General features: G+C 58.8%; 89 protein-coding genes, 1 tRNA gene and 8 pseudogenes (1 of these 98 running past the window's edge). 64 read left to right on the top strand and 34 right to left on the bottom strand.

The window, feature by feature from the left end; translation table 11 throughout:
• From TU79_RS21745 to TU79_RS25640, 9 genes are all read left to right on the top strand, one after another.
• Nucleotides 1-65 carry the final stretch of an efflux transporter outer membrane subunit gene (locus TU79_RS21745; protein WP_057009925.1) on the top strand. It extends 1,375 nt beyond the left edge of the window, so 65 of the gene's 1,440 nt are visible here — the last part of the coding sequence; its start codon lies off the left edge, out of view; the stop codon is at nucleotides 63-65.
• 159 nt (nucleotides 66-224) lie between these two features.
• Nucleotides 225-1,721, top strand: coding sequence for a YdgA family protein (locus TU79_RS21740; RefSeq protein ID WP_057009924.1), 1,497 nt, complete (start codon nucleotides 225-227; stop codon nucleotides 1,719-1,721).
• A gap of 376 nt (nucleotides 1,722-2,097) precedes the next feature.
• Complete coding sequence (gene pgaA / locus TU79_RS21735) at nucleotides 2,098-4,578, top strand: poly-beta-1,6 N-acetyl-D-glucosamine export porin PgaA (RefSeq protein WP_057009923.1); 2,481 nt, start codon at nucleotides 2,098-2,100, stop codon at nucleotides 4,576-4,578.
• 12 nt (nucleotides 4,579-4,590) lie between these two features.
• Entirely contained in the window at nucleotides 4,591-6,588 is a 1,998-nt protein-coding gene (gene pgaB, locus TU79_RS21730) for a poly-beta-1,6-N-acetyl-D-glucosamine N-deacetylase PgaB (protein WP_057009922.1), read from the top strand.
• 2 nt (nucleotides 6,589-6,590) lie between these two features.
• Nucleotides 6,591-7,931: a poly-beta-1,6-N-acetyl-D-glucosamine synthase gene (pgaC, locus tag TU79_RS21725; RefSeq protein ID WP_057009921.1), complete on the top strand. Its 1,341-nt coding sequence runs from the start codon at nucleotides 6,591-6,593 to the stop codon at nucleotides 7,929-7,931.
• Nucleotide 7,932: 1 nt separating this feature from the next.
• Nucleotides 7,933-8,409, top strand: a complete 477-nt coding sequence (pgaD, locus tag TU79_RS21720) for a poly-beta-1,6-N-acetyl-D-glucosamine biosynthesis protein PgaD (protein ID WP_057009920.1) — start codon at nucleotides 7,933-7,935, stop codon at nucleotides 8,407-8,409.
• 608 nt (nucleotides 8,410-9,017) lie between these two features.
• Nucleotides 9,018-10,736: a ShlB/FhaC/HecB family hemolysin secretion/activation protein gene (locus TU79_RS21715; RefSeq protein WP_057009919.1), complete on the top strand. Its 1,719-nt coding sequence runs from the start codon at nucleotides 9,018-9,020 to the stop codon at nucleotides 10,734-10,736.
• A 31-nt stretch (nucleotides 10,737-10,767) separates the two neighbouring features.
• Nucleotides 10,768-19,812: a two-partner secretion domain-containing protein gene (locus TU79_RS21710; protein WP_082638650.1), complete on the top strand. Its 9,045-nt coding sequence runs from the start codon at nucleotides 10,768-10,770 to the stop codon at nucleotides 19,810-19,812.
• Nucleotides 19,813-20,295: an SMI1/KNR4 family protein gene (locus TU79_RS25640; RefSeq protein WP_082638648.1), complete on the top strand. Its 483-nt coding sequence runs from the start codon at nucleotides 19,813-19,815 to the stop codon at nucleotides 20,293-20,295.
• A gap of 160 nt (nucleotides 20,296-20,455) precedes the next feature.
• On the opposite strand, the gene TU79_RS21705 is transcribed toward TU79_RS25640, so the two are convergent.
• Nucleotides 20,456-20,749, bottom strand: a complete 294-nt coding sequence (locus TU79_RS21705; RefSeq protein ID WP_082638646.1) for a hypothetical protein — start codon at nucleotides 20,747-20,749, stop codon at nucleotides 20,456-20,458.
• 310 nt (nucleotides 20,750-21,059) lie between these two features.
• Between TU79_RS21705 and TU79_RS26670 the strand changes: the two genes are divergently transcribed.
• The 11 genes and pseudogenes from TU79_RS26670 to TU79_RS21665 all read left to right on the top strand — a co-directional run bounded on the left by TU79_RS26670 (nucleotide 21,060) and on the right by TU79_RS21665 (nucleotide 27,637).
• The gene (locus TU79_RS26670; RefSeq protein WP_231986886.1) at nucleotides 21,060-22,070 is read left to right on the top strand and encodes a Hint domain-containing protein; all 1,011 of its coding nucleotides are present in this window, start codon (nucleotides 21,060-21,062) and stop codon (nucleotides 22,068-22,070) included.
• A 131-nt stretch (nucleotides 22,071-22,201) separates the two neighbouring features.
• On the top strand, nucleotides 22,202-22,525 hold the full coding sequence (locus TU79_RS21690) for a hypothetical protein (RefSeq protein ID WP_069665394.1): 324 nt from the start codon (nucleotides 22,202-22,204) through the stop codon (nucleotides 22,523-22,525).
• 89 nt (nucleotides 22,526-22,614) lie between these two features.
• Nucleotides 22,615-22,854: a hypothetical protein gene (locus TU79_RS21685; RefSeq protein ID WP_057009915.1), complete on the top strand. Its 240-nt coding sequence runs from the start codon at nucleotides 22,615-22,617 to the stop codon at nucleotides 22,852-22,854.
• 15 nt (nucleotides 22,855-22,869) lie between these two features.
• On the top strand, nucleotides 22,870-23,118 hold the full coding sequence (locus tag TU79_RS25635; RefSeq protein WP_082638642.1) for a hypothetical protein: 249 nt from the start codon (nucleotides 22,870-22,872) through the stop codon (nucleotides 23,116-23,118).
• A gap of 271 nt (nucleotides 23,119-23,389) precedes the next feature.
• A complete protein-coding gene (locus tag TU79_RS21680) occupies nucleotides 23,390-23,689 on the top strand; it encodes a hypothetical protein (RefSeq protein ID WP_231986908.1) in 300 nt (99 codons plus the stop codon).
• 199 nt (nucleotides 23,690-23,888) lie between these two features.
• Nucleotides 23,889-24,215: a hypothetical protein gene (locus tag TU79_RS25625; protein ID WP_231986887.1), complete on the top strand. Its 327-nt coding sequence runs from the start codon at nucleotides 23,889-23,891 to the stop codon at nucleotides 24,213-24,215.
• 12 nt (nucleotides 24,216-24,227) lie between these two features.
• On the top strand, nucleotides 24,228-24,905 hold the full coding sequence (locus TU79_RS21675; protein ID WP_057009913.1) for a hypothetical protein: 678 nt from the start codon (nucleotides 24,228-24,230) through the stop codon (nucleotides 24,903-24,905).
• Nucleotides 24,906-25,552: 647 nt separating this feature from the next.
• Nucleotides 25,553-25,642, top strand: a pseudogene (locus tag TU79_RS27090) (HNH endonuclease); the annotation flags it as partial.
• Nucleotides 25,639-26,016 carry a hypothetical protein gene (locus TU79_RS25615; RefSeq protein WP_082638638.1) on the top strand — a complete coding sequence of 126 codons (378 nt, stop codon included), beginning with the start codon at nucleotides 25,639-25,641 and terminating at the stop codon, nucleotides 26,014-26,016. The pseudogene TU79_RS27090 and the gene TU79_RS25615, both read left to right, overlap by 4 nt.
• 520 nt (nucleotides 26,017-26,536) lie before the next feature.
• Nucleotides 26,537-27,079: a hypothetical protein gene (locus tag TU79_RS21670; RefSeq protein WP_057009912.1), complete on the top strand. Its 543-nt coding sequence runs from the start codon at nucleotides 26,537-26,539 to the stop codon at nucleotides 27,077-27,079.
• 15 nt (nucleotides 27,080-27,094) lie between these two features.
• Nucleotides 27,095-27,637: a hypothetical protein gene (locus tag TU79_RS21665; RefSeq protein WP_057009911.1), complete on the top strand. Its 543-nt coding sequence runs from the start codon at nucleotides 27,095-27,097 to the stop codon at nucleotides 27,635-27,637.
• Nucleotides 27,638-27,860: 223 nt separating this feature from the next.
• On the opposite strand, the gene TU79_RS21660 is transcribed toward TU79_RS21665, so the two are convergent.
• Nucleotides 27,861-28,130 (bottom strand): hypothetical protein, encoded by a 270-nt coding sequence (locus TU79_RS21660; protein WP_231986888.1) that lies wholly within the window; start codon nucleotides 28,128-28,130, stop codon nucleotides 27,861-27,863.
• A gap of 155 nt (nucleotides 28,131-28,285) precedes the next feature.
• Here TU79_RS21660 and TU79_RS21655 point away from each other — a divergent pair.
• The 4 genes and pseudogenes from TU79_RS21655 to TU79_RS21645 all read left to right on the top strand — a co-directional run.
• A pseudogene (locus tag TU79_RS21655) lies at nucleotides 28,286-30,262 on the top strand (DUF637 domain-containing protein); the annotation flags it as partial.
• Nucleotides 30,263-31,231: 969 nt separating this feature from the next.
• Entirely contained in the window at nucleotides 31,232-31,624 is a 393-nt protein-coding gene (locus tag TU79_RS21650; RefSeq protein WP_015373461.1) for a hypothetical protein, read from the top strand.
• Nucleotides 31,625-32,224: 600 nt separating this feature from the next.
• A complete protein-coding gene (locus TU79_RS26145; protein ID WP_139136812.1) occupies nucleotides 32,225-32,692 on the top strand; it encodes a hypothetical protein in 468 nt (155 codons plus the stop codon).
• Between the two features lie 99 nt (nucleotides 32,693-32,791).
• Nucleotides 32,792-33,487 carry a hypothetical protein gene (locus tag TU79_RS21645; protein WP_057009908.1) on the top strand — a complete coding sequence of 232 codons (696 nt, stop codon included), beginning with the start codon at nucleotides 32,792-32,794 and terminating at the stop codon, nucleotides 33,485-33,487.
• A 169-nt stretch (nucleotides 33,488-33,656) separates the two neighbouring features.
• On the opposite strand, the gene TU79_RS21640 is transcribed toward TU79_RS21645, so the two are convergent.
• Entirely contained in the window at nucleotides 33,657-33,914 is a 258-nt protein-coding gene (locus TU79_RS21640; RefSeq protein ID WP_057009907.1) for a hypothetical protein, read from the bottom strand.
• A gap of 687 nt (nucleotides 33,915-34,601) precedes the next feature.
• On the opposite strand from TU79_RS21640, the gene TU79_RS21635 reads away from it, so the two are divergent.
• The 9 genes and pseudogenes from TU79_RS21635 (at nucleotide 34,602) to TU79_RS21595 (ending at nucleotide 48,370) form a co-directional block, all read left to right on the top strand.
• Nucleotides 34,602-42,839 (top strand): hemagglutinin repeat-containing protein, encoded by an 8,238-nt coding sequence (locus TU79_RS21635; protein WP_231986889.1) that lies wholly within the window; start codon nucleotides 34,602-34,604, stop codon nucleotides 42,837-42,839.
• A gap of 638 nt (nucleotides 42,840-43,477) precedes the next feature.
• Nucleotides 43,478-43,930, top strand: coding sequence for a hypothetical protein (locus TU79_RS21630; protein ID WP_057009906.1), 453 nt, complete (start codon nucleotides 43,478-43,480; stop codon nucleotides 43,928-43,930).
• 21 nt (nucleotides 43,931-43,951) lie between these two features.
• Nucleotides 43,952-44,320, top strand: a pseudogene (locus TU79_RS27085) (EndoU domain-containing protein); the annotation flags it as partial.
• A gap of 5 nt (nucleotides 44,321-44,325) precedes the next feature.
• Nucleotides 44,326-44,580 carry a MafI family immunity protein gene (locus tag TU79_RS21620; protein WP_057009905.1) on the top strand — a complete coding sequence of 85 codons (255 nt, stop codon included), beginning with the start codon at nucleotides 44,326-44,328 and terminating at the stop codon, nucleotides 44,578-44,580.
• 272 nt (nucleotides 44,581-44,852) lie between these two features.
• Nucleotides 44,853-45,284, top strand: coding sequence for a hypothetical protein (locus tag TU79_RS21615; RefSeq protein ID WP_057009904.1), 432 nt, complete (start codon nucleotides 44,853-44,855; stop codon nucleotides 45,282-45,284).
• A gap of 473 nt (nucleotides 45,285-45,757) precedes the next feature.
• Nucleotides 45,758-46,450 carry a hypothetical protein gene (locus tag TU79_RS21610; protein ID WP_057009903.1) on the top strand — a complete coding sequence of 231 codons (693 nt, stop codon included), beginning with the start codon at nucleotides 45,758-45,760 and terminating at the stop codon, nucleotides 46,448-46,450.
• Nucleotides 46,451-46,650: 200 nt separating this feature from the next.
• Nucleotides 46,651-47,331 (top strand): CsgG/HfaB family protein, encoded by a 681-nt coding sequence (locus TU79_RS21605; RefSeq protein ID WP_057009902.1) that lies wholly within the window; start codon nucleotides 46,651-46,653, stop codon nucleotides 47,329-47,331.
• A gap of 29 nt (nucleotides 47,332-47,360) precedes the next feature.
• Nucleotides 47,361-47,723, top strand: a complete 363-nt coding sequence (locus TU79_RS21600; protein ID WP_057009901.1) for a DUF4810 domain-containing protein — start codon at nucleotides 47,361-47,363, stop codon at nucleotides 47,721-47,723.
• Complete coding sequence (locus tag TU79_RS21595) at nucleotides 47,720-48,370, top strand: DUF799 domain-containing protein (protein ID WP_003238713.1); 651 nt, start codon at nucleotides 47,720-47,722, stop codon at nucleotides 48,368-48,370. Before TU79_RS21600 ends, TU79_RS21595 begins: the two co-directional genes overlap by 4 nt.
• Before the next feature lie 51 nt (nucleotides 48,371-48,421).
• On the opposite strand, the gene TU79_RS26140 is transcribed toward TU79_RS21595, so the two are convergent.
• A complete protein-coding gene (locus TU79_RS26140; RefSeq protein WP_231986891.1) occupies nucleotides 48,422-49,864 on the bottom strand; it encodes a M10 family metallopeptidase C-terminal domain-containing protein in 1,443 nt (480 codons plus the stop codon).
• A gap of 426 nt (nucleotides 49,865-50,290) precedes the next feature.
• Between TU79_RS26140 and TU79_RS21580 the strand changes: the two genes are divergently transcribed.
• Together TU79_RS21580 and TU79_RS21575 are read left to right on the top strand one after the other, a co-directional pair.
• Nucleotides 50,291-50,863: an RNA polymerase sigma factor gene (locus tag TU79_RS21580; RefSeq protein WP_057009898.1), complete on the top strand. Its 573-nt coding sequence runs from the start codon at nucleotides 50,291-50,293 to the stop codon at nucleotides 50,861-50,863.
• Nucleotides 50,860-51,393: a hypothetical protein gene (locus TU79_RS21575; protein WP_057009897.1), complete on the top strand. Its 534-nt coding sequence runs from the start codon at nucleotides 50,860-50,862 to the stop codon at nucleotides 51,391-51,393. The genes TU79_RS21580 and TU79_RS21575 overlap by 4 nt, the downstream gene beginning before the upstream one ends.
• Nucleotides 51,394-52,041: 648 nt before the next feature.
• Here the strand turns inward: TU79_RS21575 and TU79_RS21570 are convergent.
• Complete coding sequence (locus TU79_RS21570) at nucleotides 52,042-52,794, bottom strand: hypothetical protein (RefSeq protein WP_057009896.1); 753 nt, start codon at nucleotides 52,792-52,794, stop codon at nucleotides 52,042-52,044.
• 911 nt (nucleotides 52,795-53,705) lie between these two features.
• Between TU79_RS21570 and TU79_RS21565 the strand changes: the two genes are divergently transcribed.
• The 7 genes from TU79_RS21565 to TU79_RS25600 all read left to right on the top strand — a co-directional run bounded on the left by TU79_RS21565 (nucleotide 53,706) and on the right by TU79_RS25600 (nucleotide 59,292).
• The gene (locus TU79_RS21565) at nucleotides 53,706-54,308 is read left to right on the top strand and encodes an AbiU2 domain-containing protein (protein ID WP_197675633.1); all 603 of its coding nucleotides are present in this window, start codon (nucleotides 53,706-53,708) and stop codon (nucleotides 54,306-54,308) included.
• Between the two features lie 200 nt (nucleotides 54,309-54,508).
• Entirely contained in the window at nucleotides 54,509-54,835 is a 327-nt protein-coding gene (locus tag TU79_RS21560) for a hypothetical protein (protein ID WP_057009895.1), read from the top strand.
• Nucleotides 54,836-54,938: 103 nt separating this feature from the next.
• A complete protein-coding gene (locus TU79_RS26135; protein WP_139136841.1) occupies nucleotides 54,939-55,154 on the top strand; it encodes a hypothetical protein in 216 nt (71 codons plus the stop codon).
• On the top strand, nucleotides 55,151-55,399 hold the full coding sequence (locus TU79_RS27080; RefSeq protein WP_139136842.1) for a DUF3298 domain-containing protein: 249 nt from the start codon (nucleotides 55,151-55,153) through the stop codon (nucleotides 55,397-55,399). Before TU79_RS26135 ends, TU79_RS27080 begins: the two co-directional genes overlap by 4 nt.
• Nucleotides 55,400-55,982: 583 nt before the next feature.
• Nucleotides 55,983-57,203, top strand: a complete 1,221-nt coding sequence (locus TU79_RS21555) for an SIR2 family protein (RefSeq protein ID WP_057009894.1) — start codon at nucleotides 55,983-55,985, stop codon at nucleotides 57,201-57,203.
• Nucleotides 57,203-59,074, top strand: coding sequence for an ATP-binding protein (locus TU79_RS21550; RefSeq protein WP_057009893.1), 1,872 nt, complete (start codon nucleotides 57,203-57,205; stop codon nucleotides 59,072-59,074). The genes TU79_RS21555 and TU79_RS21550 overlap by 1 nt, the downstream gene beginning before the upstream one ends.
• Before the next feature lie 8 nt (nucleotides 59,075-59,082).
• Nucleotides 59,083-59,292, top strand: a complete 210-nt coding sequence (locus tag TU79_RS25600) for a KTSC domain-containing protein (protein ID WP_080274897.1) — start codon at nucleotides 59,083-59,085, stop codon at nucleotides 59,290-59,292.
• A 426-nt stretch (nucleotides 59,293-59,718) separates the two neighbouring features.
• Here the strand turns inward: TU79_RS25600 and tnpC are convergent.
• The 3 genes and pseudogenes from tnpC to TU79_RS21535 all read right to left on the bottom strand — a co-directional run bounded on the left by tnpC (nucleotide 59,719) and on the right by TU79_RS21535 (nucleotide 61,610).
• Nucleotides 59,719-61,263: pseudogene (gene tnpC / locus TU79_RS21545) on the bottom strand (IS66 family transposase).
• Nucleotides 61,264-61,281: 18 nt separating this feature from the next.
• Nucleotides 61,282-61,455, bottom strand: coding sequence for a hypothetical protein (locus TU79_RS21540; RefSeq protein WP_057009944.1), 174 nt, complete (start codon nucleotides 61,453-61,455; stop codon nucleotides 61,282-61,284).
• A gap of 78 nt (nucleotides 61,456-61,533) precedes the next feature.
• Nucleotides 61,534-61,610 (bottom strand) — tRNA-Arg (locus tag TU79_RS21535).
• A 371-nt stretch (nucleotides 61,611-61,981) separates the two neighbouring features.
• Between TU79_RS21535 and gabD the strand changes: the two genes are divergently transcribed.
• Both gabD and gabT read left to right on the top strand, forming a co-directional pair.
• Nucleotides 61,982-63,424 (top strand): NADP-dependent succinate-semialdehyde dehydrogenase, encoded by a 1,443-nt coding sequence (gene gabD / locus TU79_RS21530; protein ID WP_057009892.1) that lies wholly within the window; start codon nucleotides 61,982-61,984, stop codon nucleotides 63,422-63,424.
• A gap of 184 nt (nucleotides 63,425-63,608) precedes the next feature.
• Nucleotides 63,609-64,886 carry a 4-aminobutyrate--2-oxoglutarate transaminase gene (gene gabT / locus TU79_RS21525; protein ID WP_057009891.1) on the top strand — a complete coding sequence of 426 codons (1,278 nt, stop codon included), beginning with the start codon at nucleotides 63,609-63,611 and terminating at the stop codon, nucleotides 64,884-64,886.
• A 132-nt stretch (nucleotides 64,887-65,018) separates the two neighbouring features.
• Here gabT and TU79_RS21520 read toward each other — a convergent pair whose 3' ends face one another.
• Together TU79_RS21520 and desA are read right to left on the bottom strand one after the other, a co-directional pair.
• Nucleotides 65,019-66,020 (bottom strand): GGDEF domain-containing protein, encoded by a 1,002-nt coding sequence (locus tag TU79_RS21520; protein WP_057009890.1) that lies wholly within the window; start codon nucleotides 66,018-66,020, stop codon nucleotides 65,019-65,021.
• 188 nt (nucleotides 66,021-66,208) lie between these two features.
• Complete coding sequence (gene desA / locus TU79_RS21515) at nucleotides 66,209-67,393, bottom strand: delta-9 fatty acid desaturase DesA (RefSeq protein ID WP_057009889.1); 1,185 nt, start codon at nucleotides 67,391-67,393, stop codon at nucleotides 66,209-66,211.
• A 166-nt stretch (nucleotides 67,394-67,559) separates the two neighbouring features.
• Between desA and dibA the strand changes: the two genes are divergently transcribed.
• The 6 genes from dibA (at nucleotide 67,560) to TU79_RS21485 (ending at nucleotide 73,845) form a co-directional block, all read left to right on the top strand.
• Nucleotides 67,560-69,473, top strand: a complete 1,914-nt coding sequence (gene dibA / locus TU79_RS21510; protein WP_057009888.1) for a phosphodiesterase DibA — start codon at nucleotides 67,560-67,562, stop codon at nucleotides 69,471-69,473.
• A gap of 247 nt (nucleotides 69,474-69,720) precedes the next feature.
• Nucleotides 69,721-69,903, top strand: coding sequence for a sulfur starvation response protein OscA (gene oscA, locus TU79_RS21505; protein ID WP_003170956.1), 183 nt, complete (start codon nucleotides 69,721-69,723; stop codon nucleotides 69,901-69,903).
• 70 nt (nucleotides 69,904-69,973) lie between these two features.
• Nucleotides 69,974-70,984 carry a sulfate ABC transporter substrate-binding protein gene (locus tag TU79_RS21500; protein ID WP_057009887.1) on the top strand — a complete coding sequence of 337 codons (1,011 nt, stop codon included), beginning with the start codon at nucleotides 69,974-69,976 and terminating at the stop codon, nucleotides 70,982-70,984.
• A 172-nt stretch (nucleotides 70,985-71,156) separates the two neighbouring features.
• Nucleotides 71,157-71,975 carry a sulfate ABC transporter permease subunit CysT gene (gene cysT, locus TU79_RS21495; RefSeq protein WP_057009886.1) on the top strand — a complete coding sequence of 273 codons (819 nt, stop codon included), beginning with the start codon at nucleotides 71,157-71,159 and terminating at the stop codon, nucleotides 71,973-71,975.
• A gap of 13 nt (nucleotides 71,976-71,988) precedes the next feature.
• Nucleotides 71,989-72,861 (top strand): sulfate ABC transporter permease subunit CysW, encoded by an 873-nt coding sequence (cysW, locus tag TU79_RS21490; protein ID WP_057009885.1) that lies wholly within the window; start codon nucleotides 71,989-71,991, stop codon nucleotides 72,859-72,861.
• 3 nt (nucleotides 72,862-72,864) lie between these two features.
• Nucleotides 72,865-73,845 carry a sulfate/molybdate ABC transporter ATP-binding protein gene (locus tag TU79_RS21485; RefSeq protein ID WP_057009884.1) on the top strand — a complete coding sequence of 327 codons (981 nt, stop codon included), beginning with the start codon at nucleotides 72,865-72,867 and terminating at the stop codon, nucleotides 73,843-73,845.
• 63 nt (nucleotides 73,846-73,908) lie between these two features.
• Here the strand turns inward: TU79_RS21485 and TU79_RS21480 are convergent, their stop codons facing one another.
• The 3 genes from TU79_RS21480 to TU79_RS21470 are packed head-to-tail and all read right to left on the bottom strand — an operon-like array spanning nucleotide 73,909 to nucleotide 75,381.
• Nucleotides 73,909-74,436 carry an Mpo1 family 2-hydroxy fatty acid dioxygenase gene (locus tag TU79_RS21480; protein WP_057009883.1) on the bottom strand — a complete coding sequence of 176 codons (528 nt, stop codon included), beginning with the start codon at nucleotides 74,434-74,436 and terminating at the stop codon, nucleotides 73,909-73,911.
• Nucleotides 74,437-74,469: 33 nt separating this feature from the next.
• The gene (uraH, locus tag TU79_RS21475) at nucleotides 74,470-74,880 is read right to left on the bottom strand and encodes a hydroxyisourate hydrolase (protein ID WP_057009882.1); all 411 of its coding nucleotides are present in this window, start codon (nucleotides 74,878-74,880) and stop codon (nucleotides 74,470-74,472) included.
• A 27-nt stretch (nucleotides 74,881-74,907) separates the two neighbouring features.
• Nucleotides 74,908-75,381, bottom strand: coding sequence for a GlcG/HbpS family heme-binding protein (locus tag TU79_RS21470; RefSeq protein ID WP_057009881.1), 474 nt, complete (start codon nucleotides 75,379-75,381; stop codon nucleotides 74,908-74,910).
• A gap of 100 nt (nucleotides 75,382-75,481) precedes the next feature.
• Here TU79_RS21470 and TU79_RS21465 point away from each other — a divergent pair, with 100 nt between their 5' ends.
• Complete coding sequence (locus TU79_RS21465; protein ID WP_057009880.1) at nucleotides 75,482-75,847, top strand: response regulator transcription factor; 366 nt, start codon at nucleotides 75,482-75,484, stop codon at nucleotides 75,845-75,847.
• A 161-nt stretch (nucleotides 75,848-76,008) separates the two neighbouring features.
• On the opposite strand, the gene TU79_RS21460 is transcribed toward TU79_RS21465, so the two are convergent.
• Nucleotides 76,009-77,013 (bottom strand): AraC family transcriptional regulator, encoded by a 1,005-nt coding sequence (locus TU79_RS21460; protein ID WP_057009879.1) that lies wholly within the window; start codon nucleotides 77,011-77,013, stop codon nucleotides 76,009-76,011.
• A 101-nt stretch (nucleotides 77,014-77,114) separates the two neighbouring features.
• On the opposite strand from TU79_RS21460, the gene TU79_RS21455 reads away from it, so the two are divergent.
• The gene (locus TU79_RS21455; protein ID WP_057009878.1) at nucleotides 77,115-78,158 is read left to right on the top strand and encodes a fatty acid desaturase; all 1,044 of its coding nucleotides are present in this window, start codon (nucleotides 77,115-77,117) and stop codon (nucleotides 78,156-78,158) included.
• 205 nt (nucleotides 78,159-78,363) lie between these two features.
• Here the strand turns inward: TU79_RS21455 and TU79_RS21450 are convergent, their stop codons facing one another.
• Nucleotides 78,364-79,551 (bottom strand): CynX/NimT family MFS transporter, encoded by a 1,188-nt coding sequence (locus tag TU79_RS21450; protein ID WP_057009877.1) that lies wholly within the window; start codon nucleotides 79,549-79,551, stop codon nucleotides 78,364-78,366.
• Between the two features lie 183 nt (nucleotides 79,552-79,734).
• On the opposite strand from TU79_RS21450, the gene TU79_RS21445 reads away from it, so the two are divergent.
• From TU79_RS21445 to TU79_RS21435, 3 genes are all read left to right on the top strand, one after another.
• The gene (locus TU79_RS21445; protein WP_057009876.1) at nucleotides 79,735-80,316 is read left to right on the top strand and encodes an alpha/beta hydrolase; all 582 of its coding nucleotides are present in this window, start codon (nucleotides 79,735-79,737) and stop codon (nucleotides 80,314-80,316) included.
• Between the two features lie 44 nt (nucleotides 80,317-80,360).
• Entirely contained in the window at nucleotides 80,361-81,287 is a 927-nt protein-coding gene (locus tag TU79_RS21440) for a sigma 54-interacting transcriptional regulator (RefSeq protein ID WP_057009875.1), read from the top strand.
• A gap of 127 nt (nucleotides 81,288-81,414) precedes the next feature.
• A complete protein-coding gene (locus tag TU79_RS21435; protein WP_057009874.1) occupies nucleotides 81,415-82,197 on the top strand; it encodes a MetQ/NlpA family ABC transporter substrate-binding protein in 783 nt (260 codons plus the stop codon).
• Between the two features lie 116 nt (nucleotides 82,198-82,313).
• Here TU79_RS21435 and TU79_RS21430 read toward each other — a convergent pair.
• Nucleotides 82,314-82,487 (bottom strand): annotated as a pseudogene (locus TU79_RS21430) (AAA family ATPase); the annotation flags it as partial.
• Nucleotides 82,488-82,690: 203 nt separating this feature from the next.
• Between TU79_RS21430 and TU79_RS21425 the strand changes: the two are divergent.
• From TU79_RS21425 to TU79_RS21415, 3 genes are read left to right on the top strand one after another with little or no spacing between them, the layout of a single operon-like run.
• Nucleotides 82,691-83,773, top strand: a complete 1,083-nt coding sequence (locus tag TU79_RS21425) for an efflux RND transporter periplasmic adaptor subunit (RefSeq protein WP_057009872.1) — start codon at nucleotides 82,691-82,693, stop codon at nucleotides 83,771-83,773.
• Nucleotides 83,770-84,840: an efflux RND transporter periplasmic adaptor subunit gene (locus TU79_RS21420; RefSeq protein WP_057009871.1), complete on the top strand. Its 1,071-nt coding sequence runs from the start codon at nucleotides 83,770-83,772 to the stop codon at nucleotides 84,838-84,840. Before TU79_RS21425 ends, TU79_RS21420 begins: the two co-directional genes overlap by 4 nt.
• On the top strand, nucleotides 84,837-87,902 hold the full coding sequence (locus tag TU79_RS21415) for an efflux RND transporter permease subunit (RefSeq protein WP_057009870.1): 3,066 nt from the start codon (nucleotides 84,837-84,839) through the stop codon (nucleotides 87,900-87,902). Before TU79_RS21420 ends, TU79_RS21415 begins: the two co-directional genes overlap by 4 nt.
• Before the next feature lie 20 nt (nucleotides 87,903-87,922).
• Here TU79_RS21415 and TU79_RS21410 read toward each other — a convergent pair whose 3' ends face one another.
• The 12 genes and pseudogenes from TU79_RS21410 to TU79_RS21355 all read right to left on the bottom strand — a co-directional run bounded on the left by TU79_RS21410 (nucleotide 87,923) and on the right by TU79_RS21355 (nucleotide 100,871).
• Complete coding sequence (locus TU79_RS21410; protein ID WP_057009869.1) at nucleotides 87,923-88,549, bottom strand: class I SAM-dependent methyltransferase; 627 nt, start codon at nucleotides 88,547-88,549, stop codon at nucleotides 87,923-87,925.
• Nucleotides 88,550-88,673: 124 nt separating this feature from the next.
• The gene (locus TU79_RS21405; protein WP_057009868.1) at nucleotides 88,674-90,572 is read right to left on the bottom strand and encodes a hypothetical protein; all 1,899 of its coding nucleotides are present in this window, start codon (nucleotides 90,570-90,572) and stop codon (nucleotides 88,674-88,676) included.
• A 148-nt stretch (nucleotides 90,573-90,720) separates the two neighbouring features.
• Nucleotides 90,721-91,365, bottom strand: a complete 645-nt coding sequence (locus tag TU79_RS21400; protein ID WP_057009867.1) for a methionine ABC transporter permease — start codon at nucleotides 91,363-91,365, stop codon at nucleotides 90,721-90,723.
• Nucleotides 91,355-92,470 (bottom strand): methionine ABC transporter ATP-binding protein, encoded by a 1,116-nt coding sequence (locus TU79_RS21395; protein WP_057009866.1) that lies wholly within the window; start codon nucleotides 92,468-92,470, stop codon nucleotides 91,355-91,357. The genes TU79_RS21400 and TU79_RS21395 overlap by 11 nt, the downstream gene beginning before the upstream one ends.
• Nucleotides 92,467-93,282 carry a MetQ/NlpA family ABC transporter substrate-binding protein gene (locus tag TU79_RS21390; RefSeq protein ID WP_057009865.1) on the bottom strand — a complete coding sequence of 272 codons (816 nt, stop codon included), beginning with the start codon at nucleotides 93,280-93,282 and terminating at the stop codon, nucleotides 92,467-92,469. Before TU79_RS21390 ends, TU79_RS21395 begins: the two co-directional genes overlap by 4 nt.
• 145 nt (nucleotides 93,283-93,427) lie before the next feature.
• The gene (locus TU79_RS21385; protein WP_057009864.1) at nucleotides 93,428-94,777 is read right to left on the bottom strand and encodes an LLM class flavin-dependent oxidoreductase; all 1,350 of its coding nucleotides are present in this window, start codon (nucleotides 94,775-94,777) and stop codon (nucleotides 93,428-93,430) included.
• The gene (locus TU79_RS21380) at nucleotides 94,777-95,970 is read right to left on the bottom strand and encodes an SfnB family sulfur acquisition oxidoreductase (protein ID WP_057009863.1); all 1,194 of its coding nucleotides are present in this window, start codon (nucleotides 95,968-95,970) and stop codon (nucleotides 94,777-94,779) included. Before TU79_RS21380 ends, TU79_RS21385 begins: the two co-directional genes overlap by 1 nt.
• A gap of 2 nt (nucleotides 95,971-95,972) precedes the next feature.
• Nucleotides 95,973-97,214, bottom strand: a complete 1,242-nt coding sequence (locus TU79_RS21375; protein ID WP_057009862.1) for an SfnB family sulfur acquisition oxidoreductase — start codon at nucleotides 97,212-97,214, stop codon at nucleotides 95,973-95,975.
• A 202-nt stretch (nucleotides 97,215-97,416) separates the two neighbouring features.
• Nucleotides 97,417-98,175 (bottom strand): hypothetical protein, encoded by a 759-nt coding sequence (locus tag TU79_RS21370; protein ID WP_057009861.1) that lies wholly within the window; start codon nucleotides 98,173-98,175, stop codon nucleotides 97,417-97,419.
• 565 nt (nucleotides 98,176-98,740) lie between these two features.
• A pseudogene (locus TU79_RS21365) lies at nucleotides 98,741-98,998 on the bottom strand (L-cystine ABC transporter ATP-binding protein YecC); the annotation flags it as partial.
• Nucleotides 98,999-99,000: 2 nt separating this feature from the next.
• Nucleotides 99,001-99,669: pseudogene (gene tcyJ / locus TU79_RS21360) on the bottom strand (cystine ABC transporter substrate-binding protein); the annotation flags it as partial.
• 206 nt (nucleotides 99,670-99,875) lie between these two features.
• The gene (locus TU79_RS21355; protein WP_057009860.1) at nucleotides 99,876-100,871 is read right to left on the bottom strand and encodes a D-cysteine desulfhydrase; all 996 of its coding nucleotides are present in this window, start codon (nucleotides 100,869-100,871) and stop codon (nucleotides 99,876-99,878) included.
• Nucleotides 100,872-101,037: 166 nt separating this feature from the next.
• Here TU79_RS21355 and epsC point away from each other — a divergent pair, with 166 nt between their 5' ends.
• From epsC to mgrA, 3 genes are all read left to right on the top strand, one after another.
• A complete protein-coding gene (gene epsC / locus TU79_RS21350; protein WP_057009859.1) occupies nucleotides 101,038-101,964 on the top strand; it encodes a serine O-acetyltransferase EpsC in 927 nt (308 codons plus the stop codon).
• Between the two features lie 347 nt (nucleotides 101,965-102,311).
• The gene (gene betT / locus TU79_RS21345; protein WP_169793806.1) at nucleotides 102,312-104,273 is read left to right on the top strand and encodes a choline transporter BetT; all 1,962 of its coding nucleotides are present in this window, start codon (nucleotides 102,312-102,314) and stop codon (nucleotides 104,271-104,273) included.
• Nucleotides 104,274-104,354: 81 nt separating this feature from the next.
• Nucleotides 104,355-105,392: an L-glyceraldehyde 3-phosphate reductase gene (mgrA, locus tag TU79_RS21340; protein WP_057009857.1), complete on the top strand. Its 1,038-nt coding sequence runs from the start codon at nucleotides 104,355-104,357 to the stop codon at nucleotides 105,390-105,392.
• Between the two features lie 70 nt (nucleotides 105,393-105,462).
• On the opposite strand, the pseudogene TU79_RS26125 reads toward mgrA, so the two are convergent.
• From TU79_RS26125 to TU79_RS21330, 3 genes and pseudogenes are all read right to left on the bottom strand, one after another.
• Nucleotides 105,463-105,552, bottom strand: a pseudogene (locus TU79_RS26125) (taurine ABC transporter permease); the annotation flags it as partial.
• Between the two features lie 44 nt (nucleotides 105,553-105,596).
• Nucleotides 105,597-107,180 (bottom strand): glutamate--cysteine ligase, encoded by a 1,584-nt coding sequence (gene gshA, locus TU79_RS21335; protein ID WP_057009856.1) that lies wholly within the window; start codon nucleotides 107,178-107,180, stop codon nucleotides 105,597-105,599.
• A 291-nt stretch (nucleotides 107,181-107,471) separates the two neighbouring features.
• Nucleotides 107,472-109,808, bottom strand: coding sequence for a Tex family protein (locus TU79_RS21330; protein ID WP_057009855.1), 2,337 nt, complete (start codon nucleotides 109,806-109,808; stop codon nucleotides 107,472-107,474).
• Nucleotides 109,809-110,162: 354 nt separating this feature from the next.
• Between TU79_RS21330 and ompR the strand changes: the two genes are divergently transcribed.
• Both ompR and TU79_RS21320 read left to right on the top strand, forming a co-directional pair.
• On the top strand, nucleotides 110,163-110,903 hold the full coding sequence (gene ompR / locus TU79_RS21325) for an osmolarity response regulator transcription factor OmpR (RefSeq protein ID WP_015373500.1): 741 nt from the start codon (nucleotides 110,163-110,165) through the stop codon (nucleotides 110,901-110,903).
• A gap of 117 nt (nucleotides 110,904-111,020) precedes the next feature.
• The gene (locus TU79_RS21320) at nucleotides 111,021-112,334 is read left to right on the top strand and encodes an ATP-binding protein (RefSeq protein WP_057009854.1); all 1,314 of its coding nucleotides are present in this window, start codon (nucleotides 111,021-111,023) and stop codon (nucleotides 112,332-112,334) included.
• A 140-nt stretch (nucleotides 112,335-112,474) separates the two neighbouring features.
• Here the strand turns inward: TU79_RS21320 and rimK are convergent, their stop codons facing one another.
• From rimK to rimA, 3 genes are read right to left on the bottom strand one after another with little or no spacing between them, the layout of a single operon-like run.
• On the bottom strand, nucleotides 112,475-113,380 hold the full coding sequence (gene rimK, locus TU79_RS21315; RefSeq protein ID WP_003171022.1) for a 30S ribosomal protein S6--L-glutamate ligase: 906 nt from the start codon (nucleotides 113,378-113,380) through the stop codon (nucleotides 112,475-112,477).
• Nucleotides 113,377-113,859: a retropepsin-like aspartic endopeptidase RimB gene (gene rimB, locus TU79_RS21310; protein ID WP_057009853.1), complete on the bottom strand. Its 483-nt coding sequence runs from the start codon at nucleotides 113,857-113,859 to the stop codon at nucleotides 113,377-113,379. Before rimB ends, rimK begins: the two co-directional genes overlap by 4 nt.
• Before the next feature lie 13 nt (nucleotides 113,860-113,872).
• A complete protein-coding gene (gene rimA, locus TU79_RS21305) occupies nucleotides 113,873-114,652 on the bottom strand; it encodes a S6 modification regulatory phosphodiesterase RimA (protein WP_057009852.1) in 780 nt (259 codons plus the stop codon).
• Between the two features lie 116 nt (nucleotides 114,653-114,768).
• Here rimA and TU79_RS21300 point away from each other — a divergent pair, with 116 nt between their 5' ends.
• Entirely contained in the window at nucleotides 114,769-115,176 is a 408-nt protein-coding gene (locus TU79_RS21300; RefSeq protein WP_057009851.1) for an RNA-binding S4 domain-containing protein, read from the top strand.
• Nucleotides 115,177-115,343: the final 167 nt, after the last annotated feature.

The following is a 115,343-nucleotide window of genomic DNA, read 5'->3' as shown; positions in this document are numbered from 1 at the left end:
TGTTCCTGGCGCTGGGGGGTGGCTGGGAAAGTGCGCGCACGCAAGGTGCAACACCGCGGCACTGACGTGACGCCGGAACCCCTGTTGCGCAAACGCCTCTGAAAGGCTGGGCCGTTCATGGCTGCCAGTGCTAATCTTTCCCCCGTTTTCGACGGGCTTGAGCCAACCCCTACAGGGTTCAAGGAAGACAGCCCACTTCTCACAGGATTTGATCAGGTCACTTCATGAATAAGCCAGCCGTAGTTCTTTTAAGTTTTGTGGTCGCCGTTGGCGTCGTCAGTGCAGGCGGCGCCTGGTACACCGGTAAACAACTGGAGCCGGTGCTGCAAACCGCGATCCAGAACGCCAACAAGGAACTGCAGACCTCCATGGCCGGCGTCGATGGCAAGGTCTCCCTGGAACTGGTCTCCCTCGACCGTGGCGTGTTCAGCAGCACCGCCCACTACCGTCTGAAAGCGCAGGGCGCGGTCTTCGGTGAAGACAACCCCAACCCCGAATTGCTGTTTGTCGACCATATCGAACACGGCCCGCTGCCGTTCTCGCGCCTGGTCACGCTCAAATGGCTGCCGGTCATGGCCACCAGTCACTTTGAGCTGGAAAAGAACCCCACCAGCGAAAAATGGTTCGCCGCCGCCAAGGACGTGTCGCCGCTCAAAGGCGTGACCAATATCGGCTACACCCGCTCGGTCAACGGCAACGTCGAACTGCTGCCCCTGGAGTTCAAGGACGACAAGTCCTCGGCGAGCTTCTCCGGCCTTAACCTCAACTTCGACAGCACCGCCGAAGGCAAGAAGGTCAAGCTCGACGGCTACATGAACAGCCTCAAGGTGACGGCCGTGGACGGCGACGGCACGCCGCTCGCAGCGGACCTGGCTGGCCTGACCGTGGCCAGCAACCTGGAGAAGTCCACCTTCGACTTCTACACCGGGCAAAACACCGTGGAGCTGACCGACGCCAAGTTCACCTTCGGTCCGCAGCAAAGCGTGCTGACCCTCAAGGGCTTTGAGCAAAAAGACTCCAGCAACATCAAGGACAACAACCTGGCCGGCCGCGTCGACTACAAGATCGACGAGATCGGTTACCAGGGCAAAGCCGTGGGTTCGGCCGCCATGGCCGTGAGCATGAAGGACGTCGACATCCCGTCGATGGTGGTGCTCACCAAGCTCTATCAGGAAAAAATGCAACCGGTGCAAGCCGCCGCCGCTGCGGGCGAGCCAGCGCCGGAACTGCAACTGACTGAAGCCGAACAAGCCCTGGCCGAGGCCAACGTCAACCAACTGCTGGCCGCCAAGCCGCAAGTGGCGGTAGAGAACCTGTCGCTGAAAACCACCCATGGCGAAAGCAAGTTCAACCTCGTGCTGGACCTGGCCAAGCCCGTCAGCATGGAACTGCCGCCGGTTGAGCTGGGCAAGCAAATGGTGTCGCTGCTGGACGCCAACCTCACCCTGTCCAAGCCCATGATCGCCGACGTCGCCGCCCTGCAGGCGCAGCTCGGCGGCGTGACCGACCCTAAAGCCATCGAGCAGCAAGCGCAGATGGCGTCGCAGATGATCAGCGGCATGGCGGTTGGCAGCCAGCTGGCCACGGTGGTCGGGACTGACGTGGTGTCCAAGCTGCATTACGCCAACAACGAAGTGACCTTCAATGGCCAGAAGATGAGCGTTGAGCAATTCATCGGCTTCGTGATGGGCAAAGTCGGCGCCGTCAGCCGCGCCCAGTAAGGATCAACGCAGCCAAGACGTTTCAGGCAATCACATTCCTCTGGCGAGCGGGCTTGTTGTGGCGAGCGGGCTTGCCCCGCGTTGGGCTGCGCAGCAGCCCCAAAACCAGGCGCTGAGCCGTATCAGGTACACCGCGTTTTACTGGATTGGGGGCGCTTCGCACCCCAACGCGGGGCAAGCCCGCTCGCCACAGAGGCTCCAGTTTGCTGCCGACGGAGCCCAATTCTGAACAATTGTTCCGATTTGGCCTTCACCTAGCTTTCCTGAGCGATAGTCCGCTCAGGAAAGCTAGGCCGCGTCAGTGGACGCCGCACCCTGAAGCGCTTCGCTCAGGACACCTATCGTTACGCTTTCCGTGTGTAAGGAAGCTCACGATATGTTGCGAAACCTACCACTCAGTGCCTCAGGCCGGTTGCGTCTGCTGATCGGGGTCGCCTTGTGCAGCCAATTACTGATGCCCGCCTTTGCCTCGGCCGACCCGGCCTACGACGCGCTGATCATTCAGGCGCGCCATGGCAACTTCAGCCCCGCCCTGACCCAACTGCGCCAGTTGTCCGCCGAACGCCAGACGCCCGGGCAGGTCAGCGATCACCTGATCATCGCCGGGTGGGCCGGCCAGGATGCCGAAGTGCTCAAGGTGTACGAAGCCCAGGGCAAACATCGCAACCTCAGTACCCAGGCACTTGCCACGGTGGCGCGTACCTACCGCAACCAGAAGCAATGGGCCCAGGCCGAGGCGGTGTATCGCCAGGCGTTGCTGCGCGAGCCAAACAACATCGACCTGCAACTGGGCCTGGCCCTCACCCAGGCCGACGGCGGCAAAGCCACCGAAGCCGTGCAACGCACCCGCGCGCTGGTGGCGGCCAAGCCTGAAGACCCGAACCGGCGCATGGCCCTGGGCTACGCGCTGGCCCGCGCCGGTTTGAACTATGACGCCCTGTTCGAATTCGACCAGGCCTTCACCCGCGCCGGCGACAAACCTGAAGTCGCCCGCGAATACCTCATCGCCCTGCAACAGGCGCGCTTGCCAGAGGCCGCATTGCGCCTGTCGGCCCAGCGTCCCGGCCTGGTGGACGCGGTCACCCAGCGCCGTCTCGAAGGCGACCTCGCCGCCGAGCGCGTGCGCCTGGCCGAGTACGCCACGCGCGCCGAGAAAGAGCGCTACGTGGTGGCCGACCGCGCGCTGCAGGACTACGACCGACTGATCACCCGCTGGACCCCGGACGCCAGCGCCCACGACGACGTGGTGCGCTGGCGCATCGACCGCCTGGGCGCGCTCAAGGCCCGTGCGCGCACGGCCGACGTGGTGCGCGAGTACGAAATCCTTACCGCTCAAGGCGTGCAACTGCCCACCTACGCCCTGCGCTGGGTGGCCGGCGCCTACCTTGAGCAGCGCCAGCCGGAACGCGCCCAGACCCTGTATCGCCAGGTATTGACCGCGCCGGATGCCGACGCCAGTTACCGCGTCGACGACAGCACCGCGCTGTTCTATGCCTTGCTGGAAAGCGACCAGGTGCAGCAGGCGCGCGACGTCGCCGCGCAATTGGCCAACGAACAGAAACCACGGGTCGAACTCAAGGGCCTGCCCATCGGCAACCCCAACGACAACTGGATGGACGCGCAGCAACTCTCCGCCCAGGCCGGCACGTACGGCGGCGACCTGCCGGGCAGCGAAAGCGGCCTGGAGGCCCTCGTGGCCAAGGCCCCCGGCAACGTCGGCCTGCGCCTGGCCCAGGCCGACATGTACCGCGCCCGTGATTTGCCTCGGCGCGCCGAAAGCGTGCTCAAGGAAACCGAGGCCCAGGCCCCGCGCGATATCGGCCTGGAAGTGTCCCAGGCCTACACCGCGATGGATCTGCAGGAGTGGCGCCAGCTCGATGTGCTCACCGACGATGTGCTCGCGCGCAACCCGGACAACCGTCAGGTGCAGCGCCTCAGCCGATTGCGGGACGTGCACGACATGGCCGAACTGCGCGTGGAGGCCTACACCGGCAAAAGCTTCGGCGGTGGTCCCAATGAAGACGCCGGCGCCGCCACCGGCAGCCGCGACTGGGGCATCGAAAGCGTGATCTACACGCCGCCCATCGACGAAGACTGGCGCCTGTTCGCCGGCGCCGGTTATGCCACCGCCGACTTCACCGAAGGCACCGGTCAGCACCGCTGGCAGCGCGTGGGCGTGGAGCGGCGCACCCGCGACATGACCATTGAGGCCGAGGTGTCCAACCATTCCTATGGCGATGGCGCCAGGCAAGGCGCCGCCGTGTCGATTGCGCGTGATATCAACGACAACTGGCAATACGGCGGCAGCCTCGGCTACCTGCTCAGCACCACGCCGCTGCGCGCACTCAACGACGGGGTCACGGCCAACGGCGGCAGTGGCTTTATCCGCTGGCGCGCCAATGAAAGCCGCGAGTGGAAGCTGACCCTCAGCCCGTCCCATTTCAGCGATGGCAACGACCGTTTCGAAGCCTTGCTCAGCGGCCGCCAGGGTCTCTACAGCGCGCCGCATGTGCAAGTGGACTTGGGCCTGGAGGTCGGCGCCAGCCGCAACAGCAAACAGGACGCGGTGTACTTCAACCCCAAATCCGACCTCACGGTGTTGCCCGTGCTCAACATCAACCACGTGCTCTATCACCGCTACGAGACGCAGTGGAGCCAGCAGTTCCAGATCGGCGCAGGCACCTACAGCCAGCGCGATTATTCCACCGGCGGGGTGGGGCTGGTCGGCTACGGCCAACGCTTTCGCTGGAACGACGTGCTGGATGTCGGCGCCAACCTGAGCCTGATCAGCCGCCCCTACGACGGTGATCGCGAACGCGATCTGCGCCTGCTCGTCGACCTTACCTACCGTTTCTAAAAGAGCCCGACCATGACCGTCCTCAGCCGTTGCTTGTTGGTCCTGGGTGTAGTGCTGGCCAGTGCCTGCGCCCAGCAACCCGCGCCATTCACTCCACCCGCCGAACGGCCGACACTGGCCAACGAAGCGCCGTGGCCGAAAAACCATTTCCTGGGCATCGCCTACCACGACGTCAGTGACCGCGATCCCGACCAGACCGTGGTGGCGGTGCGCACCGAGCGCCTGATCGAGCAGCTGGCCTGGCTGCGCGAGAACGGCTACCAGGCGGTCAGCGTCGACCAGATTCTGGCCGCGCGCCGTGGCGGGCCGGTCTTGCCACCCAAAGCCGTCATGCTCAGCTTCGACGATGGTTACGCCAGCTTCTACACCCGCGTGATGCCGATTCTGCGCGCTTACCACTGGCCGGCGTTGCTGGCGCCGGTGGGCTACTGGATCGATACGCCACTCGACAAGCCGGTGGACTTTGCCGGCGCGCCACGACCGCGGGGTGAATTCCTCACCTGGCAGCAGATCCGCGAAGTGTCCCAGTCGGGCCTGGTGGAAATCGCCGCGCACACCGACAACAACCACAAAGGCATCCTGGCCAACCCCCAGGGCAACCTGGAACCCGCAGCGACGTCCATGCGCTATGACCCGGCGACCGGCCGCTACGAAACCGATGCCCAGTTTCAGGCACGGATGCGCGCTGACGTCGCGGCCATCAGTCAGAAAATCCGCAGCGTGACGGGCAAGGCGCCACGGGTATGGGTATGGCCTTATGGCGCGGCCAAGGGCACGTCCCTGGCGGTGGTCGGCGAGCAGGGCTACCAGATGGCCCTGACCCTGGAAGACGGCCTCGACAGCCTGGGCAACCTAATGGACAGCCCGCGTTTTCTGGTGGCCTCCGACCCGGACGGCGAGCACTTCGCCAACAGCATTGTCGCCGTGCAGGCCAAGGCGCCGATGCGCGTGCTGCATGTGGACCTGGACAACGTCTACGACCCGGACCCGGCCCAGCAGGCGCGCAACCTCGACCAGTTGGTGCAGCGCGTGGTGGACATGGGCGCAGGCACCGTGTTCCTGCAAGCCTTCGCCGACCCCAAGGGCGATGGCCTCGTGCACTCGCTGTACTTCCCCAACCGCCACCTGCCGGTGCGCGCCGACCTGTTCAACCGCGTCGCCTGGCAACTGCGCACCCGCGCCCATGCCGCCGTGTATGCCTGGATGCCGGTGCTGAGTTTCGCCCTCGACCCCAAGCTGCCGCGCGTTACGCGGTGGGATCCGCACACCGGCCAGGTGGCCACGGACGCCGATCAATACAAACGCCTGTCGCCGTTCGACCCGCAGGTACGCAGGCTCATTGGTGAAATCTACGAGGACCTGGCGCGCAACAGTGCCATCGACGGCGTGCTCTACCACGACGACGCGGTGCTCACGGATTTCGAAGACGCCAGCCCCGCCGCGCTCAAGGCCTACGCCGACAACGGCTTGCCCGGCAACATCGCCGCGTTGCGTGCCGACCCGGCCGTGATGCAGCGCTGGACCCGCTTCAAGAGCCGCTACCTGATCGACTTCACCCAGGAGTTGACCGCCAGGGTGCGCGCCATCGGCGGCCCGCAGGTGCAGACCGCGCGCAATATCTTCGCCGAGCCGATGCTCAACCCCGACAGCGAAGCGTGGTTCGCGCAGAACCTCGACGATTTCCTCCAGGCCTACGACTGGACCGCACCCATGGCCATGCCGTTGATGGAAGGCCAGACGCTGAAGCAATCCAATGCCTGGCTGGAGAAACTGGTGGCCACCGTCAAGGCCCGTCCGGGTGCGCTTGAACGCACCGTGTTCGAGCTGCAGGCCAAAGACTGGCGTACCCAGGCCGCACCGGATATCGACGGCGTGCAGATGGCGCAATGGATGGGCGTGCTCAAGCGCCAGGGCGTCACCAGCTTCGGCTACTACCCGGACAACTTTCTGGAAGATTCCCCGGACCTGAAGACGGTACGTCCGGCCCTTTCCAACCAATGGAACCCTTGACCATGTTCGACAGAATCCTGGCTTTATTCGTGTTGGCGCTGGTGCTGGGCGTGCCCCTGGGCCTGATCTTCCTGGTCACCGGGCAGTTCCTGATGGACTTCGTGTTCTTCTACCCGCTGTTCATGTCGGCGCTGTGGATCGCCGGCGGCCTGTACTTCTGGCTGCACTGGGAGCGTCACTGGCCGTGGGAAGAAGACACCCCCGCGCCGACGCTGGCCGGCAACCCGCTGATCTCGATCATCATCCCTTGCTACAACGAGGGCGATAACGTTGGCGAGACCATTCATGCCGCGCTGGACCAGTTGTACCCGAACATCGAAGTGATCGCGGTCAACGACGGCTCCAAGGACAACACCGCCGCTTTGCTCGACGCGCTGGCCCTGCAACACCCGCGTTTGCGCGTGCTGCACCTGGCGCAGAACCAGGGCAAGGCCGTGGCCCTGCGCATGGGTGCGGTGGCTGCGCGCAGCGAATACCTGGTGTGCATCGACGGCGACGCGCTGCTCGACAGAAATGCGGCGGCCTACCTGGTCGCGCCGATGCTCGACAACCCGCGCCTGGGCGCCGTCACCGGCAACCCGCGCATCCGCACCCGGTCGACCCTGATCGGCCGCGTGCAGGTGGGTGAGTTCTCGTCGATCATCGGCTTGATCAAACGCACCCAGCGGGTGTTCGGCCGGATCTTCACGGTGTCGGGGGTGGTGGTGGCGTTTCGCAAGAAGGCGCTGGACCGCATCGATTACTGGAGCACCGACATGATCACCGAGGACATCGACGTCAGCTGGAAGCTGCAACTCGATCACTGGGCGATCTTCTACGAGCCACGCGCACTGTGCTGGATCCTGATGCCCGAGACCGTCGGCGGCCTGTGGAAGCAGCGCCTGCGCTGGGCCCAGGGCGGCGCCGAAGTGCTGTTCAAGAACATTCGTGGCATCTGGCAATGGCGTCATCGCTACCTGTGGCCGCTGCTGTTCGAATACTGCCTGTCCACCGGTTGGGCCTTCACCTTCATGCTTTCGGTGATCTTCTGGGGTGTGGGCAAATTCATCCCGCTGCCCCAGGCCATCGCAGTCGACTCCCTGATGCCGCCGGCATTTACCGGCCTGGTGCTGGCGATGGTGTGCCTGATTCAGTTCGCCGTGAGCATCCTGATCGACCGGCGCTACGAAAAGGACCTGTGGAAAACCCTGTTCTGGACCGTGTGGTACCCGATGGTGTTCTGGCTGGTCAGCCTGTTTACCACCCTGGTCAGCTTCCCCAAGGTGCTGTTCAACCAGCACCAGAAACGCGCGCGCTGGGTGAGCCCGGACCGTGGCATCAAACCAATCGAAAAGGAGGCGTGACATGAAACTTGTCAGAACTCGCCAACATGCCGTGATGTGGCTCATCGATGTGGCGCTGACCCTGCTCGCCTGGGGCGGCCTGGTCTGGCTGCTGGCGCGCGGCATCGGCGCCATGCTGGAAACCCATGGCGGACCGCGCATCGAAGCGCCGATCTTCGCCGCGCTCAATACCCTGCAGATCTACCTGTGGATCGCCGTGTTCAACGCGTTGATCCTCGTCAGCTGGGCGCGTTACCAGCAACGCAAGGGCCGCAAATTCGCCCAACGCCGCGCCGAGGCCAATGCGCTGAGCGACCAGCATTTGAGTGAAAGCTTCAATCTGGCCGAGGGCGACCTCGAGCAACTGCGCAGACCAGGCGTGCTGGTGATTCACAACGACGAAGAGGGCGGTGTGGGCGAAGTGAAATCCCACGTCTCCCGTGACGTGGAACGCGCGCCGCTGACGCTGGTGCCGGGGCAGGAAAAATTCCGAACGTAGACGGCGCCCATCCGGTCACGAAGATCCAAATATGGAAGGGGCTTGCTCCACAGCCATAGCCGAGCGGGCTGTTGTGGCAAGCCCTCATGCCGTTCAGTTAAGCGCAGATTCCCTGTGGCGAGCAGGCTTGTCCTTCGTTGGGCTGCGCAGCAGCCCCAAAACCAGGCGCTGAGCCGTATCAGGTACACCGCGTTTTACTGGATTGGGGGCGCTTCGCACCCCAACGCGGGGCAAGCCCGCTCGCCACAAAAAGCCCTCCCACAGTAATCTGCACAGCTGAATTACCTCCGCAATTGCCATTTATGCGATCCAATTCACACTCCCCTCGCGAACTTATCTGCATCCTTCGGTACTAAGCCCTAGCTCGGCAATTTCCTAATGGCTATTTAATGGCAGTCATTGGTTATCAGCCGATTCATAATCAAAAGTGTATCCGTCTGTCGGAATAATCGTTTCAGTCACGGCACGATTACGCTTTTTATTGTTTTTTATTTTTATTTATCAAGATGTTGCAACTCTGCCGGTGCCGCGTGCCGTCAAATCCCATTCATTGGATTGACACCGCTTCGATGGTAGTTTGCCGACCCTTGATTTTCGATGGATCGAACATGTCCCTATCGCTACGGATTCGGTTGTTGCTGTGCACCCTCCTGCTCACGTGTGTGAGCCAGAACAGCGCCTTCGCCGCCCCCACGCCTGGGGATCAGGACCTGATCCGCGACCGGCAGAACCGCCTGCTCGAAGAACAGCAGCGGCGCCTGCAGGAACTCAAGGACCTGCCTGGCAAAGAGGCCAAGCCTGACGCTCCGGCCGCGCCCGCCGACAGCCGCTGCTTTCCGATCCAGGACATCGAACTCAAAGGCGCCGACAGCCTGCCCGCCAGCGACCGCGCCATGCTGCTCAAGCCCTACCTTGGCCAGTGCCTGGGCGTGTCGCAGCTCAATGAACTGCTCAAGGTCATCACCGACTACTACATCGCCAAAGGCCGCGTCACCAGCCGCGCCTACCTGCCGCAACAGGACCTCTCCAGCGGCCACCTGCAGGTGCTGGTGGTCGAAGGCAAACTCGAAGCCCTGAAAAGTGCCGAAGGCAGCACGGTGACCGACCGCGAACTGGCCATGGCCTTTCCCGGCAAAGTCGGCGAGCCGCTGAACCTGCGCGAAGTCGAGCAACTGGTGGACCAGCTCAACCGCCTGCCGTCCAAACAGGCGCAAATGGAACTGACCCCCGGCCAACAGATCGGCGGCAGCGACGTGGTGGTCAAGAACACCCCGCAAAAGCCCTGGCGCGCCAGCCTGTCGCGTAACAACGACGGCCAGAAGAGCACCGGCGAGCAGCAATGGGGCGCCGGCCTTGAGTGGGACAGCCCGCTGGGCCTGGCCGACCAACTGATTCTGCGCGGCGGCCACGACGCGGTCAGCGACCACCAGAAAACCTCGAAGAACACCATGCTCTACTACAACGTGCCGTGGGGCTGGTGGAACTTCAGCTACACCTACAGCGAGAGCGACTACCGCACCTTCGGCGTCACCAACAACTTCAAGTTCAAGCAGGACGGCGACAACCAGAACCACCAACTGCGCGCCGAGCGAGTGATCCACCGCGATGACGTGAGCAAGACCTCGGTCAACGTCGGCCTGGCGCACCTGCGCACCAACAACTACATCCTCGACGTACGCACCGCGCCCAGCAGCAACCGCCTCAGCGAACTGCAACTGGGCATCAACCATGGGCGGCGCATCGGCACCGCATTCGTCAACCTGGACCTGGGCATGCAAAACGGCATCGGCCTGTTCGACGCCCAGTCCCAGGACGAACGCGACCCGCTTGGCCGGCGCCAGCCCAATTCGCGCTACCGCAAATACACCGCCACCGTCAGCTACCTGCAACCGTTCAGCCTGTGGGGCGAGTCGTTCAGCTTCAGCAGCCTGGCCACCGGCCAACGCAGCGAAGACATCCTGTTCTCGCCGCAACGCATGAGCCTCGGCGGCTCGGCCTCGGTGCGCGGCTTCAAGGACCAACTGCTGACCGGCGACAGCGGCGGCTACTGGCGCAACGAAGTGCGCTGGGCACGTCCGGTGACCCTCGACTGGATGCGCCCGGCTTTTGCCGAATACGGCGCCAGCGTCGGCTACGACCAGGGCGTGATCACCAACGACCGCTACAACGACGACAACCACGGCCGGGTGTCCAGCAACTCCCTGGAGCTGTTCGCCCGTGGCAAAAACGTCAGCACCAGCGTGACCTTTGCCCACTCTTTGGAACGACCTGGCGTAGTCACCGAGCGCGAAGCGCCGATCTACTTCCGCCTGGATTTCTTCCTGTAATTAAACGCCCCGCTGCAACGAGAATTTTGAAATGGATGTTCGCCAATTCGCCTTCCTGGCCCGCCAACCTTCTGCTGCCCTGAAGCCGCGAAACGCGTTCTTCGGCCTGCCCAAGCGTGGGCTCGCGCTGATCCTGGCCAACGCGTTGTTCTGGCAGCCGCTGCTGGCTCAGGCCGAAGGCATCGTGGTAAGCGCACCCGGCACCACGGTCGGCCAGGCGGGCAATGGCGTGCCCGTGGTGAACATCGCCACGCCCAATGGCGCGGGCTTGTCCCATAACCAGTACAGCGACTACAACGTCGGCCCCAACGGCGTCATCCTCAACAACGCCAATGGTGCGGTGACCAACACCCAATTGGGCGGCTTTATCGTCGGCAACCCGAACCTCAAGGGCGGCGCGGCCAGCGTCATCCTCAACGAAGTCAACGGCGGCAGCCCCAGCCAGTTGCGCGGTTACACCGAAGTGGCGGGGCAATCGGCCAAGGTCATCGTGGCCAACCCGTACGGTGTTACCTGCAGCGGCTGCGGCTTTATCAACACGCCCAACGTGACCCTCACCACCGGCAAGCCGGTGCTCGACGCAAACGGTCAACTGCAGCGCTACCAGGTCGACGGCGGCGCCGTGACCATCGACGGCGAAGGCCTCAACGCGAGCAACGTCGACCGCTTCGAAATCATCACCCGCACGGCAAAAATCAACGCGCAGATCAACGCGCGTGAACTGAACGTGATCGCCGGGCGCAACGACGTCGACGCCAACACCCTGAACGCCACCCCGCGCGCCGACGACGGCAGCGCCAAGCCCGAGCTGGCCATCGACTCGTCGGCCCTGGGCGGCATGTACGCCGGTGCAATCAAACTGGTGGGCACCGAGGCTGGCGTGGGCGTGAAGCTCGACGGCACCCTGGCGGCCAGCGGCGGCGACATTCAACTGGACGCCAACGGCCGACTGAGCATGGCCCAGGCGGCCGCCACCGGTAACGTCAAGGTCACCGCACAGTCGGTCGACCTCACCGACAAGGTCTACGCCACCGGCAACGTGCAGGTGACCAGCGCCCAGGCCCTGGTCAACCGCAAGAGCATCGCCGCCGGTCAACGCATCGACCTTACGGCGGCCAACCTCACCAACGCCGGCATCATCGAAGCCGGCGTCGCCCCCGACAACAGCCGCAACAGCAGCGGCGATCTGACGATCAACGCGCAGACCGTCAACACCAGCAGCAACCTCCTGGCCAGCCGTGCACTGGCGATCACCGCCGCGCAGGCGCTGACCAACCAGGGCGCAATCATCCAGGCAAAAACGGTCAACGTCAGCAGCGCCAGCGTCAGCAACCAGGGCGCCACCGCGCGTCTGTTCGGCGAGCAGGCGCTGGTGGTCGACGCGCCGGCCATCGTCAACCTTGGCGGTTTGATCCGCTTTGGTGACGGCCAGGCCGCCACGCTCACCAGCGCAAACCTGGACAACCGCCAGGGCCGCATCGAAATGTCCGGCGGCAGCCTGGCGCTCAACAGCACCGAGCTGAACAACAGCGGCGGGCAAATCGTCGCCAGCCAGGTGACGGTGAACGCAGGCAACCTGAACAACCAGAACGGTGTGCTGCTGGGCAACGCGCTGACGGTAAACGCCGGCAACATCGACAACAGCCTCAAGGGCCTGCTGCAAGCCGACAGCGGCGTGCTCAACCTCAACGCCACCAACGCTTTCAACAACAGCCAGGGTTTTGCCCAGGCCGCCACTGACCTCAACCTCACCGCCGGCACGCTCAGCAGCAACGCCAATGGCGTGTTGAGCGCCAACACCGGCACGCTCACCCTCGCCGTCGCGCAACAGCTCAACAACGCCCAGGGCCGCTTGCAAGCCGGGCAGGGCAACGTGCAACTGGGCGCCGCGAACCTGGACAACCAGAGTGGCGTGATCACCGGCAAGCAACTGCTGCTGAATGTGAGCGGCGGGCAGATCGACAACCGTGCCGGCCGCGTGCTGGGTGACCAACTCGACGTGCGCGCCTCGGGCCTCGACAACCGCGCGGCCGGCCTGCTCGCCGGTGGCACCCAGGGCGTGAGCCTGCTGCTCAAGGGCCCCGGCCAGTTGCTCAACGCCCAGGGCCGCATCCAGAGCGAAGGCCTGCTGCAGCTGCAAGGCGAGCGCCTGGACAACAGCGCCGGCATCCTGCTCGGCAACAGCGTCGAAGTGACCGCGCAAACCCTGAACAACAGCAGCAAGGGCGCGCTGGTCAGCAACGGCGGCGATATCACCTTCAACGTCAGCGACCTGTTGACCAACGTCGACGGCGTCATCGATGCCGGCGAGCGCAGCGTGCTGGTCAAGCACCTCACCACCCTCAACAACAACGCCGGCACCCTGCGCGGCAAGCGCCTGGACATCGCCGCCCAGCACCTGAACAACGACGCCGGCCAACTGCTGGCCGGCAACCAGGGCCTGAGCTACAACGGCCAGGACGTGAGCAACCGCAAAGGCCTGATCCTCAGCGGCGGCGCCCTGACGGAACTGAACACCGCAACCCTCGACAACCAGGGCGGCACGGTGCAAGGCGACACGCTCAACGTGACCGCTGCCAAGGCCGACAACAGCGGCGACGGCCTGATGGCGAGCCTGGTGGGCGACCTGCAATTGACGGTCCAGGCGCTGGTCAACACCGGCGGCAAGCTGTTCGGCAAAGAGCAGGTGACCGTCAGCGGTGCCACCCTCGACAACAGTGGCAACGGCCAGATCAGCGGCAACCGGATCGCCCTGACCTCACTCGACACCCTGACCAACCGTGGCGGCCTGATCGAAGCCAACCAGGGCCTGACCCTCAGCGGCGGCAACCTCGACAACAGCGCCGGCGGCCAACTGCGCGCACTGGGCGGTGCCAGCAGCAGCCTCAACCTCAGCGGCGCGGTCAACAACCAGAACGGCGTCCTCGAATTCGGCAGCACCGCCTTCAGCCTCGATGCCGCCAGCCTGAACAACCAGTCCGGCCAGGTGCAGCATGCGGGCCTGGGCCTGTTCCACCTCAACACCGCCGGCCTCAGCGGCAGCCTGGGCCGCATCAACGGCATGGGCACCGCCGATTGGGCCTTCGGCAAGGTCGACGGCCTGGGCAGCGTGCAGCTCAACGAAGCGCTCACCTACAAAAGCGCTCAGGGTCTGGCCCTCAAGGCAGGCGATCGCCTGGCCAGCGGCAAGGGCCTGGTGCTTGACGTAGCCAGCCTGGACAACGGCGGCGAACTGCTCAGCGACGGTGACCTGAGCATCACCACCGGTGGCGACATCACCAACAGCGGCCGTGTCTCGGCCCTGCAAAACCTGACGGTGACGGCCAATAACCTCAGCCAGAACGGCGGGCGTCTGGCGGCCGTCAATACGCGGCTCAACCTGAGCGGCACCCTGGACAACCTCGGCTTCCTCACCGCCCGCCAGCAGCTGGATATCGCCGCCGCACAGATCAACAACCGTGGCACCCTCGGTGCCCAGGGTGCGCTGAACCTCACTGCCGTCAACGGCATCACCAACGCGGCCAATTCGCTGTTGTTCAGCGGCGGCGATATGACCCTGCGCAGCAATGGTTTCAGCAACCTCTATGGCGATGTCTACAGCAAGGGCAACTTGAGCTTCGCCGCACAGGATGGCGGGCGTGCCGTGCTGTTCAGCAACCGCTCCGGCACCGTGGAAAGCGAAGGCTCGATCGGCATCAATGCAGGCTTTATCGAAAACGCCAAAGATGAGTTCGAACTCGGGCAGACGCTGACCACAGGCAGCTTGAGTTGGGTCTGTGGCCAGCACTGCGGTGAGAAAGACAACTGGGAAAAAGGCCTGATCACCATCTACGAGACGTACCTTGAGGCGGCGACCAAAGATTCGGTGGCGGCGCGCCTGGTGGCTGGCAAAAACATGCTGCTGCAAGGCGACAATGTGCAGAACCGCTACAGCCTGATGGCTGCCAATGGCGACCTGAGTATCACCGCCGGTGACTTGCTCAACCAGGGCGCCGCCACGCGCACAGGGCAGCGCAAGATTGTCGTCATCACGCCAGGTCACGTTTCCGACGATTTGTTTGAAAGCATGCAACATGTCGACGTTCCCGCTTTCAATGCGGCCACGGCGGCTGGGCATTTCGATAAGGCGCGCTTCGAAGAGCTGAAAAACCGCTCACCCAATAGCTATCCTTTCGAGCACATAAGCGACGTCACCACCTGGACCGACAACAGCGGCCCCGGCTACGACGCCACCCTGCAAGCTGGCGGCACCGTCAACCTCAATGTCACCCGCACCCTGCAAAACGGCACGCTGCACGACAACACCCTGGCCCAACTCACCGGACGCCTGGGCGATGACCAGACCGGCATCCCGGTCGGTGGCATCAACATCAACCTGAGCAAACACGCCAACGACCCGAGTGCCCAGGCAGCCGGCAGCGTATTGCCAGTGGCTGCCGTCGCCCCCGGCGGCGGCTTCGTGCCCGTGGACTACACCGGCACCGCCTTCGCCCCGGTCGACCCCACCACCGCGCCGAACTTCCAGCTGCCCAAGGGCGAATACGGCCTGTTCGTCAAAAATCCCGACCCGACCAGCCGTTATCTGATCGAGACCAACCCCGAGTTCACCTCGCTGTCGGGCTTCTTCAGCTCCGACTACATGCTCGGCAAACTCGGCTTCACCGGCGACAACGCCTGGCGCCGCCTCGGTGACGGCCAGTACGAAACCCGCCTGATCCGCGACGCCGTGCTCGCGCAAACCGGCCAACGCTTCCTCGCCGGCGGCCTCTACAGCGACGCTGACCAGTTCCGCTACCTGATGGACAACGCGCTGGCCAGCAAGGACGCCCTGCGCCTGAGCCTGGGCGTCACCCTCACCAGCCAGCAAGTCGGCGCCCTGACACACGACATCGTGTGGATGGAAAACCGCGTGATCGACGGCCAGACCGTCCTTGTGCCCGTGCTTTACCTGGCCCAGGCCGAATCGCGCAACGTGCGCGGCAACAGCCTGATCCAGGGCCGCGACCTCAACCTGGTCACCGGCGGCGACCTCATCAACGTCGGCACCCTGCGCGCCAGCAACAACCTCACCGCCGCCAGCCGTGGCGGCAGCATCTACACCGGCGGCCTCGTGGAAGCCGGCAACAACCTGAGCCTGCTGGCCGACGACAGCATTCGCAACGCCATGGCCGGCGAAATTCGCGGCAAACAGGTCAGCCTCGCCGCCCTCAAAGGCGACATCACCAACGACACCACCGCCATCCAAGTACGCGACGGCGCCGGCATGCGCACCCTCACCGACACCAGCGCCGGCACCATCGTCGCCCGCGAAAATCTCGCCATGGACGCTGGCCGCGACCTCACCAACCGAGGCGCACTGGTCGCCGGCAACGACGCCACCCTGCGCGCCGGCCGCGACCTCAACCTGATCGCCGCCAGCGACACCAGCGTCAAACACGAGATCCGTGACGGCGGCGAAAAATCCAGCATCACCACCGACGTCAAAAACCTCGCCGCCAGCGTCACAGCGGGCGGCAACCTGACGATGAAAGCGGGGCAGGACGTCAACATCATCGGCAGCAGCGCCACCGCCGGCAAAGACCTCACGGTCGAAGCCGGACGCGACTTCAACGTCGCGTCGGTCAGCGACATGCACAACGTCGAAGGCAAGGAGAAGCACGGCAAGAAACGCATCAAGACCTCGGACGACCAGACCACCCAAGTGGCGAGCGTACTGACGGCGGGTGGGGATTTTGTCAGCCAGGCCGGGCGTGACACGACGATTGTTGCGAGCAAGATCAGTGCGGGGAATGAGGCTTATCTGTATAGCGGGGATAAGTTGAGCTTGTTGGCGGCGCAGGACAGCACCTACAGCCTTTACGACATGAAAAAGAAGGGAGGCTGGGGCGCCAAGGAAACCAAGCGGGATGAAGTCACGCGCGTCACCAATGTAGGAACCGAGATCAAGACCGGTGGTGATTTGTCGCTGGTCAGTGGTGGGGATCAACTCTACCAGCGTGCCAAGCTGAACAGCGGTAACGATCTGACGATTGCCAGCGGCGGTGCGGTGACGTTTGAAGCGGTGAAGGACCTGCATCAAGAGAGTCACGAGAAGAGTAAGAGTGACTTGGCTTGGACCAGTGCCAAGGGCAAGGGTAATACCGACGAGACGTTGCGCCAGAGTGAGTTGCAGGCGCAGGGGGCGTTGGCGATCAAGGCTGTTAATGGGCTGAAGATCGATATCAAACAGATCAATCAGAACACGGTTAGCCAGACGATTGATGTGATGGTCAAGGCAGATCCACAGTTGGCTTGGTTGAAAGAAGCCGAGAAGCGTGGGGATGTGGATTGGCGGCAGGTGAAGGAATTGCACGACTCCTTTAAATACAGCCACTCCAGCCTCGGCCAAGGCGCAATGTTGGCAATCATTATCGTTGTCACCGTGTTGACGGCGGGAGCGGCCAGTGCGCTAGCTGCTTCGGCAGGTAGCGCAGTAGGGGCCGGCTCCACTATGGCGGCCGCGACAGCCGCTACCGCTGCGACGTCGACCACCGCAGCAGTTGCAGGAACTGCAGCAGGGTTGGGCAACGTCATCGCGACTGCCTCGTTGACCTCGCTTGCCAGTACCGGCGTCGTCAGCACCATAAACAATAAAGGCAACTTGGGGGCCGCATTCAAGGAAACCTTCAGCAGCGACAGCTTGAAGCAGTCACTGATCGCGGGGGCTTCTGCGGGCTTTGTGAATTACGCCAGTGGCAATTGGTTTGGCGCGCAGAGCGACCCTGTAACTAACAAGGTAAGCGGACCAAGCGTCGTACCCCATTGGAATGACCCCGCAGCGATTGGCCGTTTTGGAACGATTCAATTGGCTGGCGGGGCCGTACGCGGAACGCTCTCTGAAGCTCTTGGACAAGGCAGCTTCAAGGATGCAATGAAGGGCAGCCTTTTCGATGTAATGCAGGCGACCGCGTTCACCGGCGTTGGTGATTTTGGTAATGCCTTCAAACTTCAAGACAGCGGCCTGAGCAAAACTGCACTGCATGCTGTTGTAGGTGGTTTGCTTTCAGAAGCAATGGGCGGCGACTTTAAAACGGGCGCGATGGCTGCGGGTGCTAATGAAGCCCTTATTGTGGCGTTGGATAAGTCGCCTTTGCTCAGTGGCAATGATCCAGCGGAACACGATCGACTGGTCAATGCGGCTTCGAAGCTGGTGGGACTGCTCGCTGCCGCGAGTGTTAATGGCGATGTCGCCATGGGCTCGGAAATCGCCGGGAATGCACAGTCATACAACCGCAAGTTGCACGTTCAAGAAGAGAAGCGACTGGCCCAAGAGGCCAAGAGTTTAGATGCCACCAAAGGTCAAAGCCGATCTGGTTTTGAGTGGGATGCGCTCCTAACGTTTGTTGCCGGAGGCGAGGTCGATCAGAAAACCAACAATGAGCTTCAAGGGATTCTGGCCGGTTACGGTCCTTCTAACCCTGAAGGGCAAGCATTAGGTGACGACCTGACTGTTGCGCGGGGAGTTATCACCAAGCTGCAAAACGAGAAAGTCCTGCTGACCTGGGGAGATGGCAGCCCCATTGTTGCCAACGGGGGTCAGGTCGTTGCGTTCAAGTCCACAGAAAAGCAGTACAAGGATTCGCTGCTGTTCAATCCTTCAAGTAACACAACCTACAACAACGAACCTGGTGGCATGGGTGTTGTGCCTGATGCGTGGTCCGAGCAATACGGAGAGCGTACGGCTATCACGAAACTCCCTGAGATCGCCGCGCTCAGTTCTGACGCCGCCTCCCAAGCAGAGCAAATAGACCGGCTACGTGTTTTGGCAAGTGGTGGCATTAATTCAGATATTGATCTCAAGCTGCTTGCTGAGCTTATGCCCGTAGGTGGAGTAGGCAAGGGAGCATTGTTAAGCGCAATCAAAGAGTTGGCAGCGCGCGACGCATTAGCGGTTAAAGGTACGGAGGCTATCGCTGGCAAGGCTGCAGAGACTGTTGCCGGAAAGGGCATTGAGTCAGCAGCTGGTAAAGGCTTGGATGCGGCGGCGGGTAAGGGTACTGAACAGTTTGCCAACCAAGCACAGGCCAAATTAGCAGGCTATAGCCCATGCTGTTTTGCAGCCGGGACTATGGTCGCCACCCCTGATGGTGAACGAGCCATTGATGCGCTCAGGGTGGGCGACGTCGTCTGGACCAAACCTGAAGAAGGCGGTGAGCCGTTCGCCTCGAAGGTCTCAGCAACCCACATTCGCACGGATCAACCGATCTATCAGTTGACGCTTGTGAAGAACGGCAGTACCGGTGAAGGTCTCACTGAGACTCTGCAAGTGACGCCGGGGCATCCGTTCTATGTCCCAGCGCGCAAAGGCTTTGTGCCACTTATAGAGCTCAAGCCGGGTGATCAACTGCAGTCGTTGGGGGATGGGGCGACGCAAGAGGCTTCGATCTCCGTTGTATCAATAAAGCTGCTGCAGTCACAGGGGAAGACCTACAATCTGACAGTTGATATTGGTCATACGTTCTACGTTGGCAAGTTAAGTACCTGGGTACATAACGTTGGGCCTTGTTATGAGTGTAATTCGGGAGGGTGTTCGCTTCATGGCAATCTCGGCGATTTGCCTTACGACTCACGAACTATGCGGGAGGAGTTGGTTAATAAATACGGAGCTGACAATGTGTTATCCACGACAGTGCCGCCCGCAGGAATGCCTAATGTAAAACTGGCCGGAATGCATAAAGATATTGTCCTACCAGACGGTACCAGCGCCCGGGTGGTCTTTGATAATAAAGGGTTCCCTATATTTGACGATATTACAAAGTTTGACACTCAGATAAACATTAGAGATTTCCGAGCTGCCAGTTATGATGGTCAGCTAAGGATGGCGACCCGTGATCTGCGAGTGCAGATAGAGAATGGCGCCTTTCCAAGGTCCGCATTTACGGACGTACAGCTAAAAGCAATTCGCAGTGGCCAAGATAAAATCCCCGGCTATACTTGGCATCACCATCAGGATACCGGTAGGATGCAGCTGGTTCCCGAAGTTTTTCATAATGGTGCGCGTCACGTCGGGTGGGAATCGATGAGTAAGGGGCAATAAATGATCGCTGGAGTAAGTTTTGATTCTTATTATGGTCAAGGTGATCCTGCTGATATAGAAGCCTTTGAAGCATTGGCGGGTATAGTTTTTCCTGCGAAATACAAAGAAGTTTCAGTGGGGTTTAATGGCGCGTTTATTTTAAATAAACCTGTTTTCAATTTTTACAATCGTCTTCTCGGTGAGGATGTTACGAGCAGCGCTGGTATGTTTTTACCTTTCGGTGAAATCGAAGGTTCATTCGAGACAATGGAGATGAAATACCGTCATCCGCCAGAGGATTTCGTTCAAGGTTTAATTATTTTCTCAGTATTAGGAAACGGAGATGCGCTCTGTTTTGATTATCGTAAAAATCGGCTTTCTGATGACCCAGAAGTGATGATGTGGCATCATGAGGCCGTCCCAGGTAGCGATTCCGAACTATCATTTGTCGCTTCTTCGTTTTCAGAATTTTTAGACCAGTTATTTGAGCGGCCGCCCGAATAATAAGAGATTTCGAGAGATCTTATGGGAATTGGTGTCGGTCAAAATTTAATTTCTAAGGCGACATCGGTATCAGATATCCCCTTTGATGTTCTCTGGTTTTGTTGCGCTATTTTCCAAAGTTCTGCTCTTTAAGAGATAAATTTATTTTTCTGCTTTAGATTTAAGCAGGGCGGTTACCAAATAACCGCCCATTTTTGTATAGGAAACTTGTGAGTTCAACTTCCGCCCAACCACACCCATCCCTCAGCGGGATAGCCAGCAGCAGCGCAAAATCATGCAGTACAACCGCATCACTGCTGATCTCCTCCCTAAATGCCAAATTCTCCAAAAACTGCGTCACCGCAAGAATACGATACGCGGCGGCGTCATAGAGAACATCGAGAGGCGCTTGCGTGTCGATCACCAGCGCGGGAATGGTTGAGTCGTGGCCTGTTAATGGCATGTATCGGTTCATCTTTAAGCTCTCTACTTAAGTGATAAATGCCATCACTCGAACGTCGCCAAACGCAGGGGTGACAGCTGTACGCAGGTTGCCGAACCGGCAGTAGAGAAAACCGGCAGACCCGAAGGTCTCCCGCGCACGGCCGTCATAAAACGACTTTGCGACGCTGACCAGTTCCGCTACCTGATGGACAACGTGCTGGCCAGCAAGGACGCCCTGCGCCTGAGCCTGGGCGTCACCCTCACCAGCCAGCAAGGACTTGCAAGGCAACAGCTATGAGTCAGCTGCGCAAGTCTCAGAGTTAGTCACTGACGTTGCGACCATGGCCACCCCAGGATCTACTGCCGGCAGGTTTGGGCAAATTTCCAAGGCCAGCGAAGCCTCGGCGCTTGTCAGGGCAGACGGTGCCCTGGTGACGAGAAGCGAAGCTACTGCGGCGCAGGCGACCCGATTGGCTGATGACATCCCAACCTACGGTCTGAGCCCCAACAGCGTTGACACCACGTTACGGTTTGAGAGCACAGGCACCCGTACACCAACTGCATCCATCGGTAGCTACCAACCGACGGCCCTCAGTGGTGATGTAGGCAGCTACGTTAGAACGGATGACTTACTTGTTGCCAGAAGCAATGAAGTCGTGTTGACCAAATACAAAGAGCCTTGCTGCTTTGCAGCAGGCACCAAAGTATCTACCCCGAATGGCGACCGCGCCATTGAATCGCTCAAAGTCGGCGACGTGGTCTGGAGCAAGCCGGAAAGAGGCGGCAAACCCTTCGCCGCGAAAATTCTGGCCACCCATCAGCGTTCCGACCAACCGATTTACCGCCTCAAACTGAAAAGCGTTCGGGTAGACGGCAAAGCTGAGGGCGAAACCCTGCTAGTCACGCCGGGTCACCCGTTCTATGTTCCGGCCAAGCGCGACTTCATTCCTGTTATCGATCTTAAACCGGGCGATCTGCTGCAATCCCTGGCCGATGGAGAGACGGACAACACCTCGTCTGAGGTTGAGTCGCTGGAGCTTTACTTGCCGGTGGGCGAGACCTTCAACCTGACGGTGGACGTGGGACACACGTTCTACGTTGGGGATTTGAAGACGTGGGTGCACAATACGGGGCCGTGTGCGTTGCCGGAGGGGTATTTTGGTGCAGAGGCGATTGGTGGTCCAAAAGGTGCTGCAACGGAAGGAACGTTTCCAGACGAGGTATTTACCGGGAAGAAACCGCATCAGACCACTCCTGGAATAGGGAGTGTGACACAGGAGAGGTACAACCCCGCGACTGGGAAACTGGAGAAGTCTGTGATCGAGTACGACCCAGTATGGCCGGCAGGTTAAAAGAACGGATTACACTAATCACGGATATGGGAACCAAGAAAAGCCTGCTGAATATCATTCCGACCCCCACACGCATACCTATGAATATGGTCCAGGCTATGGCTCCAACGGGAAAGAGACGAGGAATAATAATGATTAGTCTTCCAGAGTTGAATGAGTTGCTTGTTGCTCACAACTGCTTGCATGCAATTAGTATTCAGTTGAATGCTGACGGGATAGCTTATGATTTATCTCTATCGATTTCGGTGTCTGAAAAGGTAGGGGCTGATGTCGTTAGTATCAGGTTCATTGATATTAGCCAATTTACGTCCCGTGATTTTGGCGGCGGATTAACTCAGCTGATGCACATGAACGTTAGTAAGCTTGATTCTGGCTTTGATAGGATGCGTTATCAACTGAGTGATCTTGAGGATAAAAAGTTGTCGTTTTACTTCTCATCATTCTCGCTTGATTAGCTGGTCCAAAAGGGATAGGCGAAGCTTCAGGGTCGGCAAAAAACTTCTCAATTGCCGATCGCGTCTTTGGTCAGCTCAATGATCCTCGAATGGGGCAACTTGCAGGAAAGCTTGATGCCGATGCCTTACAGAAGCTTGCTAATAACCCCAGCGCTACTCGCTTCATGGACGCAAGGACAGGGCATATCAGTGTAATTCAAGAAGTTGAAGGGAAGCTGATTCGAATTACCGTGCCAAGAGACGAGATGAAGATTATTTCTGTTGGCCCAATTAGACCTGACCAAGTTAAAAATTTGTTAGGCAAGGTCGATTTTGTCCCGTTACCTTAAATTTTCGGAGGGCTTGTGGCTTCAATTCATATTGAGGAAATTCAAAAAATCCTGTTTGCGCAAGGCAATAAAGATTCCTTGCCAAATCAAGATAATGGGGAGGGCTACTTCCTAGAGATTAGATTTGACAGCTCTACTCGCAAGGTATCTGGGATTGTTGATGAAGAGTATAAGTATAAAGTAATAACTCTGGATTGCCCTTACGGCACAGTAGTTATTTTGTGTGATGAGGAAGGGCAGTTAAAATCAATTGAGTTAAGTTAGCTGGCGCCAAGAGATCTGAACGAGCAGACTTTGTGGAACCGAGTGACAGAAAATCCCTCTGCCGGTCGTGATTCAAAACTAGCGGGCGATAAAGACTTCCCGCGGAGTGAGGGATGGAGAAAAATGGAAGTAAGTCACCGTCTACCTAGCGGAGAAAATATAACCATCCACTACCAGTACAATTCCGTAACTGGTAAAGCATACGATATGAAAATTACTACGCCGCAACAGCTGCCCCCTGTGCTGCAGCCCGGTAGGACTATTGAGTGATGTGGATATGATTATTCGAGAAATTGGGCGAGAAGAGCCTGTACAGGTGTTTGGGATTTACTGGATAGAGAACGAGCGTTTTTACTGGGTCATTCCTTATGATGGCTACGGTGGCCTGATGGCACTCAGCGATAGAGAAGTCGATGTTGTTGACTCTTCTTTGTCAAGTGATCTCATCCTCTGCAAGGATGGGGGGGGAGGGGACATGATTCTGCATTGGGCAGCGGAAGATTTGATTGAAGAGCTTGTGGAGCGTGATCCACTAGCAATGGTCGAGTTCTTAGAACGCATAAAAGGCTGATGGTGCAAAGGAGGTAGCAGGTACAGCTTCGGCGGGTGGGACGAAAGTTAGCCTAGAGACTAATATTGCTCCCGAAATAAAACTGCATTCAGATGGGAGCTATCGAACCCCTGACGGAAAATTTTCAAGCCCGACTGGTGTATCTCCTCCGGGAACAGCCAAGGCAAATGAATTTGCGGAAAATTTAGAATCCAATGGAATGGAAGTTGTGGGTGCTGAGATGGTTGTTAACGGGCCTCTCGGTGATCGTAGGTATGACATTGTAGTACGTGACACAAACGGAAAATTGCAGTGCCTTGAAGTGAAAAGCGGAACCGTTGGAACAGAAATCTTAGAAAGCGCAAAGGTGCAGGCAGAGCTTCAAGCAAAATTAAATCGTGCCCAGCAAAATTTTGACGCTAACCCTACTAGAAAAAACACTGATAAATTAAAGTTTGCGGCGAGAGACCTGCGCAACGCGACTAGAGATGGTGAATGTTTGATCAAAGGTTGTGTTCCTTCCGGCTATTTCAATCATGTAAAGTAATGGGCAATAATTATGGACAAAGAAACTCAAGATATTCTATACGAAATTCCTGAAGGAGCAGACGTTGCAGATGCCTCTGAGTTGGACGTTGAGGATGTTCCGCAATATCGCATTCAGGCGCTGATCAAATTTTTAAAAGATGACACGGATAACACTGTTAAGTTTTTTGCCGCTAGATTGTTGGCAAGTTGGGGGCTTAAGGAAGGTTTTAATTACCTTGTTTTTGTTGTAAACAACAAGGGTAGCTTTAAAAATGTTTTGTGTCATAGGATTTATGGTTATGACGATACGCTTAAATTTGCGCTGTTGGCGTTTGTTAGTTATTTTGCAAATCTTGCTGATCAAGGTCGACTAGAGGGCGCTAGAGCTGAAATTTTTGATCCTGTATCCAAAATAATAACGTATTCTAATAATATGCCTTTTGAAATTTCAGGCCTGTTTTGGATTGTACGGAATGAGGGCTTTTTAGAGTATATTCCTTTGTTGCGTGATCACCTCATTCATCTTCTTAAAGATCCCGCCATGCATCGATGGAAAATTTATGACGTAATAGAGTTGTTAATGGAGGTTGATGGTGAGTTTACACAGGGGGTTTTAAAGAGTATTAATAAGGAACTGAATGATTTTAAGTTGGACTCGCGATCACCGAGAAGGGATGGAGAGAAAAGCATCTTTTTAAGTTCGAGCTAAAAATACGTGTTAAATAAATCCGAACTCATTTTTCTAAGTGTAAAATTTACTGTTTCGGTGTTTATCAGTCCGATGTCGTAGGAGCAGACAACTCTGCCGAGCCTGGATCCTTCAATGGGATCTGGCTGAAGTTTTGGAGTGAGCAAAAATGATACTGGAGGCATAGGAAAGTATGGAGAATTTCATCTATGGCGTGATGTTTATTACCCCTCGCTTTACGAAATTTCCGATGATCAAGATGTGCACGATTCGTGCTTGAACGGAACCACTCCTTATGCTGAAACTAAAAAAGAGCGTGTGGATCTTGAAACTATCGAAGACGTATCGGCTCATTTTTGGTACTCCCTTACGCGACGTACCTTCCATAAAAACTCCAGGAAGAACTCCTACAAACCCTGGATGTGAGTTCATGTCTGGGAGCAAGTAGCGACTGTTGACCATGATGCTGAGAGCAGGTTTGTTAGCTATATTCATGTGAAGAAAAAATTTAACATGAAAAGTTGGGCCAAAATCAAAGCTCTTTAAAAAATAATTTTATCTTTCTGCTTGAAATTTAAACAGGACGGTTATCAAATAACCATCCCTTTTTATTTACGAAGCTTGAGTCGGGGGAAAGTAAAATTGATGGATACACGTGACATCATCACCAAGATAGCGGACGGATGCAGCTCGTTCCGGAGCTGATTCACAGTAAAACTGGACACATAGGTGGTGAAGCTGTGGGGGGCGGAAAGTGATTATAGAAAAAACTGAGCGTTATAGTGATGAGCTTTTAGGGTTTGTTATTACCTGTCTGTTCTGTGAGGCTATTGATAGACCAGAGTTACAATCATGGTGCGCAGAATTTTTAGGGGCGGAGGGAGCTCCAAGTTTTTTATATGATTTGATTGAATTTGATGAGTCTATTTTCAAGATCTACAAAGTAATTGGCTATGATCCAAGTTGGAGTCACTCTAAAAACGAGGAATATGCTTTATATGGAATAGCACTGCTCCGTGGCAGGATACCCTACGATATGCCGCTTTCGGCTGCCGAAATGTTGGACGAGCTAGCCCGGTTGCCAGCGATACAGCATATGTTTCGTAAAGTATTTCCAAGTATTGTATTTTAAAAGATAGGATGGATTTGTTTGGGTTGAGATGAGCGTGTTAGCAATAATGTAGAAATTTGGGCTGATTTGTTTAGATTAGTAGAAGGTTGGATAGATTTATTTAAGTCAGAGTTGAAAGTCGTATTAAATTAATTTGTTCCCTTTTTGTTCGATAGGGCAATAGATATCCTTATTGAGCAAAATATCAGAAATATTTCTGTAAGGGTGGAACGGTGATGACCAACTATAAGCTCGAATTTCGACATAGACCTGGTGTTTCAGAGTCTATCGAAGAGAGGCATAAAGATTTTTTGAGAGCTATAGGCGATTTGGACGCTCCGTGGAATTTGAAAGATGCCATTAAAGTTTCCCTGTTGGAAGTGAGTCGGTGACTTCTGTGTCATTGGATAAGCCACGTCCAGTCGGCGTTAGGCGATCTGCTGCAATCCCTGGCCGATGGAGAGACGGACAACACCTCGTCTGAGGTTGAGTCGCTGGAGCTTTACTTGCCGGTGGCGAGACCTTCAACCTGACGGTGGACATGGGACACACGTTCTACGTCGGGGATTTGAAGACGTGGGTGCACAATACGGGGACGTGTGCGTTGCCTCCGGGCTTTTTTGGTTCAGAAGGGCTAGCAGTCAACGGAGTTTGCGAGGTAGCTATCACCGGTGAAACAGCGTCGACCTCTCTGGGTAAAAGAGTTCATAAAACACAAGCGGACCTACGCAGAGAGTCCGGGCTATTAAGCACGGTGGAACAGGCTATAGCAGATCAATTTGGCAACCCAATTTTGGTTCCAAAGCGGGTTGATTTGAAAACGGGCGAAGCGCAGCCTGGGGCAAATTTCCAAAAGGCGATCCCTGATGCAGCTAACTTCGATCGAAGGCTTATAGTGGATGACAAACCGCTGGGCCGTCCTATTGCGAAGGACAGGCACGAGATTATTAGATTTATTGAGGCATTTAGGCAAAGGGAGGGCGTTTTGCCTGAAACGATAGGCATACAACGATATGCCCCTAAAACTGGCTTGCCCGGGAAAACTGAGCTGTACTCACCGTATGATTTTTTACCAAAAAAATAATTAGGAGTCTAGATTATGAGTTTTGAGCATAAAGCGTTCATTTTTGACTTCGATAGTTTTGATAGCGAGCTTAGGCCATTATTGGAAAACTCTTTACATTCTGGAGATATTGAGCCGCTGCGCTGCTTTATTGTTTCTAACAGGAAGCTTTTGGTCGATCCCTATGAGGGAGATGCGCTGGATGACGACTGGGAGGATATGATCGAAGACAAAGATGCTCATCAATATGGGGACTTTGCGCTGACGAAATATTATTCCCCGAAGGATGATCAAGGATTAGGAGTGAAATGGGCAGATTTGCAGGAGATAATCTCCAATCGAGGTAAGCTAAATATTTCTCCTTTTTTGGGTGCGCCAGTAGGTGTAGATGGCGAGTTTTTTGATCCTGGTAAAATGGGTTCGTACTTTCAAACTACAAATGAAGTAAGTGAAAGCCTAAAAAAGATTGAGGAAATTAAAAGTGAGCTGGCAGATAATTTGCTTGAGGGTTTGGAGAAATATGAAAGTTTTCTCGGTCAAACTAGTTTGGTTGGAAAAGGGGTCTATGTAACTTTTTGATTTGAGCGAGTGAAGTGAAGATGGAAAGTAAAATGTTGTTGGTCTCAAAGATATCGCTGGCGAGTCACGTTTTAATTTTTGGCGCGATATTAGTGGTTGGCATATTTTTTATTTTCTCTGGCTTCTTGCGATTTTTTCAAGAACCAAAGCTCTTTAAAAAATAATTTTATTTTATGCTTAAATATGTAGGCAGGGCGGTTACCAGATAACCGCCCATTTTTACTTATGAAACTTGCGAATTCAACTTCCGCCCAACTACATCCAGCAGATCACACCCATTCCTCAGCGGTATAGCCAGCAGCAGCGCAAAATCATGCAGTACAACCGCATCACTGCTGATCTCCTCCCTAAATGCCAAATTCTCCAAAAACTGCGTCACCGCGCGAATACGATACGCGGCGGCGTCATAGAGAACATCGAGAGGCGCTTGCGTGTAGATCACCAGCGTGGGAATGGCTGAGTCGTGGCCTGTTAATGGCATGTATCGGTTCATCTTTAAGCTCTCTACTTAAGTGATAAATGCCATCACTCGAACGTCGCCAAACGCAGGGGTGACAGCTGTACGCAGTTTGGCGAGCCGGCAGTAGAGAAACCGGCAGACCCGAAGGTCTCCCGCGCACGGCCGTCATAAAACGACTTTGCCACGCTGACCAGTTCCGCTACCTGATGGACAACGTGCTGGCCAGCAAGGACGCCCTGAACCACGACATCGTGTGGATGGAAAACCGCGTGATCGACGGTCAGACCGTCCTCGTGCCCGTGCTTTACCTGGCCCAGGCCGAAGCGCGCAACGTGCGCGGCAACAGCCTGATCCAGGGCCGCGACCTCAACCTGGTCACCGGCGGCGACCTCATCAACGTCGGCACCCTGCGCGCCGGCCGCGACCTCAACCTGATCGCCGCCAGCGACACCAGCGTCAAACACGAGATCCGTGACGGCGGCGAAAAATCCAGCATCACCACCGACGTCAAAAACCTCGCCGCCAGCGTCACGGCGGGCGGCAACCTGACGATGAAGGCGGGGCAGGACGTCAACGTCATCGGCAGCAGCGCCACCGCCGGCAAAGACCTCACGGTCGAAGCCGGACGCGACTTCAACGTCGCGTCGGTCAGCGACATGCACAACGTCGAAGGCAAGGAGAAGCACGGCAAGAAACGCATCAAGACCTCGGACGACCAGACCACCCAAGTGGCGAGCGTACTGACGGCGGGTGGGGATTTTGTCAGCCAGGCCGGGCGTGACACGACGATTGTTGCGAGCAAGATCAGTGCGGGGAATGAGGCTTATCTGTATAGCGGGGATAAGTTGAGTTTGTTGGCGGCGCAGGACAGCACGCATACGTTGTATGACATGAAGGAGAAAGGAAGCTGGGGCGCTAAAAAGGCGCAGATGGATGAAGTTACTCGTACCACTCAGGTAGGTACCGAGATCAAGACGGGTGACAACCTAGTTCTGAAAAGTGGCGGCGACCAGTTGTACCAAGTCGCCAAGCTCAACAGCGGTAAGGACATCATCCTCGATAGCGGCGGTGCAGTCGTCTTTGAAGGGGTAAAGGACCTGCACGATGAGAGCCATACCAAAAGCAAAAGCGACCTCTCCTGGTTCAGTGCCAAGGGTAAAGGAAACACCGATGAAACCTTGCGTCAGAGCGAGTTGGTTGCCCAAGGACAGCTTGTCATTAAGGCCGCCGAAGGCATTCGTATCGATGTTAAACAGGTCGATCAGCAGACCGTAAGCCAGACCGTTGATGCGATGGTCAAGGCTGATCCTAATTTGGCCTGGCTCAAGCAAGCTGAGGCACGTGGCGACATTGATTGGCGCCAGGTGAAAGAGATTCACGAGAGCTTCAAGTACGACAACTCAGGGTTGGGCGCCGGTGCCAAGATTGCGATTGCGATCATGATGGCGGCGATTATGGGGCCGGTAGGATTCGGGTTACAGGGCGCCACCCTAGCGGTGAGCACCAGCCTGAGTACGACGGCAGTCACCAGCACCATCAACAACAAGGGCAATTTGGGTGCAGCGCTTAAGGAAACGGCCAGCGCCAATAGCCTGAAAAGCGCAGCAGTCGCTGGGTTTACGGCGGGTGCCCTTGAGTATGCCGACACCAACTGGTTCGCTGGTGCTGACGGCGCAGGTGCAGGCACAACCACCGTCCAAGGGGTTACCCCAAGTACGGGCTCAACCTTGGCGGTTACTAACTCTTCCAAAGATATTTTCACTTGGACGTCAGCGGGTGATATCGCGCTGCGTACGGGAGGCCGGGCGGTAATCTCTAGCGGGATTTCAACGGCCGTCCAAGGTGGAAGTTTCGGCGACAATTTCAATGCTGCCTTGCTGGGAGAGGCTGGCAACGTTGCGATGGCTACCGGGTTTAATTGGGTGGGTGATTACGTCACGTTCCCTAATGGGAGTCCTCAGAAGATTATTGCGCATGCTTTGATGGGGGGATTGCTGGCTGAAGCGACAGGTAGCGATTTCAAAACCGGGGCTGCCTCTGCCGGGCTGAATGAGGCACTCATCAATCAGTTGGTGTGGGCTGCTCAAGGCAATGACGACATCACGCTGATGCTTTCACAACTGACAGGCTTGTTAGCAGCTGCGGCGGTCGATGGAGATTTGGAAAAAGGCTCTCAGATTGCTCAGAAAGCGACGACGTTCAACTATCTTTACCACGAAGAAGTCGAGGAGATGCTTCGGGAGGTAGATAGCAAGGCTACGGAGCAAGAGAAGCTTGAGGTCCGGCAGCGTTATGCGGAACTTGATCAGCAGAGAAATGACGAGTTGGATGCGCTTTGCGCACGCGATCCGCAACGCTGCCGAGGTATTGCCACTTCCTTGGCGAACGATGATCAGAAACTCGTTGATCTGGTAGGTAGGTTGAGATCCCAAGGGCAGGGCGGGGCTGCTTCTGCGGTTGGTTTTGTGATAGGGAACAACCTAGACGCGTCCAGCCAATTGCAGCAGATATCAGCTCTGAGGGTGGTGGGCCATTAGTTAAGCTCGGTGTGGAGGCGATTAAGGCAGGCGTTGGGGTTACGCTACCCTCACGTTCTGGCGCGGGGAAAGGGAAAAGCGGCCAGATTGATATATCAACGGCAGGCGGCAAAAACTCCTCTGGTGGAATTACCACTGTCTCCGATGAAATGAGAGCCAATCCTTATCATCCGGATTGGCAACAGTACGTTGGCGGCGAACCACGCGGAGTAGGTGCGGATACTGTAAAAGGCACCGAGGTACCAAAAGGTAAAGCGAAGACTCCAAAAACCGTAGAGGAAATATCAAATCCACCACAGGCTCCGATAATTCCGTCGGGCTGGGTGAGTCGACCGGGTAAAAACGGCGGTGAAGTCTACTATCCGCAAGGGACAGATCCCGCGAAAGGAGAGCACATACGGGTTATCCCCCCTGGATCGTCATCTGTTCCAGGTTATGAGAATGGCTACTGGCGCTGGCAAAATTCAGGGAAGCAGCCGATGAATCCTGCGACTGGGAAGCCTGGGATCGGTCAGGGAGACACGCATATTCCGCTTCCTCCTGATTCTTCACCCCCCGTTCGTCGCTGAACGTTTATAGATTAATTTAGAGGGACGTATGAGCACCTTGTCAGATGATTTTGATTTTTCTCTGCTTTCTGGCTGTTATCTGGAAATGGTTTGTTTTGGCGTGCGTATCACGAGGTTTGATTTTTCAAGGCCGCAGACATTCGCTGGTGTGTCGCCCTATAAAGTTTCATTCTGTGTAGAAGCCGGGTTGAAATATGAAATTGACGACATCGTGGGGCAGCGCGAATTTAATGACTCGTCTACCAGTGCGCCTTTATTAGATTTTTTATTAATGGACGTTGAGTCTGTTGAGGAAGTCGAGCCTGATACATTACAAATAATATTCAGCACGGGAGCGAAAATTACTATGGAGCCGGATGTTGCAGATGGTTATGAGTCTTATTCGATTTATTTGGATTCCGGTGACATCATCGTCGTCTGAACGGGTAAGAGCCGAGGAAAGGAGGCAGATTTATTCGAGTTCGAGGTGACAGTAAAAAAGCCTCATAAATCTTTCCTCCTCATTTTTAAATAAGGCAAAAAGTGCAAAATAGGACAAATTTTTTAACTTGAGCTGGGAAAGCGCTTTAAATAACTGCGTCGACCTTTCTTTGATCATTTGTTTAAAGGCGGAATTAATGGGTAATTTAATTAAAGCTATAAAAAACCTGCCTTCGATTTAAAAGGTCAGAAAAACTGCTCAAGGGCTCTTGTTTAACGACGCGGATGATGAATTTCTCCTTGAGGGGGAAGGTGGTGTTCAGCTTGGTATTAGTTTTACTACAGACTATCGAGCGTCTCTAGATCGTGCGCCTGACCAAATAATTCAACATATTTCGATTCATGACTAGTCACTTAGATAATATCCTCAGGAAAATGGCTGCGTGACTGTATTTCACACCGTAGGTCCTACAAAAACGAGAAAAAATCCCAGCTAACAATGTGAGTTGTGAACGAAAGCGTGACTATGGTTAATTACAAAATCAGTTCTGATTTTGGTTGCAACTTAATATTTTTGTGACATCAACCAGGAAGTTGCACCATGACGTTAAACGCCTATCCTCGAATAAAAGTTTTTTTCGCATTCCTGCTATGCCCTTTTTTTTCGGGATTAGTAGCGGTGCCTTTTATATTGATTTCGATAATGGTTACTGTACTTGAAAATTCATCATTAATTGGAGAGGTGAGAGGAGCGGAAGTCTTCTCACTTTTTGTTACCGTGCCCATAATGGCTCAGTTGATCTTTCTTTTTCCGGCATTAGCATTAGCAATTTCACTTGTTTTCCTCAAGGTTGAGCGTAAAGCTAATGTGCACTGGGTAATATCAATTGTAGCCGCCACTGTTTCGGCTGCATGGATGTTTGGTATTGTTTTTTTCTTTATAGGTAAGGTTGAAGGATATGGAGTGATGAGGAATATGTTTCCTGTATTTTTGAGTTTTGTGTTGGCAGGAATATCTACATGGGCGGCTGCTTATTGGTCCCTTCCGCAACGGCAATCCAGTGAATGATCGGCGAGATTGGAGAAGCTGGTTTTCTTTTGAAGTTGGCTGCGTTTGTTGATAGTGAGCAATAATATAATCGATTTCAGATATTCAGGGATATAAAAAATGAAAATTCTTTTCTCCGCTTTTTGTACGTTATTTCTACTGAGTGGTTGTGCCACCAAAGACCTGAGTATTGAGAACCGCCAAAAGATTAAGACTCTCGCTGTCTTGCCAGCCTCTTTCCCTGAGCAGCAGTTCAAGTACACCAGCATGGATCAGGCATGGGGTGCAGGCCTGGGTGCGGGTGCCGGAGTGGCTGTGGGAATGGCGTCGGGTGCGTCCAAAGTCGCAACCAGTGCTATGGCTGGCGCGGGTGTGGCAATGGGCGCGAAAGTAGCAGATGGCGGGGCTTTAAGTCCTCGTCAGGCCATTTTGTTGAACTTGCAGCGCAATCAAATAGATCCGGGCCAATTGTTTAAGCAGCAATTGGAGGCTCGGATCACGGCTGAGCAATTATTCAAGGTTGTTCCAGAGGGCAGCGGAGCGGACGCCCATATGGAATTTGTCATATCGGAGTGGGGCTTTGCCCTGAAAAATTATAGCTCAGAGCTTTATCCCACTGTTGGCGTTGTTGCGACCATGAAGCGCGGGGACGTGGCAGTCTGGAGGAATTTCGAAACGATCACAGCGTTCAGTGACGGAAATACCTTGGCGTACACACCTCAGCAGTACGCAACAGACCCTGAAGTTCTCCGTGGCGCTTTGCAGCATGCTTTCGAATTAGCGATAGAGAAGCTAATGACTGATTTAAAACAATAGAAATTATGACGGAAAGCGTAAGTCCATTTTATTGAAAGGAAGGACTTTATTATTTCCCCGAGGCGGGTGTGCTGCCTAAGTTGATAACGCAGCACGCGACAGGCCACAGATTATTCAGTCGTGCAGTTCACGCATAAAACGGGCGACACGACGGCCGCCCGACTTTCACTCAGGCCGGATCCGCATTAAGCCTGCGACTGATCACATCCAACACATCACACCCATCGCGCAGCGGAATTGCCAGCAACTGCGCAAAATCTTGCAGCACCACCGCATCGCTGCTCAATTGATCGCGAAACGCCAGGTTTTCCAGCAATTGGGTAACAGCGCGGATGCGGTATACGGCGGCGTCGTGGAGTACATCCAGCGGTGCCTGGGTGTCGATAATCAGCGCTGGGACGGTGCAGTCGTGGCCGGTTAGGGGCATGTATCTATTCATGGGTACAACCTCGGTCAGTAAGTGAGGCTGTCGCCTTTCGTCGCCAAACGAATGGGTGACAGCTGTACGCAGGTTGGCGAACCGGGACCGAGTTCCGGCAGACCCGAAGGTCTCCCACGCACAGCTGCCATAAAGCAGCGATGCGGGTGCGCAAGCCCCTGCAAGCACGCAGAACGCTTTCGCATACGGTCAACGGATCGCCAAATCCGATCGCCCTGTTGGACGACCGGCGGACTATAAGTCTTCAGCCCAAAAGCACGCAAGGAGGAAACATGGCAAATCCAAATGGACAGTCCGTTCTCTCATTTGGATATACATCCCATTCGTTAACAACCGAACTCCTCCAATTGCGACCTGTTTCACAATCCCCCCAAGAACTTTTCCAACCTTCCCGGTACTAACCTATCTCGACGGCAGTTTGCTGGCTAAATAATGGCAACTAATTACCAGCCCGCAAACAAACTGCCCTCAATACAGCTGCCGCTTGTCGGAATAACGCGTCCAACAACCGGAATTTCATCTTTACGGTGATGTGAAGTTGTTATTAATCAAAAAATTGCGTGCCCAGCCGCTCGGCCCTGCACTTGACCCGGCAAGTTCGATGCCTGTGTGCCACCCAATAAGTTTCGACGGATCGAACAGTCTCTATCGCCCCGTCGCCTTGAGATTTTGAATATGGACGCTCGCCCCGCTTTTGCCCTGAAACGCCTGTGCCAACGTGGCTTGGCTTTGATCCTGGCCAACGTGCTGTTCTGGCAGCCGTTGCTGGCCCAGGCCGAGGGGATTGTGGTGAGCGGGCCCGGTACTACGGTCGGCCAGGCGGGCAATGGCGTGCCGGTGGTGAATATCGCCACGCCCAATGGCAGCGGCCTGTCCCATAACCAGTTCAGCGACTACAACGTCGGCCCCAATGGGGTGATCCTCAACAATGCCAGCGCGCCGCTGCAGAACACGCAGTTGGGGGGGATCATTGTCGGCAACCCTAACCTCAAGGCCGGCGCGGCCAATGTGATTCTCAACGAGGTCAACGGCGGCAGCCCCAGCCAGTTGCGCGGTTACACCGAGGTGGCGGGGCAGTCGGCCAAGGTGATCGTGGCCAACCCGTATGGCGTTACCTGCAGCGGCTGCGGCTTCATCAACACGCCGAACGTGACGCTGACCACCGGCAAGCCGGTGCTCGATGCCAGCGGCCAGTTGCAGCGCTATCAGGTCGACGGCGGCGCGGTAACCATCGACGGTCAGGGCCTGAACGCGAGCAATGTCGACCGTTTCGAGATCATCACCCGTACCGCCAAAATCAACGCGCAGATCAATGCACGCGAGCTGAACGTGATCACCGGGCGCAATGACGTCGACGCCAAAACCCTGAACGCCACCCCGCGCGCCGATGACGGCAGCGCCAAGCCGGAGCTGGCCATCGACTCGTCGGCCCTGGGCGGCATGTACGCCGGTGCAATCAAACTGGTGGGCACCGAGGCTGGCGTGGGCGTGAAGCTCGACGGCACGCTGGCCGCCAGCGGCGGCGATATCCAGCTGGATGCCAACGGCCACTTGAGCATGGCCCAGGCGGCGGCCAGCGGCGCGGTGAACATCAACGCGGCCAGCCTTGAGACCAAAGGCGCGGTCTACGCCGGTAGCACGCTCAAGGCGCAAACCCGCGGCGAGCTGAAAAACAGCAAAACCCTCGCCGCCCGCGACAGCATCAGCCTGGCCAGCAACGGCCAGTTGACCAACAACGGCATCGTCGAAGCCGGGGTCAATGCCGATAACACCCGCAATGCCAACGGCGACGTCACCCTTAACGCCCAGCGCATCACCAACACCGGCACGCTGATCGCCAACCGCGCGCTCAGCGCCACGGCCGCCCAAACGCTGAATAACCAGGGCGGCACCCTCAGTGCCAAACAGGCGCTGACGGTGAACGCGGCGGCTGTGGATAACCAGAACCAGGGCCGTCTGCTCAGCGATAACGCGCTGGTGGTCAACACGGCCCAGCTCGACAATCGCCACGCCGGCATGATCTCCAGCGACGGCGCGCAAACCCTCAACGTCAGCGGCTTGCTCGACAACAGCGCCAGCGGCTCGATCGACAGCAGCGGCGCCATCGCGCTGCACGGCCAGGCCCTGGACAACAGCGCCGGCAGCTTCACCAGTGGCGCGGCCATTACCCTCGACCTGCTCGGTGACCTGATCAACCGCAACGGTAAACTGGCCAGCGCCGGGCCGCTGCTGGTCCAGCGCGCCGGCCATGTCGACAACCAGGGCGGCAAGCTCGCCAGCCAGGGCCTGCTGAGCCTGTTCGCCAATAGTCTCGACAATCAGAACAACGGCACCCTGGCCGCCAACGACGGCGTGACGGTCACCACCAGCGGCCTGCTGCAGAACGGCAGCAACGGTTTGATCCACAGCGAAAACGCCGGCCTCACCCTCAGCGCCGGCAGCCTGGACAACAACGGTGGTCGGCTGTCCTCCAGAGCCGGGGATGTGTTGATCGACGCCGGCCAGTTCAGCAACGGTACCGGCGCGGTGTTCGCCGGCAATCGTGTGTCGTTGCGTGGCGGCGATGTTGACAACGCTGGGCAGATCGCCGGGCAGGCCATCGATGTCAGCCTGCGTGGCGCACTCAACAACCGCAGCCTGATCGAGAGCGCCACCACGCTGGATGTGGGCGCCGCCAGCCTGAGCAACAGCGGCCAGATGCGGGCACTGGGCAGCGCCGGTCAAACGCGTTACGTCATCGGCGGCCTGTTGAGCAACAGCGGCGCTCTGGAAGCGGCCAACAACGCGTTGAGCCTTGCTGCCGGCGCGTTCCAGAACACCGGCGGCAGCGTGCTGCATGTGGGCAGCGGCGTGTTCGACCTCAGCGGCATCAACCTCGATGAGGTTGGCGGCAGCCTGGTCAGCCACGGCGACCTGACCCTCGACAAAGCCCGTTGGACCAACAGCAGCACGATCCAGGCCGAGCGCCTGACCGTCAACGTCGGCACCCTCAACCAGACCGCCAGCGGCAAACTGCTGGCCGGCACCCGGCTGGTGGGCAGCGGCCAGGACTGGACCACCGCCGGCGCCGTGGCCAGTAACGGCACCCTCGACCTCACCCTGGGCGGCACGCTCAACAACAGCGGCCGCATGACCGCCGCCACCGACCTCAGCCTGCGCGCCGCAGCCGTCAACAACCTCGGCACCCTCGGCAGCGGCGGGGCCACGACCGTCACCGCCGCCAGCCTTCTCAATGACAACGGCCTGATCTTCAGCGGCGGCGACATGAGCCTGCGCGTCGAGCGCCTGAAAAACCTTGCCGCCAACATTTACGCCCTGGGCAACCTGCGCATCGACCGCGACGGCCAGGGCGGCCTGGCCGACAGCATCGTCAACAGTTCCTCGACGATCCAGACCGACGCCAACCTGACCCTCGCCGCCAGCACCCTTCAGAACATCCGCACGCTGCTCACCAGCGAATCGGGCATCTACAGCGCTTCCATCACGCCCACCGCGTGCATCTTCAATGTCACGGGCGGCGACTGTGACGGCGGCAAGGAAAACCGCCCGTACCTGATTGCCCAGCGTGAGCACTTGATCGTGACGCAAGCCAGCGCGGCGTCCAGCATCACCTCGGGCGGCAACATGCTGCTGACCGGTGGCGAGCTGCTCAACAGCAGCAGTAGCATCGCCGCCGGCGGCAACCTGACTGCCGTCGTCAACCAGTTGAACAACGTGGGCCTGGTGACCCACGACACCCTTAGCGAACGTATTTTTGCCTCCGAGCGCAGCCGTCACCCGGAAATCTGGGCCGAGCCTGCGGCCGCGTTCAACCAGCGTTATTCCATCGGCGGGGCGAATTACGACCCCAACAACATGAGCGGCGTCGAGGCCGCCATGGCTGCCTTTATCGGCACCATGGAGCGCGAGTGGGTGCCCCTCAAGACCACCGAGCTGGCGCCTTCCGACCAGCGTTACGCAGCGGTGATCCAGGCCGGCGGCGCCGTCAATGTGAAAGCCCAGGCCGGCATCGACAACAGCGTGGTGCGCGGCGGTTACACCTACGTGGGCAGCGGCGTCAAAACCGACACTCGCGCGCCGGGCTACGCCACCCTGGTCAGCCTCAACCCGCAACTGCCGCCGGACGTCGCCCAGCAACAGGTCAACCCCCTCGGCCTGCCCGGCTTTGGCTTGCCCACCGGGCAGAACGGTCTGTTTCACCTCAACGACGGCACCGGCGCCAGCGGCCTGCCCAGCAGCCAGTTCGCAGCCAACCCGCAAAAGTACCTGATCGAAACCAACCCGGCGCTGACCGATATGCGTCAGTTCCTGGGTTCGGATTACTTGTTGGCCAAGCTGGGCTTCAACCCGGATCTGGTGCAAAAGCGCTTGGGTGACGGTTTCTACGAACAACGCTTGATCCAGCAAGCCGTGCTTGCCCGCACCGGCCAGCGGTTCATCGATGGCCTGACCAGCGACGCCGCCCTGTACCAGCGCCTGATGGACAACGCCGTCGCCAGCAAAACCGCGCTCAACCTGGCCGTGGGCGTGAGCCTCGCCGCCGAGCAGGTCGCGGCGCTGACCCACGATATTGTCTGGCTGGAAAACGCCACCGTTGCCGGCCAACAAGTGCTGGTGCCCGTGCTGTACCTCGCCCAGGCCAGCAACCGCCTGGCGCCCAACGGCGCACTGATCTCCGGCAACGATCTGAGCCTGATGGCCGGCGCCGACCTCAACAACGTCGGCACCCTGCGCGCCACCAGCAGCCTGTTCGCCAACGCCGGCGGCAACCTCACCAACAGTGGCCTGATGCAAGCCGGAGGGCGCCTCGACCTGCTCAGCGGCAACACCCTCAGCAACCGTGCCGGCGGCATTCTTGCCGGCCGCGACGTCAACCTCGCCGCCGGCGCCGACCTGCTCAACCAGCGCACCGTCACCACTCACCAAAGCGCCAGCGGCTACCGCACCGAACGCAGCGACTTCGTCGACAACGCCGCGCGCATCGAGGCGGCCAACGCGCTCACCCTGCAAGCGGGCGGCAACATCAACAACGTCGGCGGCGCACTCAAGAGCGGCGCCGACACCATCGTCCAGGCCAAGGGCGACGTCAACGTCAGCGCTTCGCACACCCTGAACAGCGGCAACATCGGTAGCCGCTCGAGCTTCAGCACCCTGGCCCAGCAGGGCTCGGTGGTCGAGGCGGGCCGGGATCTGCATGTGGTGGCGGGGCGCGATATCAGCGCGGTGGGCAGTCAGCTCAATGCCACGCGTGATTTGGCGATGGCGGCGACCGGCAATGTGAATCTGGGCGCGGTCACCAATGAGCAGCATTCGGCCTCCAATTCGAAGAAGGTCACCAGCAAAGAGGACCACGTTCAACAGGTGGGCACCTCGCTGGTGGCCGGTGGCGACCTGTCCCTGAGCGCTGGCAACGACCTGACCGCCACGGCCAGCCGCGCGAGTGCCGGCCAGCAAGCCTACCTGTACGCCGGCAATGACCTGGCGCTGAACGCCGCGCAGAACAGCGACTACAGCTATTACCGCAAAACCAAGACCAGTAGCGGGTTGCTCTCCAGCAGCCAGAAGACACGCATCGACAGCAGCAACCAGATCGCCCAGCAAGGCTCTTCCATCAGCGGCGACACGGTGGTGGTGCGTGCCGGTCGAGACATCGGCACCACGGCCAGCGATGTGGTGTCCACCCACGCCACACGCGTGCAGGCCGGGCGCAACGTATTGATCGACGGCGCGACCGAAAGCTTCGAGCAGAGCCATTCGTCCTCGGTCAAAAAATCGGGCTTGCTGAGCACCGGCGGTATCGGCGTCACGCTAGGTTCCAGCAGCAACAAAAACACCACCACCAGCAGCACCGAAACCACCCGCGCCAGCAATGTTGGCAGCGTGCTGGGCAGCGTGAACATCCAGGCCGGCAAGGACCTGACCGTGCGTGGCTCCGACGTGGTGGCGGGCAAGGACATCAGCCTGGCCGGGCAGAATGTCAGCATCCTGGCATCCGAGAACAACAACCGCAGTGAGCAGACCGCCAAGAGCAAATCCAGCGGCTTGACCCTGGCGTTGTCCGGCACCGTGGGCAGCGCGGTGGACAGCGCTTACCAGACCGCCAAACAGGCCAGGAACGAGGACGACACCCGCCTGTCGGCGCTGCAAGGCGTGAAGGCCGGCTTGACCGGTGTGCAGGCGTGGCAGGCGGCGCAGAAGGACGGGGGCATCAACGGCGGAAACGTCGCGCAGTTCGTGGGCATCAGCCTCTCCCTGGGCTCACAAAAGTCCGAGTCCAAACAGACTCAGGAACAAACCCTCAGCCAGGGCAGCAGCCTCACCGCCGGCAACAACCTCACCATCGTGGCCGACGGCAACGGCACGCCCGGGGATGCGGGTGATATCCGTGTGCAAGGCAGCAAGCTGCAGGCCGGCAACCAGATGCAACTGGCCGCCGAGCGCGACATTCGCCTGGAGGCGGCAGCCAACAACCAGAAACTCGAGGGCAACAACAAGAGCAGCGGCGGGGCGGTGGGCATCAGCCTGGGCGTAGGCTCTGACGGCGGCGGGTTGAGTATCTTCGCCAATGCCAACAAAGGCACAGGCAACGAAAAAGGCAACGGCACCACCTGGACCGAGACCACGCTGGACGCCGGCAACCAGATCAACCTGACCAGCGGGCGCGACACGACCCTCAAAGGCGCGCAGGTCAGCGCTGACAAAATCGCCGCCACCGTCGGCCGCGACCTCACGCTGCAAAGTCTGCAAGACAGCGACAACTACAAGTCCAGGCAGACCGATGCGAGCGCCGGCGTCAGCTACGCCATCATCGGCTCAGGCGGCAGCGCCAACCTCAGCGTCAGCAAAAGCAAGCTCGACTCCAAATACCAAAGCGTGCAGGAACAAACCGGCCTGTTCGCCGGCAAGGGCGGTTACCAGGTCGACGTGGGCAACCACACCCAACTCGACGGCAGCGTGATCGCCAGCACCGCCACGCCGGACAAAAACCGTCTGAGCACCAGTACCCTCGGCTGGAGCGTGTTGAAGAACAAGGCCGAGTACAGCAGCAAATTGCAAAGCGCCAGCGTCAGCACGGGCAGTGATGGCTCCGGCGCCTTCATCAGCAACATGCCCACCGGCACCCTGATCGCCTTCAACCACGGCGACAGCGACAGCGGCACCACCTCTTCGGCCATCTCCAACGGCACCCTCGACATCCGCGACCCTGCCAAACAACAGCAGGACGTCGCCACGCTCAGCCACGACGTCGAACACGCCAACGGCAGCATCAGCCCGATTTTCGATAAGGAGAAAGAGCAGAAACGCCTGCGGCAGGTGCAGCTTATCGCGGACATTGGCACGCAAACGGTCGATATCGTCCACACCCAGGGCGAACTCAACGCCAACAAGGCGGCACGCGAAGAACTGGCCAGGCAAAACATTGATAACCCAACGAGCGACCAGATCCACGCCAGCGCCGCGTACAAAAAAATCATGGCCGACTACGGCGTCGGCGGCGATTACCCCCGCGTCGCCCAAGCCGTAACAGCAGCCTTGCAAGGCTTGGTCGGCGGTGACATCGGCTCCGCCATCGCCGGCGCGTCGGCGCCGTACCTGGCCCAAGTCATCAAAAAAACCACCGGCGACAACGCGGCCCTCAACACCATGGCGCATGCCGTACTGGGTGCAGTGGTCGCGCAGGCGCAAGGCAACTCGGCACTGGCAGGCGGGGCTGGCGCAGCGACGGGTGAGTACATTGCGCACCAGATGTATCCGGGCGTGGCAACGGCGGATCTGACGCAGGAGCAGAAGGAGACCGTGTCGGCGTTGTCCGGTTTGGCTGCGGGGTTGGCCGGTGGGATTGCGGGAGGCGATCTGGGCGGGGCGGTTACGGGGGCGCAGGCGGGGACAAATGCGGTTCAGAACAACTATCTGAGCGAGGAGCAGAAAGCTCAGCGTGATGCGGAAATGGCGGCTTGCCCGGGTGTGGGATGCCGCACAGGTACCGCTACCAAGTGGCTGGCAATCGATATTTCGCAGGATGCCGTCTTTACAGCAGGTGCACTCTCAGGTGCGGCTATTGGGTTGAATGAATCCATCGACAGCATTGTGCACACGGCCGGTAACTTTACAGAGACCATCTCGGCTCTGAAATCCGTCGTCGAGAGCGGTGGTGTTTGGGATTCGGTCAAGCAATCGTACATCGACCGCCTTGATAAATTGCAGATGCACTACGAAGAAGCCGGGGCCAGTGGTTCATACCTGGCTGGGGTTGAAACCGGCAAGCTTTTGATTGATATGGCGAGCGTTCTCGCTGATGGCGCCGGGCTGGTGAAGGGTGGTGCCTTGCTGGCGGAGAAGGTTACGGCCAGGGTTGCCAAGGCTGAGTTGGAGGTGGCGGCGAAGGGCTCGGCGGGTACGCCTCCGTGGTTCAGCGCTGAGGGGGAGTTTAGCGGAAGGCTTTCTGATGGTTATGCGTCGGGAACGACTACGACTACGTTTAATGGGGTTGTGGTAGAGAACGCTGGGGATTTTAGCGGCGGGATTGGTGTAAAAGCGATAGACGACTCTGCGTCTTACGCTAAATGGTGGGATGATCTAGCACAGCCAAAAAACTTAACTGATAGAGAGGCTAGAGCTTGGTATTTGTCTAAAGAAGCAGAAATCCCAGCTCGAATTAACAGTAGCGCCTCCTTGGAAGAACAGGCGAAGCAGGCTTTTGATATGAGAAATGATTTGAGGTCAACGGCACGAGAGTTAATGTCTAACAGGACATTGGCTGACTCCTTGAATAAGACTGACCCAAATAGAACTTGGAGTGAAATTGTGAATAAATATTCTGGGCAAGGTCTATCAGGAGATGAATTGTGGTCGAAGATCATAGAAAAGTCACAGTCTTCTCGAACGTCTGTTAATGATGGTTTGGGAATGTAATCTTATGTTTCGATTCTCCGAGTCAAGTTCTGAAACTAATCATTTCATATTTTTCGATGATTATGAGGAGGAAAGGTTCGAAGAGTTTGTGAGTGTCGTCTTGAGAACTCTGAGGATCAAAGAAGAAGCCCGTAGATTTGGCCCGTATTCAGTATTGGTTTCAGCTTGTTATGAAGGCAATACATTAATTTTGACTAGTGGATCCTTTGAGGGATGTTTTATTTCCATGGAGAAAAGTGCAAGTGCTTTGTCTAAAAAAATAATCCGGAGATTTAATCTCGTAGATTGATTTGGTGCAAAAGCACCTGCCCAGATCGACAGTCCGCCCGTGAAGAATGGATGGAAGGTTGGTGATGATGTTTATAATCAAACGGCTAAAGGTAACGACCCTTCTTGGTCTGCTGTCCGGGCTAGGTTTTGGAAAAACGAGGCATCTGCTCCCGATGCTGCGAGTACATATGGATCAGAGAACCTTGATCGAATGAGTAAGGGGCTCGCACCGCAGCGATATAATGCGGATAAAGGTGGAGTTGAGTCACGAACCCATTCCTGCTCGGGATGGAGGGAAAGACTTTGTTCCTCGTTGGCCGCAAGATCACGCCGCTGTCGATCCTTACCGAAAGCCAGGATATTGATAAATGACGGAAACACTGTCTTCAATTTTTCAGCGGAATCGAGGGGCTCCTATTGAAGTTGCTGAGGGGCTTGCGCACCCGATTTTTCAAAAAAAGATTAGGGCAGGCCGAAGCAGATTCTTGGCTCGAAGGTTGAAATCATCTAAACAGCTGGTGTCTGGACTGCGTTTAAAAGTGGTAAAGGGCGAGCTAGAAGTAAATAACCAGCGTCACTCTGAAATAATTTTATGGTCTGATACTAGCCCGGAGTCAGTTTTTTTTACGGTGGTGTCCAAAAAAGCTTGCGAACTAAAGGTCTGGAATATATGGCGTGTGAACGATATCGTGCAGGCTTGGGTTGGGAACGCAGGAATTGTAATAAGTGAGGAGGGTTGCATAACAAAATTGGAGTGTAGTGGCGGTACTGAGGTAGTCGACTTTTCTACTTTGGTTTTCCAGATCGAGTCGATTGATTAATATTCACTACTCGGTGCAAAAGGACTTGGAAAGGACTACGTTGACATTCTTTCTCCTGAAGCAAAGCAACATATTTTGTACGGTGATAAGCCAGGCAGTGGTGGACATATGTGGCCGGGACAGGAAGGGAAGACAGTTTTTCCTGAAAGTTGGTCAGGAGATAAGATTGTTGACGCGGTCGGCGATATCACAACATCTCCGAGTACTAAGTGGTACGCGCAAACTGGAACCAGTGGTGCTTATACAGCTAAAGGAGATGCTGCTAAATGGGTCGCTTATGAAACTCGTGATGGCGTACGAATGCGAGTTGTATATCAGCTGGCTACAGGAAAGGTTGTTACTGCATTTCCTGATGATGCTCCAATTCCACCTTACAAATCAATCAAGTAGGATTTATGTTTGCGGATCGTATCATTAGGTTTGGGAAAAAATTTGAAGGTCGATTAAATTCCGATCTTCTCCAAGGCGCCTTGGATTACGTCGCGTATAGCGAAGAGAACCTAGCCTTTGAGATATTGTGCGATCATATTTGCGAATATGATATTTCTATAACGGACGAAGAATATAGAGAGGCTGTTCTGCTGATTCTAGATATGGGGCTTGATTTGGATGAAGGGCCATTTAAGCACCTGCTGGGGTTGAAGCAGTAAAGAGCTAGAAGTTAGTTGGTGCAAAAGGGCTAGGTCAGACAGGTGGAGCCGTTACGTCGGGTACGACACTTGATCTGTTTTCAGCCACCCGAGGTAAAGATCTTTCGAAGCTAACCAATCAGCAGGTTGGTGACCTAGGTGAAGATATCTCCTACTGTGCCACTGCCTGATACACGGCATCTGGACGCGCATATGCCAAGAGGATTTATATATAATCCGGGCGGTCCAGGGTCAGCTCTCCCGGCATACCCGCCGAAAAAAGGAGTTGAGTAATGCATTCCATGCCGCTAGAGCTTGCGAAGCAAAAGTTAATTTTTTACGTGGCTCAGGATTTGGACCCGTCTATTAGATCTAATGTGCAGCAGTTTGTGAATGAGGTTGCTGCGTCAAGAATATGGAGCGTTACTCCGCTAAGTTTTATTGACGAGATAGACGAAAGTGGCGCGGAAGTAGTAGGTGGGATTTTGGAGATTTATTCGACTTTGCCGCCAAACATGCTTCCTGTTGAGATGGACTCAAAAAACCTAGATGACGTAGAGGCGCTGGTAGGTGCCGTAAAAAAGCTATCTGAAAAAAAAAGTCTTTCCTTTGAGTTTCAGTTAGATACTAATTTCGTTGGCGCTATTGAGGACGGTGTTATTGATCGAGTCCTGCTGGACGGTTTGCTTATGCCGTGGCGAAATCACCTCAAAGAGAAAAGGTGAATTGGTGCAAAAGCAAATGGTGGCGCTGCCGGAAAGGTAGATGACCTTGCCTCTACTGGGACACCTGTTCGTCCCACGCCCCAAAAATCTGAGATTGATGTCGGCGCTAATCTTGGTGCCGGAGCTCGCCCACAAGTCAGTTATAAAAATGGGCAAGAAGTCCCTTACGGCACTTCGGGTAGCAATGGCGTTTTGTTCCTGACCCAGCAGGGCCAAGGATTCAGCCCCAACCGCCTGACGCAACTGGTGCGCGAACACATCGAAAAAGCCAACATCGGCAAGCGTGGCAGTTGCCATTTGGCGTCGCTGATCTGTAGAAATTCTATTTTTTAGCGGGTTGCTTTTGCAAGGCATCAAAACGCTGCTCTATTGGCGAGAGCTTTCAACCCTACAGTCTTCCAAACAGTTGCCGACATACTCTGGATGCATGAAACGCATCCAACCATAAACACCCAAAACACCCAGGGACTGCCGTGAAAAACCTTCTCCTCATTCTCCTGACCACCCTCATCCTCGGCGGCTGCGTCAGCCATCCGCTCACACCGGAAAACCGCGCGCAGGTTAAAACCGTGAAAGTGCTGCCCGTGAAGTGGGGCAAGAACATGGTGTACTTCGGTCGTGAACAGGCCTGGGGCGCGGCGCTGGGGGCCGGGCTGGGTGCCGGTGTGGGCATGGCGAGCGGGGCGTCCAGGGTGGGGACGGCCGCGTTGAGCGGTGCCGGGTTTGCCGCTGGCATGAAGCTTGGGCAGTTGGCTGAAATGTCGACGCCGGCGGCGATATTGACGGTGATGGACGCCGAAAACATCGACGTGGGTGTGTTGCTCAAGCAGGGCTTTGTCGATGCGCTGGGCAAGACGTCAACGCTCAAGGTGGTGGGTGACGATGAGCCCGCCGATGCGCAGATTCAGTTGACGGTGACCGAGTGGGGGTTTCGCCTGACCCAGGGGTTCAGCAGCGTGATCTACCCGACCATTTCGGTGATTGCGCAGATGGACCGTGGCGACCAGATGATCTGGCGCACGTTTGAGACCATCACGCCGTTCAATGGCCAGAATGTCTATGGCTACACGCCGCTGACCTACCGCACCGACCCCGAGGCCTTGCGCCGGGCGCTGACCGGGATCACGCAGATCTCCGCCCAGTATCTGGTGAAGGAGCTCAAGTAAGCCTGTGGGTTTTCATGTTCTGCAAGTTGTGCAGGGTTCACATATCCGCGCGAAACAACTTGAGAACCCCCCTTAACTCCGTAAAATGCGCCAGCCGTTGCGGCACTACAGATTCAGGGATGAATGCAGACGCACGTGTTACTCCTCCCGGAATCGCCGCAGGCTTCAGCTCTGCCGATTTTCCATTTCAGGAGCAACACGTGAAGACACTCTCCAAAATCCTGCTGTCTGGCCTCACCGCCGCAGCGCTGTTGACCGTGGCCGGTTGCGCCACCGAGAGCAACCGCGCGATGCCGGTGGAGCAGGTCGCCAGCGCCAAGATCGCCTATTCCGGCGTGCGCGTGCCGATTGCCGTGGGCAAGTTCGATAACCGCTCCAGCTACATGCGCGGCATCTTCTCCGATGGCGTCGACCGCCTCGGTGGCCAGGCCAAGACCATCCTCATCACCCACCTGCAACAGACCAACCGCTTCAACGTGCTGGACCGCGACAACATGGGCGAAATTTCCCAGGAAGCCGCGATCAAAGGCACCGTGCAGAAGCTCAAGGGCGCTGACTACGTAGTGACCGGCGATGTAACCGAGTTCGGTCGCAAAGAGACCGGCGACCGCCAACTGTTCGGCATTCTCGGCCGTGGTAAAACCCAGGTGGCCTACGCCAAAGTCGCCCTGAATATCGTCAACATCAGCACGTCCGAAGTGGTGTATTCCACTCAGGGCGCCGGTGAGTACGCGCTGTCCAACCGTGAAGTGATCGGCTTCGGCGGCACCGCCAGCTACGACTCCACCCTCAATGGCAAGGTGCTGGACCTGGCCATGCGCGAAGCGATCAACCGCCTGGTCGACGGCATCAACGCCGGCGCCTGGAACCCGCGCAACTGATCAGCCACACCACAAGGAGCAGTACACGGATGAGCAAGGCAGTGAAGTTGGCGATGATGCTGACAGCAATCGCAGCGGTCGCCGGGTGCCAGACGGCGCCCCAGCCCCTGTATCAATGGGAAAGCTACCAGCCGCAGGTTTACGAGTACTTCAAGGGCGAGCCCAAGGAGGCGCAAGTCGAGGCACTGGAGCGCGATCTGCAGAAGATCAACGCCAGTGGCCGCAAGGCGCCGCCGGGCTACCACGCCCACCTGGGCATGCTGTACCTGAGCATGGGCAAGGATGACCAGATGGTGCAGGAATTTCGCACCGAGAAGGCCTTGTTCCCTGAGTCCGCCGCTTACATGGACTTTCTGCTGAAAAACGCCAAGGCCGGAGTCGCCCTCAAATGAACCTCTTGAAACTCACCGGCGCCTTGCTGGCCCTGGCTTTGCTCGGCGGTTGCGCGGCGCCCAAAACCATTGATTACACGGCCTACAAACAGGCGCGGCCCAAGTCGATCCTGGTGCTGCCGCCGATCAATGAGTCGCCGGAAGTGCAGGCTTCCTACAGCCTGGTGTCGCAGGTGACCTACCCGTTGGCCGAAGCTGGCTACTACGTGTTGCCGATCGCGCTGGTGGACGAAACCTTCCGCCAGAACGGCCTGACCACCGCCAACGATATCCAGGCCGTGCCGCCCACCAAACTGCATGACATCTTTGGTGCCGACGCAGCGCTGTACATCACGGTCAGCGAGTACGGCACCAAGTACATGCTGATCTCCAGCGACACCTCCGTGACGGCCTCGGCCAAACTGGTCGACCTGCGTACCGGCACCACCCTGTGGACCGGTGCGGCGCGTGCGTCCAGCGAGGAAGGCAACAACAACGGCGGCGGCCTGGTGGGCATGCTGATCACGGCGGCGGTCAAGCAGGTGATCAACAGCTCCACCGATGCGGCGCACCCGATTGCCGGGATCACCAGTGCTCGCCTGCTGTCGGCAGGGCAACGCACCGGCATTCTGTACGGCCCGCGTAACCCGAAATACGGCACCGACTGACGTGTTTTAAAAGCCCTGCCTGGCCGCCGGGTCAGCGCAGGCTTTTGCGCTTCATTTCACCAGGATGTCCTTGGGCTTGATCAATTGCGTGCTGTTCACCCTGAACCCTGGCTTGCCTGTGCCGGTCAGGTCGATGGCGACGAAATAGCGATTGATAGCCGGGTCGAAACTGACGATGGTTTCGCCGGCGCGCCCGGTGAAGGCAGTGACGAGTTTGAGGTGTGTATTGGCCTCGTTCTCCAGGCTGCGCAGGTCCATTTTGTCGACGCCGGTGGTGAAGTCCATGATTTCATCCGGGCCTTCAGGGGTAGAATCGCTGGCGCGTTTATAGACGAAGGTGTCGGCGCCTTTGCCGCCGCGCAGCCGGTCCGCACCGCCACCGCCCGTGAGCCGGTTAGCGGCGTCGTTACCGATCAAGGCGTCATGGCCGGATCCGCCGATGGCATTTTCAATGGCGCAGTCGCGCGCGATAGAAACATTGCCTCGCAAGCCCCCCACATCGGAGAACGAACCCGCCCTGAGGTTGATGACCTGGTCGTTGCCGTAACCCGAGACATCCAGCGTGTCGTTTCCCGCGCCGTCCCAGATGCAGAACGCGGCGTTGTCCCGGTAATTTCGGAGGGAGTAGTAATCCCTGCCGCTATTGGAGTTGAAGCCGTAGGTGTTGTCTTCCCGGCGAATGTGATGATTGGCCCCGTACCTTTTTTGCACGGCGCTAATGTCGTCCATCATCGGCGCTTTCGGCCGTTCTGCGAGCTGTTTGCCGCAGTGTTCGGCGTCGAAGTAACTCATCACGCTGTGAGCTCTGGAGTCCTGTACATGTTCAGGCGCCGTTGCCCCGTGCCGCCCGTCGTAATGGCCCGGATGAGTCAGCCCCAAGGTGTGACCAATTTCGTGGGTCAGATCGTGGCGTGTCACCCGGCTTGGGTTGTAAAGCGTATTGCCGCTGTACAAAAAACCGCCGGGGAAAAGGCCCACTGCAGTGCCGACGTCTCTGGAAATGCCGAAGCTCAACCGACCTTCTCTCTGGTGATCACTCTCGGTGAACGCCAGGTTGGCGACATCACTCCAGGACTGTATGGAGCGCCTGGCATCCCGCTTTTGAGCCTCGTTGAAGCGTCGCTCATCGGTGTTGAAGGTATAGGCAATTTCAGTCTTGCCGTTCCGATCCCAGTCATGCCACTTGTCCGTGTCCCGGGTGAGTTGCTCCACGGCTTGCTGCTTGTCAAGCGAGCGCTTGTGGATTCTGGCCGCGTGCGGATCGTCCCGGCGCAGGGTCTGGTCGTAGTTGGTGTTGCGAGTACGGCTGGTTGGAGGGTGCGGGCGGTGATTTGGCTGCACATAAGGGAGGGGCGTCCTGCGCACATAGCGGTGCGGAATAAACGGCTGGAGAAATGGCCGGAAGAGTGTTCCAGGCAACCGTTTGAACGATCGCAGAGCGGGTTGAACGTACGGTTGATAGGCATAAAAGGGCGCGCTGAAATCTATTCTCACGATGGTATTTTCCGTTGGGTGCTGTCACCTTTCCTTACTTGAACGACGCCGCAGATTCCCTGTGCAGGGGGGTAAAACTGCCAGTCCGGAAAAGAGTTTCCAAAGGTGGATATGTGTCCAAACAAGACTTCTTTGGACGGTTGGGCATGGGCGTAGCATGTTTATGCAGTGTTTAATTTCGACTCTCGACCCCGGTGCTGCTGGCCTTGCCACCCAGCTCGGGATTTATCCAGATTGACCAGCGAATAAACCTACTTTATGAACTGCTGCGTCTGACCCAAGTGAGCGAACCATTCACACGCTCGGTTAAGCCAATCCCCCGGCCCTCCACAATCCAGTGTGGGAGGGGGCTTGCGCCCGATAGCGGTATGCCATTCACTGAATTGCCTGACTGACACGCCGCGACAACAGGAGCCCGCCACGCACATGCCCACCCCGGCTGCCTCACCCAGCGACGAATCGCTGCTGGCCCGCTACCGAACCGGTGACGCCGCCGCGTTCGAAGCGATCTACGCACGTCACCGCCAGGGCCTCTACCGATTTCTCGTGGCCCTGTGCAACAAGGCCGAACTGGCCGAAGAGATCTATCAGGAAACCTGGCTGAGCCTGATCCGCAGCACCACCCAGCCACAGGGCCGCGCGAGTTTTCGAACCTGGCTGTTCCAGATTGCCCGCAACCGCCTGATCGACCACTGGCGCAAGCACGGCATCCACAGCCCACTGCACGACAGCTACGACGAACAACTGCACGCCCAGCCCGACCACGACGCCGGCCCCGAACAGCAACTGAGCCTGAGCCGCGATCAGGCCCGCCTCGACGCCGCCCTGCAAGGCCTGCCCGACGACCAGCGCGAAGTCTTCCTGCTGCGCCTGCACGGCGACCTCGACATACCGCAAATCGCCGCCCTCACCAACGCCCCGCTGGAAACCGTCAAAAGCCGCCTGCGCTACGCCCAGCAGAAACTGCGCCGCCTGCTGGCCGAGGAGATCACCGCATGACCGACAAACGCGCTACACCGGATCCCGATGACATGCTGCAGCACTATCGCCAACACAGCCCAGGCGAACCGCCTGCAGCCCTCGACGCCTTTCTCCTCAACACCGCCCGACGTGAGGCCCCAGCGCCGCAGATGAGCGTGTGGCAACGCTGGCGCAACGTCTGCAAACAACCGCGCTGGCAAATGGCATTCGCCACGGTGGCCGGGCTGGCGTTGATGGTGGGTGTGGTGATGCGTGAGCCGGTGGCGCATAACGAGATATCTACCGCTACGTTCTCTGTGCAGGCACCGATGGCTCGGATTGCGATGGCGCCCGGGGATGAGAGTGCAATGGTGGGTCAATCTGCCGTCCGACAGCTCAGCAAGCGCGCGCCGGTGGCGGGGCCTACGTTGGAGGAGGGGGTGCGGGAGATTGTCGCGCTACGTGAGGCGGGGGAAAGCAGGGCGGCGGATGAGAAGCTGCTGGCGTTGCATGAGCGGTTTCCGCAGGAGGATTTGCCGGGGTTGTTGGAGGGGGTGCGAGGGCGGTGAATCGCCTGGCGGTGAGCGAGGCGTTCTGAAATGCGACTCTGTGAGGAACTCTTGATTTTCGTATTTCAGTCAGCAGAAATTAATAACCACCAAAACAAATTGTAAGTTTTGGGGCTAAGAAATAACGAAAGCGATTATTAATGGCAGAACAACCATGTGCAAATGCTTGCCTTGAATGTTGCGATCATACTTTTCATTTATCAACGAGGCAGCGCCTTTTGCTGCGAGCGCCAAAATCACAGCGCTTATTAGCGAGAAAATAATCAGCATATAACTACCTGAATTTTCAATAAATTAGCATCGCACCAAACGATAATAAGGTGGCGCACGTCAAGCGCTAACCTGCAACAAATTATGCGTTTAACGGGCGGGTTCTAGCGGAACAAGCAATGCGCTTGCGACGACCGGGTCTCAAGGGGGCCTGCGTACGGCTCTAATCACCCAGGAGTTGCGACCTTTCTTTGAGTACTGGGATAGCACCCACAAAAAAGCCCCAGACCTTTCGACCTGAGGCTTCTTCATCTATATCTGGTGCCCCGGCGTCGTTTGAACTGAGCGGTAATAGGCCCGTATTTACTGGGTATCTGAGATCGTGTGTCGGTTAGGCATACACGTGGGCATACATGGCCCTCTCTGCTGCGCTTGGATTTACGCCTTTGGTGGGAGCTTTTCCATCTCGGAAGGACGTTGTTTCAGTTCCGTCTCACGGATTACGCGGCCTGTCGTGCCGTCAAGCTTAAATAGAGTTCTGCCCACAAGTAGAAACGTGCTTTTGCTATCTGCCAGGATCAAATGGCCTACCAAGCGTTCGCCTTTGTCGGTTACCACGGTGTCCACTGCATCAATTTCGCCAGCGGTTTCTAGCTGTGTATATTTTTTGAAGTCTACAAGCCCTGTCCCGCTGCCGTACTGAACACCGACACCAGGAGCGAAGAAGACGACAAACATGGCGATTCCCATCCACGAAGCAAGCCCAGCCACCACACTCGCCTTAAGCTTCCTCGTTATCGCCGCAACGAAGAGCGCTGCAATGACCACAAATGGAACTGCCACAAGCGTGGGGCCAATGATGGGCAATCGATCCGCTACGCCCAATGCACCAGAGAACAGGCTCGTGTACCCATACAGAAGCAGCGTGGGGGTACTCAGGGATAGCTCGCTTGGGTCGATGCCGAACTGTTGGAGCTTACCGATTAGGAGTGAGTATCCGATGATCACCAACGCGGCTTGCGATGTTAAAGCTCCAAAGGTGACCAGCTTGAACGCCAGGTCGGTATTGGTTATTGCCTCCTCGGCGGCAGGTTTATCTAACGGACCAAGGTAAGTGGAAGCTGAGGTTGCGGTCAGGTGAATCGGCGTAACTAGCTCGACCTTCAGCGGTTTGTCTCTGCGCAAGAACATGGTGATTCCTTCTCCGATGGGTAGCCGGAGAAAATAACGCCGAATCTGTTGGGAGGGTAGGGCCGATATATCGCTGGGGACCCTGGAGCATTCTTTGAGATACGGGGCATGAAACCCGTGGTATCGAGTTAGTGGGAGGTGCCGGAAGTTACTGTAATTTCAATCGTTGAAATTGAAAGGATCTTGAAGAAAAAGGGCCATCGTTACAGCTTCGGTAAAGGTTGCTGTATTTTTTGCGGATAGTGAACACCTCCATTGCGTCAACCATGGTGATGGGTGTCAACCAACTTAAAAAATCCAGCCGCTAACACGAACGCGCGGGTTCTATGCCCCGTACCTTCAAGAATGAGCCAGTGTCCCCACCATCGATCCAAAACTAAGACTATGATCGTTCTCGCTTCGCTGGAGGAGCAATAGTAATGGGGCTGCGGGGATGCCCTAATAAAATCGTGTTACGGGTGTTACGGGTGTTACGGGTGTTACGCGTGGTACGTTCATTCGTAAGCATATAATTTTAAAAAATTTATCTGATGTAACACTGCTGTGACTGGTTTGCCGATGTACGTGTTACATCAATGAATGCTCTGGAAGAGCGATTTGAGATGATTAAGGCGGCGGGCATCGACCTGCGGGCTTTCGCTCATTAGGGCGGCTACCGGCCAGAAGCAGCAGCTGGACAGACTAGTAGCAAATAGGTAGCGTCAACCTCCAGCACTGAGACCTTAGCGCAGCTAAGCTTGGCGTCATCCGTGTCGTGTTTCTCCCTGGGCTATATCGCGCTGTGATTCCCACCAGGCTAGAAAACGGCTAGGAGGACGACAGGGAACGTTATAGAGCATCCCTGCCGCGCTTAAGCGCGGGAATGATGTCGCCAAATGGTAGTTAGAGGGCACTCAATGGTAACGCGATCCATGGATGAAATACGTGCCGATTATATTTCCACGATGGGACAAGAGCTCGGTGCTAATTTCTACGAACTTTATAGAGAGCTCGTAGAGCTTCATGTTCTCTGGCAGCAGTATCGGAAGCTTTTTGGAGATTCAGCTGACACAGTTCAACTGCTCAATAGAACGGCTGGCTTATTCTTTAAAATCGTGCAAGATGAGCTTTGGGATAGCGTACTTCTTGGCGTGTCACGTATGACGGACCCACCTAGTACAGGAAAAAACAAGAACCTAACTGTGCTATCGCTTTCACCACTCATCACTGATTTCGCGCTGAGGGCGGAGGTTCAGGATCTCTGCACTAGGGCAGTAACGGCATCAGAGTTTGCACGTGAGCATCGCAACAAACGTATAGCTCATCAAGATCACAACTACTTTAGTAACCGAAACTCCAATCCTCTCAGCGGCATCAGCAGAGCTGCAGTCGAGGATATGCTCGCAGCACTAAGGGGTGTCCTGAATCGCATAGACAACCACTTCCGAGACAGCACCGTCTTGTATGAGCAATTCGTGGATGATAGTGGGGCTAGGTTGCTAGTTCAGAAACTAAGTAAGCTCGAGCGGCTCTAAGCATCATTGCCACTAAAAAGCGCCCCTAACGATGCGCTCAAATAGTTCGCTTCTTTCGCCAACGCCAACGCGAGCAACCAATATCAACCTCCCGGGCAAAATCCACAATGCACGTAGACGAAGGAAAGTTGTGATCGGATTGGCTGCAGCTAGTTTCAAAACTTAATAATTGATTGGAACCCCTCTACCAGGAATTTCATATGGACTCACCGATTCTTGAAAAATTACTTGCTACGACAGGTCTTGGTGGAGTCTGCGTAGGTATTCTTATGTTGATATTCAGAGAAACTCTAAAGTCAGCGTTTATTTCTAAACTGACCAAGGAGCATTCTTTTCAAGTCGTCAGGTCACTACTATGGTTGACTTGGTCAATAGCAATTCTTGGACTTATGGCTTGGGTAGGCCTGCGAGTGTTGCAAATCTATGAGTCGAAGGCCATTGCAAATAACTCTGTGAAGCCTGTTGGGGTTCAGCAGCCAAGACTTGAGGCTAGAAAGATGGATAGCAGACAAAACGCCTGGAACTAATGTAGATGATGCACATATTAAGCTAGATTACATTGAGGTGGCGGGCCTCGACAATAAAACTCTTCAGAAGAAAATAAATGAGTATATAAAGGACAGGGTCGGAGTGAACGAAAATTACGACGGCACAGAAGATCTAACAATGGAGTTAGTTAATTCATCACTAGAGGGGGATTTGTTAAGTGTACTCGTTGAAGGCACCTACTATGGTCACGGCGCAGCTGGCGCGGCCAACCAAGTTCGAAGTATAAATTTAAATCTCAAAAATGGAGAGCCTGTTGAATTTAAAGACCTATTTCGTGCAGGCTATAAGGAAAAATAAATAGGATTGCGGAGTCTTGGTTCTCTACACAAAGCTTTGATAGTTCATTTGACTCGGTTAAAGACGATCAGTGCTATTATTTTGATGGGAATTATTTGTATTTGTGCTTTTCCGAGTACGAGGTTGCATCAGGGGCTGAGGGAGTGGTTACGGCGAAATTGAAGTTAGACGTTATTCGAGGATTGGTTAACTTAAACGGGCCTTTTAGCGTACGTATTCTAGTATCTGAAGCTAAATTTTTGTAAATTTTAGGTGACTAAGTTTTTGACCAGCGGCGGGCCTTGCCTAAGGTCTGCTATTGTCCGGAAGCCGCCGTACCAGGCAGACCGTTTTCGGCCAGAAGCAGTCTGTGAGCTTCGACTTGCCACCTGAACTACTAACCAGTTTGAGGTTGGAGATTGGTGACAAACCGAGCATTGAGGTAATTGATTGCTCGATAGTTTTGAGGCCTGCATGTACTTCATCCCAGACGCCGTTTACCTACGTTGACCGCTTTGCTTGCCTCTACGCAGGCTTTGGTGACGCGGCACGTGGTTCTCACTATCGATGATAGTCACGCCTTTGAAGATGATTTCTTCAATATTTAGGTGTTTGACCCTGTTTTAGACACCTCCTAAGTCGCCCAGGCGCCAGTCAGTTTGAGCGTTCGCGCATCCATGACCGAGTTTATAGGCTGCCGTAGGTGGCATTCAGCCATAAAAGCGCTTGTATGAATTTTGGCTGCCTGTTAGGTTCAGCCTATGCAGGGAATCATCAGGCGGGAAGCCAATGTTACGCCCATCTGAAATGTGACCAGCCAAAACACCTATTTCAGAGGGGAACGGTTACATGGAAGGCTTTCATGATCCTATTAGGCATTTAAAATACCTTCGTCAATCTTTGTCGCAGGATAGTGAATCAATCGGATTTTTTTTATCTGCGGGATGCCCTCTCTCTGTAAGCATGCCAACAGATGAATGGCCATTAATCCCCGATGTAGCAAACCTTACAAAATTCATTAACAGTCAGTTGATGCAAGATGATCAATATAAAATTCTTTTGGCTGAGTTGGTTAAGGCGGAGCGAAACTCTGAAAATATAGAGGACACTCTAAGCTTCTTAAGAAGTCTATTGGCTGTATCCAAAGGCGGAGATGTTAGAGGGTTAAGTGAGTCAAGTCTTTTAGATCTTGAGAAAAAAATCTGCAAGATTATTGTTAACAAAATTGATGTGTTGCTTCCAAACCAAGATACGCCTTATCACCAACTGTGCAAATGGATACGCTCTATAGACAGAAAAACTCCTGTCGAAATATTTACCACTAATTATGACTTGCTTATGGAGCAATCACTTGAGGATCTAGAAGTCGAGTATTTCGATGGGTTCGTGGGGGCCCGCAGATCCTTTTTTGACTTGCGAGCTCTAGAAGATAATCTAATACCCGTTCATTGGACTAGACTTTGGAAAATTCATGGATCAATTAACTGGTACAAAGAGGAAATGTCTGGCCAGAAGAAAGTCTATCGATCTTCAGAAATAAAGGAGGACGCATCCCATCTGATTTATCCTTCACACTTGAAATATGAAGAAAGCAGGAAGATGCCTTATCTTGCACTCATAGATCAATTAAATAGATTCATTCGTAAAAAATCGTCATTACTGATAATGTCGGGTTACTCATTTAATGATGGTCATTTAAATGACACAATAATAAATGCCTTGAAAGCGAACCCTACCGCGATGGTGCTAGCGCTAATGTTTGGGAATTTCGAAGATCAGCTTCCTGACGGGGTTGCGAAAGAAAAGTACCCTGAGGCATATCGATTAGCAAAAAACCAGCACAATCTAAACATTTGGACATTCAACAAGGCCATTATTGGTACAAACCCAGGGCGGTGGTCTCTATTTCCTGAAAATGACGATGCTGACGTAGATATCAGAGCATTTATTACTTCTTCCAAAGTTGATGACGCATCAGAAAAAACAGAGAATATTATCAAACTTGGTGACTTTGCTGTCTTTACGAGCTTTTTGAAAAGAATAATCGGCTCAACAGCAGGGGGAAGTTAATGGCTAGCAAGGAAACCTATTTGGGCGATGTCCAAGATGTAAACGGGACAGCGGTTAGCATTTCATTATCTAAACAATCATTGACAGGTTTTATTTATATAGATGGTCAAGGATATAGGGTTGGACAGATCGGTAGTTTCGTGAGAATACCTATAGGCTTTTCTGATTTATTTGGAATTGTAAGTCAAGTAGGTGCAAGCGCTGTACCAGAAAATAAAGCCAACATCGATGACCAAAGTAATAGGTGGATGAGAATCCAACTTGTCGGTGAGGGTCAACGAAATGGTTCATTTCAAAGAGGTCTATCACAGTACCCCACCATTGGAGATGAGGTTCACCTAGTATCCGAAAAGGAGCTAAAAACAATTTATGGCCGTCCAGATCGGCCCTATTTCGTAAAATTAGGACATATCTCAAACGCGGAATCTATACCGGCCCTGATTGACATTAATAAGCTTGTCACTCGTCACTCCGCTATCGTTGGTACGACAGGATCTGGTAAGTCCACAACGGTGGCTAGCATTATGAATGCACTATCCGACATTGAAAGATACCCTTCTTCGCGAATTATTATGCTCGACTTACATGGGGAGTATGGTTCCGCCCTTAAAGACAAGGCTGACATCTTCAAAATTAACTCCTTTAAGTCGTCTAAGCTCGCAGAAAGCGAGCTAAGAATTCCATTCTGGGCGTTAAACTTTGATGAGCTTTGCGAAGTTAGCTTTGGTGAGTTCAGCAACGAGAAAGAAAAAAACGTTGTTATGGAACGAGTCCATAAATTAAAAGCCGAGTCAATCGCCAAATATCCAAGGACTGGCGCATCCCTTGATTCGGTTAGCGTTGACTCACCTATTCCTTTTAGTATTCACCACCTGTGGTATGACCTTTTCATCGAGACATTTGCAACCTACTACAAAGGCCGCCCAGGAAAGCCTATGGATAATCTTGCCTTTGAACTTGACCCCGCTGGCAATGAATTAAGAGGTAATCCCTCTGCAGGCATACCTCCAATATTTAAGAATATCGTCACTGAGGCCAACGAGGAGAAAATCAACTATCTACCAGGCTCATTGAATATCGGGAAAAATGTTTTGCTTCTCGGCACAAAACTTCGAATACCTAGGTATGACTTTATATTTCGTCCCGGCGATTGGATGCCGGAAGCAGACGGTGCAGTGGCGACAGATCTAGATAAATTACTTGAGAGCTGGATTGGCGGAAAATCGATTTCTATCTTAGATTTATCTGGCGTGCCCCCAGACATATTGCAAACGACTATAGGGGCGGTACTAAGGATACTGTATGAGGCTCTTTTTTGGGCTAGAAACCTATCCCAAGGAGGAAGGCACCGCCCTTTATTAATTGTCATGGAAGAAGCGCATATATATCTCAATGATAGTTTCAAGGGCATGGCTTCTAAAATTGTACAGCGGATAGTAAAAGAGGGACGAAAATACGGAATAGGCGCAATGATCGTCAGCCAACGCCCGTCTGAAATAGACCCTACAATTCTTTCTCAATGCGGTACTTTTTTTGCCCTTAGATTGACCAATTCGACAGATCGCGCGCACATAACTTCTGCACTCTCAGACAATCTAGACGGACTAACTAGTATGTTGCCCATCTTGAGGACCGGGGAGGCGATTATCTTAGGCGAAGCGGTAAAACTTCCTATGAGGACCTCTATTCTAGCCCCTCCGAAAAATCGACGACCAGACAGCCAAGACCCTATAGTTTACGATGAATTTTCTATGGATGAATCTCTTTCTCCCGGTGGATGGGGAATAAAAATGGAGGATAGTCCTAATTATGAAGAACTAGTAGAAACATGGCGAGCTCAAAACCCTCGAATTGATAAGGTAAAACCTTAGGAGTAATTATGGAACGAAGCCCGGTGTCATCTTCAAACGTAGAGTCTGTAGGCTACGACGAAGACAGTGAAACTTTAGAGGTAGAGTTTAAAAATGGTACGCTTTACCAGTATTTTGATGTACCACAAAGCGCCTTCAACGGGTTGGTAAACGCCGACTCGGTTGGAGGTTATCTCGCCGAGAATATTAAAGGCGTGTATAGATATTCTCGCGTTTGAACAAGCTTCACAAATGGAGTGGATTTCTCTATCTGGCTATGTGAATAAGCACGAGGACATCCACTCTAGCAGTGAGCTCTCCCTACGCCCCAGCAGGAATATTCGTCCTTCATCCTTGGACACTCTGCTGCTGCGTTTCACCGCGGGCATTGCGCGCAGCATAACGTAAGCAACATGCACGTGCTGTGAATCGCCCTTGATTTTTAAGACAGTGATTGACCGCTTTAGGCGGTAAGCGGTCATAAGCTCGCAGCCGCCACAGACCGAAAGCCGAAAAATCTGGGGTATTTTTGTAATGGAAGGATATAGCGAGGCGGAAGCTACTCAGGCTTACGCTTCTTCATCACCCTCCCTTTCTTTTGAGTTGGACGTCAATGAAATGTATCCGATCCATAAACCCCACCTACCCAACAGCGGGTTAACGGTTTATCGTGGCATTTCTGGCGAGCAGTTCCACGGCAGCAAGGCTTCATAATCTTCAAGCGACGAAGCCTGAGGCAGCCGCTCAAGTACGTGGCGCAGCCACGTATAGGGCTCTTGGCCGTTAACCTTGGCTGTCTCGACCAAGCTGTAGATCTTTGCGCTGGCAGCGGTGCCGTTGACGGTATCGCTGAACAACCAAGCTTTACGTCCGATCACAAACGGCTTGATTGCTCTTTCAGCAGGGTTGTTGTCGATGGGCAAATAACCCGCTTCGACATAGCGTTCCAGTCGGCTCCAGTTATTTGCCAGGTAATGCACGGCCTTGCCTAATGCGCTTTGCGGCGTCACTTGGGACTGGGTTTTATCCAGCCAGACTTTTATTTGACCCAAGATCGGCAGGCTCTTTTCCTGGCGAGCGATAAACCGCTGCTCGTCGCTGCCGTCTTTTAGCTCACGCTCGATGCCGTACAACTTGTTGATCATCGTCAGCGCGATATCCGCTCGTCCTGTCTTGCCCTTGGGCTGCACTTTTTGCGCGTCCACGAACTTGCGTCGTGCATGAGCCATGCACGCCAAGCGTTCCACGCCTGGCTGCAACGCCAAGGCGTTATAGCCAGCGTAATCATCGGTCATGACATAGCCACGATAACTTTCCAAGAGGCGCAACGGCACCTCCTGCGCACGGCTGGACGTGTAATCAAATAGCACGACTTTTCGATCCGGCGGACCACTGGCTTGCACCCACATCCAGGATTGACTGGTCGGGTCTCGATCCGGCTCTTTCAACACCTGGACGCGGGTTTCATCGCAATGGATCACCGGACTTTCCAGTAATCGGTCGCGCATCAAATTCAGCAGTGGCTGGAAGTGTTCGCTGCACTGGATGATTCAGCGCGCTAGAGTCTGGCGCGGAATATCAATGCCATGTCGGCTTAGTACCGTTTCAAACCGGTGCAACGGCAAGCCATCGACATACTTGGTGGTCAGCAGCATCGCCAACACGCTGGGGCTGGCCATGCTTTTTTCGATCAACTGGGCCGGTTTGTCAGCGGTCACCGGTGCAGTTTCGCAGCCTCGGCAAGCGTAGATCTTGCGGATATGTTTGATGACGCGGATCTGCATCGGCACGATATCCAACTGCTCGCTGGTTTCTTCCCCGATAGCATGTTTGCGGCAACCACAGACACAGGTCAGTTCGTGTTCGGGCAGTTCATGGATCACTTCGATACGTGGCAGCTCAGCCGACAACGGCTTGCGTTTGCCACCGCGAGGTGTCGGTGCAACGACTTCTTCATCGGCCTCGCCTACCAACGGCATGGGTTCGCTTTCAGGCTCGTTGAACAAGGCCAATTGTGGCGTGTTGGGCTCAACGGTTTGCTCGGACTTGCGCCCAAAAAGACGGTCGCGCAACAGCTTGATCTGTTCTTTCAGGTCGACAATATGGGTCTGATAAGCTTGGGCCGATTCTTCCTGGCGACTGAGTGCCTCAAGCAGCAATTGCTTGAGCAGAACAGGATCATCAGGAAGGTCGTCGGGTAGAGAAATCATGGCCCGGATTATACCGGGTCACGCCACGTAGCGCGGCGTCAAAACCTGATGAGGACGGTTGCGCCAGAGGTCGAAACCGTCGAGCAGCCAGTTCAGTTCCTGGACGCTGAGGATAATCGCCTCGTCCGTGGCATCGGGCGACGTTTTGAAGCGCTCGGACTCCTGAGCACTACTCGCACAAGAGATATGCACCTCCCTATAACCAAACCAAAAACAATCACCCACAAAAAAGCCCCAGACCTTTCGACCTGAGGCTTCTTCATCTATATCTGGTGCACCCGGCGGGATTCGAACCCACGACCCCTGCCTTCGGAGGGCAGTACTCTATCCAGCTGAGCTACGGATGCTTGTGCGGGCGCCATCATACCCATGTCGACCTTGGGCGTCCATGCTGGGTTTGGCCGCTTAATCGTAGGAAACCCTCCCGCCAGGGCTCTGCCTCGGAGGCCGGTGGTCGATGCAGTGGAACGCTGTTCCCCCCACGCTGATCAGACTCACCGGACACGCGGGCGCTTTTCGTTCTTTTTTTCGAACAGACTATTGCCCTGTACCCCCATTGCTCCTAGGATTCGTTTGAGATTTCAAACGCTCTGTCTCCCGTGCGCCGTTTCACTCACGTTGCGCGCTGGGGCTGATTTCCCTGACGGCAGCCCACAAGGCGCCTTTCTACAACTCTAATTCGCTCCGCGTGCGCGCGGTGCTGTTAAGGAAAGCCGACATGCAGCTCAAAGATACCCAGTTGTTCCGCCAGCAAGCCTTTATCGATGGGGCTTGGGTGGATGCGGACAACGGTCAAACCATCAAGGTCAATAATCCGGCCACGGGCGAGATTCTCGGCACCGTGCCGAAGATGGGCGCCGCGGAAACCCGCCGTGCCATCGAGGCCGCCGACAAGGCGCTGCCGGCCTGGCGTGCACTGACCGCCAAGGAGCGCGCGAACAAGCTGCGCCGCTGGTTCGAGCTGCTGATCGAAAACCAGGACGACCTCGCTCGCCTGATGACCCTGGAGCAGGGCAAGCCGCTGGCTGAAGCCAAGGGCGAGATCGTCTACGCCGCGTCCTTTATCGAGTGGTTTGCCGAAGAGGCCAAGCGCATCTACGGTGATGTGATTCCCGGCCACCAGCCCGACAAGCGCCTGATCGTGATCAAGCAGCCTATCGGCGTGACCGCTGCCATCACCCCGTGGAACTTCCCGGCCGCGATGATCACCCGTAAAGCCGGCCCGGCTCTGGCCGCCGGTTGCACCATGGTGATCAAGCCTGCGTCGCAAACGCCGTTTTCGGCCCTGGCCCTGGTTGAGCTGGCGCACCGTGCCGGTATCCCGAACGGCGTGCTGAGTGTGGTCACTGGCAGCGCCGGCGACATCGGCGGTGAGCTGACCAGCAACCCGATTGTGCGTAAGTTGTCGTTCACTGGCTCCACCGAAATCGGTCGTCAGCTGATGGCCGAATGCGCCAAGGACATCAAGAAAGTGTCCCTGGAGCTGGGCGGCAACGCGCCGTTTATCGTGTTCGATGACGCTGACCTGGATAAGGCCGTCGAAGGCGCGATCATCTCCAAGTACCGCAACAATGGGCAGACCTGCGTCTGCGCCAACCGCCTGTACATTCAGGATTCGGTGTACGACGCGTTCGCCGAAAAACTTAAAGTGGCCGTGGCCAAGTTGAAGATCGGCAACGGTCTGGAAGACGGCACCACCACCGGCCCGCTGATCGACGAAAAAGCCGTGGCCAAGGTCAAGGAACACATCGCTGATGCCCTGAGCAAAGGCGCGAAGCTATTGGCCGGTGGCAAGGCGATGGAAGGCAACTTCTTCGAGCCAACCATTCTGGTCGATGTGCCGAAGAATGCCGCCGTGGCGAAGGAAGAAACCTTCGGCCCGCTGGCGCCGCTGTTCCGCTTCAAAGACGAAGCCGAAGTGATCGCGATGTCCAACGACACCGAGTTCGGTCTGGCGTCCTACTTCTATGCCCGCGACCTGGGCCGTGTGTTCCGCGTGGCTGAAGCGCTGGAATACGGCATGGTCGGCGTCAACACCGGGTTGATCTCCAACGAAGTGGCGCCATTCGGCGGCATCAAGGCGTCGGGCCTGGGCCGTGAAGGCTCCAAGTACGGGATCGAGGATTACCTGGAAATCAAATACCTCTGCCTGGGCATCTAAGCCCCGGTTTGGCATTGCAGTAAACGCAAAGGGCACGAGAGCGCTGACCCTTTGCGTGTTTCACACCGTTATTCGCAGTGGCCGGGAACGCTGTGGCAGTCGATCATCGCATGCTGCTGCAGTGGCTTCCCCGCCACGTATTTCCTTGCACAGCGCCACCCGATGAGTGGCGAATGAGGACTTTATGAGCAAGACCAACGCTTCCCTGATGAAACGCCGCGAAGCCGCAGTTCCGCGCGGTGTTGGCCAGATTCACCCGATCTTCGCCGAGTCCGCGAAGAATGCCACCGTGACCGACGTTGAAGGTCGTGAGTTCATCGACTTCGCCGGCGGTATCGCCGTGCTGAACACCGGCCACGTGCACCCGAAAATCATCGCGGCCGTGACCGAGCAACTGAACAAGCTGACGCACACCTGCTTCCAGGTATTGGCGTACGAGCCGTACGTGGAGCTGTGCGAAAAAATCAACGCCAAGGTGCCGGGGGATTTCGCCAAGAAAACCCTGCTGGTCACCACCGGTTCCGAAGCCGTTGAGAACGCCGTGAAGATCGCCCGCGCCGCCACCGGCCGTGCCGGCGTGATCGCCTTCACCGGCGCTTACCACGGCCGCACCATGATGACCCTGGGCCTCACCGGCAAAGTCGTGCCGTACTCGGCCGGCATGGGCCTGATGCCCGGCGGCGTGTTCCGCGCGCTGTTCCCGAACGAACTGCACGGCGTGAGCGACGACGACGCCATCGCCAGCATCGAGCGCATCTTCAAGAACGATGCCGAGCCGCGTGATATCGCTGCCATCATCATCGAGCCGGTGCAGGGCGAGGGCGGTTTCTACGTCGCGCCCAAGTCCTTCATGAAGCGCCTGCGCGAACTGTGCGACAAGCACGGCATCCTGCTGATCGCCGACGAAGTGCAAACCGGCGCTGGCCGTACCGGCACCTTCTTCGCCATGGAGCAGATGGGCGTTGCCGCCGACCTGACCACCTTCGCCAAGTCCATCGCCGGCGGTTTCCCGCTGGCCGGTGTGTGCGGCAAGGCTGAATACATGGACGCCATCGCCCCGGGCGGTTTGGGCGGCACCTACGCCGGCAGCCCGATTGCCTGCGCGGCTGCGCTGGCGGTGATGGAGGTGTTCGAGGAAGAGCACCTGCTGGACCGTTGCAAAGCGGTGGGCGAGCGTTTGGTGACCGGCCTCAAGGCGATCCAGGCCAAGTACCCGGTGATCGGTGAAGTGCGCGCCCTGGGCGCGATGATCGCGCTGGAACTGTTCGAGGACGGCGACAGCCACAAGCCCAACGCTGCGGCGGTCGCCGCCGTGGTGGCCAAGGCGCGGGACAAGGGCTTGATCCTGCTGTCCTGCGGCACCTACGGCAATGTGTTGCGCGTGCTGGTCCCGCTGACCTCGCCGGACGAGCAGTTGGACAAGGGCCTGGCGATCATCGAAGAGTGTTTCTCCGAGCTCTAAACATCTGATGACACAGATGAACCCTTGTGGGAGGGGGCTTGCTCCCGATAGCGGTATCTCAGCCAACAACTATAGGGCTGATACACCGCTATCGGGAGCAAGCCCCCTCCCACATTTATTGGTTGCCTGGCATCAGTCGGCGATCACGCGGTTTTTGCCCAGGCGCTTGGCCTCGTACATGGCGGCGTCGGCGCGGGCGAACAGGCTGTCGAGGGTCGAGTCGCTGTCGCGCAGGCTCGCCAGGCCCTGGCTGACCGTCACGTTGAAGGCGCGGCCGTCATAACTGAAGCTCAACGCCTGGATCTCCTTGCCCAGGCGCTCCGCCACCTGCAGTGCCATTTCCGGTGCGCAACCGGGCAGCACGGCGGCGAACTCTTCGCCACCAATGCGCCCGAACAGGTCGCCACGGCGCAACACCCCCCGTCCACTTTCGGCAATACGCCGCAGCACCTGATCGCCCTCCAGGTGGCCGTACGTGTCGTTGATGTCCTTGAAATCATCGATGTCCAGCAACAGGAACGCCAGCGGCGCGCCCTGGGCAGAGGCGACGTCGAAGGCCTGGTTGGCGCATTCGAAAAAGTGCCGGCGGTTGCTGCTCTGGGTCAGTACGTCGGTAGTGGCCAGGCGGTGCAACTCCAGCTCCAACTGCTTCTTTTCGGTGATGTCCTCGGCGATGCCCACCACCACGAGCGGCTTGTCGGGCACGGCCTGCTGGTTGATGTAGCACTTGTCGCAGAGCCAGCGAATTTGCCCGTCGGCGGTGATGATGCGGTATTCACGGTCTTCCACGGCGCCGGTGGTCAGCACGCGGGTCAGGCTCTGTTCGGCGTAGTCGAGGTCTTCGGGGTGAATGCTGTTGCGCCATTCGCGGTGGTCGGCGAGCAGCAGGCTGGCCGCTCGTCCAAAAACCCGCTCGTAGGCCGGGCTCACATACAGCACGCGACGTGTTTCCCAGTCGACAGCCCACAGCACCGCATTCACGCTCACCAGCAGCGAACTCAGCAACTGCTCGCGCTCACTCAGACGCTCGACTTCCCCCTGGGCGTGCATCAGTGCAAGCAGGGTGGCCGCCGCCGCCGGGCGGGGCGGTTCAGCGGCTGGAAGGTCAGGCGAAAGGGGCTTTTCTTGAACCATCGGCACAACTCTCTCTGGGCGCGCCGCAAGGTGGAACAGCGGTCACAACAAGGGGCCACCATGATGGCGAAGTGTTCTTTGAGAGAGGGTAAATGCGTCGAAGTTCCGTGAACGGCATGGATTACCGGCGCCCGGAAAATGACGTCAGAAACAGGATAAGTGGGAGGGCTGACCCTCCCACGGCACCGTCAGACCGTCGCTGGACGCAGCGAGTAGGTCTTCAATTGGTGGGCAAAATCGCGCAGCGACTGGATACCGCTGGCTTCGGCCTCGTGCACCCATTCCTTGATCGCCGCCAGCATGTCGTGGCCGTTCGAGCTGGTCTTGAGCCAGATCTGCTGGAGCGCCAGACGCTTCTCGTAGATCACTTTCAAGGCCTGGCTGTGTTCCAGCAGGCTCTGGATGCGCAGGTGATGGCGATCGTCCAGCAGGCTGGTTTCACGGGACAGCAGGCGTTTGGCGCGGTGGAATTGGTGGCGCACCGAGTAGTCGACCCTGGCCAGCTCCTGCTTGACCAGCGGACCGATCACCAGCTTGCGGTACTGGGCCATGATCTGGAAGCGGTTGTTGAGGATCGCCATGGCGGTGTCCATGTCCAGATGGCCCTTGCCTTCGACGCGGTGGGCAATCGGCGCAACCCGCTGCACCTTGGCCAGGCGCAGGAAGCTGAACACCTTGATCCAGGCCCAGCCCATGTCGAATTCCCACTTTTTCACCGACAGCTTGGCGGAGTTGGGGTAGGTGTGATGGTTGTTATGCAGCTCTTCGCCGCCAACGATGATGCCCCACGGCACCAGGTTGGTGGCCGCGTCGCGGCATTCGAAGTTGCGATAGCCCACGGCATGCCCAAGGCCGTTGATGACGCCGGCGGCCCAGAACGGAATCCACATCATCTGGATCGCCCAGATGGTGATGCCGATGGTGCCGAACAGCAGCAGGTCGATCACGCCCATGATCGCCACGCCCAGCAGCGGGTAGGGCGTGTAGAGCTTGCGTTCGATCCAGTCGTCCGGGCAGTTTTTGCCGTAGATGCGCAGGGTTTCCGGGTTTTCCGCTTCGGCGCGGTACAGCTCGGCGCCCTTGCGCATTACGGTGGACAGGCCCTTGATCACCGGGCTGTGCGGGTCATCGACGGTTTCGCACTTGGCGTGGTGCTTGCGGTGGATGGCGGTCCACTCGCGGGTGTTCTGCGCCGTGGTCAGCCACAGCCAGAGACGGAAGAAGTGTTTCAGGCCGGCATTGAGCTCCAGGGAGCGATGGGCTGAATAGCGATGCAGATAAACCGTGACCCCGACAATGGTCACGTGGGTCATCAACAGGGTGACTGCCACCAGTTGCCAGGCTGACAGATCAAGAAAACCGTTGTACCACATAGGCTGTATGGCCCTCAGATAAAGAAAAGAACAGCTCACGCATTATCACTAAGCCTACACAGAAAACCAGACACCCTTTCAGATAGGAGTGACTGGATGTTTCTTATTCTATAATCCGTAACCTTTGCAGGGCGATGCTGTTTTTTGGGTAAGGATTACTGGGCATATGCTGTTTTCGTACCGAGGTGCCCTGCTGACGGGGCTGGTATACCTGTTGGTTTCCATCGCGTGGCTGTTGCTCAGCCCCCTTTTATTGATCAACTTTCTCGATGAACCACGGGCGTTAACGGACGGTTTTCAGGTGAGCGGCTATCTATGGGTGGCGCTGAGCGCGCTGCTGATCTGCCTGATCTGCGCCCGCGCTGCCCGTGCCACCCGTCTGCTGCGCCCCTTGAAGGAAAATCGCGAGCGCCTGCGCCAGGCTGCGGCTGTGTTCGATTGCACCCGCGAAGGCGTGTTGGTCACCGATAGCGCGGGCCAGATCGTGCATGTCAATCGCGCCTTTATCACCATCACCGGCTACCGCCGCGAGGAGGTGCTGGGCCGGCAGCCGAGTCTGTTCAAGTCCGGGCGCCATTCGTCGAATTTTTACCGGCAGATGTTCCAGACCCTCGACCAGGAGGGCGAATGGAGCGGCGAAATCTGGAACCGGCGCAAAAGCGGCGAAATTTATCCACAGTGGCAAACCATCCGGGTCATCCATGACGACGATGGCCGCCTCAGCCATTACGTCGCGGTGTTTTCTGATATCAGTGCCATCAAGGACTCCGAGCACGAACTGGCGCACCTGGCCCATCACGACCCGCTGACCGACCTGCCCAACCGCCTGCTGTTCAGCGACCGCGCCGAACAGGCCCTGGCGTCGGCGCAGGTGCACAAACGTGGCTGTGCGTTGCTGCTGCTGGACCTGGACCACTTCAAGATCATCAATGACAGCCTTGGCCACAACGTCGGTGACCAGTTGCTCAAGCGCGTGGGCGAGCGGCTGGCGGCCCTGTTCAGCCCCGGCGTGACCCTGGCGCGCCTGGGCGGGGATGAGTTCGCCGTGCTGGCGGAAAACTGTCCACAGGTGACCCAGGCGGCAGCCCTGGCGCAGCGCATGATCGAGGCGATGAAGGCACCGTTCGTGTTCGATGGCAACCAGCTGTTTATCAGCGCCAGCATTGGCATCAGCCTGTTCCCCGGCGATGCCCTGAGCGCCGAACAACTGCTGCGCAACGCCGATTCGGCGCTGTTCAAGGCCAAGAGCGCGGGCCGCGAAGGCTTCGCGCTGTACACCGAAGAGCTCACCGCCCACGCGCAAAGCCGGGTGGAAATCGCCGGCGAGTTGCGGCGCGCTCTCGACCGCGACGAACTGCGCGTCTACTACCAGCCGGTGCACAACCTGCAGGACGGCCGCCTGATCGGCGTCGAAGCGCTGGTGCGCTGGCAGCACCCGGAGCGCGGCCTGGTACCGCCCGGCGAATTCATCCCCATCGCCGAGCGCACCGGGCTGATTGCCGATATCGACGGGTGGGTGATGCTCCAGGCCTGTCGGCAAATGTGCCAATGGCTGGCCGAGGGCAAGCCGCTGGGGTTCATGGCGGTCAACGTCTCCAGCCGGCTGTTCGCCCGGCGCGAGCTGTACGAACACGTGGCGCGGGTGCTGCACGACACCGGCCTGGACCCGGCTTTTCTGGAGTTGGAGGTCACCGAAAGCGCAGTGATGGACGACCCGGACATGGCCCTTGAACAGCTGCACCGCCTGCGCGAGTTGGGCCTGCGCCTGGCCATCGATGACTTCGGCACCGGCTATTCTTCGCTGCTGCGCCTCAAGCGCCTGCCGGTGCACAAACTCAAGATCGACCAGGGTTTCGTTGCCGGGTTGCCGGAGGATGAAGATGACGTTGCCATCGTACGCGTGGTGATCGCCCTGGCCAAAAGCATGGGCATGCAGGTGCACGCCGAAGGCATCGAGCGAGTGGAGCAGGCGCGGTTCCTGCTGGACCAGGAATGCGACATGGGGCAGGGCTACTGGTTTGGCAAGCCCAAGCCTGCCAAAGACATTGAATGGTCAAACCCCCTCGCGATTCGAACTTGAAACCCGGTCGACTGTGGGAGGGGGCTTGCTCCCGATTGCGGTTTACCAGTTGGCACATTGATCAACTGATCCGCCGCTATCGGGAGCAAGCCCCCTCCCACAATGGCATCTTCATCCGGCTTAACATTTTAGTTATATAAACATTCTTAAATAGTATTTTTAAGAATATCTGCGCTTATCTACTATCGCTCCCACGCCGCAAGCAGTTCCGCCACTGCCAGGCACTATTCATTTCAGGAGCGAGACCATGAGCGCATCTCTTCGTAGCGTCGACGGCCAGGACGAAGCAGCCATTTTGCGTGAGATCCAGAGCGCGCTGCGCGACCTGCGGTTTGGCGCGGTGGAAATCACTGTGCACAACGCACAGGTGGTCCAGATCGAACGTAAAGAGAAATTCCGTTTGCAGAACCCGGGTAACAAACCGAGCTAGGCAGCAACGGCGATTCGCAACACCCGCAATCATAAGAAAAAAGCCAACACCCAGAATTCCAGGAGCTTTTATGTCGTCGATTCGCCGTTATGCGCTGGCCGCGCTGGCCAGTGCCGTGTTCGCCGGTTCCGCCGTTGCCAAGGACTACGAGTTGCTCAACGTCTCGTACGACCCTACCCGTGAGCTGTATCAGGACTACAACGCGGAGTTCACCCATTTCTGGAAGCAGTCCCACCCCGGCGACACCGTCAAGATCCAGCAATCCCACGGCGGTTCGGGCAAGCAGGGCCGCGCGGTGATCGACGGCCTGCGCGCCGACGTGGTGACCCTGGCCCTGGCCGGTGACATCGACGAAATCGCAAAATTGGGCAAAACCCTGCCGGAAAACTGGCAGACCCGCCTGCCGGACGCGAGCACGCCTTACACCTCCACCATCGTGTTCCTGGTGCGCAAGGGCAACCCCAAGGGCATCAAGGACTGGGGCGACCTGATCCAGAAAGACGTGTCGGTCATCACGCCCAACCCGAAAACCTCCGGCGGTGCGCGCTGGAACCTCCTCGCCGCCTGGGCCTATGGCCTCAAGGCCGGTGGCAGCGAAGCCAAGGCCCAGGAATACGTGAAGGAGCTGTTCAAGCACGTGCCGATCCTCGACACCGGCGCGCGCGGTTCGACCATTACCTTCGTCAACAACGGTCAGGGTGACGTGTTGCTGGCCTGGGAAAACGAAGCGTTCCTGGCGCTGAAAGAAGACGGCGGCGCCGACAAGTTCGACATCGTCGTGCCGTCCCTGTCGATCCTCGCCGAACCACCGGTGGCCGTGGTCGACAAGAACGCCGAGAAAAAGGGCAACACCGAGATCGCCACTGAATACCTCAAGCACCTGTACAGCCCGGCTGGCCAGGAGATTGCGGCGAAGAACTTCTACCGCCCACGCGATGAAACAGTAGCCGCCAAATACGCCCGGCAGTTCCCCAAACTGGACCTTGTGACTATCGACAAAGACTTCGGCGGCTGGAAAACGGCCCAACCGAAATTCTTCAACGACGGTGGCGTGTTCGACCAGATCTACACGGCGCAATAACCCAGGGTGAGCGCTCTCCTGTGTGAGCTGGCTTGCCTGCGATAGCATCACCTGGGTGTGACTGACACACCGAGGTGCCTGCATCGCGGGCAAGCCCGGCTCCCACAGGAAAACCCGCTCCACAAAGCGCGCTTCTACAGTAGTGGTTTCTTCCCTTTAACCAAGGACTCTCATGTCGCGTCGTATCTCCCCCGTCATACCCGGCTTCGGGCTGACGCTGGGCTACACCGTGGTGTACCTCAGCCTGATTGTGCTCATCCCGCTGGCGGCGATGTTCGTCCACGCCGCTCAACTCACCTGGGATCAGTTCTGGGCCATCATCTCTGCTCCGCGCGTGCTGGCGGCGTTGAAACTGAGCTTCAGCACCGCGCTCTACGCCGCGCTGATCAACGGTGTGATCGGCACGCTGCTGGCCTGGGTGCTGGTGCGCTACACCTTTCCCGGTCGCAAGATCATCGATGCGATGATCGACCTGCCGTTCGCCCTGCCCACGGCGGTGGCCGGTATTGCGCTGACTGCGCTGTACGCGCCTAACGGCCTGGTCGGCCAGTTTGCCGCCGACCTGGGCTTCAAGATCGCCTACAGCCCCCTGGGCATCACCCTGGCGCTGACCTTCGTCACCTTGCCTTTTGTGGTGCGCACGGTGCAGCCGGTACTCGCCGACATCCCTCGGGAAATCGAAGAAGCCGCCGCCTGCCTCGGCGCCAAGCCGCTGCAAGTGTTCCGCTACATCCTCGTGCCCGCGCTGCTGCCGGCCTGGCTCACCGGCTTTGCCCTGGCGTTTGCCCGTGGCGTGGGTGAGTACGGTTCGGTGATCTTCATCGCCGGCAACATGCCGATGAAGACCGAAATCCTGCCGCTGCTGATCATGGTCAAGCTCGACCAGTACGACTACCGCGGGGCCACCTCCATCGGTGTGCTGATGCTGGTGGTTTCCTTTGTGTTGCTGCTGCTGATCAACTTGCTGCAGCGGCGCATCGAACGTCCATAAGGAGGCGCGGAACATGTCCCAATCGTCTATTTCCGCCGCGTCCTCGGCCAATGCGGCCCGGCGTGGCAGCGCGGTGTCGCGGCGTATCCTGATCGGCCTTGGCTGGCTGGTGTTTGCGCTGTTTTTGCTGCTGCCGCTGTTTATCGTGGTGTCCCAGGGCCTGAAGAATGGCCTCGGCGCGTTTTTCACCGCGATCCTGGAACCCGACGCGTTGTCGGCGCTGAAACTCACGGTGATCGCCGTGGTGATTTCGGTGCCGCTCAACGTGGTGTTCGGCGTCAGCGCGGCCTGGTGCGTGAGCAAGTACTCGTTCCGTGGCAAGAGCATCCTGGTCACGCTGATCGACTTGCCGTTCTCGGTATCGCCGGTGATCGCGGGCCTGGTCTATGTGCTGATGTTCGGCGCCCAGGGCTTTTTCGGCCCGTGGTTGCAGGAGCACGACATCCAGATCGTGTTCGCCTTGCCCGGCATCGTGCTGGCGACCATTTTTGTCACCGTGCCGTTCGTGGCCCGTGAGTTGATCCCGCTGATGCAGGAGCAGGGCACCCAGGAAGAGGAGGCCGCGCGCCTGCTCGGTGCCAATGGCTGGCAGATGTTCTGGCACGTGACCGTGCCGAACATCAAATGGGGCCTGATCTACGGCGTGGTGCTGTGTACGGCGCGGGCCATGGGTGAATTCGGCGCGGTGTCGGTGGTGTCCGGGCACATCCGCGGCGTCACCAACACCCTGCCGCTGCACGTCGAGATTCTCTACAACGAATACAACCACGTTGCCGCGTTTGCGGTGGCCAGCCTGTTGCTGATCCTGGCGCTCTTCATCCTGCTGCTCAAGCAGTGGAGCGAGAACCGTATCAACCGCCTGCGCAACAGCGCCGGTGAGGAATAAGTCATGTCGATCGAAGTCCGTAATGTCAGCAAGAACTTCAACGCCTTCAAGGCCCTGAACAGCATCAATCTGGACATCCAGAGTGGCGAGCTGGTGGCGTTGCTGGGCCCGTCCGGCTGCGGCAAGACCACCTTGCTGCGCATCATTGCCGGGCTGGAAACCCCGGATGACGGCAGCATCGTGTTCCACGGCGAAGACGTCTCCGGCCACGATGTGCGCGATCGCAACGTCGGCTTTGTGTTCCAGCACTACGCGCTGTTCCGCCACATGACCGTGTTCGACAACGTCGCCTTCGGCCTGCGCATGAAGCCGAAAAAACAGCGCCCGAGCGAAACTCAGATCGCGGCCAAGGTGCACGAGCTGCTGAACATGGTGCAGCTCGATTGGCTGTCGGATCGCTACCCGGAACAACTCTCCGGTGGCCAGCGCCAGCGCATCGCCCTGGCGCGCGCCCTGGCGGTCGAGCCCAAGGTGCTGCTGCTGGATGAGCCGTTCGGCGCCCTCGACGCCAAGGTGCGTAAAGAGCTGCGCCGCTGGCTGGCGCGCCTGCACGAAGACATCAACCTGACCTCGGTGTTCGTGACCCACGACCAGGAAGAGGCCATGGAAGTCGCCGACCGCATCGTGGTGATGAACAAAGGCGTGATCGAGCAGATCGGCTCACCGGGTGAAGTCTACGAAAAGCCGGCCAGTGATTTCGTCTATCACTTCCTCGGTGACTCCAACCGCCTGCACCTGGGCGAAGACCAGCATGTGCTGTTCCGCCCGCACGAGGTGTCGCTGTCGCGCCATGAGCTGGAGGATCACCACGCGGCCGAGGTGCGCGATATTCGCCCGCTGGGCGCGACCACGCGGGTGACGTTGAAGGTCGAAGGCCAAAGCGAGCTGATCGAAGCCGAAGTGGTGAAGGACCACGACAGCCTCACCGGCCTTGCCCGTGGCGAGACGTTATTCTTCAAACCCAAGGTCTGGCAAAAAGCCTGACAACATCACCCTACCCACTGTGAAAATCGGGCCAATGTGGGAGGGGCTTGCCCCCTCCCACATTCAGACTTCACTCGGTTTTAGATCACGGCGTGCCATTGGCCCGGAGCGCGCTTCGATCTGCTGTTTCAGCTCGCGTCGCAACCCCAGCAAAAACGCCGCCTCCACCACCACGAACAACGGCCCCACAATCAGCCCCGACACATCATCCACAAACGCCGGCTTGCGGCCTTCCCAGTAATGCCCGACAAACTGAATCACCCAGCCCACCACGAACAGACCGATGCCGCTGCTCAGCCACACCAGGGTGCTCTGCGCGGCCAGCGCGTGCCCGGCCCACACCGACAAGCCCATCAGCACCGTCATCAGCACGCCCAGGGCCAGTTCCAGGCGCAGGTAAAACCACGCCGAAAACAGCGTCACGATCACTGCCGGTGAAATCCACAGGCCGCCGACTGTCCATTCGGGGCGCGACAGCAGCACGGCCACCGCCACCACGATCAACGGTATGCCGATGAAGTGGCTGGCGATATTGCGTGGGTCCCGGTGGTAGGCGGCGTATTGGCTGAGGTGGTCGACGAGGCTTTTCATTGTTGTTCCTCCTGTTGGAGGCATGAGCATAACCTACGAACCGCGATAGGTAGAGAAGCCGTAAGGGCTGAGCAACAGCGGGATGTGGTAATGCTGGTCGGCCTGCTTGACCTGGAAAATCACCGGGACTTCCGGGAAAAACGTCTCGCGGTTGGCCTTTTTGTAATAGTCGCCGGTCTTGAACACCACGCGGTATTCACCCGGCGTCATCCTGCGGTTGGCGGGGAACAGTTCGGCGATGCGCCCTTGCGGGTTGGTGACGCCTGTGGACAGCGATTGCCATTGATCGCCCACGTGCTGCTCCAGGGTAACGTTCACGCCGGCACTCGGCAGGCCGTTTTCCAGGTTGAGCACGTGCACGCTCAGCGGGTTGCCGTCGGCCTGGGCCAGCGTGCACAGGCCGCTGAGGCTGAGGGCGGCGAGGGTCATGGTGAGGGTTTTCATCGAGAAGTCCTTTTGAGGGAGGTGGAATCAGAGGGAAGTGTTGAGGCCCAGTTGCTCGGCGGCCTGCAGTGCGCAGGACTCGTCCTGTGCCGCGCCGCCGGCACCGGCGATGCCCAGCGCGCCGACCAGTTCCGCGTCGGCAAACAGCGGCACGCCGCCGCCGAGCAACAGCAACTCGGGCAAGCTGTTAAGGTTGGCGGCTTCGGGGTTGCTGCGCGCCCGTTCGGCAAACAGCCGGGTCGGGGTTTTGGTCGACAGCGCAGTAAACGCCTTGCGCTGGCTGGCGAGGCTGTTGTGCGGCCCGACACCGTCCGCCCGCAGGCTCAGCAGCAGGTTGCCGCCACGGTCGAGTACGGTCAGCGCGGCGCTGCAATGGGCGAGGCTCGCGTCGGCCAGTTGGCGCGCGGTGTGTAAATCCAGCGTGGCGTGGCGGGGCAGTTGCGGCGCCGCCAGGGCTGCGGTGCAGACGGCGAGGCTGAGGAACAAGGCAGTGCGATGCATGGTGATGGCTCCAGAAAGCAGGCCGTCACGGTAGCCAGTGAACGTGGTCGGAAACCGCACAATTTGATGACAGGTTTGTAATCAAACCCAGAGGTAACGCATGCAAGTGTTGTTAGTGGAAGACCAGCCCGAGCTGGCGCAGCGCATGGCTCAGGGCTTGAGCGAAGCAGGCTTTGGCGTGGAGGTCGCGGCCAATGGCATGGCGGCGCAGCGGTTTGTGGAAAGCACCGTGTACGACCTGGTGATTCTGGATGTGATGCTGCCCGGGCTGAACGCCTGGACGCTGCAGCAGGCCATTCGGCAGCGCGGCGACACGCCGGTGCTGTTCCTGACCACACCGGGCGGGATCGAAGATCGCCTGCGCGGGTTGGAATTGCATGAGGATGACTACCTGCTCAAGCCGTTCGAGGCCAGGACGTTGGTGGCGCGGGTGAGGAAGCTGTTGCGGCGTGATCGCGGGCGGTGAATGCCTGGACCATCGCCATCGGGAGCAAGCCCCCTCCCACAGTTTGATCTGTGAACACATTCAAGTGGGGAGCAAGTTTTCCCTGTTTAACGTTGTGAATACAGTCAAATGTGGGAGGGGGCTTGCGCCCGATGAGGCCCCCAAAAACACCCCACATCCCGCTACCGCAATCCCTCCCTGAACTGCCCCGGCGTCATCCCCGTCCAGCGCTTGAACGCCCGGCTGAAACTGCTGGTATCGGCAAACCCCAGCAGATGACTGATCTCAGCCAATGAGCACTGCGGATCGCGCAAATGCTGCAGCGCCAGATTCTCCCGGCACTCATTGAGCAGCGCATCAAAGCGACACCCCTCATCCGCCAGATGCCGCTGCAGGCTGCGCAGGCTCAAGTGCAGCGCCTGGGCAATGCGCTCGGCGCCCGGCTCGCCGTCGGGCAGTTGCGCCTCGATGGCGGCGCGTACCTTGCGCTCCCAGGTCAGCGGTTGCAGGTGCGCGAGGGTGCGCTCGAGCACGGTTTCGTTGTGTTCGGCAAGCTCCGGGTTGGCGTCGTCCAGGTGGCTGTCGAAATCGTCGGCGGCGAACTCCAGGCGGTCCTCTTCAGCGCCAAAAAACACCGGCGCGCGGAACACCCTGTGCCACGGGCCGGCATCGGCCGGTTCGGCGCGGCGCAGGTACACGGCCAATGGCGCATAGTCGCGGCCCAGGCGGTTGCGGCAGGTGCGCACATGGATCGCCGCAAACGCATCGATGGCTTCCGGCGCCGGTGCCGGGCTGCCTTCGGGTTGCAGCAGGCGAAAGCTGTAGTGATCACCGTGATGGGTCAGCTCCGGGCTCAGCGCATCGCTGACCACCTGGTGATAACGCACGATGCGCTCGAACACCTCCCGCAGACTGCCGCTGGCCACCAGTGCGTAACCCAGCGCGTGAAACGTGGTGGGGCTCACAAACCGCGACACCCGCAAACCAATCGCCGGGTCACCGCTGGCCTGCACCGCCAGCGCCCACAGGCGCGTGGTGGCCGACAGCGGGTAACGCGCATTGGGGTCGTCCATCCGTTGCGGGTCGAGCCCGGCCTGCGCGCACAGCGCGGCGCTGTCGAGGCCCAGGGCATCGAGCTGCTTGCGCAGGGCGCGGGTCCAACTGGCGAGGGACGTGGGTTCGGTCATGGACATTGGCGCTTGCGGTCAACAGGTTGGCGTGTGGGGCTAGCGTCCTGCCTGATCGCATGGGGCAGGATGTACGCATCACAGCTCAAGAGAATGGAAGCATGGACGGTAGTTCTGCAAGCCCCCGGCAGATGAATGCGCAACAGCGTGCGGCGCATATCCGTGAAGTGGTACTGGCCGAAGGCGTGCGCCTGCGCCGGCGGCACCCCTGGCTGTCGCATCAGGATGCGCTGGGCGCGGGCATCCTGGCCTTCGCCCTGCTGGGCATGCTCGGTTCGGCGGCGCTGTATATCACCGGGCATATGGCCTGGTGGGCGTGCCTGCTGCTCAATGCGTTTCTCGCCTCACTGACCCACGAGCTGGAACACGACCTGATCCACAGCATGTACTTTCGCAAGCAGCGCCTGCCCCACAACCTGATGATGGGCCTGGTGTGGCTGGCGCGCCCGAGCACCATCAACCCGTGGATACGCCGGCACCTGCACCTCAACCATCACAAGTTCTCCGGCACCGAGGCCGATATGGAAGAGCGCGCCATCACCAACGGCGAGCCCTGGGGAGTGGCACGCCTGCTGATGGTGGGCGATAACCTGATGTCGGCGTTGATCCGCCTGCTGCGCGCCAACACCTGGGGCCACGCGTTCAAGATCCTCAAGCGCGTCGTGATGGTCTACGCACCGCTGGCGTTGCTGCATTGGGGCGCGTGGTATGTCTTCCTCGGCTTCCATGCCGCCAATGGCATCGCCAGCCTGTTGGGCGCGCCGATCGACTGGTCGGCCGGCACCTTGCAGATGATGCAGGTGATCGACATCGCCGCCGTGGTGATCATCGGGCCCAACGTGCTGCGCACGTTCTGCCTGCACTTTGTCAGTTCCAACATGCACTACTACGGTGATGTGGAACTGGGCAATGTGATCCAGCAGACCCAAGTGCTCAACCCCTGGTGGCTATGGCCGATGCAGGCGTTCTGCTTCAACTTCGGCAGCACCCACGGGATTCACCATTTTGTGGTGAAGGAGCCGTTTTACATCCGCCAGATGACCGCCAAAGTGGCGCACAAGGTAATGGCCGAGATGGGTGTGCGCTTCAATGATTTCGGGACGTTTGCGCGGGCCAATCGGCTGGAGCCGCCTGCGCACGCTTGAAGGTCTTATTGCCGAAATGCATGTGTGGCGAGCGGGCTTGCCCCGCGTTGGGGTGCGAAGCGCCCCCACTCCAGCAAAACGCGGTGTACCTGATACGGCTCAGCGCCTGGTTTTGGGGCTGCTGCGCCGCCCAACGCAGGACAAGCCTGCTCGCCACAGGGAATCTGCGCTTAAATGAACGGCATTAGCGCTCGCCACTGGAAGATCAGTTGGACGTTAAAGGTCCATCCGCACAGCTCGCCGGGCTGAACAGCCGCGTGACCAGCAGCATTGCCAGCACCGTCACGGTCAGCACGATCCAGGCGCTGACAAACTGACCGGTAAGTTCGCGCAGCCAGCCGGTCAGCCACGGCGAAATGGCATTGATCAAAAAGCCCACACCCTGCACGAACGCGGCCAGTTGCCCGGCCTGGCGCGGGTCGCGGTGGTGGTCGAGGGTCAGCAGCAGGCTCAGGGCAAAACAGGCGCCCAGGCCGAAGCCGCACAGCGCTACCCACACGTGCGGCAACGCCTGCGGCGCGAGGATCAATCCCAGATAACCGATGGCCTGTGCCGACAGGCTGATGCCGAGCAGCGGGCGACGGTCGCTGCCTCGTTGCGCGAGCACCGGCATCAGCAGCGCGGCGAGTACCTGGAAGATCGTCATGAACGCCAGCAGCGAGCCACTGGGCAGCACGCCCCAGCCCAGTTGCTGATAGTACGCGGGCAGCCAGGCCACCAGGCTCATGTAGCCGCAATTGACCAAGCCGAAATACAGCGCCAGCAGCCAGGCGCGACGATTGCGCAGCCCTTTGAAAACCGGTGCCACTTGCGCATTTCTCGCCGCGCCCAGGGGCAGCCATGCCCACAACAGCAACGCCCCCAGCGCCGGCAATAGCCATACGCCGAGGCCCGCCTGCCACTGCTGGAAGTGCGTGGCCACCACCGGGCTGAGCAACGCCGCCAGGCCGCCGCCGGCCATCAGCGAGGCCGAGTACACGCCCATCGCCACCGGCACGCGCTGGTGAAATTCACGCTTGATCATCGCCGGCACCAGCGTCTGGATCAGCGCCACCCCCGCGCCGCCCAGCAGCGCCGTCACCAGCAGTGCCGACGCCTGGCCCAGTACCCAGCGCGCCAGGCACGCCAGCAGAATCATTATCAGGCCCAGGGCGATGCCACGGCGCTCACCCAAACGCGCCTCCACACGCACGCCCACCAGCGCCACCAGGCCCATGCACACCACCGGCAAACTGGTGAGCAGGGCGCTGCTCTGAAAACTCAGCCCCGTCGCCTGGCGAATCTCGCCGAGCAATGGGCTGATGGAGCTGAGGATCGGCCGCAGATTAAGACCCAGCACCACCAGCAGGCCCCAGCCGGCCAGTCGGCTCGCGAGTGAAGAATTAAGCGTCATGCAGATCTGTCCCTGAACATCAAAAAACACCCAGTATGAAGAGCCCAGCCCCAACTTGCAGCGTGTCGCTAAAATCTTGATTCTGCTTTTCAGTTATTAATAAATAGCTTCTTATTCCTTAACGGATATAAACCCCGTCCCTATACTGTCCAGCAACGCTAAACGCTGCAGGAGGGCACACCTATGCACAGCGAGTCGATTCGTTACCTGATCGTGCCGGGCTGGCAAGGATCGCCAGAGGACCATTGGCAAAGTCACTGGCAGAACAGCCTGCCCAACAGTGCGCGTGTGGAGCAGGCCGACTGGCTCACTCCACGTCGCGAAGACTGGGTGGCCGCACTCGCCGAGTCCATCGCGGCCGACAGCACCCCGGTGATTCTCATCGCTCACAGCCTGGGCTGCATTACCGTCGCCCACTGGGCGGCCACCGCGCCCGTGCACTTTTTGCGGCAGGTGCGCGGTGCCTTGCTGGTGGCACCGGCCGATGTCGAACGCCCGGCTTGTGCGCCGGCCCTGCGCAACTTCGCGCCGATTCCGACCGACTTGCTGCCGTTTCCCAGCCAGGTGGTCAGTTCCGACAACGACAGTGCCGTCAGCGCCCCGCGTGCGCTGGAGCTGGCCCGCAACTGGGGGGCCGAAGCGGGCATTTTGTCCGGTGCCGGGCATATCAATGTGAAGTCTGGTCACCGGCGCTGGGAGCAGGGCTTCGCCTACCTCTATCGCCTGCAAAGTCGCCTCGAACACCACGCCCGGCGCAGTGCATAATTTTTTCAACGTCCCGTCCCGAACGGATGGGACGGGAGCCTGCCATGAGTCTGCATGAAACCTTCGGCCAGCCACTGCTGACCTTCCCCGATGCCGAAAAGAGCCCGCTGAGCATCCGCGCCAAGGCACTGGTGTTTGTCGACCCACGTTCGCGGCAATTGCGCGAAGACCTAGAAAGCCTGGCCCCACGCGCCTTGCCCGTGTTGATTCGCGGCGAGACCGGCAGCGGCAAGGAGCTGCTGGCGCGGCATATTCACCGAGGCAGTGATCGCAGCGGGCTGTTTGTGTCGGTCAACTGCGGCGCGATCAGCCCCACCTACGCCGATGCCGAATTGTTCGGCTATGCCGCCGGCAGCCACAGCGGTGCGGTGAGCAGCCGCGCTGGCTGGTTTGGCTCGGCCAATGGCGGCACCTTGTACCTGGATGAGATCGGCGACCTGCCGCTGCCGATCCAGGTCAAGTTGCTTGCAGCCCTGGAAAACCACGAGGTCACCCGCGTCGGCGCCCAGCAGCCCAGCCCGCTGGACGTGCGCCTGGTGGCGGCCACCAGCATCGACCTGGCCCAGGCCGTGGCGGCGGGCAAATTCCATGAGCGGCTGTTTCATTACCTGAGCGAAGGCAAGCTGGCGTTGCCGGCGCTGCGCGAGCGGGTGGGCGACATCCTGCCCCTGGCCGAATATTTCCTCGGCATCTACAGTCAACGCCTGGAGTTGCCGGTGCCGCTGATCAGTGAGGCGGCCCAGCGCGTGCTGGAACAGCACAGCTGGCCGGGTAACACCCGTGAGCTGGAAAACGTTATTCACTTTGCGTTACTGGTGAGCAGCGGCGATGAAATCCTGCCGGAGCATCTGAACCTGCCGGTGGCCGGTTCACCGCTGGAGCAACTGCGGCAGATTTACCAGAGCGCCAGCCCTGCCGAGCAGGAAACCCTGCTGAAATTCCTGCATGAGCAAAATGGAATATCAACGTGAATAAAAGATATTGTTCGGGAATAAAAAATATCGGTATTGTCCGCTTCACGCCGCGATAGCACATCGCTGGCACCTCACCTGACAGCGGTCGTCAGAGACGCCCCGCACTTTCGATTAAGGACACTGCATGAAAAAGGTTTTGCTGTTTACCGCATTGGCGGCTGCCCTGACTGCCGGCTTCGCCCAGGCCAACGAGAAACTGGTGGTGGCCGCTACCCCGGTGCCGCACGCCGAGATCCTCGAGCTGGTCAAGCCGACCCTGGCCAAGGAAGGCGTGGACCTGCAGGTCAAGGTCTTCACCGACTACGTACAGCCCAACGTGCAAGTGGCCGAGAAGCGTCTGGACGCCAACTACTTCCAGACCCTGCCGTACCTGGAAAACTTCAACAAGGGCAAGGGCACCAACCTGGTCACCGTGATCGGCGTGCACGTTGAACCCTTCGGCGCTTACTCGAAAAAGATCAAGAAAATCGAAGACCTCAAGGACGGCGCCACCGTGGCCATTCCTAACGAAGGCTCCAACAGCGGCCGTGCCCTGCTGCTGCTGCAAAAGAACGGCGTGATCACCCTGAAAGACCCGACCAATGCGCTGTCCACGCCAAAAGACATTGCCAGCAACCCAAAACACCTGAAATTCCGCGAGCTGGAATCGGCACTGCTGCCACGCATGCTCGACCAGGTTGACCTGGCGCTGATCAACACCAACTACGCCCTGGAAGCCGGCCTCAACCCGGCCAGTGACGCGCTGATCATCGAAGACGCCAAGTCGCCGTACGTGAACTTCCTGGTGGCCCGCCCGGACAACAAGGACAGCGACGCCATCCAGAAACTGGCCAAGGCGCTGACCAGCCCGGAAGTGAAAGCCTTCATCGAGAAAAAATACGGCGGCGCGGTCGTGCCGGCGTTCTGACGTAACGCAAACCCCTTCAAGGTTCAAACGCCGACGGCTTCTACAGCGTCGGCGTTTTTTTGTTTAAGACCCAATCAACACTGTGGGAGCAAGCCCCCGATGAGGCCGGTACAGTCACCCCTTACTCCGGCCAATGCCGGCAGCAAGTCCGGGTGCAGGCTGGTCTCCGGTTCGTTCAGCGCCATCATGCTCGGCGGCCTGGGTGTCAGCAGCGCGGCAATCAGCAGCAGGTAGCGCAAGGTGCCGTCGGACAACTCAGCCGCCGACAAGGGTCGCAGCAGACCTTCCTGATAAAGCTCCGTTCAAGCGGTCAAGCGGCACCACCAATTGGTTGATCGAGCGGTAATTGGCCACTGCGAGGGTCTTGAGCATGGGGATTCATTCGGCGTGGGAACCATCGGAGTATGGAAGCCTCCATGCAGATAAGGAACCCTGAACTACGCTCACAGTCGCATACACACTGGCAAGTCGGCATCACGCAAAAGGAGCCTGCATGGGCGGTCGTATTTCCACCTGTATTTTCGGATTCGGCCTACTGGCGCTATTGAGCGGCTGTAGTGAAGAAAACGCCGAGCCCAAGCAGCATTCCCGGGTCTTTGTGCAAACCGTCGCACCTGCGGATTTCGCCGCAGCGGTGACCCTGACCGGCGATGTCCAGGCCCGTGTGCAGACCGACCTGTCCTTTCGCGTCGGCGGCAAGATCATCCAGCGCATGGTCGATGTGGGCGACCGCGTCACGGCCAAACAAGTGCTGGCCAGGCTCGATCCCAAGGATCTGCAGACCAATGTCGATTCGGCCCAGGCTCAGGTGGTCGCCGAGCAGGCGCGGGTCAAGCAGACCGCCGCCGCCTTCGTGCGCCAGGAAAAACTGCTGCCCAAGGGCTACACCAGCCGCAGTGAATACGATTCGGCCCAGGCTGCCCTGCGCAGCAGCCAAAGTGCATTGGCCGCCGCCCAGGCGCAGTTGGCCAACGCCCGCGAACAGCTGGGCTACACGGCGCTGATTGCCGACGCTCCCGGCGTGATCACCGCGCGCCAGGCGGAGGTGGGCCAGGTGGTGCAGGCCACCCTGCCGATTTTCAGCCTGGCCACCGATGGCGAGCGCGACGCAGTGTTCAACGTCTATGAATCGCTGCTGGTGGAGCCGGCGCCGCAGACGCCGATCACCGTAAGCCTGCTCGACAACCCGAGCATTCAGGCGGTGGGCAAAGTGCGTGAAGTCACCCCGGCAGTTGCCGCCAACACCGGCACGGTGCAGGTCAAAATTGCCCTGCAAAGCCTGCCCAAGGGCATGCAGCTGGGCTCGGTGGTGAGCGCGACCGCCAAGGGCAAGGCCGCGCCCAGTGTCGAGCTGCCCTGGTCGGCCCTGACCAAAGACATCAACGACCCCGCCGTATGGCTGGTGGACGGCGACGGCAAGGCGCAGTTGCACAAGGTCAGCGTGGCGCGCTACCTCACCGGTAAAGTGATCATCGGCGACGGCCTCAAGGGCGGCGAAAAAGTCGTGGTGGCGGGTGGGCAGTTGCTGCATCCCGGCATGCTTGTCGAGATCGCCCAGCCAGGAGCGCAGCCATGAAGCGCCTGACCGCTCTGCTGGCCGCCAGCCTGTTGCTGGCGGCCTGTTCCAAGGAAGAAGCGCCGCCCGAGCCGGTGCGCCCGGTGCTGTCGATGCAAGTGAAGGCGGAAGATCAGGAAACCCTCGGCCGCTTCGCCGGCACCATCCAGGCCCGCTATGAAAGCAACCTCGGCTTTCGCGTGCCCGGCCGCATTGCGCGGCGCGCCGTGGACGTGGGCGCCGAAGTGGAGAAGGGCGCCCTGCTCGCCGTGCTCGACCCCACCGATCAGCAAAACCAGCTGCGCGCCGCCCAGGGCGACCTCGCTCGCGTGCAGGCGCAATACATCAACGCCCAGGCCAACGCCCGTCGGCAGCAGGAACTGTTCAACCGTGGCGTCGGCGCCCAGGCCCAGTTGGACGTGGCGCAGACCGACCTGAAAACCACCCGCGCCACCCTTGAGCAAGCCCAGGCCTCGGTCAACCAGGCCAGGGACCAGCTCAACTACGCCGAACTGCGCACCGACCACGCCGGTGTCGTCACGGCCTGGAACGCCGAGGCTGGTCAGGTGGTAACGGCCGGCCAGCAGGTGGTGACCCTGGCCCGCCCGGACGTCAAGGAAGCGGTGATCGACCTGCCCGCGGGCCTCGCCGAGCGGCTGCCGGCGGACGTGGTGTTTCTCGTGGCCGGGCAGCTCGACCCCGGCGTCAATACCACCGCCATCGTGCGCGAGATCGAACCCCAGGCCCAAAGCGCCACGCGCACCCGTCGCGCGCGCCTGACCCTGGCCGAGACGCCGCCCGCCTTTCGCCTGGGCACGGCGATCAGCGTCACGTTGAGCAGCGCCATTGCGCCGCGTATCGAACTGCCCCTGAGCGCCCTGCAGGAAGTCGACGGCGTCACCCGCATCTGGCTGCTCGACACCCAGAGCCAGACGGTGCAGCCGCGCGACGTCACGGTGCTCAGCCGTGACAGCGACAGCGCCCTGCTCAAGGGCGGGGTCAAGCCCGGCGAGCGTATTGTCACCGCCGGCGTGAACAGCCTGAAACCCGGGCAGAAAGTCAAAATCGACAAGGACAGTCCGCGATGAAACGCAGCTTCAACTTATCCGACTGGGCCCTCAAGCATCAGTCCTTCGTCTGGTACCTGATGTTCGTCGCGCTGCTGATGGGCGTGTTCTCATACATGAACCTGGGGCGTGAGGAAGACCCTTCGTTCACCATCAAGACCATGGTGATTCAGACCCGCTGGCCGGGCGCGACCCAGGAAGAAACCCTTAAACAGGTCACCGACCGCATCGAGAAGAAACTCGAGGAGCTCGATGCCCTCGACTACGTGAAAAGCTACACGCGACCGGGCGAATCCACGGTGTTCGTGTTCCTCAAGGACACCACCAGCGCCAAAGACATTCCGGACACCTGGTACCAGGTGCGCAAGAAGATCGACGACATTCGCGGCAGCTTCCCCCAGGGCTTGCAGGGACCGTCGTTCAACGACGAGTTCGGTGACGTGTTCGGTTCGGTGTATGCCTTTACCGGCGACGGTCTGTCGATGCGCCAGTTGCGCGACTATGTGGAGCAGGTGCGCGCCGAAATCCGCGCGGTGCCGGGGCTGGGCAAGGTCGAGATGATCGGCCAGCAGGACGAGGTCATTTACCTCAACTTCTCCACGCGCAAACTGGCCGCCCTCGGGGTTGACCAGCGCCAGGTGGTGCAAAGCCTGCAATCGCAGAACGCGGTGACCCCCGCCGGGGTGATCGAGGCCGGGCCGGAGCGGATTTCCGTGCGCACCTCCGGGCAGTTCGCCTCGGAAAAGGACCTGGCCAACGTCAACCTGCGCCTCAATGACCGTTTCTACCGTTTGGCCGATATCGCCGAGATCAGCCGTGGCTACGTCGATCCCGCGCGGCCGATGTTCCGTTTCAACGGTAAACCGGCCATCGGTCTGGCGATTGCCATGCAGAAGGGCGGCAATATCCAGTCGTTCGGCAAGGCGCTGCACACGCGCATGGACGAGCTGACCGCCGACCTGCCGGTGGGCGTGGGCGTGCACAAGGTGTCCGACCAGGCGGAGGTAGTGGAAGAAGCCGTCGGCGGTTTCACCAGCGCGTTGTTCGAAGCGGTGATCATCGTGCTGGTGGTGAGCTTCATCAGCCTGGGCATGCGCGCGGGCCTGGTGGTGGCGTGTTCGATTCCGCTGGTGCTGGCGCTGGTGTTCGTGTTCATGGAATACAGCGGCATCACCATGCAGCGCGTGTCCCTGGGCGCGCTGATCATCGCCCTCGGCCTGCTGGTGGACGACGCGATGATCACCGTGGAAATGATGATCACGCGTCTGGAAAAAGGCGAAACCAAGGAGCAGGCGGCGACCTACGCCTACACCTCCACCGCCTTCCCGATGCTCACCGGTACGCTGGTGACCGTGGCCGGCTTTGTGCCCATCGGCCTCAACGCCAGTTCGGCGGGGGAATACACCTTCACGCTGTTCGCGGTGATTGCCGTGGCCATGCTGGTGTCGTGGGTGGTGGCGGTGCTGTTTGCACCGGTGATTGGCGTGCATATCCTCAGCGCCAATGTGAAACCGCACAACGGTGAGCCGGGACGCATCGGCCGTGCCTTCAACAGCGGCATGCTGTGGGCGATGCGTAATCGCTGGTGGGCCATCGGCATCACGGTGGGCCTGTTCGTGGCGTCAGTGTTTTCCATGCAGTTCGTGCAGAACCAGTTTTTCCCGTCGTCGGACCGCCCGGAAGTGCTCGTCGACCTGAACCTGCCGCAAAACGCCTCGATCAACGAAACCCGCAAGACCGTCGACCGCCTTGAAGCGATCATCAAGGACGACCCGGATATCGCGCGCTGGAGCACCTACATCGGGCAAGGCGCGATCCGTTTCTACCTGCCCCTCGATCAACAACTCGAAAACCCGTACTACGCGCAGTTGGTGATTGTCAGCAAAGGCCTGGAAGAACGCGGCGCGCTGATCGCGCGTCTGCAAAAGCGCCTGCGGGATGACTTTGTCGGCATCGGCAGCTATGTGCAGCCGCTGGAAATGGGCCCGCCGGTGGGGCGGCCGGTGCAGTATCGCGTATCGGGCAACGACACCGACCAGGTGCGCAAGCACGCCATCGAACTGGCGACCCTGCTTGACCAGAACGATCACCTGGGTGAGATCATCTACGACTGGAATGAGCCGGGCAAAGTGCTGCGCATCGACATTGCCCAGGACAAGGCGCGGCAGTTGGGGTTGTCATCGGAAGACGTGGCGCAGTTGATGAACAGCGTGGTCAGCGGTGCCTCGGTGACTCAGGTGCATGACGATATCTACCTGATCAACGTGGTCGGCCGCGCCGAAGACGCCGAACGCGGCACGCCTGAAACCCTGCAGAACCTGCAGATTGTCACGCCCAACGGCACCTCGATTCCGCTGCTGGCGTTCGCCACCGTGCGCTACGAGTTGGAGCAGCCGCTGGTGTGGCGCCGCGACCGCAAGCCGACCATCACGGTCAAGGCGTCGGTGCGCGATGAGATACAGCCGACCGACCTGGTCAAGCAGCTCAAGCCCGAGATCGACAAATTCAGCGCCGGTCTGCCGGTGGGCTACAAGGTCGCCACCGGCGGCACCGTGGAAGAAAGCGGCAAGGCCCAGGGCCCGATTGCCCGCGTGGTGCCGTTGATGCTGTTTTTGATGGCGACCTTCCTGATGATCCAGTTGCACAGCGTGCAGAAGATGTTCCTGGTCGCCAGCGTGGCACCTTTGGGGCTGATCGGCGTGGTGCTGGCGTTGATCCCCACTGGCACGCCCATGGGCTTTGTGGCGATCCTTGGCATTCTGGCGCTGATCGGCATCATCATCCGCAACTCGGTAATTCTGGTGACGCAGATTCACGAATACGAAGTGGCCGGCTACACCCCTTGGGATGCGGTGGTGGAAGCCACCGAGCACCGGCGCCGGCCAATCCTGCTCACTGCGGCGGCGGCCAGTCTGGGCATGATCCCGATTGCGCGGGAAGTGTTCTGGGGGCCGATGGCTTACGCGATGATTGGCGGGATTATCATTGCCACGCTGCTGACGCTGCTGTTTTTGCCGGCGCTGTATGTGGCCTGGTACAAGATTCGTGAGCCGAAGCAGGACCAGCAGGAAAAACGCGGTTAAAAATGTGGGAGGGGGTGGTCTTAAGGTTTGCGCCAGACGCTCGCCAGCCAGGGTTGCTGATCGCGGGGTAGCCCGGCCGGGCGGTAGTAATGCTCCAGTTCCACAAAGCCGGCTGTGGTCAGCAACGATTGCCACGCCTGCAGGTCGTGATAGGAACCATAGCGTGGCCCATTCCAGCCTTCACGGTTGTCCCCGCGCGGGTTGGAACTGAACAGCACGCCGCCCGGTTTCAACGCACCCTGCAATTGCTTGAGTACGCGCGGTAATTCCTGCTTGGGAATATGAAACAGCACCGCATTGGCGAAGATTCCATCGAAGCGTGCGGCGGGCAGGTCGAGCTTGAGGAAATCCTGCTGGTAGACCTCGCAGCCACTGTCTTCACGGGCCATCTGCGCAAAGCGCTCGGAGCCGTCCAGGCCGACGGCGACATGGCCCATGCGCGTGAATGTCCGCAGGTCGCGCCCTGGCCCGCAGCCGAAATCCAGCACGGTAAACGGCGCATCGCCCCGGATATGGCGCAGCAGCGCATCGATGTTCTGGCTCACATCGTGGTCGCGGGTGCCTTCGCGAAAGTCCTCGGCCACCTGGTTGTAGTGGCCAAGGGTGGTGGAGGTGATCTGGTCGAGGTCGTCAGGGGCGAGTTTCACGGTTGGGCTTCGGCGTGATGGCTAAAAGCGTGACTATACGCCACGGCGTCGCCATAAATAAAAAACGGAACAGCCTCAGCGACTGTTCCGTTCATGTGTATTGACGCGTTGTTACGCTGAACAGCTAGGTCCGTTCCACCACGAAGTTGCGCAAGACGTAATCATTGCCGACGCCGGTTGCCTGGTCGCTGACGTACATGAGTTCAATGTCGGTACTTTGAGCGACAAAGGACAGTGACATCGACTGAAAGAGGGGGTACTGCGTTGTAATCGTCAGTGGCGTCGTCCTCTCGCCCTGGCTGGTTTGCAGAAAACCAATTGGGTAGGCGTAATCTTCGCTCCACCGACCGACTTGCACACTGAATACATAGGTGTTGCCTGCACGAAGGTTCGTGAAGCGCTTTTTAAGCAAGACGCCCGCCGATTTATTATTAAACGTATTGTTGAATAAGATCAGTTTTCCACTTTCGCCTACAAATTTCAGGTTTCGTGGATCCGCTCCCGCAGGGCCGCGCTCCCAGCCGGCATAGGAACCGTCGTTAAACGTACTGGTGTCGTTGACGAGCTCTTTACCCTGAACCTTCAGTTTCTGGCTGTCCGACACCGATGTTTTGTTTTTCGTCGTCACCTCGTAACTCAACATGACAACCTGGCCCATGCTTTGGGAGATAAGTTGCGCGCTGATGTCGAAGAGGACAGTACCGCTGGCGTTGCCCGATTGCACCGGAACAACGGCGCCGGAACCATTGGCAAAGGTCCAGTTGAGACGGATCACCTGGGTAGCGTTCATTCCCTGATACTTCACTGCCACAACAGCGCCTTTCGGATAGTTTTCAGGGGCGATCGTCTGAGGCCCGGGCTTGTGTTCGAACGCGGGTGCCGGGAGTTTCAGGTCTGCGGTGCCCTTTACCCTCACCTCTGTGGTGCCCGAGTGATTCAGCAGCGTGCCATCAGCGGCTTGCCACTCGAAAGATATTTGCAGGGTGCCGTCCGTTATTGAGGCGATGAGGTCGCCGGGGATAGCGATAATTTCCACTCCCATATTCGTGTCGATAACGGCAGGCAAGCGCACGGTTTTGGAGGACTGGCCGGATTGGGTTTTTTGCGTCGCCTTCAATATCAGTACGATCTGGTTAGGGGGAGTGGGCCCCAGAGGGTCTGTAGGCAAAACGACCCGTGCTTCGTAGCGTTGCTGGCTTTTTTCATCGAGGTTGACAGTGGAAGTGTTCGTACCGTCCAGCGAAAAAACCGGCGGCTTGAGCAGGGTAGGATCCAGCTCACCCTCCAGAATGTAGGGCTTGGAATACGCGTATGTCTCCCCGGAGACGTTGTTCACCACGTCTCGTACCATGAACGCTATGCCGATCGGGCCGAACTGATTGCCCTGCTGGATCACCTGCGGGCTGATAAAGACGCGAATCGGCGCAGTCCCCGCAGCCTCGACGGGGCTGACAATATGATCGATGGTGAATGCGCCATAGGCGACTGTGATGGTGTCGTTCTTGCGGATGTTTTCGTACGGTTTGATCAGGCACCACAGCCCGGCCTTGGTATTGGCCTGATTAATGAGCGAACCTTCCGTAAACCCCTCAATCGTGAGGTGCAAACCCCGATGGTGCTGTTCCGAAGCCCAGAAAGTGAGGCCGCCAGGACGCTGGGTCTTGACCAGATATTTTTGCGGAAATGAGGTCGCCAGTTGCCCGCTGGCAGCGCGTGTAACTTCGCCGACTACCTCGAATTCGCCTTCGGGAATTTTTGTACCGGGGATCGGCAGGTTATAGCGGTTGGCAATGTTCTTGACGATGTCCTGAGCCAGAGGTATCGGCGAATTGCCCCAGTAGATTGCGAAGCTGTCATTTGGAACGGACGCCTGCCAATTCTCGAAGGTAAACAGCGCATTAGGGTCCGTCTCGCGCCGGCCCAGGCCCCACTCCGAGGCTTCCGGGTACGGGGTAGTGGTTAACCGTATGGCGGGATAGACCGAATAGGGCGGCGTGGGGAGTATTTCGGTTGGAGTGGTCATAACCATCACCTTGCTGGGTTGAGTCGCACACTGGCTGCGCAACGGGCAAGGAGCATGAAGCGCTTGTGAGGGGGATTGAATCTACTGTCAGAATTGACAGTGACGACGAGTGGTTGCATCGCCCAAAAGCGATGCAGGCTGCTGCCTCTCAGCGCTTGTTGAGCACCCGCGCCAACCGATCCCCACCCAACTGAATAACCGCCACCAGCACCACCAGCAGCACAATCACGGTCAGCATGATCTGCGTGTCGAAGCGCTGATACCCGTAGCGGTAGGCGATGTCGCCCAAGCCACCGGCGCCAATCGCCCCGGCCATGGCCGATGAGTTGATCATCGTCACCAGGGTAATCGTGAACCCGCCGACAATGCCCGGCAGCGCCTCCGGCAACAGCACATGCCGGATGATGTGCCAGCGCCGGCAACCCATGGCCTGCGCGGCTTCGATCAACCCGTGATCGACCTCACGCAAACTCACTTCGGCGATCCGCGCAAAGAACGGCGTGGCGGCGATGGTCAGCGGCACCACGGCGGCCCAGACGCCGTAAGTGGTGCCGACGATAAGGCGGGTGAAGGGGATCAGCGCCACCATCAGGATCAGAAACGGAATCGAGCGGAACAGATTGACGAACGCCCCCAGCACGCGGTTCAGCGCCGGGGCCTGATAGATGCCGCCCTTGTCGCTGGTCACCAGGAACACCGCCAGCGGGATGCCCACCAGCAAGGCGATCAGCGACGACACGCCGACCATCAACAAGGTGTCGATGGCGCCCTGCACCAAACGATCAAACCCCATAGCCCAGCACCTCCACCTGTTGCGCCCAGTTCGCGGCGCGGTTGCGCAGTTCTTCGGCGCTATGGGCCGAGCCATTCACCGCCAGCAGCAATTGCCCCAGAGCATGGCCCTGGATGCGTTCCACGCCGCCCTGTAGCAAGCGCACGCGCCCGCCGAGGGCGCTGAACAGCGCGGCCAGGTCCGGTTCGTCGGTGGCGCTGCCGGTGAACTGCAAGCGCAGCACCACGGCCGCGTCAGCCGCTACCCGCGTCGACTGCAAGCGGCTTTGCAGCTCCGGCGGCAAGTCATGCTGCAACGGCGCCAGCAGGGTCTGGCTCACCGCATGTTGCGGGTTGCCAAACACCTGCCACACCGGGCCTTGCTCGACGATTTTGCCGTGTTCGAGCACCACCACGCGGTCGCAGATGTCGCGGATCACCGCCATTTCGTGGGTGATCAGCACGATGGTCAGCCCCAGGCGCCGGTTGATCTCACGCAGCAGGGCGAGGATCGACTGGGTGGTTTCCGGATCGAGGGCCGAGGTGGCCTCGTCGCACAGCAGGATCTCGGGGTCGTGCACCAGCGAACGGGCGATGCCCACGCGCTGCTTTTGCCCGCCGGAGAGTTGTGCCGGGTAGGCCTTGTGCTTGTCCTGCAAACCCACCAGTTCGAGCAGCTCGCGCACCTTTTGCTCGCGCTGCGGCCTGGGGATGCCCGCCACTTTGAGTGGCAATTCGACGTTCTGCCACACGGTCTTGGCCGACATCAGGTTGAAGTGCTGGAAGATCATGCCGATGCGCCTGCGCAGCGCCACCAGACGGTCTTCGTCGAAGTCGCCGATGTCCACCTGATCGATCAGCACGCGCCCGCTGCTGGGCTGTTCCAGACGGTTGATGGTGCGGATCAGCGAGGATTTACCGGCGCCGCTGCGACCGATGATGCCGAACACTTCACCGCGCTGGATCGCCAGGTCGATGCCGTGCAGGGCGTGCACCGTGCCGTCGTAGGTCTTGCCCAGGTTGATGAATCGCACATGGGCGCGGTTCAGTTCAGGGTGCAGTTGGGTCTGTTCGGCGCCCCTGGGCGGTGTGCCCAGGTCGCGAAGTCGAGCATTGGCAGCGCTCATTTTTTACCTTCCCAGCCGACCTGGTAGAGCGTGCCGAGGGATTTATCCAGGGCGGCGCGCACCACCGGCGAGTGCTGGTAAATGTCGACGAACCTGATCACGCGTGGGTCGGTTTTGCTCTTGGGCTGGATCACGAACTGGATCACGTATTCCGGGTGGTCCAGGCCGTCGAACAGCAACGCCGACTCGGCATCGAAGGTCTTCGAGAGGCGGATATACGCCGGGTAGCCCTGCACCAGGTCGGCGTCGTCATAGGCACGCACCAGCTGCACGGCTTCCACTTGCAGGAGCTTGAGTTTTTTCGGATTGCTGACGATGTCTTCTTCAGTGGCCTTGTAGCCTACGCCCGGCTTGAGGGTGATCAGCCCGGCCTTGGCCAGCAGTTGCAGGCCACGGCCGCTGTTGATCGGGTCGTTGGCAATCGCCACGCTGGCGCCTTGCGGCAGGTCGTTGATGCTTTTGTATTTCTTCGAATACAGCCCGACGTTGTTGATGATCCCTGGCGCGTACGGCACCAGGTCAAAACCGGCGGCGGCCTTGGCGTTTTCCAGGAAAGGGATGTGCTGGAAGTAGTTCACGTCGATATCGCCAGCGGCCAGACTGACGTTGGGCGCAATCCAGTCGGTGAACTCTACCAGCTCGACGTTCAGGCCCTGCTTGCCGGCTTCGGCAGCGGCGGCTTCCAGGGGAATGGCAAAGGCGGCGGTGGTGCCGACTTTCAGTGGCGCATCGGCAGCGAATATCGCCGAGCTGAACAAACCGAGTGTCAGGGCCAGTGCTTTGACTGGGGGGGAGAGCAGCGTTTTTTTCATGGTCGATTTCCAGTCATAAAGTGCAGGTGCAAACAATAAAGATCCACTGTGGGAGGGGGCTTGCTCCCGATGACGGTGGGTCAGTCACAGGATGGGTTCACTGACACTCCGCTATCGGGAGCAAGCCCCCTCCCGCAGTTCCAATTCAATGACGGTAGGTGGAGCCGGTGTGTTGCGCTGGCAGCAGCGCGGTGCCGAACACTTTTTCGCGCAGCGTTCCCGTCTCGTATTCGGTCTTGTACGAACCGCGCTTTTGCAGTTCCGGTATCACCAGGTCGATAAAGTCCACATAGCTCTCCGGCGTCACAATGCGCGTCAGGTTGAAACCATCCAGCCCGGTTTCGCCGATCCACAATTCCAGCTCATCGGCGACCTGTTCGGGCGAACCCACCAGGGTGATGTAGCGACCGCCCAGGGCGTGCTGCTCCAGTAACTTGCGCCGGGTCCAGTCGTTGTTCTGCAGGTTTTTGGTGGCCGACTGGATGGCGTTGCTCTTCACGTACTGGATCGGTTCGTCCAGTTCGTACGCGGCAAAGTCAATCGCGGTGGACGCGGCGAAATGCGCCACGCCGGCCTCCGCGCTGGCGTAGCTCAGGTACTCGGCGTGCTTGGCCCAGGCCAGCTCCTCGGTAGCACCGACGATCACGTTGAGGCCCATGAACACTTTGATGTCGTCCGGGTTGCGCCCGGCCTCCACCGCACTGGCGCGCACCTTGTCCACCTGCACTTTGGTCGCGGCCCTGGTCTGGCCGCTGATGAACACGCACTCGGCGTGGCGTCCGGCAAAGACCAGCCCCCGGTCCGAACTGCCCGCCTGGAACAGTACCGGCGTGCGCTGCGGCGAGGGCTCGCACAGGTGATAGCCCTCCACCTGGTAGAACTCGCCGTGGTGCTCGACCTTGTGCACCTTGCCCGGCTGCGCGTAGATCCGTTGCGCCGGATCGTTGAGCACGGCGTCGTCTTCCCAACTGCCTTCCCACAGTTTGTAGAGCACCTGCAGGTACTCGTCGGCCTGGTCGTAACGCCGGTCATGCTCGACCTGCTCAGTCAGGCCCATGGCCTTGGCCGCGCTGTCGAGGTAGCCGGTGACGATGTTCCAGCCCACGCGGCCACGGCTCAGGTGATCCAGCGTCGACATGCGCCGGGCGAACAGGTACGGCGGCTCGTAGGTGAGGTTGGCGGTGAGGCCGAAGCCGAGGTTACGGGTGACCGCCGCCATCGCCGACACCAGCAGCAACGGGTCGTTGACCGGCAACTGGATCGACTCCTTGAGCGGTACGTCGATGGAGTTTTGGTACACGTCGTACACGCCGACGATGTCGGCGATGAACAAGCCGTCGAACAGACCGCGTTCCAGGATTTTTGCGAGGTCGGTCCAGTATTCGATGGTCTTGTATTGGGCAGAGGTGTCCCGTGGATGGGTCCACAGGCCGTGGTTGATATGCCCGATGCAGTTCATGTTGAAGGCGTTGAGCAGGATCTTTTTCTTCGCCATCAGAGGGTCCCCCGCAGTGGCGGGTTTTCATCGTTGAGGTAGTAATTGCCTACCGCGTGATACTTCCAGCGCACCGGGTCGTGCAGGGTATGCACCCGCGCGTTGCGCCAGTGACGGTCCAGGCCATGCTCGGCCAGGGTGGCCTGGCTGCCGGCGAGTTCGAACAGGGTGCTGCCGGCGGCGAGGGAAATTTCCGTGCTCAGGGCACGCGCTTCGGCCACCGCAATGGAGGCGGCGGCGACGGTCTCGGCATTGCTGTCGGCCTGGGCGCGGTCGAGGAATTCGCCGGCCCGTTCAAGCAGTGCCTCGGCCGCGTGCAGGCGGATGCTTAGGTGGCCGAAGCTCTTCAAGGTCAGTGGGTCTTCGCTGGCCTTGTCGCTGCCGGCGTCGATCCACGGGCGGGTCCTGGTGCGCACAAAGTGCAGCGCATCTTCAAAGGCGGCGCGGGCGATGCCGGTGTCGATGGCGGCGTGAAGGATCTGCGCCAGCGGGCCGACGGTGGTCGGGCGTTCGAAGGCACTCTGGAAAGGGATGACGTCACGGGCGGCGACCCACACGTTATCGAACACCACCGAGCCGCTGCCGGTGGTGCGCTGGCCAAAGCCGCTCCAATCGTCGATCACGCTGAGGCCCTGGCTGTCGCGCGGCACAAAGGCCAATTGCTGCACGCCGTGTTCATCCACCACCGAGGTGGGGATGCGCTGGGCGTAGAGTGCGCCGGTGGCGTAGAACTTGCGGCCGGTGATACGGAATCCGTCGCCGTCGCGGGTGAGCCGGGTGACGCGGTCATGGGCGGTTTTGGTGCCCAGTTCGGCCAGCGCATTGCCGAAACGCTGACCGGCCAGCACCTCGGCGTACAGGCGTTGTTGCTGCTCGGGGCTGCCATTTACGCGCAGCACTTGCAGCGCGTAGAAATGGTTTTGTGGAATCTGGCCCAGGGAGGCATCGGCCTGGGCGATCAGTGCAATGACCTTGGCCAGGGTGACGTTGGACACACCCGCGCCGCCGTACTCGCGGGGCACGCTGATGCCCCACAGGCCCGAGCGCGAAAATGCATCCAGCTCGGGCAGCGGCAGGCGGCGTTCGCGGTCGCGCAGGGCGCTGTCGCGGCGAAAGTCTTCGGCCAGGTCGCTGGCGATAATCAGGGCGTGCTCGTCGCTGGTGATGACCGCGACGTGACGGGAAAGGGTCATGGTCAAATCCAGGAATGGCGAGCCGGCAGGGTGCCGTTCAAGCGGTAGGCGCCGATGGCGTGGTACTTCCAGCGCACCGGGTCGTGCAGGGTGTGCACCCGGGCGTTGCGCCAGTGGCGGTCGAGGTTGAATTCGGCCAGCGTCGCGCGGCTGCCGGCCAGTTCGAAGAGCTTTTCGCTGACCAGCAACGCCACTTCGGTGGTCAGCACCTTGGCCTCGGCCACCGCGATGGACGCGCGTGCCGCGGACTGCGCGGTGATCGGTGCGGCGCTGACGTCATCCAGCACGCGGCCGGCCTTGCGCAGCAGGGCTTCGGCAGCGTGCAGTTCGATCTTCAGCTTGCCGATATCGGCGATCACGTACAGGTCGTCACTGGCGCGTTCGACCTTGGCGTCGATCCACGGCCGCGAGCGTTCGCGCACGAAGGCGAGGGTGTCGTCGAGCGCACCCCGGGCGATGCCGGCATCGATGGCGGCCTGGATCAGTTGCGAGACCGCGCCCTGGATATTCGGGCTTTCGCCGATGCGCCAGTTGTCGATGACCCGCTCGGCGTCGACTGCCACCTCGTCCAGCAGCACGGTGCCGCTGGCGGTGGTGCGCTGGCCAAAGCCGGACCAGTCATCGACGATACGCAGCCCTTCGCTGCCACGGCGCACGAACGCCAGGACCTGTTTGCCGTCATCGTTGAGCGCCTTGATCGCGACCCAGTGCGCAAACAGCGCGCCGGTGGAATAGAACTTCTGCCCGCTGACCACGTAGCCGTCGCCCTTGGCGGTGATGCGTGCCTTGAGTTCAAGGGTGTTTCGGGTGCCGCGTTCCGGGCCGCCGTTTCCGATGCGCCAGCCGTCGAGAACGCTCTGGAACAGCTGCTTTTTCTGGCGCTCGGTGGCGGTGCCCTGCAGCAGGTGCAGGATGCCGAAGTGGTTCTGCGGGATCTGCCCGAGGGCCGGGTCGGCCGCGCTGATGATGGCGAACACTTCGGCCAGGGTCACGAAGGACACCTGGGGGCCGCCGTATTCGCGGGGGATGGAAATACTGCCCAGTCCGCTGCGGGTGAACTGCTCGAGCTGTGCCCACGGCAACTTGCGCTGCTGGTCACGCGTGGCGGCGTGCTGGCGCGCCGCCTGGGCCAACGTGTGGGCGGCGCTCAGTGCCTCTGCATCGTTGCGCAGCACGGCGGCCGGCAACAGCGGCGGCGCTTCGTCCAGATCACTTTGGTGGGGGGTTGCAGCCAAGTTGGACATTAGCGCCGCTCCTTGGCTGCACGTATTGCCCTGGCGTTATGCACCGGGGTAATTTTGATCATACCGACCTCGCATTCAATGAAATAAAACAGAAAAATCAGGAATGTCCGGTGGTCCGGTGCATATACCGTAAGCGTGTTAAATATTTAAATAAACTAACTTTTGGGAATATGCATAGAAGGGCGATCCCACGTCTGCAGGGTTAGCCGAGCGGACGCGGTTGGTAGACCGGCGTGGCCGTCGCCGGGCGGGTGGGCAGCAGCGGGGCAATGCGCAAGGTGCGGGTGGGGGCCCAGCGCGAATTGTTGCCGACGCGGTCCAGCACGCAGTAGGTCACCTCAAGGCGGCAGTCATCGCCGCCCTCGACAATCACGCTCGACGGCACCCACACCTGCACGGCCAGGCCGACGCCCTTGGCGGTGATTGCCGGCAGGTCCACGCGCACGTCGCCCCAGCGCAGGGTGATCTCATCGCCGCTGCTCATGTTCGGGTAGGGCTCGATGGTCAGGGGAATGCCGCGTTGCACCTGGCGGCTGTTGACTCCCTGGCGACGGATCGGCTCGGGCAGGCCGACCGGGGCGAGGTTTTGGTTTTCGTCGCTGTACAGGGCGGGCGGCTGTCCGCCTGGGCAGTCGGTCTTGACGCGTACCTGAGTGGTGGCCGAGCGCGCCGGGCCGTGGCCGATCTGCATGACCTGGTAATGCACGCGCGCGGGGCCATCGAGCACGAAGCTTTGCGGAATGCGCAGGTGGGTGGGCTGGCCGATGCGGCACGCGGTTACCCGGCGCGAGGCAGCGAAGCAGTTGTTCCAGAACAGCTCGATCAGATCACCTTCCTCCATGCCGGGGTAGGGGGCGATATCCACCTGCAGTTGGGCGGCGGCGTGGGCATTGATGCCGTTTCCAAGGGCCTGGGGCAGGGTTGGGGCGGTCAGCATGGCCGGGGTTGCGGTGCGCGTCATAAGTCATCTCCTTGATGCAGCCAGCAGCGATCGTTCCGAGCCATTGGCGCGGGTGCGCAAGCGGGCCGAAAGGAACGATTCAGTAAATAGCCGGGATAGGATCCAATCCTCTGGGCGTTAGATAAGAGGGTTGGCCAGGGGCAGTCAATGGAGGCAAAAGGCTAAACGGCGAGGCGCTGCAGATTCAGACGGGTCTGACCGGGAGGGGGATTTTTGCGCGGGCGCGGCGCGGTGTTTTACCGAGAGGAATGTAGACGCGCTGTCGGGTGGGAGGCTGCGCCAATGTGGCGAGCGGGCGTGTCCCAATTAAGGATTGAGCGGCCAAATTGATCGCTCCCTCGCTCTGCGTAGTAACGCCGTGCGCAGATTCCCTGTGGCGAGCAGGCTTGTCCTGCGTTGGGCGGCGCAGCAGCCCCAAAACCAGGCGCTGAGCCGTATCCGGTACACCGCGTTTTGCTGGAGTGGGGGCGCTTCGCACCCCAACGCGGGGCAAGCCCGCTCGCCACAGACAGCCCGCTTGCCACAACAAGCCCGCGCGCTGCAGGGAGGGGATTGCCCGAGCGTGTCAGTGGGCGAGGAATTTGCTCAGGAACTGGCGGGTGCGTTCTTCCCTGGGGTTGGCAAACAGCGCCTTGGCTTCGCCCTGTTCGACGATCACGCCCTTGTCGAAAAAGACCACCCGGTTGGCCACGTCGCGGGCAAAGCTCATCTCGTGGGTGACGATGACCAGGGTGCGGTTTTCTTCGGCGAGGCTGCGAATGGTCGCCAGTACTTCACCCACCAGTTCCGGGTCGAGGGCCGAGGTGGGTTCGTCAAACAGAATCCAGCGTTGAAGTACTTCTCGGACAGCTTTTTCAAGGTGCCGTCGGCGCGCAGCTTGTCGAGGGCAGTGTTCACGGCGTCGAGCAGTTCAGGCTCGCCTTTGCGCAGGGCAATGCCCGACTCCTGGCGCGAGAACGCATCGCCGGCAGCGGCGGTGTCCGGGGCTTTCTTGGCGTATTCCAGGGCTGCCAGGCGGTCGGTCAGGACCACATCGATGCGGCCGATGCGCAGGTCCTGGAACTTGGTCGGGTCATCGTTGTAAGTCTTGATGATGGCTTTGGGGTGGTTGTCCTTGAGCCATTGCTCGTAGTTGGTGCCCAGGCCCACACCGACCTTCTTGCCTGCCAGGTCGTCGGGGGTCTTGATCTCGCCGATGTTCTTCTTCAACACCAGTGCCTGGATACCGGAGACGGTGTAGGGCTGGGAGAAGTCGTATTTCTTCTTGCGCTCTTCGGAGAGGGTCACCTGATTGACCACGGCGTCCAGGCGTTTGGATTCCAGAGCGGCGAGGATGCCGTCCCATGGCGTGGCCTGCAGCTTGACCTTCACGCCCAGCGCCTTGGCCAGGGCTTCGGACAGCTCCACCTCGAAACCGGTGAGCTTGCCGCTTTCATCGACAAAGCTGAACGGCGGGTAGGTGCCTTCCAGGCCGATCTTGATCTCGCCCGCCTTCGTATCCTGCCTTAAAGCGCGCGACTATAAGGCCGGTTTTTAAGACTTGAAAATAATATAAATTTAGCCTGATATTCTATTTTTGAATAATTCAAATTTTAAGGTGGGAGGGGGCTTGCTCCCGATAGCAAAGTGTCAGCCAGCTCATCTGTGACTGATACACCGCCATCGGGAGCAAGCCCCCTCTCACATTTGTCCTTATGGACTCAGTTAAATACGGAGTCATAGGCAAACAGCGCCGGTGCCCCGCCGGTATGCAGGAAGATAATCGGCCCGTCCTCAAAGCGCTGGCGTCCGATACCGTCCAGCAAGCCGGCCATGGCCTTGCCGGTGTACACCGGGTCCAGCAACAGACCTTCCTGGCTGGCCAAAAGTTTGATCGCCGACAAGGTGCCCGCATTCGGCTCGCCGTAGCGCGGGCCGAAATATTCGTCCCACAGGATCACCTTGAACGCGTCCGGCAGGGCCACGCCCAGCAACTCGGCGGTGCGTTCGGCCAGGCCCTGCACTTTCGGGCGCTGGGCCTCCTCGCCGCGCGAGACGGTCACACCCACCACCGGCAGGTTGGGCAAGGCTTCGCTCAAGGCCAGCGCCAGGCCGCTGTGGGTACCGGCGCTGCCGGAGGCCAGCACCACGGCGGCGAAGTCGATGCCGCTGGCGTCGATCTGCGCGGCCAGTTCCAGGCCGGCCCGGACATAGCCCAGCGCACCCAGCGCGTTGGAGCCGCCGATGGGCACCAGGTACGGTTTCTTGCCATTGCTGCGCAGGCGGTCGGCGAGGGCATTGAGTTGGTCGTCGACGTTATCGAGGTTTTCCACCCGCTCCACTTTGGCGTCGAACAGATCGAGCAGCAGGCGGTTGCCGTTGCCGAGGTAGTTGGGGTCCTCGGTGCCGGTGGGGTTTTCCAGCAGGGCAACGCAGCCCAGGCCGAGCCTGGCGGCCAGCGCGGCGGTCTGGCGTACGTGGTTGGACTGGATGGCGCCAGCGGTCACGAGCGTATCGGCGCCCTGAGCGATGGCATCGGCGGCGAGGTATTCAAGCTTGCGCAGTTTGTTGCCGCCCATGGCCAGCGGCGTGGTGTCGTCGCGCTTGACATAGACGTCGCGGCCCAGCCACGTCGACAGCCGTTCGAGTTTTTCCAGGGCGGTGGCGCCGCCCAGCAGGTCCAGGCGGTTAAAGCGGTCCAGCTGTTGCTTGATCATGGTTGCGCACGGTTGCTGAGGAATGGGCCGACTATAGGCAGGCACTTTTACGCAGGCAACCGTCAATCGCTTATAGCCGATAGTGCTTGGCATCACACCATTGGTTCTTAAGGGCGGCCGGGGTGCATACCGTAAAGTGGCGGCCATTACGTCAGGAGTGAAGACCGTGAGTGAGCGTTCCAGTCATTGGCAATTACAGACCATCGTCAGCCAGCTGCGCAGCGCCCGCGACCAGTGGCGCACGCGCAATGGTCGTTTGAGCGGCGAGCATGGCGGGCGTGAACTGCCGTCACGCGAGGCGGTGGCGCAGATCCTCGAAGCCTTGTGCGGTGCGCTGTTTCCGATGCGCCTGGGGCCGGTGGACCTGCGTGAGGAAAGTGAAGATTTCTATGTCGGTCATACCCTGGATGTCGCGCTGAACGCCTTGCTTGCCCAGGCGCGACTCGAGCTTCGTTATGCCGCGCGCCAGGGCGGGCAGGACGACAGCCAGATCGATGCCCACGCCATCCGGCTGATCCAGGGTTTCGCCCTGGCCTTGCCATCCCTGCGCAGCCTGCTGGACACCGATGTGCTGGCCGCCTATCACGGCGACCCGGCCGCGCGCAGCGTCGACGAAGTGCTGCTGTGCTACCCCGGCATTCTGGCGGTGATTCACCATCGCCTTGCCCACCATCTGTACCGCGCCGGCTTGCCGTTGCTGGCGCGCATCAGCGCAGAAATCGCCCACTCGGCCACCGGCATCGACATCCACCCCGGCGCGCAGATCGGCCCGAGCTTCTTTATCGATCACGGCACGGGTGTGGTGATTGGTGAAACCGCCATCATCGGTGAGCGCGTGCGCATCTACCAGGCGGTGACCCTGGGCGCCAAGCGCTTTCCGGCGGACGAAGACGGGCAGTTGCAGAAGGGGCATCCACGGCATCCGATCGTGGAAGACGATGTGGTGATCTATGCCGGGGCGACCATTCTGGGGCGCATCACCATCGGCAAGGGCTCGACCATTGGCGGCAATGTGTGGCTGACGCGCAGTGTGCCGGCGGGGGTGAACATCACTCAGGCCAATCTGCAGCATGAGGATGGGGCGCAGAAATAGCCCCAGAGCCGAACACCTTTCAATGGTGGGAGCTGGCAAGCCAGCTCCCACCGCTTGATCCGCGCCTCATACATGAGCTGTTTATCGCTGAACGTTTCATGAGCCTTATCCGTCATACAAAGCCTTGGCTTGATGTAGGAATTGTCTACCACTCAGCCCTGCGATTAGTCCCCGACCGCCCATCCATGTTTAAATTGAACGCTCGTTCAAGTTAAACCGGTGGTTCGCTGCCCGCTCACAACAGGAGGCTTACCTTTGCTGAGTCCGTTATTTACAGCCACATACCCAACCCTCGGGGTGCATCGTTCATGAGTGCATCGTCCACCCCTTCCAGCGGCCTGGTGCGCATGAATGCGCCCGTTTTCTACTTTGCCGCGACCTTCATTCTGCTGTTTGGCATCACCGTCATCGCGATCCCGCAGCAGGCCGGTGCCTGGCTGCTGGCCGCGCAAAACTGGGCGGCCAACACGGTCGGCTGGTACTACATGCTGGCGATGACCCTGTATCTGGTCTTCGTGGTGGTCACCGCGTTATCGGGCTACGGCAAGATAAAACTCGGTGCCGACCACGACGAGCCCGAATTCAGTTACTTGTCCTGGGCCGGCATGCTGTTCGCCGCCGGCATCAGCATCACACTGTTCTTCTTCTGCGTGTCGGAGCCTTTGACGCACCTGGTGCAACCGCCCCAGGGCGCGCCGCTGAACGCCGAGGCCGCGCGCCAGGCTATGCAGATTCTGTTTCTGCACTGGGGTCTGCACGGCTGGGGCGTATTCGCCTTTGTCGGCATGGCCCTGGCCTACTTCGCCTATCGGCATAACCTGCCGCTGGCGTTGCGTTCGGCGCTTTACCCGCTGATCGGCAAACGTATCAACGGCCCCATCGGCTACGCGGTGGACGGCTTCGGCATCATCGCCACGGTGTTCGGCCTGGGTGCCGACATGGGCTTTGGGGTGTTGCACCTCAACTCCGGGCTGGACTACCTGTTCGGCATAGCCCATACGCAGTGGATTCAGGTTGGCCTGATTACCCTGATGATGGGCGCGGCGATTCTTGTGGCCGTGGCCGGCGTCGACAAGGGCGTGCGGGTGATGTCCGACATCAACATGCTGCTGGCCTGCGCGCTGCTGCTGTTCGTGTTGTTCGCCGGTCCCACCCAGCATTTGCTCAACACCCTCATCCAGAACATCGGCGACTACCTCGGCGCCTTGCCGACCAAGAGTTTCGATGTGTACGCCTACGACAAACCCAGCGACTGGCTGGGCGGCTGGACGGTGTTCTACTGGGCCTGGTGGATTGCATGGTCGCCGTTCGTGGGCCTGTTCATCGCACGGATTTCCCGTGGCCGTACCATCCGCGAATTCGTGTTCGGTGTGCTGCTGATCCCGCTGGGCTTTACCCTGGCGTGGATGTCGATCTTCGGCAACAGTGCCATCGACCAGGTGCTCAACCACGGCATGGCCGCGCTCGGCCAGTCGGCCATTGATGACCCGTCGATGAGCCTGTACCTGCTGCTGGAAACCTATCCGTGGAGCAAGACGGTGATCGCCGTCACGGTGTTCATCAGCTTCGTGTTCTTCGTCACCTCCGCCGACTCCGGCACTGTGGTGCTGTCGACGCTGTCGTCCAAGGGCGGCAACGCCGATGAGGACGGGCCGAAGTGGCTGCGGGTGTTCTGGGGCGCGATGACCGCGCTGGTCACCAGCGCCTTGTTGTTTGCCGGCAGCATCGATTCGCTGAAATCGGCGGTGGTGCTCACCTCGTTGCCGTTCTCGATGATCCTGTTGTTGATGATGTGGGGGCTGCACAAGGCGTTCCATCTGGAATCACAAAAGCAGATCGCGCAATTGCATTCGCTGGCACCGGTGTCGGCGTCGCGCAAGGGCAAAGGCGGCTGGCGCCAGCGCTTGAGCCAGGCGGTGCACTTCCCCTCGCGGGACGAGGTGTACCGTTTCCTCGAGTCGACGGTGCGCCCGGCGATTGAAGAGGTGACGGCGGTGTTTGTCGAGAAGGGCCTTTCGGTGGTCACCCAGCCGGACCCGGCCAACGACAGCGTCAGCCTCGAGATCGGCCATGGCGAGGAACACCCGTTCATCTATCAGGTGCAGATGCGCGGTTACTTCACGCCGTCGTTCGCCCGTGGCGGCATGGGCTCCAAACAGATCAACAACCGTCGCTACTACCGGGCGGAAGTGCATTTGAGCGAGGGCAGCCAGGACTACGACCTGGTGGGCTACACCAAGGAGCAGATCATCAACGACATTCTCGATCAGTACGAGCGGCATTTGCAGTTCCTGCATCTGGTGCGCTGAGGCTCCACGACATCAGGCGTCCTCTCTGGGCGAAAATTGCTGTAAAAGGGAAGGCACACCCAACAGCCCAGAGAGGATTCGATGACGTACATTGCTGCCGAAAACCGCTATGAATCTATCCCGTATCGCCGCACGGGCCGCAGTGGCCTGGTGCTGCCGGCCCTCTCCCTGGGGCTGTGGCACAACTTTGGCGACAGCACCCCGATCGACACCCAGCGCGCGCTGCTGCGTACCGCGTTCGACCTCGGGATTAATCACTTCGACCTGGCCAACAACTACGGCCCGCCCTACGGCAGTGCCGAGATCAACTTCGGCCGTCTGCTGCGCGAAGACTTCAAGCACTACCGCGACGAACTGATCATCTCCAGCAAGGCCGGTTGGGACATGTGGCCCGGCCCCTACGGCCAGGGCGGTGGCTCGCGCAAGTACGTGCTGGCCAGCCTCGATCAGAGCCTGCAGCGCATGGGGCTCGACTACGTGGATATTTTCTACTCCCACCGTTTTGATACCGACACGCCGCTGGAAGAAACCGCCAGCGCCCTGGCCACTGCCGTGCAGCAGGGCAAGGCGTTGTACGTCGGTATTTCGTCGTACTCCGGGGTAAAAACCCGTGAAATGGCAGCGCTGCTCAAAGAATGGAAAGTGCCATTGCTGATTCACCAGCCGGCCTACAACCTGCTCAATCGCTGGGTCGAGAAAGACCTGCTCGACGCCACCGAAGAACTCGGCGTCGGCGTGATCGCGTTTACACCACTGGCCCAGGGCCTGCTCACCGACAAGTACCTCAACGGCGTGCCGGCCGACGCACGGGTCAACCGCCCGGGCGGTGGTTCGCTGCAGGCCGGGCACCTGTCCGAAGCCAACCTCGCCCACGTGCGCGCCCTCAACGAAATCGCCCAGCGGCGCGGCCAGAGCCTGGCCCAACTGGCATTGGCCTGGACGTTGCGTGACCCACGGGTGACCAGCGCACTGATCGGCGCAAGCCGGCCGGAGCAGATCATCGAGAACGTTGGGGCGTTGAAGAACCTGAGCTTCAGCGCAGAGGAACTGGCGCAGATTGATCGGTTTGCGCAGGAAGGCGGGATCAACCTGTGGGAAAAGCCCTCCAGCGCTGAATAAGTAGCGAGTGCGCTTATTGTGGCAAGCCCGCTCACCACGGGAATGTGGTTGCCTGAAATGACTCGTGCATTCAGCGTGACTGACCATGCCACGGCACCCATTTGCGCTGCAGGGCGCGCAGGCCCATTTCCATGGCGAAGGCGATCACGGCGATCACCAAGGTCGACCAGCCCCTCCCATATTTGGAACGAGGCAGATCTTCGTTCAGTTGCTGATGGCCAAAATGCTCGCTTGGTAAGACCCGACAAACACATCGAAGTCGCCCACTTCGGTTTGTTCCAGCTCCGCCTGTTGCGCCAGCGACTTGCGCGCCAGTTCTTCGAAGCGCGCCTGTTCGTCAGCTGCCAGCGGCTCCCTGCGGAAATACTCGGCATGCAGTTGGCTCTGGTGCAGGGAGAACTGCGCAAAGCTCTCCTTGCGCTCGGCCATCGCCGCCAGTACCTGGGCCGACGGGGTCAGCGACGGGTCCTGAATTTTTGCCAACTGGGCGTCCAGTGCCTGGCTGTGTTCGCCGATGCCGTGGCTCTCATCGAGCAGGGCGGCCAGTGGCGCGATCTGCTCCAGCAGCTCGGTGGCCCATTGCTTCATGTCCACCGCCGCGCCGTCGCGCTGCAACGCCAGGCCCGGGCGACGGCCTTCCTTGACCACGCTGAGGAAGTTGGAAGTGGCGTTGCCGCATTCGTTGTTGGCTAACAGCGGGCTGTCGTTGAGTGCGCAATACAGCAGGAACGCGTCGAGGAAGCGCGACTCTGGCAGGTCGATGCCCATCGGCAGGAACGGGTTGATGTCCAGGCAACGCACTTCGATGTACTGGATGCCACGGGCCACCAGCGCCTGGATTGGCCGTTCGCCGGTGTAGGTCACGCGCTTGGGGCGGATGTTGGAGTAGTACTCGTTTTCGATCTGCAGGATGTTGGTGTTGAGCTGCACCCACTCACCGTCCTTGTGCGTGCCGACTTCGACGTACGGCGCGTAGGGCGTTGCCACCGCTTCGCGCAGGCTGTCGGTGTAGCTGCTCAGGTCGTTGTAGCACGGCGTGAGACCGGCCTGGGCGTTGCTCTGGTAACCCAGGTCGCTCATGCGCAGGCTGGTGGCATAGGGCAGGTACAGCGTGTCGGCGTCCAGCACTTCGAGCTGGTGCGAGCGCCCGCGCAGGAACCCGGCGTCCAGGGCCGGCGAGGCACCGAACAGGTACATCAGCAGCCAGCTGTAGCGGCGGAAGTTGCGGATCAGCGCGATGTAGGCCGTGGACTGATAGTCACGCTCGGTGCCGACAAAGCCTTCGGTGTCCTTGAGCAGCGGCCACAGCTGTTCCGGCAGGGAAAAGTTGTAGTGGATGCCGGCGATGCACTGCATGGTCTTGCCGTAACGCAGGGCCAGGCCCTTGCGGTACACGTACTTGAGCTGTCCGATGTTGGAGGTGCCGTAGTAGGCAATCGGGATGTCTTCCTCGGCCGGCAACGGGCACGGCATCGACGGGCTCCACAGGTATTCGCTGCCGAGCTTGGTGTAGGCAAAGCGGTGGATCTTGTCCAGGCTGCTCAGGGTATCGGCCGGGTTGGGCAGGGCCGGCGTGATGAATTCCAGCAGCGATTCCGAGTAGTCGGTGGTGATCAATTCGTTGGTCAGCGCGGCACCCAGGGCTTCGGGGTGCGGCGTTTGCGCCAGGCGACCCTCACCGGTGACGCGCAGGCATTCCCGCTCGATGCCGTGCAAGCATTGCTCCAGCAGGGAAAGGTGTTCGCGCTTGCCGAGCAGGGCCAGGCGGCGGTTGAGAAGTTCGCTCAAGTTGGATTCCTTCACGCGTCAGTCGCCCCAATATGGGGGTGGGCAGGACGGTCTACAAGGGTGAAGTGGAAACTGGCGTTATCGCCTGGTTTTGAGTCGAGGTGGCCCGCATTGAAAAAGCCTCCATCACTCCATGAATTGGGCTACAGCGCATCAAGAAAATTCCGACGCTGTGATTGCAGCGCCGAAATTAACTCAAATCGCGGGTGGGGAGCTATAGGGCAGCGAAGGTGCCCTGCGCTTTTGCGACACGTCTTGCATGCAGTTACCTGCAAGACGTTGATTTGACCCTCAGCGCTTTTTCAACTGCTTGGCGTTGGCGAACAGCGACGCCATGGCGTTATTGGCTGGCGCTGCCGTCGCGGTTTCCTTGCGCGGTTGGCTGTTTTCCGAGCGGTTCTGCGACTGACGCGGTGCCGAACCCGGGCGTGCGCCACGGGCACCGTCGACTTTCTCGCCGGGGGTATCGCTCATGCGCATCGACAGGCCGACGCGTTTGCGCGGGATATCGACTTCCATGACCTTGACCTTGACCACGTCACCGGCCTTGACCGCTTCACGCGGGTCCTTGATGAATTTCTCCGACAGCGCGGAGATATGCACCAGGCCGTCCTGATGCACGCCAATGTCCACGAATGCGCCGAAGTTGGTCACGTTGGTCACCACGCCTTCGAGAATCATGCCCGGCTGCAGGTCCTTGAGGTCTTCGACGCCGTCCTGGAACTCGGCGGTCTTGAACTCGGGACGCGGGTCGCGGCCGGGTTTTTCCAGCTCTTGCAGAATGTCGGTGATGGTCGGCACGCCGAAGGTTTCGTCGGTGTATTTCTTCGGGTCCAGGCGCTTGAGGAACGCGGCGTCGCCGATCAGCGAGCGAATATCGCGGTCGGTTTCGGCGGCGATGCGCTGCACCAGCGGATAGGCTTCCGGGTGGACGGCGGACGAATCCAGCGGGTTGTCGCCATTCATGACACGCAGGAAACCGGCGGCCTGTTCGAAGGTTTTTTCACCCAGGCGTGCGACTTTTTTCAGCGCGGCGCGGGTCTTGAACGCACCGTTTTCGTCGCGGTGAGTCACGATATTTTGTGCCAGGGTGGTGTTCAGGCCGGAGATGCGCGCCAACAGCGCGACCGAGGCAGTGTTCACATCCACGCCGACCTTGTTCACGCAGTCTTCCACCACCGCATCCAGGCCACGTGCCAGTTTCAGCTGCGATACGTCGTGCTGGTACTGGCCGACACCGATGGATTTGGGGTCGATCTTTACCAACTCGGCCAGCGGGTCCTGCAGGCGGCGGGCGATGGACACCGCGCCTCGGATCGACACGTCGAGGTCCGGGAACTCCCTGGACGCCAGTTCCGACGCCGAGTACACCGAAGCGCCGGCCTCGGAAACCATGACCTTGGTCATCTTCATGGCCGGGTATTTTTTGATCAGTTCGGCGGCCAGCTTGTCGGTCTCACGGCTGGCGGTGCCGTTGCCGATGGCGATCAGGTCCACCGAATGCTTGGCACACAGGGCGGCCAGGATTGCGAGGGTCTGGTCCCACTTGTTGTGCGGCACATGCGGGTACACGGTGGCGTGGTCCAGCAGTTTGCCGGTGGCGTCGACCACCGCGACCTTGCAACCGGTGCGCAGGCCAGGGTCCAGGCCCAGGGTGGCGCGCGGGCCGGCGGGGGCGGCCAGCAGCAGGTCGTGCAGGTTGTGGGCGAACACATTGATCGCCTCGGTTTCCGCGCCGTCACGCAGTTCGCCCAGCAGGTCGGTTTCCAGGTGGGTGTAGAGCTTGACCTTCCAGGTCCAGCGCACGACTTCACCGAGCCACTTGTCCGCAGGACGGTTCTGATTCTGGATGCCGAATTGTTGCCCGATCATGCCTTCGCACGGGTGCATGGTGCCCGGCAATTCATCGCCGACTTTGAGCGCAGAGCTGAGAATACCTTCGTTGCGCCCACGGAAAATGGCCAGCGCACGATGGGACGGCATGCTCTTGAGCGGTTCGTCGTGCTCGAAGTAATCGCGGAACTTGGCGCCTTCTTCCTCTTTGCCGGCAATGACACGGGCGCTGAGGACGGCTTCCTGCTTGAGGTAGTTGCGCAGTTTTTCCAGCAGGTTGGCGTTTTCGGCGAAGCGCTCCATGAGGATGTACTTGGCGCCTTCGAGAGCGGCCTTGACGTCGGCGACGCCTTTGTCGGCATCGATGAAGCGTGCGGCTTCGGCTTCCGGGCTCAGCGACGGGTCGTTGAACAGGCCGTCAGCCAGCTCGCCGAGGCCGGCTTCCAGGGCGATCTGGCCCTTGGTGCGGCGCTTTTGCTTGTAGGGCAGGTAGAGGTCTTCGAGGCGGGTCTTGGTGTCGGCGAGTTTGATATCGCGTTCGAGTTGCGGCGTGAGCTTGCCCTGTTCCTCGATGCTGGCGAGGATGCTGATGCGCCGTTCGTCGAGTTCTCGCAGGTAGCGCAGGCGTTCTTCCAGATGCCGAAGCTGGATATCGTCGAGGCTGCCGGTCACTTCCTTACGGTAGCGGGCGATGAAAGGCACCGTGGAGCCTTCATCCAGTAGAGCGACGGCCGCTTCGACCTGTTGGGGGCGTACGCCGAGTTCTTCGGCGATGCGGCTGTTGATGCTGTCCATAAAACCACCTGAAATTCTGAAAAGCAGCTCGCGGGCCCGCAAAACAAGGCCCGGCAAGACTGGTTGAGCGGCCCGACCGGCACCGCTGCCTGGGTCAAGAGGCTGCCAATTGACCCTCGAAATCGAAAACGTCGCGTCAAGCGGGTAAAAAAACTGGCAGTAAACGGAAACGATCTGACGTTGCCCTGCGAGACGGCGGCGCATTATAACCAGCGTTCTGTCCTTGAGGGGTACTGCGCCAATGGTTGTAGGACGCGGGTCTGCTGGTGGTCGAGGAAAAATCTGCTAACAATGCACACGGTGCGTATAACGGCAGCTAGGCCATAATGCGCGCCGAGATAAGAGGAGCATCCAATGAGCAGCACTGCACAAACTGCTGAAGGCGAAAAAATTCTCATCGTTGATGACGACCCGGGGCTGAGCAGCCTGCTGGAGCGCTTCTTCAACTCCAAGGGCTACCGTGCCCGCGCGGTGCCGAACACCGAGCAGATGGACCGTCTGCTGGGGCGCGAAGTATTCAACCTGGTCGTACTTGACCTGATGCTGCCCGGCGAAGACGGCCTCACCGCCTGCAAACGCCTGCGTGGCGCGAACAACCAGATTCCAATCATCATGCTCACCGCCAAGGGCGACGAGCTGAGTCGCATCAAGGGCCTGGAACTGGGCGCTGATGATTACCTGGCCAAGCCGTTCAACCCTGACGAACTGATGGCCCGGGTCAAGGCCGTACTGCGGCGTCAGGCCCCGCCGGTACCGGGCGCTCCGGGCAGCGAGGACGAAAGCGTCACCTTTGGCGACTACGAGCTGTCGCTGGCGACCCGTGAACTCAAGCGTGGCGACGAAGTACACATGCTCACCACCGGTGAGTTCGCGGTACTCAAGGCCCTGGTGATGAACGCGCGCCAGCCGCTGACACGCGACAAGCTGATGAACCTGGCCCGTGGCCGGGAATGGGATGCCCTGGAGCGCTCCATCGATGTGCAGATATCCCGTCTGCGCCGGATGATCGAGCCGGACCCGTCCAAGCCTCGCTATATCCAGACAGTCTGGGGTGTGGGTTACGTGTTTGTGCCGGATGGCACTGCGACCAAGTGACCGATGACTTGCAGGCGCGGGTATCCCGGCGTTTGACCCCTTGAGGGTCGACGGGGTGTTCGGCGTCTGCAATTCTGCGAGCGCTGCTTTTTCCTGCCAGGTGTCCGGCTGTCCCTTATGAAAACCCCATTGTGGTTCCCACAAAGTTTCTTCTCGCGCACCCTTTGGCTGGTGTTGATCGTCGTTTTGTTTTCCAAGGCACTCACACTGGTTTATCTGCTGATGAACGAGGACGTGCTGGTGGACCGGCAATACAGCCACGGCGTCGCGCTGACGCTGCGTGCCTATTGGGCGGCCGACCCCGAAAACCGCGAGAAGATCGCCAAGGCCGCCACGCTGGTGCGTGTTGCCGGTGCGGGCGTGCCGGAGGGCGAGCAGCATTGGCCCTACAGTGAAATCTATCAGCGCCAGATGCAGGCCGAGCTCGGTGAGGACACGGAAGTGCGCTTGCGCATGCATGTGTCGCCGGCCCTTTGGGTGCGTGCGCCGAGTCTGGGTGAAGACTGGCTGAAAGTACCGCTGTATCCGCACCCGTTACGCGGGCAGAAGATCTGGAACGTGCTTGGCTGGTTCCTGGCGATCGGTTTGCTCTCCACCGCCTCCGCGTGGATTTTTGTGCGTCAGCTCAACCAGCCGCTTAAGCGCCTGGTATTCGCTGCCCGCCAACTTGGCCAGGGACGCAGCGTGCGACTGCCGGTGAGCGACACACCCAGCGAGATGACCGAGGTGTACGGTGCGTTCAACCAGATGGCGGAAGACGTCGAGCAGGCCGGGCGCGAGCGGGAGCTGATGCTGGCGGGGGTGTCCCATGACCTGCGCACGCCGCTGACGCGTTTGCGGCTGTCTCTTGAGTTGATGGGCAACCACAGCGATCTGACGGACGACATGGTCCGCGACATTGAGGACATGGATGCGATTCTGGATCAGTTTCTGGCGTTTATCCGCGACGGCCGTGATGAGCTGGTTGAAGAAGTCGACCTGACGGACCTGGTACGTGAAGTCGTGGCGCCCTACAACCAGAACGGCGAACAGGTGCGCACGCGCCTGGAGCCGATCCAGCCGTTTGCTTTGCGCAGGGTTTCGATGAAGCGCCTGCTGAACAACCTGATCGGCAACGCCTTGCACCATGCCGGTTCCGATGTGGAAGTGGCAGCCTATGTGTCCGGGGATAGCACGGCACCCTATGTGGTGTTGAGCGTGATGGACCGCGGTGCCGGTATCGATCCCGCCGAACTGGAAGGCATTTTCAACCCGTTCACCCGTGGCGACCGTGCCCGTGGTGGCAAGGGCACGGGGCTGGGGCTGGCGATTGTGCGGCGTATTGCGTCGATGCATGGCGGCAATGTTGAACTGCGCAACCGTGAAGACGGTGGGCTGGAGGCGCGGGTGCGCCTGCCGCTTGGTTTGATGCTGCCCCGAGATGCGGTCTAACCAACAACACTCATTGAAATGTGGGAGGGGGCTTGCTCCCGATAGCGATAGCTCAGTCAAAAATGTTTGACTGACACTCTGCTATCGGGAGCAAGCCCCCTCCCACATCTGGTTTATGGTGTGTCAGAGGAGGAGGGGGTTCAGCCCTTGCCTTTGGTTCTTGTCATGTTCGGGCCACCATTCTTTTCCAGGTGCTGAATGATGATCCCCGCCACATCCTTGCCTGTGGTGGTCTCGATCCCCTCCAGGCCGGGCGATGAGTTCACCTCCATCACCAGCGGGCCATGGTTGGAACGCAGGATATCCACACCCGCCACGGCCAACCCCATCACTTTCGCTGCGCGCAATGCAGTCATGCGTTCTTCCGGGGTGATCTTGATCAGGCTGGCGCTGCCGCCACGGTGCAGGTTGGAGCGAAATTCGCCCGGCTTGGCCTGGCGCTTCATTGCGGCAATCACTTTATCGCCCACCACGAAGCAGCGAATATCCGCGCCGCCGGCTTCCTTGATGTATTCCTGCACCATGATGTTCTGCTTGAGGCCCATGAACGCCTCGATCACCGACTCGGCGGCAGTCGCCGTTTCACACAGCACCACGCCGATGCCCTGGGTGCCTTCCAGCACCTTGATCACCAGCGGTGCACCGTTGACCATTTCGATGAGGTCGGGGATGTCGTCGGGTGAGTGGGCAAATCCGGTGACCGGCAGGCCGATACCTCGGCGCGACAGCAGCTGCAGTGAGCGCAACTTGTCCCGCGAGCGGGCAATGGCCACGGATTCATTCAGGGGGAACACCCCCATCATTTCAAACTGGCGCAGCACCGCGCAGCCGTAGAAGGTCACTGATGCGCCGATGCGCGGGATCACGGCGTCAAACCCTTCAAGGGGCTTGCCCCGGTAGTGGATCTGCGGCTTGTGGCTGGCAATGTTCATATAGGCACGCAACGTGTCGATCACCACCATTTCGTGGCCACGTTCGGTGCCGGCCTCAACCAGGCGGCGGGTGGAATACAGACGCGGGTTTCGCGACAGCACAGCAATCTTCATGCAGCACCTGGGGCAGAAATAGTAGAGACCGGGAACACCGGCTTGTCTTGAACGTACTTGACGCCGGGACTGACCACCAATTGGCCGTCAATCAGCGCCTTGGAACCCAGCAACAGGCGGTAACGCATGGCCTTGCGGCAAGCCAGGGTGAACTCCACGCGCCATACCCGATCACCCAGCGCCAGCGTGGTGCTGATCACATAGCGCACCTGCGCGTGACCGTTGGAGCTCTTGATGGTCTTCATGGTCACCAGCGGCGCCTCGCAGCGCCGATGACGCAGTTGCACGACGGTGCCCAGGTGCGCGGTAAAGCGTACCCACTGCGCACCATCGCGCTCAAACGGCTCGATATCGGTGGCATGCAGGCTCGAGGTACTGGCCCCGGTGTCGATCTTCGCGCGCAGGCCCGCCACTCCCAGGTCGGGAAGGGCCACCCATTCACGCAGACCCACAACGGTCAAATGGTCAAATGTCTTCAATATAGATAACCGGTCAATTCGCCCAGGCTTGAGGAGCAACCTTGGCCAAGGCGTTGAATGCGGGCCTGGCGAACCAGTAGCCCTGCATCAGAAATATTCCACAGTCGGACAGGAAGTTGCGCTCGCCGGCACTTTCGATGCCCTCGGCGATGACAGTAACCCCCAACTGCTCACAGATTGTGACAATCCCCCGGACGATCACCTGACGGACACGGTCCTTGTCGATATCGCGGATCAGCGCCATGTCGAGTTTGATCAGGTCAGGTTGGAAATCGGCCAGCAGGTTCAGCCCCGAATAGCCCGCGCCGAAGTCGTCGATGGCGGTCTTGAAGCCGAATTCGCGGTATTCACGCAGAATATTCGTTAAATGGCGATAGTTATCGACGTACTCACTTTCCACCGTCTCGAAAATCAGTCGGTCCAGCGGGAAATTGTGTGCCCGGGCCGCGTCCAGAGTACTGCGGATACACAGCTCCGGCCGGTACACGGCGTTGGGCATGAAGTTGATCGAAAGATGGCTTTGCATGTCCAGTGCTGTAGCGCGAGCGATGGCCTGGGTACGGCAGCGCTGGTCGAAGCGGTAGCGGTTGCTGTCATTGACCTGGTTCAGCACCGAGAGGGCGCCTTCACCTTGAGGACCTCGCACCAGCGCTTCGTGAGCAAAAATGGAATGGTCACGCAGGTCTACGATAGGCTGGTAGGCGAAGGCAAAGTCGAAGCTCAGCGGCTCGCTTTGCTGGCAACCCACGCAACGCTGGTTGGGCGAGGTGAGTGAAGTGGGGAAGTCGGTCACAGCGTATCCTCGCGAAAACAGGGTGCTACCCGGCGTATCTTAGGTGAGCCTTGGGGTTTATGCGTCGAAGGGTTTCGACGGTAAGGTTGCGACATTTTTCAGAGCGAGGAATTCAAGTGGCTCAGAAGCAGGAAGAGGAAGAAAAGGTCCGTTTGGACAAGTGGCTGTGGGCGGCGCGGTTCTATAAAACCCGTGCGCTGGCCAAGGCTGCCATCGAGAGCGGCAAGGTGCACCATCGCGGCGACCGCTGCAAGCCGGGCAAGGAACCGCGTGTTGGTGACGAGTTTCAGATTCGTACAGGGTTTGATGAAAAAACCATCGTGGTGCAGGCGCTTTCCATCGTACGCCGTGGCGCTCCCGAAGCGCAGGCACTGTACGCCGAGACCGAGGCGAGCGTCGCCAGGCGTGAAAACGCTGCGGCCATGCGCAAGGCCGGGGCGTCAGGCCTGACCACGGATGGCAAGCCGAGCAAGAAGCAGCGTCGCGATCTGTTCAAGTTTCGCGGCAGCGGCAATGAAGACTGATCTCCTGGTTCAAATGTGGGAGGGGGCTTGCTCCCGATTGGGGACTGTCATAAATTTTGTGTTCGGGCATAACATGTTGATAGAGGTGCATGTATGCCGACCAAAAAGAAACCGGGCCGTGAGGCCCCGCGAGACCTTCCATCCATTCCCCAAGAGCTGATCGACCA

It is taken from the genome of Pseudomonas trivialis (assembly GCF_001439805.1).
Lineage (GTDB): Bacteria > Pseudomonadota > Gammaproteobacteria > Pseudomonadales > Pseudomonadaceae > Aquipseudomonas > Aquipseudomonas trivialis.
This window is presented reverse-complemented; position numbering and strand designations above follow the sequence as displayed.

Excerpts from the sequence above, each read along its gene's own strand:
- TU79_RS21740 (WP_057009924.1), top strand. The coding sequence starts at position 225 with ATGAATAAGCCAGCCGTAGTTCTTTTAAGTTTTGTGGTCGCCGTTGGC.
- pgaA (WP_057009923.1), top strand. The coding sequence starts at position 2,098 with ATGTTGCGAAACCTACCACTCAGTGCCTCAGGCCGGTTGCGTCTGCTG.
- pgaB (WP_057009922.1), top strand. The coding sequence starts at position 4,591 with ATGACCGTCCTCAGCCGTTGCTTGTTGGTCCTGGGTGTAGTGCTGGCC.
- pgaC (WP_057009921.1), top strand. The coding sequence starts at position 6,591 with ATGTTCGACAGAATCCTGGCTTTATTCGTGTTGGCGCTGGTGCTGGGC.
- pgaD (WP_057009920.1), top strand. The coding sequence starts at position 7,933 with ATGAAACTTGTCAGAACTCGCCAACATGCCGTGATGTGGCTCATCGAT.
- TU79_RS21715 (WP_057009919.1), top strand. The coding sequence starts at position 9,018 with ATGTCCCTATCGCTACGGATTCGGTTGTTGCTGTGCACCCTCCTGCTC.
- TU79_RS21710 (WP_082638650.1), top strand. The coding sequence starts at position 10,768 with ATGGATGTTCGCCAATTCGCCTTCCTGGCCCGCCAACCTTCTGCTGCC.
- TU79_RS25640 (WP_082638648.1), top strand. The coding sequence starts at position 19,813 with ATGATCGCTGGAGTAAGTTTTGATTCTTATTATGGTCAAGGTGATCCT.
- TU79_RS21705 (WP_082638646.1), bottom strand. The coding sequence starts at position 20,749 with ATGAACCGATACATGCCATTAACAGGCCACGACTCAACCATTCCCGCG.
- TU79_RS26670 (WP_231986886.1), top strand. The coding sequence starts at position 21,060 with ATGGCCACCCCAGGATCTACTGCCGGCAGGTTTGGGCAAATTTCCAAG.
- TU79_RS21690 (WP_069665394.1), top strand. The coding sequence starts at position 22,202 with ATGATTAGTCTTCCAGAGTTGAATGAGTTGCTTGTTGCTCACAACTGC.
- TU79_RS21685 (WP_057009915.1), top strand. The coding sequence starts at position 22,615 with ATGGGGCAACTTGCAGGAAAGCTTGATGCCGATGCCTTACAGAAGCTT.
- TU79_RS25625 (WP_231986887.1), top strand. The coding sequence starts at position 23,889 with ATGGAAGTTGTGGGTGCTGAGATGGTTGTTAACGGGCCTCTCGGTGAT.
- TU79_RS21675 (WP_057009913.1), top strand. The coding sequence starts at position 24,228 with ATGGACAAAGAAACTCAAGATATTCTATACGAAATTCCTGAAGGAGCA.
- TU79_RS21670 (WP_057009912.1), top strand. The coding sequence starts at position 26,537 with ATGGGACACACGTTCTACGTCGGGGATTTGAAGACGTGGGTGCACAAT.
- TU79_RS21665 (WP_057009911.1), top strand. The coding sequence starts at position 27,095 with ATGAGTTTTGAGCATAAAGCGTTCATTTTTGACTTCGATAGTTTTGAT.
- TU79_RS21660 (WP_231986888.1), bottom strand. The coding sequence starts at position 28,130 with ATGAACCGATACATGCCATTAACAGGCCACGACTCAGCCATTCCCACG.
- TU79_RS21650 (WP_015373461.1), top strand. The coding sequence starts at position 31,232 with ATGAGCACCTTGTCAGATGATTTTGATTTTTCTCTGCTTTCTGGCTGT.
- TU79_RS26145 (WP_139136812.1), top strand. The coding sequence starts at position 32,225 with ATGACGTTAAACGCCTATCCTCGAATAAAAGTTTTTTTCGCATTCCTG.
- TU79_RS21645 (WP_057009908.1), top strand. The coding sequence starts at position 32,792 with ATGAAAATTCTTTTCTCCGCTTTTTGTACGTTATTTCTACTGAGTGGT.
- TU79_RS21640 (WP_057009907.1), bottom strand. The coding sequence starts at position 33,914 with ATGCCCCTAACCGGCCACGACTGCACCGTCCCAGCGCTGATTATCGAC.
- TU79_RS21635 (WP_231986889.1), top strand. The coding sequence starts at position 34,602 with ATGGACGCTCGCCCCGCTTTTGCCCTGAAACGCCTGTGCCAACGTGGC.
- TU79_RS21630 (WP_057009906.1), top strand. The coding sequence starts at position 43,478 with ATGACGGAAACACTGTCTTCAATTTTTCAGCGGAATCGAGGGGCTCCT.
- TU79_RS21620 (WP_057009905.1), top strand. The coding sequence starts at position 44,326 with ATGTTTGCGGATCGTATCATTAGGTTTGGGAAAAAATTTGAAGGTCGA.
- TU79_RS21615 (WP_057009904.1), top strand. The coding sequence starts at position 44,853 with ATGCATTCCATGCCGCTAGAGCTTGCGAAGCAAAAGTTAATTTTTTAC.
- TU79_RS21600 (WP_057009901.1), top strand. The coding sequence starts at position 47,361 with ATGAGCAAGGCAGTGAAGTTGGCGATGATGCTGACAGCAATCGCAGCG.
- TU79_RS21595 (WP_003238713.1), top strand. The coding sequence starts at position 47,720 with ATGAACCTCTTGAAACTCACCGGCGCCTTGCTGGCCCTGGCTTTGCTC.
- TU79_RS21580 (WP_057009898.1), top strand. The coding sequence starts at position 50,291 with ATGCCCACCCCGGCTGCCTCACCCAGCGACGAATCGCTGCTGGCCCGC.
- TU79_RS21575 (WP_057009897.1), top strand. The coding sequence starts at position 50,860 with ATGACCGACAAACGCGCTACACCGGATCCCGATGACATGCTGCAGCAC.
- TU79_RS21570 (WP_057009896.1), bottom strand. The coding sequence starts at position 52,794 with ATGTTCTTGCGCAGAGACAAACCGCTGAAGGTCGAGCTAGTTACGCCG.
- TU79_RS21565 (WP_197675633.1), top strand. The coding sequence starts at position 53,706 with ATGGATGAAATACGTGCCGATTATATTTCCACGATGGGACAAGAGCTC.
- TU79_RS21560 (WP_057009895.1), top strand. The coding sequence starts at position 54,509 with ATGGACTCACCGATTCTTGAAAAATTACTTGCTACGACAGGTCTTGGT.
- TU79_RS21555 (WP_057009894.1), top strand. The coding sequence starts at position 55,983 with ATGGAAGGCTTTCATGATCCTATTAGGCATTTAAAATACCTTCGTCAA.
- TU79_RS21550 (WP_057009893.1), top strand. The coding sequence starts at position 57,203 with ATGGCTAGCAAGGAAACCTATTTGGGCGATGTCCAAGATGTAAACGGG.
- TU79_RS25600 (WP_080274897.1), top strand. The coding sequence starts at position 59,083 with ATGGAACGAAGCCCGGTGTCATCTTCAAACGTAGAGTCTGTAGGCTAC.
- gabD (WP_057009892.1), top strand. The coding sequence starts at position 61,982 with ATGCAGCTCAAAGATACCCAGTTGTTCCGCCAGCAAGCCTTTATCGAT.
- gabT (WP_057009891.1), top strand. The coding sequence starts at position 63,609 with ATGAGCAAGACCAACGCTTCCCTGATGAAACGCCGCGAAGCCGCAGTT.
- TU79_RS21520 (WP_057009890.1), bottom strand. The coding sequence starts at position 66,020 with ATGGTTCAAGAAAAGCCCCTTTCGCCTGACCTTCCAGCCGCTGAACCG.
- desA (WP_057009889.1), bottom strand. The coding sequence starts at position 67,393 with ATGTGGTACAACGGTTTTCTTGATCTGTCAGCCTGGCAACTGGTGGCA.
- dibA (WP_057009888.1), top strand. The coding sequence starts at position 67,560 with ATGCTGTTTTCGTACCGAGGTGCCCTGCTGACGGGGCTGGTATACCTG.
- oscA (WP_003170956.1), top strand. The coding sequence starts at position 69,721 with ATGAGCGCATCTCTTCGTAGCGTCGACGGCCAGGACGAAGCAGCCATT.
- TU79_RS21500 (WP_057009887.1), top strand. The coding sequence starts at position 69,974 with ATGTCGTCGATTCGCCGTTATGCGCTGGCCGCGCTGGCCAGTGCCGTG.
- cysT (WP_057009886.1), top strand. The coding sequence starts at position 71,157 with ATGTCGCGTCGTATCTCCCCCGTCATACCCGGCTTCGGGCTGACGCTG.
- cysW (WP_057009885.1), top strand. The coding sequence starts at position 71,989 with ATGTCCCAATCGTCTATTTCCGCCGCGTCCTCGGCCAATGCGGCCCGG.
- TU79_RS21485 (WP_057009884.1), top strand. The coding sequence starts at position 72,865 with ATGTCGATCGAAGTCCGTAATGTCAGCAAGAACTTCAACGCCTTCAAG.
- TU79_RS21480 (WP_057009883.1), bottom strand. The coding sequence starts at position 74,436 with ATGAAAAGCCTCGTCGACCACCTCAGCCAATACGCCGCCTACCACCGG.
- uraH (WP_057009882.1), bottom strand. The coding sequence starts at position 74,880 with ATGAAAACCCTCACCATGACCCTCGCCGCCCTCAGCCTCAGCGGCCTG.
- TU79_RS21470 (WP_057009881.1), bottom strand. The coding sequence starts at position 75,381 with ATGCATCGCACTGCCTTGTTCCTCAGCCTCGCCGTCTGCACCGCAGCC.
- TU79_RS21465 (WP_057009880.1), top strand. The coding sequence starts at position 75,482 with ATGCAAGTGTTGTTAGTGGAAGACCAGCCCGAGCTGGCGCAGCGCATG.
- TU79_RS21460 (WP_057009879.1), bottom strand. The coding sequence starts at position 77,013 with ATGACCGAACCCACGTCCCTCGCCAGTTGGACCCGCGCCCTGCGCAAG.
- TU79_RS21455 (WP_057009878.1), top strand. The coding sequence starts at position 77,115 with ATGGACGGTAGTTCTGCAAGCCCCCGGCAGATGAATGCGCAACAGCGT.
- TU79_RS21450 (WP_057009877.1), bottom strand. The coding sequence starts at position 79,551 with ATGACGCTTAATTCTTCACTCGCGAGCCGACTGGCCGGCTGGGGCCTG.
- TU79_RS21445 (WP_057009876.1), top strand. The coding sequence starts at position 79,735 with ATGCACAGCGAGTCGATTCGTTACCTGATCGTGCCGGGCTGGCAAGGA.
- TU79_RS21440 (WP_057009875.1), top strand. The coding sequence starts at position 80,361 with ATGAGTCTGCATGAAACCTTCGGCCAGCCACTGCTGACCTTCCCCGAT.
- TU79_RS21435 (WP_057009874.1), top strand. The coding sequence starts at position 81,415 with ATGAAAAAGGTTTTGCTGTTTACCGCATTGGCGGCTGCCCTGACTGCC.
- TU79_RS21425 (WP_057009872.1), top strand. The coding sequence starts at position 82,691 with ATGGGCGGTCGTATTTCCACCTGTATTTTCGGATTCGGCCTACTGGCG.
- TU79_RS21420 (WP_057009871.1), top strand. The coding sequence starts at position 83,770 with ATGAAGCGCCTGACCGCTCTGCTGGCCGCCAGCCTGTTGCTGGCGGCC.
- TU79_RS21415 (WP_057009870.1), top strand. The coding sequence starts at position 84,837 with ATGAAACGCAGCTTCAACTTATCCGACTGGGCCCTCAAGCATCAGTCC.
- TU79_RS21405 (WP_057009868.1), bottom strand. The coding sequence starts at position 90,572 with ATGACCACTCCAACCGAAATACTCCCCACGCCGCCCTATTCGGTCTAT.
- TU79_RS21400 (WP_057009867.1), bottom strand. The coding sequence starts at position 91,365 with ATGGGGTTTGATCGTTTGGTGCAGGGCGCCATCGACACCTTGTTGATG.
- TU79_RS21395 (WP_057009866.1), bottom strand. The coding sequence starts at position 92,470 with ATGAGCGCTGCCAATGCTCGACTTCGCGACCTGGGCACACCGCCCAGG.
- TU79_RS21390 (WP_057009865.1), bottom strand. The coding sequence starts at position 93,282 with ATGAAAAAAACGCTGCTCTCCCCCCCAGTCAAAGCACTGGCCCTGACA.
- TU79_RS21385 (WP_057009864.1), bottom strand. The coding sequence starts at position 94,777 with ATGGCGAAGAAAAAGATCCTGCTCAACGCCTTCAACATGAACTGCATC.
- TU79_RS21380 (WP_057009863.1), bottom strand. The coding sequence starts at position 95,970 with ATGACCCTTTCCCGTCACGTCGCGGTCATCACCAGCGACGAGCACGCC.
- TU79_RS21375 (WP_057009862.1), bottom strand. The coding sequence starts at position 97,214 with ATGTCCAACTTGGCTGCAACCCCCCACCAAAGTGATCTGGACGAAGCG.
- TU79_RS21370 (WP_057009861.1), bottom strand. The coding sequence starts at position 98,175 with ATGACGCGCACCGCAACCCCGGCCATGCTGACCGCCCCAACCCTGCCC.
- TU79_RS21355 (WP_057009860.1), bottom strand. The coding sequence starts at position 100,871 with ATGATCAAGCAACAGCTGGACCGCTTTAACCGCCTGGACCTGCTGGGC.
- betT (WP_169793806.1), top strand. The coding sequence starts at position 102,312 with ATGAATGCGCCCGTTTTCTACTTTGCCGCGACCTTCATTCTGCTGTTT.
- mgrA (WP_057009857.1), top strand. The coding sequence starts at position 104,355 with ATGACGTACATTGCTGCCGAAAACCGCTATGAATCTATCCCGTATCGC.
- TU79_RS21330 (WP_057009855.1), bottom strand. The coding sequence starts at position 109,808 with ATGGACAGCATCAACAGCCGCATCGCCGAAGAACTCGGCGTACGCCCC.
- ompR (WP_015373500.1), top strand. The coding sequence starts at position 110,163 with ATGAGCAGCACTGCACAAACTGCTGAAGGCGAAAAAATTCTCATCGTT.
- TU79_RS21320 (WP_057009854.1), top strand. The coding sequence starts at position 111,021 with ATGAAAACCCCATTGTGGTTCCCACAAAGTTTCTTCTCGCGCACCCTT.
- rimK (WP_003171022.1), bottom strand. The coding sequence starts at position 113,380 with ATGAAGATTGCTGTGCTGTCGCGAAACCCGCGTCTGTATTCCACCCGC.